This is a genomic window from Streptomyces canus, from assembly GCF_001514145.1.
GTDB lineage: Bacteria > Actinomycetota > Actinomycetes > Streptomycetales > Streptomycetaceae > Streptomyces > Streptomyces canus.
Genome location: NZ_KQ948657.1, coordinates 339,144 through 430,613, shown reverse-complemented (window position 1 = coordinate 430,613; position 91,470 = coordinate 339,144). Strand labels below are relative to the sequence as shown.

81 protein-coding genes and 10 pseudogenes (1 of these 91 cut by a window edge) are annotated in these 91,470 nt (G+C 69.8%); 44 read left to right on the top strand and 47 right to left on the bottom strand.

Going from position 1 to position 91,470, the window contains the following annotated elements; genetic code table 11:
- Window positions 1-320: 320 nt before the first annotated feature.
- Window positions 321-1,469, top strand: a complete 1,149-nt coding sequence (locus AQJ46_RS06805) for a GGDEF domain-containing protein (protein WP_057607675.1) — start codon at window positions 321-323, stop codon at window positions 1,467-1,469.
- 82 nt (window positions 1,470-1,551) lie between these two features.
- Entirely contained in the window at window positions 1,552-3,090 is a 1,539-nt protein-coding gene (hutH, locus tag AQJ46_RS06800) for a histidine ammonia-lyase (protein ID WP_059204724.1), read from the top strand.
- Between the two features lie 43 nt (window positions 3,091-3,133).
- Here the strand turns inward: hutH and AQJ46_RS06795 are convergent, their stop codons facing one another.
- Together AQJ46_RS06795 and AQJ46_RS06790 are read right to left on the bottom strand one after the other, a co-directional pair.
- Entirely contained in the window at window positions 3,134-3,892 is a 759-nt protein-coding gene (locus AQJ46_RS06795) for a hypothetical protein (RefSeq protein WP_059204723.1), read from the bottom strand.
- Window positions 3,893-3,934: 42 nt separating this feature from the next.
- On the bottom strand, window positions 3,935-4,216 hold the full coding sequence (locus AQJ46_RS06790; RefSeq protein ID WP_057607672.1) for an LPXTG cell wall anchor domain-containing protein: 282 nt from the start codon (window positions 4,214-4,216) through the stop codon (window positions 3,935-3,937).
- A gap of 130 nt (window positions 4,217-4,346) precedes the next feature.
- On the opposite strand from AQJ46_RS06790, the gene AQJ46_RS06785 reads away from it, so the two are divergent.
- The 5 genes from AQJ46_RS06785 to AQJ46_RS06765 all read left to right on the top strand — a co-directional run bounded on the left by AQJ46_RS06785 (window position 4,347) and on the right by AQJ46_RS06765 (window position 12,260).
- Entirely contained in the window at window positions 4,347-4,691 is a 345-nt protein-coding gene (locus AQJ46_RS06785) for a hypothetical protein (RefSeq protein WP_059204722.1), read from the top strand.
- Window positions 4,692-4,897: 206 nt separating this feature from the next.
- Window positions 4,898-6,163 carry a L,D-transpeptidase gene (locus AQJ46_RS06780; protein ID WP_059204721.1) on the top strand — a complete coding sequence of 422 codons (1,266 nt, stop codon included), beginning with the start codon at window positions 4,898-4,900 and terminating at the stop codon, window positions 6,161-6,163.
- Window positions 6,164-6,389: 226 nt separating this feature from the next.
- Entirely contained in the window at window positions 6,390-7,841 is a 1,452-nt protein-coding gene (locus AQJ46_RS06775; protein WP_059204720.1) for an ABC transporter permease, read from the top strand.
- Between the two features lie 214 nt (window positions 7,842-8,055).
- A complete protein-coding gene (locus tag AQJ46_RS06770) occupies window positions 8,056-8,739 on the top strand; it encodes an ABC transporter ATP-binding protein (RefSeq protein ID WP_059204719.1) in 684 nt (227 codons plus the stop codon).
- 200 nt (window positions 8,740-8,939) lie between these two features.
- Window positions 8,940-12,260: a S8 family peptidase gene (locus tag AQJ46_RS06765; RefSeq protein ID WP_059204718.1), complete on the top strand. Its 3,321-nt coding sequence runs from the start codon at window positions 8,940-8,942 to the stop codon at window positions 12,258-12,260.
- 65 nt (window positions 12,261-12,325) lie between these two features.
- Here the strand turns inward: AQJ46_RS06765 and sigJ are convergent, their stop codons facing one another.
- Window positions 12,326-13,225, bottom strand: coding sequence for an RNA polymerase sigma factor SigJ (gene sigJ / locus AQJ46_RS06760; protein ID WP_059204717.1), 900 nt, complete (start codon window positions 13,223-13,225; stop codon window positions 12,326-12,328).
- Between the two features lie 120 nt (window positions 13,226-13,345).
- On the opposite strand from sigJ, the gene AQJ46_RS06755 reads away from it, so the two are divergent.
- Window positions 13,346-13,819 carry a nuclear transport factor 2 family protein gene (locus AQJ46_RS06755; protein ID WP_059204716.1) on the top strand — a complete coding sequence of 158 codons (474 nt, stop codon included), beginning with the start codon at window positions 13,346-13,348 and terminating at the stop codon, window positions 13,817-13,819.
- Window positions 13,820-13,883: 64 nt separating this feature from the next.
- Complete coding sequence (locus AQJ46_RS06750; protein WP_059204715.1) at window positions 13,884-14,654, top strand: group II truncated hemoglobin; 771 nt, start codon at window positions 13,884-13,886, stop codon at window positions 14,652-14,654.
- Window positions 14,655-14,661: 7 nt separating this feature from the next.
- On the opposite strand, the gene AQJ46_RS06745 is transcribed toward AQJ46_RS06750, so the two are convergent.
- A complete protein-coding gene (locus AQJ46_RS06745; RefSeq protein WP_059204714.1) occupies window positions 14,662-15,564 on the bottom strand; it encodes a helix-turn-helix transcriptional regulator in 903 nt (300 codons plus the stop codon).
- 183 nt (window positions 15,565-15,747) lie between these two features.
- Between AQJ46_RS06745 and AQJ46_RS06740 the strand changes: the two genes are divergently transcribed.
- A complete protein-coding gene (locus AQJ46_RS06740; protein WP_057607662.1) occupies window positions 15,748-16,788 on the top strand; it encodes an NAD(P)-dependent alcohol dehydrogenase in 1,041 nt (346 codons plus the stop codon).
- A 230-nt stretch (window positions 16,789-17,018) separates the two neighbouring features.
- Here the strand turns inward: AQJ46_RS06740 and AQJ46_RS06735 are convergent.
- Window positions 17,019-17,915: pseudogene (locus tag AQJ46_RS06735) on the bottom strand (FecCD family ABC transporter permease).
- Between the two features lie 116 nt (window positions 17,916-18,031).
- On the opposite strand from AQJ46_RS06735, the pseudogene AQJ46_RS06730 reads away from it, so the two are divergent.
- Window positions 18,032-18,196 (top strand): annotated as a pseudogene (locus tag AQJ46_RS06730) (VOC family protein); the annotation flags it as partial.
- A gap of 175 nt (window positions 18,197-18,371) precedes the next feature.
- On the opposite strand, the gene AQJ46_RS06725 reads toward AQJ46_RS06730, so the two are convergent.
- The 3 genes from AQJ46_RS06725 to AQJ46_RS57085 form a co-directional block, all read right to left on the bottom strand.
- Window positions 18,372-18,824: an SRPBCC family protein gene (locus AQJ46_RS06725; RefSeq protein ID WP_059204713.1), complete on the bottom strand. Its 453-nt coding sequence runs from the start codon at window positions 18,822-18,824 to the stop codon at window positions 18,372-18,374.
- Between the two features lie 133 nt (window positions 18,825-18,957).
- Window positions 18,958-19,902 carry a DUF5829 family protein gene (locus AQJ46_RS06720; protein ID WP_059204712.1) on the bottom strand — a complete coding sequence of 315 codons (945 nt, stop codon included), beginning with the start codon at window positions 19,900-19,902 and terminating at the stop codon, window positions 18,958-18,960.
- A gap of 117 nt (window positions 19,903-20,019) precedes the next feature.
- Entirely contained in the window at window positions 20,020-20,406 is a 387-nt protein-coding gene (locus AQJ46_RS57085; RefSeq protein ID WP_059204711.1) for a hypothetical protein, read from the bottom strand.
- 195 nt (window positions 20,407-20,601) lie between these two features.
- Between AQJ46_RS57085 and msrA (AQJ46_RS06710) the strand changes: the two genes are divergently transcribed.
- Window positions 20,602-21,114 (top strand): peptide-methionine (S)-S-oxide reductase MsrA, encoded by a 513-nt coding sequence (msrA, locus tag AQJ46_RS06710; protein WP_059204710.1) that lies wholly within the window; start codon window positions 20,602-20,604, stop codon window positions 21,112-21,114.
- A gap of 43 nt (window positions 21,115-21,157) precedes the next feature.
- On the opposite strand, the gene AQJ46_RS06705 is transcribed toward msrA (AQJ46_RS06710), so the two are convergent.
- From AQJ46_RS06705 to AQJ46_RS06690, 4 genes are all read right to left on the bottom strand, one after another.
- Window positions 21,158-22,162, bottom strand: a complete 1,005-nt coding sequence (locus AQJ46_RS06705; RefSeq protein ID WP_059204709.1) for a MerR family transcriptional regulator — start codon at window positions 22,160-22,162, stop codon at window positions 21,158-21,160.
- Window positions 22,163-22,165: 3 nt separating this feature from the next.
- Window positions 22,166-22,861, bottom strand: coding sequence for a HEAT repeat domain-containing protein (locus AQJ46_RS06700; protein ID WP_059205128.1), 696 nt, complete (start codon window positions 22,859-22,861; stop codon window positions 22,166-22,168).
- A gap of 75 nt (window positions 22,862-22,936) precedes the next feature.
- Window positions 22,937-23,530, bottom strand: coding sequence for a hypothetical protein (locus AQJ46_RS06695; protein ID WP_059204708.1), 594 nt, complete (start codon window positions 23,528-23,530; stop codon window positions 22,937-22,939).
- Window positions 23,531-23,560: 30 nt separating this feature from the next.
- Complete coding sequence (locus tag AQJ46_RS06690; RefSeq protein WP_059204707.1) at window positions 23,561-24,307, bottom strand: SDR family oxidoreductase; 747 nt, start codon at window positions 24,305-24,307, stop codon at window positions 23,561-23,563.
- 108 nt (window positions 24,308-24,415) lie between these two features.
- On the opposite strand from AQJ46_RS06690, the gene AQJ46_RS06685 reads away from it, so the two are divergent.
- Window positions 24,416-25,237 carry a helix-turn-helix transcriptional regulator gene (locus AQJ46_RS06685; protein ID WP_059204706.1) on the top strand — a complete coding sequence of 274 codons (822 nt, stop codon included), beginning with the start codon at window positions 24,416-24,418 and terminating at the stop codon, window positions 25,235-25,237.
- Window positions 25,238-25,451: 214 nt separating this feature from the next.
- Here the strand turns inward: AQJ46_RS06685 and AQJ46_RS06680 are convergent.
- A pseudogene (locus tag AQJ46_RS06680) lies at window positions 25,452-25,908 on the bottom strand (DUF4291 domain-containing protein); the annotation flags it as partial.
- A 291-nt stretch (window positions 25,909-26,199) separates the two neighbouring features.
- Here AQJ46_RS06680 and AQJ46_RS06675 point away from each other — a divergent pair.
- From AQJ46_RS06675 to AQJ46_RS06670, 4 genes and pseudogenes are all read left to right on the top strand, one after another.
- On the top strand, window positions 26,200-26,790 hold the full coding sequence (locus AQJ46_RS06675; protein ID WP_059204705.1) for a hypothetical protein: 591 nt from the start codon (window positions 26,200-26,202) through the stop codon (window positions 26,788-26,790).
- A 197-nt stretch (window positions 26,791-26,987) separates the two neighbouring features.
- Window positions 26,988-27,125, top strand: a pseudogene (locus tag AQJ46_RS59445) (DUF3885 domain-containing protein); the annotation flags it as partial.
- Between the two features lie 125 nt (window positions 27,126-27,250).
- Window positions 27,251-27,613 carry a DUF3885 domain-containing protein gene (locus AQJ46_RS59440; protein WP_455770088.1) on the top strand — a complete coding sequence of 121 codons (363 nt, stop codon included), beginning with the start codon at window positions 27,251-27,253 and terminating at the stop codon, window positions 27,611-27,613.
- 40 nt (window positions 27,614-27,653) lie between these two features.
- The gene (locus AQJ46_RS06670) at window positions 27,654-28,277 is read left to right on the top strand and encodes a hypothetical protein (protein ID WP_059204704.1); all 624 of its coding nucleotides are present in this window, start codon (window positions 27,654-27,656) and stop codon (window positions 28,275-28,277) included.
- Window positions 28,278-28,399: 122 nt separating this feature from the next.
- On the opposite strand, the pseudogene AQJ46_RS51835 reads toward AQJ46_RS06670, so the two are convergent.
- A pseudogene (locus tag AQJ46_RS51835) lies at window positions 28,400-28,612 on the bottom strand (DUF4291 family protein); the annotation flags it as partial.
- A gap of 269 nt (window positions 28,613-28,881) precedes the next feature.
- A complete protein-coding gene (locus AQJ46_RS06665) occupies window positions 28,882-29,475 on the bottom strand; it encodes a DUF4291 domain-containing protein (protein ID WP_059204703.1) in 594 nt (197 codons plus the stop codon).
- 340 nt (window positions 29,476-29,815) lie between these two features.
- Here AQJ46_RS06665 and AQJ46_RS06660 point away from each other — a divergent pair, with 340 nt between their 5' ends.
- Window positions 29,816-30,355 (top strand): hypothetical protein, encoded by a 540-nt coding sequence (locus tag AQJ46_RS06660; RefSeq protein WP_225887260.1) that lies wholly within the window; start codon window positions 29,816-29,818, stop codon window positions 30,353-30,355.
- A 311-nt stretch (window positions 30,356-30,666) separates the two neighbouring features.
- Here the strand turns inward: AQJ46_RS06660 and AQJ46_RS57080 are convergent.
- From AQJ46_RS57080 to AQJ46_RS58980, 3 genes and pseudogenes are all read right to left on the bottom strand, one after another.
- Window positions 30,667-30,807 (bottom strand): annotated as a pseudogene (locus AQJ46_RS57080) (peptide-methionine (S)-S-oxide reductase MsrA); the annotation flags it as partial.
- Between the two features lie 27 nt (window positions 30,808-30,834).
- Window positions 30,835-32,046 (bottom strand): Shedu anti-phage system protein SduA domain-containing protein, encoded by a 1,212-nt coding sequence (locus AQJ46_RS06655; RefSeq protein ID WP_225887259.1) that lies wholly within the window; start codon window positions 32,044-32,046, stop codon window positions 30,835-30,837.
- A 125-nt stretch (window positions 32,047-32,171) separates the two neighbouring features.
- Window positions 32,172-32,699: a DDE transposase family protein gene (locus AQJ46_RS58980; protein ID WP_063803772.1), complete on the bottom strand. Its 528-nt coding sequence runs from the start codon at window positions 32,697-32,699 to the stop codon at window positions 32,172-32,174.
- On the opposite strand from AQJ46_RS58980, the pseudogene AQJ46_RS57070 reads away from it, so the two are divergent.
- Window positions 32,686-32,835, top strand: a pseudogene (locus tag AQJ46_RS57070) (carbohydrate ABC transporter permease); the annotation flags it as partial. The gene AQJ46_RS58980 and the pseudogene AQJ46_RS57070 sit on opposite strands and share 14 nt — an antisense overlap.
- A 34-nt stretch (window positions 32,836-32,869) precedes the next feature.
- Entirely contained in the window at window positions 32,870-33,163 is a 294-nt protein-coding gene (locus AQJ46_RS06645) for a hypothetical protein (protein WP_037690571.1), read from the top strand.
- A gap of 285 nt (window positions 33,164-33,448) precedes the next feature.
- Here AQJ46_RS06645 and AQJ46_RS06640 read toward each other — a convergent pair whose 3' ends face one another.
- From AQJ46_RS06640 to AQJ46_RS06630, 3 genes are all read right to left on the bottom strand, one after another.
- On the bottom strand, window positions 33,449-33,964 hold the full coding sequence (locus AQJ46_RS06640; RefSeq protein WP_059204702.1) for a DUF302 domain-containing protein: 516 nt from the start codon (window positions 33,962-33,964) through the stop codon (window positions 33,449-33,451).
- A 50-nt stretch (window positions 33,965-34,014) separates the two neighbouring features.
- Window positions 34,015-34,893: an alpha/beta fold hydrolase gene (locus AQJ46_RS06635; protein ID WP_037690567.1), complete on the bottom strand. Its 879-nt coding sequence runs from the start codon at window positions 34,891-34,893 to the stop codon at window positions 34,015-34,017.
- Between the two features lie 169 nt (window positions 34,894-35,062).
- A complete protein-coding gene (locus tag AQJ46_RS06630; RefSeq protein WP_059204701.1) occupies window positions 35,063-35,638 on the bottom strand; it encodes a TetR/AcrR family transcriptional regulator in 576 nt (191 codons plus the stop codon).
- Window positions 35,639-36,511: 873 nt separating this feature from the next.
- Between AQJ46_RS06630 and AQJ46_RS06625 the strand changes: the two genes are divergently transcribed.
- Window positions 36,512-37,834, top strand: a complete 1,323-nt coding sequence (locus tag AQJ46_RS06625; RefSeq protein ID WP_318656712.1) for an ISAs1 family transposase — start codon at window positions 36,512-36,514, stop codon at window positions 37,832-37,834.
- 24 nt (window positions 37,835-37,858) lie between these two features.
- Here the strand turns inward: AQJ46_RS06625 and AQJ46_RS58775 are convergent, their stop codons facing one another.
- The 3 genes from AQJ46_RS58775 to AQJ46_RS06610 form a co-directional block, all read right to left on the bottom strand.
- Window positions 37,859-38,629, bottom strand: a complete 771-nt coding sequence (locus AQJ46_RS58775; RefSeq protein ID WP_059204700.1) for a hypothetical protein — start codon at window positions 38,627-38,629, stop codon at window positions 37,859-37,861.
- Between the two features lie 6 nt (window positions 38,630-38,635).
- Window positions 38,636-39,307: a peptide-methionine (S)-S-oxide reductase MsrA gene (msrA, locus tag AQJ46_RS06615; protein ID WP_059204699.1), complete on the bottom strand. Its 672-nt coding sequence runs from the start codon at window positions 39,305-39,307 to the stop codon at window positions 38,636-38,638.
- Window positions 39,308-39,452: 145 nt separating this feature from the next.
- Window positions 39,453-40,571 (bottom strand): hypothetical protein, encoded by a 1,119-nt coding sequence (locus AQJ46_RS06610; protein WP_059204698.1) that lies wholly within the window; start codon window positions 40,569-40,571, stop codon window positions 39,453-39,455.
- Between the two features lie 195 nt (window positions 40,572-40,766).
- On the opposite strand from AQJ46_RS06610, the gene AQJ46_RS06605 reads away from it, so the two are divergent.
- Window positions 40,767-41,924, top strand: coding sequence for a cystathionine gamma-synthase (locus tag AQJ46_RS06605; protein WP_059204697.1), 1,158 nt, complete (start codon window positions 40,767-40,769; stop codon window positions 41,922-41,924).
- Between the two features lie 12 nt (window positions 41,925-41,936).
- Here AQJ46_RS06605 and AQJ46_RS06600 read toward each other — a convergent pair whose 3' ends face one another.
- The 3 genes from AQJ46_RS06600 to AQJ46_RS06590 form a co-directional block, all read right to left on the bottom strand.
- A complete protein-coding gene (locus AQJ46_RS06600; RefSeq protein WP_059204696.1) occupies window positions 41,937-42,185 on the bottom strand; it encodes a hypothetical protein in 249 nt (82 codons plus the stop codon).
- 61 nt (window positions 42,186-42,246) lie between these two features.
- Window positions 42,247-42,750 (bottom strand): sigma factor-like helix-turn-helix DNA-binding protein, encoded by a 504-nt coding sequence (locus AQJ46_RS06595; protein WP_059204695.1) that lies wholly within the window; start codon window positions 42,748-42,750, stop codon window positions 42,247-42,249.
- Window positions 42,751-42,888: 138 nt separating this feature from the next.
- Window positions 42,889-43,392 (bottom strand): MarR family winged helix-turn-helix transcriptional regulator, encoded by a 504-nt coding sequence (locus AQJ46_RS06590; RefSeq protein WP_020118471.1) that lies wholly within the window; start codon window positions 43,390-43,392, stop codon window positions 42,889-42,891.
- Between the two features lie 162 nt (window positions 43,393-43,554).
- Here AQJ46_RS06590 and ilvA point away from each other — a divergent pair, with 162 nt between their 5' ends.
- The 3 genes from ilvA (at window position 43,555) to AQJ46_RS06575 (ending at window position 46,793) form a co-directional block, all read left to right on the top strand.
- Window positions 43,555-44,784 (top strand): threonine ammonia-lyase, encoded by a 1,230-nt coding sequence (gene ilvA / locus AQJ46_RS06585; protein WP_059204694.1) that lies wholly within the window; start codon window positions 43,555-43,557, stop codon window positions 44,782-44,784.
- Window positions 44,785-44,970: 186 nt separating this feature from the next.
- Window positions 44,971-45,951, top strand: a complete 981-nt coding sequence (locus AQJ46_RS06580) for an ATP-binding cassette domain-containing protein (protein ID WP_057607643.1) — start codon at window positions 44,971-44,973, stop codon at window positions 45,949-45,951.
- The gene (locus tag AQJ46_RS06575) at window positions 45,948-46,793 is read left to right on the top strand and encodes an ABC transporter permease (RefSeq protein WP_059204693.1); all 846 of its coding nucleotides are present in this window, start codon (window positions 45,948-45,950) and stop codon (window positions 46,791-46,793) included. Before AQJ46_RS06580 ends, AQJ46_RS06575 begins: the two co-directional genes overlap by 4 nt.
- A 61-nt stretch (window positions 46,794-46,854) precedes the next feature.
- Here the strand turns inward: AQJ46_RS06575 and greA are convergent, their stop codons facing one another.
- Window positions 46,855-47,355 carry a transcription elongation factor GreA gene (greA, locus tag AQJ46_RS06570; RefSeq protein ID WP_057607641.1) on the bottom strand — a complete coding sequence of 167 codons (501 nt, stop codon included), beginning with the start codon at window positions 47,353-47,355 and terminating at the stop codon, window positions 46,855-46,857.
- Window positions 47,356-47,523: 168 nt separating this feature from the next.
- Window positions 47,524-47,922 (bottom strand): DUF4307 domain-containing protein, encoded by a 399-nt coding sequence (locus AQJ46_RS06565; RefSeq protein ID WP_059204692.1) that lies wholly within the window; start codon window positions 47,920-47,922, stop codon window positions 47,524-47,526.
- 136 nt (window positions 47,923-48,058) lie between these two features.
- Here AQJ46_RS06565 and mca point away from each other — a divergent pair, with 136 nt between their 5' ends.
- Window positions 48,059-48,919 (top strand): mycothiol conjugate amidase Mca, encoded by an 861-nt coding sequence (gene mca, locus AQJ46_RS06560; RefSeq protein ID WP_057607639.1) that lies wholly within the window; start codon window positions 48,059-48,061, stop codon window positions 48,917-48,919.
- A complete protein-coding gene (locus AQJ46_RS06555) occupies window positions 48,912-49,172 on the top strand; it encodes a hypothetical protein (RefSeq protein WP_079072154.1) in 261 nt (86 codons plus the stop codon). The genes mca and AQJ46_RS06555 overlap by 8 nt, the downstream gene beginning before the upstream one ends.
- A 154-nt stretch (window positions 49,173-49,326) precedes the next feature.
- Here AQJ46_RS06555 and AQJ46_RS06550 read toward each other — a convergent pair whose 3' ends face one another.
- Entirely contained in the window at window positions 49,327-52,530 is a 3,204-nt protein-coding gene (locus AQJ46_RS06550; RefSeq protein ID WP_059204690.1) for a tetratricopeptide repeat protein, read from the bottom strand.
- Window positions 52,531-52,680: 150 nt separating this feature from the next.
- Between AQJ46_RS06550 and AQJ46_RS06545 the strand changes: the two genes are divergently transcribed.
- The gene (locus AQJ46_RS06545; RefSeq protein WP_059204689.1) at window positions 52,681-54,711 is read left to right on the top strand and encodes a thioredoxin domain-containing protein; all 2,031 of its coding nucleotides are present in this window, start codon (window positions 52,681-52,683) and stop codon (window positions 54,709-54,711) included.
- On the opposite strand, the gene AQJ46_RS06540 is transcribed toward AQJ46_RS06545, so the two are convergent.
- The 4 genes from AQJ46_RS06540 to trhA form a co-directional block, all read right to left on the bottom strand.
- A complete protein-coding gene (locus tag AQJ46_RS06540; protein ID WP_059204688.1) occupies window positions 54,668-55,426 on the bottom strand; it encodes a Mut7-C RNAse domain-containing protein in 759 nt (252 codons plus the stop codon). The two genes, AQJ46_RS06545 and AQJ46_RS06540, sit on opposite strands and share 44 nt — an antisense overlap.
- A gap of 33 nt (window positions 55,427-55,459) precedes the next feature.
- Window positions 55,460-56,092 carry a TetR/AcrR family transcriptional regulator gene (locus tag AQJ46_RS06535; protein ID WP_059204687.1) on the bottom strand — a complete coding sequence of 211 codons (633 nt, stop codon included), beginning with the start codon at window positions 56,090-56,092 and terminating at the stop codon, window positions 55,460-55,462.
- A gap of 5 nt (window positions 56,093-56,097) precedes the next feature.
- Entirely contained in the window at window positions 56,098-57,642 is a 1,545-nt protein-coding gene (locus AQJ46_RS06530) for an MFS transporter (protein WP_059204686.1), read from the bottom strand.
- A 101-nt stretch (window positions 57,643-57,743) separates the two neighbouring features.
- Complete coding sequence (trhA, locus tag AQJ46_RS06525; protein WP_059204685.1) at window positions 57,744-58,457, bottom strand: PAQR family membrane homeostasis protein TrhA; 714 nt, start codon at window positions 58,455-58,457, stop codon at window positions 57,744-57,746.
- 338 nt (window positions 58,458-58,795) lie between these two features.
- On the opposite strand from trhA, the gene AQJ46_RS06520 reads away from it, so the two are divergent.
- Complete coding sequence (locus AQJ46_RS06520; protein WP_057609925.1) at window positions 58,796-60,619, top strand: phosphoenolpyruvate carboxykinase (GTP); 1,824 nt, start codon at window positions 58,796-58,798, stop codon at window positions 60,617-60,619.
- A gap of 172 nt (window positions 60,620-60,791) precedes the next feature.
- Here the strand turns inward: AQJ46_RS06520 and AQJ46_RS06515 are convergent, their stop codons facing one another.
- The 6 genes from AQJ46_RS06515 to AQJ46_RS06490 all read right to left on the bottom strand — a co-directional run bounded on the left by AQJ46_RS06515 (window position 60,792) and on the right by AQJ46_RS06490 (window position 67,212).
- Window positions 60,792-61,403, bottom strand: a complete 612-nt coding sequence (locus tag AQJ46_RS06515) for a hypothetical protein (RefSeq protein WP_059204684.1) — start codon at window positions 61,401-61,403, stop codon at window positions 60,792-60,794.
- On the bottom strand, window positions 61,390-62,949 hold the full coding sequence (locus AQJ46_RS06510) for a substrate-binding and vWA domain-containing protein (protein ID WP_059204683.1): 1,560 nt from the start codon (window positions 62,947-62,949) through the stop codon (window positions 61,390-61,392). Before AQJ46_RS06510 ends, AQJ46_RS06515 begins: the two co-directional genes overlap by 14 nt.
- Entirely contained in the window at window positions 62,946-64,118 is a 1,173-nt protein-coding gene (locus tag AQJ46_RS06505; protein ID WP_059204682.1) for a toxic anion resistance protein, read from the bottom strand. Before AQJ46_RS06505 ends, AQJ46_RS06510 begins: the two co-directional genes overlap by 4 nt.
- A gap of 15 nt (window positions 64,119-64,133) precedes the next feature.
- Window positions 64,134-65,198 (bottom strand): substrate-binding domain-containing protein, encoded by a 1,065-nt coding sequence (locus tag AQJ46_RS06500; protein ID WP_059204681.1) that lies wholly within the window; start codon window positions 65,196-65,198, stop codon window positions 64,134-64,136.
- A gap of 336 nt (window positions 65,199-65,534) precedes the next feature.
- Window positions 65,535-65,951, bottom strand: coding sequence for an SCO4983 family protein (locus AQJ46_RS06495; RefSeq protein ID WP_059204680.1), 417 nt, complete (start codon window positions 65,949-65,951; stop codon window positions 65,535-65,537).
- Between the two features lie 49 nt (window positions 65,952-66,000).
- The gene (locus tag AQJ46_RS06490) at window positions 66,001-67,212 is read right to left on the bottom strand and encodes a pyridoxal phosphate-dependent aminotransferase (RefSeq protein WP_059204679.1); all 1,212 of its coding nucleotides are present in this window, start codon (window positions 67,210-67,212) and stop codon (window positions 66,001-66,003) included.
- A 126-nt stretch (window positions 67,213-67,338) separates the two neighbouring features.
- Between AQJ46_RS06490 and AQJ46_RS06485 the strand changes: the two genes are divergently transcribed.
- Together AQJ46_RS06485 and AQJ46_RS06480 are read left to right on the top strand one after the other, a co-directional pair.
- A complete protein-coding gene (locus AQJ46_RS06485) occupies window positions 67,339-67,995 on the top strand; it encodes a hypothetical protein (RefSeq protein WP_059204678.1) in 657 nt (218 codons plus the stop codon).
- A gap of 135 nt (window positions 67,996-68,130) precedes the next feature.
- Window positions 68,131-69,063 carry a S1 family peptidase gene (locus AQJ46_RS06480; RefSeq protein WP_059204677.1) on the top strand — a complete coding sequence of 311 codons (933 nt, stop codon included), beginning with the start codon at window positions 68,131-68,133 and terminating at the stop codon, window positions 69,061-69,063.
- Here the strand turns inward: AQJ46_RS06480 and AQJ46_RS06475 are convergent.
- Together AQJ46_RS06475 and AQJ46_RS06470 are read right to left on the bottom strand one after the other, a co-directional pair.
- Entirely contained in the window at window positions 69,053-70,693 is a 1,641-nt protein-coding gene (locus AQJ46_RS06475) for an N-acyl-D-amino-acid deacylase family protein (protein WP_059204676.1), read from the bottom strand. The two genes, AQJ46_RS06480 and AQJ46_RS06475, sit on opposite strands and share 11 nt — an antisense overlap.
- Window positions 70,694-70,728: 35 nt before the next feature.
- On the bottom strand, window positions 70,729-71,991 hold the full coding sequence (locus AQJ46_RS06470) for an amino acid deaminase (protein ID WP_059204675.1): 1,263 nt from the start codon (window positions 71,989-71,991) through the stop codon (window positions 70,729-70,731).
- 184 nt (window positions 71,992-72,175) lie between these two features.
- Between AQJ46_RS06470 and AQJ46_RS06465 the strand changes: the two are divergent.
- The 5 genes and pseudogenes from AQJ46_RS06465 to AQJ46_RS06445 all read left to right on the top strand — a co-directional run.
- Window positions 72,176-72,848: pseudogene (locus tag AQJ46_RS06465) on the top strand (sugar kinase); the annotation flags it as partial.
- Between the two features lie 665 nt (window positions 72,849-73,513).
- Window positions 73,514-73,807, top strand: a pseudogene (locus AQJ46_RS54070) (PfkB family carbohydrate kinase); the annotation flags it as partial.
- Window positions 73,804-74,574: an IclR family transcriptional regulator gene (locus AQJ46_RS06455; RefSeq protein WP_059204674.1), complete on the top strand. Its 771-nt coding sequence runs from the start codon at window positions 73,804-73,806 to the stop codon at window positions 74,572-74,574. The pseudogene AQJ46_RS54070 and the gene AQJ46_RS06455, both read left to right, overlap by 4 nt.
- A complete protein-coding gene (locus tag AQJ46_RS06450) occupies window positions 74,571-74,981 on the top strand; it encodes a RidA family protein (RefSeq protein ID WP_059204673.1) in 411 nt (136 codons plus the stop codon). Before AQJ46_RS06455 ends, AQJ46_RS06450 begins: the two co-directional genes overlap by 4 nt.
- 112 nt (window positions 74,982-75,093) lie before the next feature.
- Entirely contained in the window at window positions 75,094-76,566 is a 1,473-nt protein-coding gene (locus AQJ46_RS06445) for a GntP family permease (RefSeq protein ID WP_057609939.1), read from the top strand.
- A 57-nt stretch (window positions 76,567-76,623) separates the two neighbouring features.
- On the opposite strand, the pseudogene AQJ46_RS51815 reads toward AQJ46_RS06445, so the two are convergent.
- A pseudogene (locus AQJ46_RS51815) lies at window positions 76,624-77,799 on the bottom strand (RNA-guided endonuclease InsQ/TnpB family protein).
- 243 nt (window positions 77,800-78,042) lie between these two features.
- Here AQJ46_RS51815 and AQJ46_RS06435 point away from each other — a divergent pair.
- Window positions 78,043-78,576 (top strand): hypothetical protein, encoded by a 534-nt coding sequence (locus AQJ46_RS06435; RefSeq protein WP_059204671.1) that lies wholly within the window; start codon window positions 78,043-78,045, stop codon window positions 78,574-78,576.
- Window positions 78,577-78,582: 6 nt separating this feature from the next.
- Here AQJ46_RS06435 and AQJ46_RS06430 read toward each other — a convergent pair whose 3' ends face one another.
- Window positions 78,583-79,917: a M14 family metallopeptidase gene (locus AQJ46_RS06430; RefSeq protein WP_059204670.1), complete on the bottom strand. Its 1,335-nt coding sequence runs from the start codon at window positions 79,915-79,917 to the stop codon at window positions 78,583-78,585.
- Window positions 79,918-80,250: 333 nt separating this feature from the next.
- Here AQJ46_RS06430 and AQJ46_RS06425 point away from each other — a divergent pair, with 333 nt between their 5' ends.
- From AQJ46_RS06425 to AQJ46_RS06410, 4 genes are all read left to right on the top strand, one after another.
- Window positions 80,251-82,677, top strand: a complete 2,427-nt coding sequence (locus tag AQJ46_RS06425) for an ATP-binding protein (protein ID WP_059204669.1) — start codon at window positions 80,251-80,253, stop codon at window positions 82,675-82,677.
- Between the two features lie 32 nt (window positions 82,678-82,709).
- Window positions 82,710-83,600, top strand: coding sequence for an MEDS domain-containing protein (locus tag AQJ46_RS06420; protein WP_059204668.1), 891 nt, complete (start codon window positions 82,710-82,712; stop codon window positions 83,598-83,600).
- A 162-nt stretch (window positions 83,601-83,762) separates the two neighbouring features.
- A complete protein-coding gene (locus AQJ46_RS06415; protein WP_059204667.1) occupies window positions 83,763-84,170 on the top strand; it encodes an ATP-binding protein in 408 nt (135 codons plus the stop codon).
- A gap of 57 nt (window positions 84,171-84,227) precedes the next feature.
- Complete coding sequence (locus tag AQJ46_RS06410) at window positions 84,228-85,544, top strand: Nramp family divalent metal transporter (RefSeq protein WP_059204666.1); 1,317 nt, start codon at window positions 84,228-84,230, stop codon at window positions 85,542-85,544.
- On the opposite strand, the gene AQJ46_RS06405 is transcribed toward AQJ46_RS06410, so the two are convergent.
- Window positions 85,541-86,785 carry a hypothetical protein gene (locus AQJ46_RS06405; RefSeq protein ID WP_059204665.1) on the bottom strand — a complete coding sequence of 415 codons (1,245 nt, stop codon included), beginning with the start codon at window positions 86,783-86,785 and terminating at the stop codon, window positions 85,541-85,543. The two genes, AQJ46_RS06410 and AQJ46_RS06405, sit on opposite strands and share 4 nt — an antisense overlap.
- A 52-nt stretch (window positions 86,786-86,837) precedes the next feature.
- A complete protein-coding gene (locus AQJ46_RS06400; RefSeq protein WP_057609946.1) occupies window positions 86,838-87,344 on the bottom strand; it encodes a SigE family RNA polymerase sigma factor in 507 nt (168 codons plus the stop codon).
- Between the two features lie 121 nt (window positions 87,345-87,465).
- Here AQJ46_RS06400 and AQJ46_RS06395 point away from each other — a divergent pair, with 121 nt between their 5' ends.
- A complete protein-coding gene (locus tag AQJ46_RS06395) occupies window positions 87,466-87,864 on the top strand; it encodes a hypothetical protein (RefSeq protein WP_059205125.1) in 399 nt (132 codons plus the stop codon).
- A gap of 180 nt (window positions 87,865-88,044) precedes the next feature.
- Here AQJ46_RS06395 and AQJ46_RS06390 read toward each other — a convergent pair whose 3' ends face one another.
- Window positions 88,045-89,727 carry a chitinase gene (locus AQJ46_RS06390; RefSeq protein ID WP_059204664.1) on the bottom strand — a complete coding sequence of 561 codons (1,683 nt, stop codon included), beginning with the start codon at window positions 89,725-89,727 and terminating at the stop codon, window positions 88,045-88,047.
- Between the two features lie 255 nt (window positions 89,728-89,982).
- Between AQJ46_RS06390 and AQJ46_RS06385 the strand changes: the two genes are divergently transcribed.
- Both AQJ46_RS06385 and cpaB read left to right on the top strand, forming a co-directional pair.
- Window positions 89,983-90,873: a hypothetical protein gene (locus AQJ46_RS06385; RefSeq protein WP_059204663.1), complete on the top strand. Its 891-nt coding sequence runs from the start codon at window positions 89,983-89,985 to the stop codon at window positions 90,871-90,873.
- A gap of 66 nt (window positions 90,874-90,939) precedes the next feature.
- Window positions 90,940-91,470, top strand: partial view of a Flp pilus assembly protein CpaB gene (gene cpaB, locus AQJ46_RS06380; RefSeq protein WP_059204662.1) — the 5' portion only. It continues 177 nt past the right edge of the window; 531 of the gene's 708 nt are visible here — the first part of the coding sequence; its start codon is at window positions 90,940-90,942; its stop codon lies beyond the right edge, outside the window.

The following is a 91,470-nucleotide window of genomic DNA, read 5'->3' as shown; positions in this document are numbered from 1 at the left end:
CTGGCCTGTACACGCGCAAGGACCCGGTGTGGCACCCCTGTAGGCGCCCTGCTCAGGCCCAGCGCAGCTGCCCGCGGGGAACTGCGCCCAGCCCCCACTGGCCTGTACACGCGCAAGGGCCCGGTGTGGGACCCCCGTAGGCGCCCGGCTCAGGCCCAGCGCAGCTGCCCGCGCGACCAGCCACAACGGACCCGCACCCGCCCGACAACCGACCCTGGCACTCCCGTAGGCGCCCGGCTCAGGCCCAGCGCAGCTGACCGTGTTCTCGAACGGCCCAACCACAACCGAGCCCCCACCCGAATCCTCCCTAGCCTGGAGTGATGGGTGAGGACATCCGGCTGGCCGCCGTCGTGGCGTTGGCTCAGGGCATGGCCGCGGCCCACGGCTCGCGGGAGGCGTGGCGGGCCGCCGCCGCTGGGGCGTGCCGTGCGCTCGGGGGGAGTTTTGCCGCGTTGTCCGTGTGGGAGCGGGAGCTCGGGCGGCTCAGGGTGCTGGTGAACGTGGGGGAGCTGGCCGCCGGTGAGGAGGAGTTTCCCGACGGTGAGGCCTACCCCGTGCACCAGTTTCCGGAGATCACCGAGTTTCTGCACGAGCGGTGGGCCGGGGGCGGTGAGCCCAACGCGTGGGTCGAGACGGCGGAGGGGCCTGCGGCCGGGGGGCGGCCCGGGTATGTGCATCAGCGTGTCGCCGCGCTGCGCAGGAGGGGCCGTGGGAGCTGTGTCGTCGCTCCGATCGTGCTGAACGGGCGGGCATGGGGGGAGCTGTATGTCGCCCGGCCCGCCGGTGCCCCCGTCTTCGGGCGGGAGGACGCCGACTTCGCCACCGTTCTGGCCTCCGTGGTCGCCGCCGGAATCGCCCAGGCGGAGCGGCTGGAGGAGGCGAGACGGCTGGCGTTCACGGACGCGCTGACCGGGCTCGCCAATCGCCGTGCCGTTGACGTGCGGCTCGACGAGGCCGTCGACCGGCACAAGAGGGACGGTGTCGTCGTCAGCCTCGTCGTCTGTGATCTGAACGGGCTCAAGCGGGTCAACGACACCCGTGGGCACGCCGTGGGCGACCGGTTGCTGGAACGATTCGGCTCGGTGCTCTCGCTGTGCGGGGCCATGCTGCCGGGCGCCCTCGCCGCGCGGCTCGGCGGGGACGAGTTCTGTCTGCTCGCCGTCGGCCCGTCCGCCGACGACGTGGTCAAGGCGGCCGATGAACTCTGCCGGCGGGCCGGGGAGTTGGAACTGGGCGAGGGGGTGGCCTGTGGTGTCGCCTCCACCGCGGATCCGATCGGGCCCGTTCAGTCCGCCCGGCGGCTGTTCCGGCTCGCCGACGCCGCGCAGTACCGGGCCAAGGCCGAACGCGCCGTCAAGCCCGTCGTCGCGGGTCGCGCGGGGCCCGACGATCCCGTCGTACGGCTGGCCGATGCCGCTCCCTCCGGGGAGACGGCCGAGCGGCGGCAGTTCCGTGGGCGACTGCCCTGAGCGGGTGCGTACGTGTAAGGGGCGTAACCCCGACCCAGTAGTGACATCCTGGAATTCAATGCGTACGCTCCTGAATATGGATATGCACACTGTGGTGGTGGGGACGTCCGGGGTCACCGCGTCCGACGTCCTTGCCGTGGCACGAGGCGGTGCCCGCATCGAGCTCTCCGAGGAGGCGGTCGCCGCTCTGACCGCGGCCCGCGGGATCGTGGAGGCCCTCGCGGCCAAGCCCGAGCCCGTCTACGGCGTCAGCACCGGCTTCGGTGCCCTCGCGACCCGGCACATCAGCCAGGAGCTCCGCGCCCAACTGCAGCGCAACATCGTCCGTTCGCACGCCGCGGGGATGGGGCCGCGGGTGGAGCGGGAGGTCGTAAGGGCGCTGATGTTCCTGCGGCTCAAGACCGTCTGCTCGGGACACACGGGGGTGCGGCCCGAGGTCGCGCAGACCATGGCCGACGTGCTCAACGCCGGGATCACACCGGTGGTCCACGAATACGGTTCGCTCGGCTGCTCCGGTGATCTCGCCCCGCTGTCCCACTGTGCCCTCACGCTGATGGGGGAGGGCGACGCCGAGGGGCCGGACGGTGTGGTGCGGCCTGCCGGTGAGCTGCTCGCCGAGCACGGGATCGAGCCGGTCGAGCTGCGGGAGAAGGAGGGACTCGCCCTTCTCAACGGCACCGACGGCATGCTCGGGATGCTGGTCATGGCGCTCGCCGATCTGGACATGCTCTACAAGTCCGCCGACATCACCGCCGCCCTGTCGTTGGAGGCCCTGCTCGGTACCGACAAGGTGCTCGCACCCGAGCTGCACGCCATCCGGCCGCATCCGGGCCAGGGGGCCTCCGCCGCCAACATGCTGGCCGTGCTGCAGGGTTCGGAGCTCACCGGGCATCACCAGGACGACGCGCCCCGGGTCCAGGACGCCTACTCCGTGCGCTGCGCGCCGCAGGTCGCCGGGGCCGGGCGGGACACGATGGCGCATGCGCGGCTGGTGGCGGAGAGGGAGTTGGCGTCCGCGGTGGACAACCCCGTCGTCCTGCCGGACGGTCGCGTCGAGTCCAACGGCAACTTCCATGGTGCGCCCGTCGCTTACGTCCTCGACTTCCTCGCCATCGCCGTCGCCGATCTCGCGTCGATCGCCGAGCGGCGCACCGACCGGCTGCTCGACAAGAACCGGTCCCACGGGCTGCCGCCGTTCCTCGCGGACGACGCCGGTGTCGACTCCGGGCTGATGATCGCCCAGTACACGCAGGCCGCGCTGGTCAGCGAGTTGAAGCGGCTGGCCGTACCGGCGTCCGCGGACTCGATCCCGTCGTCCGCCATGCAGGAGGACCACGTCTCGATGGGGTGGTCGGCCGCGCGCAAGCTGCGCACCGCCGTCGGCAACCTCACCCGGGTTCTCGCCGTCGAGCTCTACGCCGCCTCGCGCGCCGTCGAGTTGCGCCAGGGTCTGAGCCCGGCGCCGGCGACGCAGGCCGTCATCAGCGCCGTACGCAAGGCGGGTGTCGAGGGTCCCGGTCCCGACCGGTTCCTGGCGCCGGACCTCGCCGCGGCGGACGCGTTCGTGCGCGAGGGGCGGCTGGTCGAGGCGGTGGAGACGGTCACCGGGCCGTTGCGGTAAGGGGGACGGGCCCCGCCGTACGACGACGGCGGGGCACGGAGCGCTATTTGAGCTTGCCCACCTGGGCGTCGATCACAGCGAGCGGGACGGCTGACGTCTTGCCGCTCTCCATCGAGGCGAAGTCGACCGAGTAGTACGTGGAGACGACGGTACCGACGCGCACCGCCTCCACGGTGAAGGTTCCCGTGCCCTCGCCGTCCATGTCGGCGTCCAGGACGAAGGCCACCGAGTCGTCACCCTTGCCGGAAGCCTTGCCGGTGGCGATCTTGGTGATCTTCATCTCCTCGCCCTGGGCCGTGATGCCGAACCCGCCGGAGCAGGGGGCGATCCCGTCGGAGACGGCCTTGAGGGCCTTCGCGGCGCCGTCGCCCTCGTACGAGGACAGGCCCACGCTGGTCATGCTGACGTTGAAGGAGTTCCCGACGCGCTCCTCCGACGTGACGGTGTTGCTCGCGCCCGTGTCGGTGTCGCCTGGGGGCAGGCCGGTCAGGGCGTAGGCGAGCGGGGCGCACGCGGCCTTGTCCGTCTTCAGCTCGCTCCGGGACTTCGGCAGGGTGTCGTCGCCGTCGGCGATCTTGTCCCTGGGCAGGTCGCTCTGGACGAGCAGCAGCTTCTCCAGGTCGGCCGCGCCGAGCGCCTTCGCGGCGGCCGTGGCCGGCGAGGCGGACGCCTCCGACGGCCGGGGGCTCTCGGATGCCTTCGAGTCGTCGTCCGAGCCGCCGCCGCACCCGGTGATGAGCGCGAGCGACAGCACACCCATGGCCGCCGTGACACCTGTGCGCACCGTCGATGATCTCTTCATGCGCGGACTATGAAGGCCGGGTCAAGAGCACGTCAAGCCCGTTTAAAACCCCAGTCGTTCGCGACGTACCGAATAGACGACGAAGCCCGCACCCAGAGTGAGGAACAGGGTGCCGCCGACGACGTACGGCGTGGTGTCGAAGCTGCCGGTGTCGGCGAGCCGCGTGTCGTCCACGGACGTCTCCGCGCTCGTGGTCGTGACCCGCGCCTGCGCTGTGACCTGCGGGGACGGCTCTGTTCTCGCCGGGCTGTCCTGGGATGCGTTGGCGGACGGGACGAACCACAGGGCGCCCAGAAGGGTCCCCGCGGCGGTGGCGGTCAGCAACGGACGGCGAACGGATGACACGGAATATCGATCCCCTTGTGGTGCTGGCGAATTGGCCGTGTGGGGCGATGTTAGTGAAAGGCGCGGGTCACGGGAAAGTCACGGGAGGGATGGGCTTTACGCTCCGGGCATGAGCACTGAAGAGACATCACGTTTTGTACGGCTTCGGGTGGAACTCGTCGTCGAGGTCGACGACCAGGACGCCGTGACCCGGGCCGCGCTGGCGCGGATCGCGGAGGATCCGGACATGCCGGACGACGAGCGGGCGCACGCCGAGGGTGCTGTGACGGAAGACACTGCGGAGGCGCTCGCCTACCTCGTGGACCCGTTCGACCTGGTCGGGGACCTGGCGGGCGTCGAACTGGCCCAGGCCTCCTGGAGCAGCGAGCAGATCGACTACGACCCGGATTCGCCGGACTGGGACCTCGACGAGGATGATGTCCAGGAGGACGAGGAAGAAGAGGCCGTCGGCTGAGCGCGCTTGGGGAAAACGTGACCCCGGGCGGCAACCGCCGTCCGGGGTTTCGTCGTCTCATGGGTCGCACGCACCGACAGCCACACCCTCCGCCACGGCGGACGTGGTGTGCCCCACACCTTCTCAAAAGGTGGAACGGGACGAACCGGTCGTAGCGTTTAGGTTTTATTGACGGGGACTCTCGGGGTTTCTGGGATTCGGCGACGATGGAGAAGCGTGTGATGACGGTCAGTAAGCGGCGCAGGGGCCTGACGGTCGCGTCCGCACTGCTCGGCGGGGTGCTGGTGCTCTCGGCCTGTTCCGGTGGCGACGACTCCTCGTCGAGCGGCGGCGGCGGCGACACCTCACAGGCCAAGGCCGACGAGGCGGCGGCCAAGAAGAGCTCCCAGGCCGAAATCAAGATCACGCCCAAGGACGGCACGGACAACGCCTCCATCAACAACTCCGCCGCCGTCACCGTGAGCAAGGGCACGCTCACCGACGTGACGATGACGACGACCGACGGCACGAAGGTCGCCGGCGAGCTGTCCGCCGACAAGACCAGCTGGAAGCCCGACACCCAGCTGGAGCGCTCGACGACCTACAAGGTCGCCGCGGAGGCCAAGGACACCGACGGTCTCGTGGCCCACGAGAACGCCTCGTTCACGACGGTCTCCCCGGCCAACAGCTTCATAGGCAACTTCACGCCGGAGGACGGCTCGACGGTCGGCGTGGGCATGCCGGTGTCGATCAACTTCGACAAGGCGATCAGCAACAAGGCGGCCGTCCAGAAGGGCATCACCGTCTCCTCCAGCAGCGGTCAGGAGGTCGTCGGTCACTGGTTCAACGCCAACCGCATCGACTTCCGCCCCGAGGACTACTGGAAGGAGAACTCCACCGTCACGCTGAAGCTCGCGCTCGACGGTGTCGAGGGCGCCTCCGGTGTCTATGGCGTCCAGCAGAAGACGGTCACGTTCAAGATCGGTCGCAACCAGGTCTCGTATGTCGACGCCAAGACCAAGCAGATGAAGATCACGCACAACGGCACGACGATCAAGACCATCCCGATCTCGGCCGGTTCGCCGGAGAACAAGACGTACGAAGGCGTCATGGTGATGTCCGAGAAGTTCAAGGAGACGCGCATGAACGGCGCGACCGTGGGCTTCACCGACGACGACGGCAAGGGCGAGTACGACATCAAGGACGTGCCGCACGCCATCCGGCTCACCAACTCCGGCACCTTCGTGCACGGCAACTACTGGGGCGCCAAGTCCGTCTTCGGCAACGTGAACACCAGCCACGGCTGCGTGGGCCTGTCCGACACCAAGGGCGCCAACGACACCGGCACGGCGGGCTACTGGTTCTACACCAACTCGATCGTCGGCGACGTGGTGGTCGTCTCCAACACCGGCGACAAGACGGTGGCCCCGGACAACGGCCTCAACGGCTGGAACCTGAACTGGGCGGACTGGAAGGCGGGGTCGGCGGTCTGACGGACGCCGGCCGACTGACGCGGGAAGGCGGTCACCCCTTGGGGGGTGGCCGCCTTCCCGCGTTTCCTCCCGTGGTCGCGCTACGCGTCCGGGCCGAGTGAGGCGAGGCCGTAGGAGTATCTCTGACAGGCTCGTCCGGGGTGGTTGCCGGCTCACAGACAGCCTTCTCATGCAGCTCTTATTCGTGGCTTATGGAGTCATCACGCGCCGTACCTAGCTTGCGGCCATGTTCTTCACCTACCTGAGGCGCGAACTGCGCCGCCGCAGAAAGGCGGCCCTCGTCGTCGCCTCCGGGCTCGCGCTCGGGATCGCGCTGGTCATCGTGGTCAGCTCCGTGTCGTCCGGCATGGGGAAGGCCCAGGACAAGGTCCTGCAGTCGCTGTACGGGCTGGGCACCGACATGACGGTCACCAAGGCCGCCCAGCCGCAGGCCAGTTCGTCGGAGCGGCCGCGTTTCCAGTTCGACGCGCAGGACAATGGCTCCGACTCGGAGCAGAGCAGCGACCGGGTGCTGGTGCAGGGGTTCCAGACCCTGTCCACCTCCACGGTCTCCAAGGTCGACCAGCAGACCGGGGTCTCGGACGCGGTCGGCGGGCTGAGCCTGCAAGTCATCAAGATCAACGGCCAGTTCACGCGCGGCGAGTTCCAGCGGAACGGCAACGGGGGCGGTGAAGGCGGCGGCCGGAACGGCGGCGGCACCGGTCAGCCGCAGGGTGAAGTGCGGGGCGGCGGCGCGAACTTCGACGTCAACAACTACTCCGTCTACGGCACCGACGTCACCAAGGCGGCCCTCGGCCCGCTGACCTCCTCCAAGATCACCAGCGGCCGTACGTTCACGTCGACCGAGAGCGCGGCGAAGGTCGCCGTCGTCGACTCCGCGTACGCCAAGGAGAAGAAGCTCAAGGTCGGTTCCACCGTCACCATCAAGAGCGTCAAGTTCAAGGTGATCGGTATCGCCACCGCGGACAGCGGGGACGCGGCCGCCAACGTCTACATCCCGCTCACCCAGGCGCAGACCCTCAGCGACTCGAAGAACAAGGTCACCACGATCTACGTCAAGGCGACCGACTCGCAGAAGATCGACTCCGTCAAGTCGACGATCCAGAAGAACATCTCGGGTACGACGGTGACGACCTCGGCGGACCTCGCGGACACGGTGTCGGGGTCGCTGTCGACGGCCTCCTCGCTCGCCACGAACGTCGGCAAGTGGCTGTCGATCGCCGTGCTGGTCGCCGCGTTCCTCGTCGCCGGTCTGCTGACCTCGTCCGCGGTGTCCCGTCGGGTGCGGGAGTTCGGCACGCTCAAGGCGCTGGGATGGAAGTCGGGGCGGGTGACCCGGCAGGTCGTCGGCGAGGCGATGGTGAACGGGCTGCTGGGCGGGGCGCTGGGCATCGCGCTGGGCCTGGCGGGCGCGTACGTCGTGACGGCCATCAGTCCCACGCTGCAGGCCCAGTTGGGCGGTGGTGGTGGCACGGGTGGCGGCGGAGGCTTCGGCGGTGGGTTCGGCCGTCGGGCGGCCGCCAAGACGCTGGACGTCTCCCTGACCGCTCCGGTCAGCCTTACGACGGTGTCGATCGCGGTCGGGCTGGCGGTGGCCGGCGGTCTCATCGCCGGGGCGTTCGGCGGCTGGCGCGCGTCGCGGCTGCGGCCGGCGGACGCGTTGCGCCGCGTCGAGTAGTGGCCGTCGGCGGTGGCCGGCCGTCGCTCACCCGCGCTGGTGCGCCTACGGACGTGCCTCGCCATGCCGTCTCGCGGCTGCGGGTGCGTCGTGGCCGGTCGCGCCCACGCGGCGGAGCCGCTGATCGATACGGCCCCGCGCCCCTTCGGGGCACGGCCGGCCCGCCGCCGACAACGACTCGCCCACCTCCAACCCCACCCACCCAGGAGTCACCATGTACGAACTCAGAAGCGTCACCAAGCGCTACTCCCGAGGCAAGGACACCGTCGACGCGCTCGCCGGTGTCGACCTCACCATCGCCGACGGGGACCGTCTCGTCATCCAGGGCCCCACGGGCGGCGGCAAGTCCACCCTGCTCCAGATGCTCGGCGGACTGGACAAGCCCACGGAGGGCGAAGTCGTGCTCGACGGCACCGACTTGGCCAAGCTGTCGGAGGCCAAGCTCACCAAGGTCCGCAGCGAGAACATCGGCTTCGTCTTCCAGTCCTTCAACCTCATCCCCACCCTCACCGCCCAGGAGAACGTCGAGACCGCCCTCGTACCCCTCGGCGTGAAGGTGAAGGAGCGACGGGAGCGGGCGGCCGAGGCCCTCACCTCCGTCGGGCTCGGGGAGCGACTGAGGCATCTGCCCTCCGAGTTGTCCGGTGGACAGCAGCAGCGCGTCGCCATCGCCCGCGCCCTCGTCAAGCAGCCGAAGGTACTCCTCGCCGACGAACCCACCGGCAACCTCGACGAGTCGATGCGCGACGAGATCATGGACGTACTCGAACGCATGTGGAAGGAGCTGGGGCTGACCTTCATCATGGTCACCCACGACTCCGCCATCGCGAAGAAGGCCCCCCGCCTCGCCACCATCCGCAAGGGCAGGATCACGGTGAAGGAGAACGCCGTCTCCTGAGCCGGGAACCCCAACTCCCTCTGAACCCGGCAGTCTTGTAACAGACTTTGCTGTCGGGCAGTTGTCTATTGAGGTCGTGATCACCCCTCGGCATACTTCGAGCACCGGGGGGTGCACGTATATGCGTGCGAGTCTGCCCCCGCCCGGGTGAACGGGGAATTCACCCGGTCCTTCTGCAAGGGGGAAACTTGCGCAGACAAGTGAAAAAGGCATGCGCGGCGACGATCGCCACAGCGGCCGCGGTAGCGCTCGCGGCGGGCATGACCAGCCCGGCGTCGGCGGATGCGAAGACTTCGAGCGTCTCGCAGTCGAACAAGGCGCAGCTCACGCCCAAGCACCGCATCACCCTGATCACCGGTGACCGCGTCGTCGTGGACGCCAAGGGCCGCGTCGTGGGCCTGGAGCCCGCGAAGGGCCGCGAACACATACCGGTGCAGCTCCGCAAGGCCGACGGCCACACCTATGTGCTGCCGTCCGACGTCGTCCGCCTGGTGTCCAGCGGCAAGCTCGACCAGCGGCTGTTCGACGTCACCGAGCTCAACAAGGCCGCCACCCGCAAGTCCCAGAGCAAGGGACTGAAGGTGATCGTCGGCTACAAGGGCGCGGCGAGCACGGCCAAGGGCGACGTCCGGGACGCGGGCACGCTCCGCCACTCCCTGGCCTCCCTGAACGCCGACGCGGTACAGACGCCGAAGGAGGACGCGCCCGAGCTGTGGGACGCGGTCACCAACGGCGACAAGACCGCCTCCGGCATCGCGCACGTCTGGCTCGACGGCGTCCGCAAGGCCAGCCTCGACAAGTCCGTGCCGCAGATCGGCGCCCCGACCGCCTGGGCCAAGGGCTACGACGGCAAGGGCGTCAAGATCGCCGTCCTGGACACCGGCATCGACGCGACCCACCCGGACCTCAAGGACCAGGTGATCGCGGCCAAGAACTTCTCCACCTCCGCCGACGCGACCGACAAGTTCGGCCACGGCACCCACGTCGCCTCCATCGCGGCCGGTACCGGCGCGAAGTCGGGCGGCAAGTACAAGGGTGTGGCGCCGGGCGCCAAGCTGCTCAACGGCAAGGTGCTCAGCGACGACGGCTACGGCGAGGACTCTGAGATCCTCGCCGGCATGGAGTGGGCGGCCGAGCAGGGCGCCGACGTCGTCAACCTCAGCCTGGGCGGCGGCGACACCCCGGAGATCGACCCGCTGGAAGCCGAGGTCAACAAGCTCTCGGAGACCAAGGGCATCCTGTTCGCCATCGCCGCCGGCAACGAGGGCGACTTCGGCGACCAGACCATCGGCTCCCCGGGCAGCGCCGCCTCGGCCCTGACCGTCGGCGCGGTCGACGACAAGGACAAGCTGGCGTCCTTCTCCAGCACCGGCCCCGGCCTCGACGGGCAGATCAAGCCCGACGTGACCGCGCCCGGCGTGGACATCACCGCGGCCGCCGCTCCCGGCAGCCTCATCGCCAAGGAGGTCGGCGAGAAGCCGGCCGGCTACCTCACCATCTCCGGTACGTCGATGGCGACCCCGCATGTCGCGGGCGCGGCGGCGATCCTCAAGCAGGAGCACCCGGACTGGGGCTACGCCGAACTGAAGGGCGCCCTGACGGGCTCCACGAAGGGCGGCAAGTACACCCCGTTCCAGCAGGGTTCGGGCCGTATCCAGGTCGACCAGGCCATCAAGCAGACCGTCATCGCCGACCCGGTGTCGGTGAGCTTCGGCACGCAGTCGTGGCCGCACACCGACGACAAGCCGGACACCAAGAAGGTGACGTACCGCAACCTCGGTACGAAGGACGTCACGCTGAAGCTGTCGTCGACGGCCACCAACCCGAAGGGCCAGGCCGCTCCGGCCGGCTTCTTCAAGCTGGGCGCCACCACGGTGACGGTCCCGGCGAACGGCGGCACGGCATCCGTCGACCTCACCGTCAACACCAAGCTGGGCGGCACGCTCGACGGTGCCTACTCGGCGTACGTGACCGCGACGGGCGGCGGCCAGACCGTCCGCACGGCGGCCGCGGTGCAGCGCGAGGTCGAGTCGTACGACGTCACGCTGAAGGTCCTCGGCCGTGACGGTCAGCCGACCAAGAACTACTCGAGCGACCTGAGCGGTATCTCCGGCCTCGGCAACGGCAAGTGGTACACGCCGTACGACGAGGACGGCACCGTCACCGTGCGCGTGCCCAAGGGCGGTTACGTCCTCAGCACCACGACCTTCGTGGACCCGAAGGACGTCACCAAGGGCACCGACTGGCTGGTCCAGCCGAAGCTGAACGTCACCAAGAGCACGACGGTCACGCTGGACGCGCGCAAGGCCAAGCCGGTCGACATCACCGTGCCGGACGCGGCCGCCAAGTCGGAGTTCGTCTCGCCCGGCTTCCAGATCGAGACGCCCGACGGCGGCTACGGCTTCGGCTGGTTCCTGGACTCGTACGCGGGCTTCAACACCGCGCACGTCGGTCCGCAGGTGACCGACGGCTCGCTCACCGAGCAGTTCGACGGCCACTGGAGCAAGGGCGCCACCGAGCAGTACGACACCGTCGCCGGCGGCAAGGTCAAGCAGTTCGCCACCGGTTACACCAAGCACTACAAGGCGAGCGAGCTGGCCAAGGTGAAGGTCGGCATGGGCGCCGCCGCCAGCGGCAAGAAGGGCTCGATCAACGCCGTGGGCTGGCTGCCCGGCTCCTTCTCCGCCTCCTCGATCGCCATCCAGCAGACCCTGCCCAGCACCCGCACCCTGCACCTGTCCACCCTCAGCGGCGTCAAGTGGGGGATGGACTTCGAGCAGGACAGCGGTGTCGACCCGGACGGCTTCCCGATCGCCGACGCGTACTACACGCTCGGCGCCGCGCAGTCCTTCAAGGGCGGCAAGTCCTACGGGAAGACCTTCAACACCGCGGTCTTCGGCCCGCATCTCAACGCCGACTTCGGTCTGTACCGCAGCGGCAACGAGATCTTCGGCTCCCTCCCGCTGTTCGCGGACGCCAACGCTCACGCGGGTTCCTCGGCGTTCACCTCGGTCAACACCACGCTGTACAAGAACGGCGTCAAGGTCGGCTCCAACGACGACCCGCTGTTCGGCGAGAAGACCTTCAAGGTCCCGGCCGGCCAGGCCTCGTACAAGCTGACGACCTCGGTCAAGCGCACCGTCAAGGTCGCGGCGGCCTCCACCCGGATCGACGCCAGCTGGACGTTCTCGTCCAAGAAGACGGCCGACCTCACCAAGCTGCCCGCCTCCACGGTCCGCTTCAACGCGGCCACGGGTCTGGACAGCCGCGTCGAGGCCGGCAAGACGGTCAAGATCCCGCTGACCGTCGAGGGCTCCGCCAAGGGCTCCAACCTGAAGTCCCTCGCGGTGTACGTGTCGTACGACTACGGCCAGACCTGGAAGAAGGTCACGGTCTCGGGCGGCAAGATCACCGTGAAGAACCCGGCGAAGGGGAAGGCCATCTCCTTCCACGCCAAGATCGCCGACAAGAAGGGCAACAAGTCGACGATCTCGATCTACAACGCGTACTACGGAAAGTGATCTGTAGGACGCAGTAAGGGAAAGGCCCGCCGGAAGCACTGCTTCCGGCGGGCCTTCTCCGTGCCTCAGCCCGCCGTCCAGGGCCGCAGCTTCTCCGGGTTCCGTACCGCCCAGATACGGGTGACCCGGTCGTCCTCGACATCGAGGGCGAGGACCGCCTGAACGGTGTCGTCCACCTCGACCACCAGGCCCGGCCGGCCGTTCACCGTGCGTTCCACAAGGGCCAGTCCGGGGGCCCCGGTGACGAGGCCGGCCAGGAAGCGGGCGATCGGCTCACCGCCGTGGAGCGGGACGGGCAATGCGGTGACGAGGCCGCCGCCGTCGCTGGTCGCCACGGCGTTCGGGTCGAGGAGCTGGACGAGAGCGCCGATGTCCTTCGCCTGCCAGGCCTCCTTGAAATCCCGCACCACACCCGCTTGCCCGGCCGTCGACGTCGTGGTGGGCCGGGCCTCGCGCACGCGCCGGCGGGCCGACACGGCCAGCTGACGGCAGGCCGCCGGGGTACGGCCGACGATCTCGGCCACGTCGGCGAACGGGTAGCGGAAGACGTCGTGCAGGACGAACGCCACCCGCTCGGCCGGGGTCATCGACTCCAGCAGCACGAGGAAGGCCATCCCGACCGACTCGTCGAGGGTGACCCGGTCGGCTGGATCCGCCGGCGTGCCGGTCCACTCCGCGCTGTCCGGCACAGGCTCCGGTAGCCACTCACCGACGTACCTCTCCCGCCGGGCCCGCGCCGAACCGAGCACGTCCAGGCAGATCCGCCCGGCGACCGTGGTCAGCCAGCCGCCCGGCGACCTGATCGCCGCCTGCTGCTCGGGCGGCATGGCATACCAGCGGGCGTACGTCTCCTGCACGACGTCCTCGGCGTCCGCGAGGGACCCGAGGAGCCGGTACGCGAGGTTGATCAGCCGGCGCCGCTCACCCATGATCGCGCTCAGGGCCGGCTCGGACGGTGTGCTCATGACGGTCGTCTCCTTTGCCGGTACGACTTTGCCGGTACGACGAGACAGCACCCCGAAAAGTGAGGTCCTCACATTCTCGGGGGCCGTGTCGTCGTAGCGGTGACACCGAGGAGGAGACCCATGACCGATCTGCGGGCCATCACCGACCGCATCGAGATCCAGGCACTGCCGGGCGAGTTCACCGACGCGGGGATGCTGCGGGACTACGAGCGCCTCGCCGCGCTGTTCGCCGAGGACGGCGTCCTGCGGATACCCGCCGCCGGCGTCGAGTTCACCGGCCCCGAGGAGATCCGCGAGGGGATCGCACGGCTGCGGGGCGTATGGGAGTACTTCGTGCAGACCGTGCACCCGGGAGTGATCAGGATCGACGGCGACAGCGCGTACGGGCGGGCGTACATCGCGGAGTTCGGGCGGATGCGCGACGGCAGCTCGCACGCCAACCACGCCCTGTACCACGACCGCTACCAGCGCACCCCGGACGGCTGGAGGTTCACCGAGCGCTCCTACGAGATCCGCTACCTCGACACCACCGCGCTGACGGGCGCTCCGCTCGAGCCCGGACTGACCGTGCCCCTTCCCGCCGGCCCGGGGTGAGCCCAGAGCGAACTCCGGGTCGGAAGGGGAGCCTCCGGCGGGGTGTCCGTGTTTGTGTGAGGCCATGACCACAGAGACCGTCGAGTACATCCGCTACCGCATCCCGGAAGACCGCTCGGCGGAGTTCCTGTCCGCCTACACACACGCCGCGACCCAGCTGGCGGCGGCCCCGCAGTGCGTCGACTACGAACTGGCGCGCTGCGAGGAGGACTTCGAGCACTTCGTCCTGCGCATCACCTGGACCTCCACCGAGGACCACCTGGAGGGCTTCCGCAAGTCGGAGCTGTTCCCGGACTTCCTCGCCGAGATCCGGCCGTACATCGAGAACATCGAGGAGATGCGCCACTACAAACCGACGACGGTCCGCGGCCGGGGCGCCGCCGTCCCCACCCTGTTCGCGTGGGCGGGCGGCGCGGAGGCCTTCGGCCGGCTCACCACGGTGTTCTACGAGAAGGTCCTGGCCGACGATCTACTGGCCCCGGTGTTCGCGGGGCTGGCCCCCGAGCACGCCGAGCACGTCGCCCTCTGGCTCGCGGAGGTCTTCGGCGGCCCGGCCGCCTACTCCGAGACCCAGGGCGGCCACGGCCACATGGTCGCCAAGCACCTGGGCCGTGGCATCACCGAGCCGCAGCGCCGCCGCTGGGTGAACCTCATCCAGGACGCGGCCGACGAGGCCGGCCTGCCCACCGACGCGGAGTTCCGCTCGGCGTTCCTCGCCTACGTGGAGTGGGGCACCCGGCTCGCGGTCCACTTCTCAGGACCGGACGCCAAGCCGCCGGCGGAGCAGCCGGTGCCGAAGTGGAACTGGGGAGCCGCGCCGCCGTACCAGGGCTGAGACCGGCTCAGGAGTGCGCGGACTCGCCCGCCCGGGTCGCGTCCGCGCCCCAGCTCGCCAGCAGCCTCAGCGCCTCCGCCGACGGGGAGCCCGGTTCCGCGTGGTAGGTGATCAGGGCCTGCTCGGTGCCGTCGGACAGGGGGAACGACTCGAAGTTCAGGGTCAGCTCGCCGACCAGCGGGTGGCGGAGCTGCTTGACGCCGAAGTTCTTCTCCTTGACGTCGTGCGTGGCCCACAGACGCCTGAACTCCTCGCTCTTCACGGAGAGCTCGCCGACCAGGGCGGACAGCCGCGGGTCGTCGGGATGGCAGCCGGCGTCCATGCGCAGGTAGCTGACCACGTCGCTGGCCTTCTGCTCCCACGGCACGAACAGATCCTGGTACTCCGGCCGCAGGAAGATCATCCGGGCCCAGTTCCGCTCCTGCGCCGGGAGCTCCGACCAGTCCCCGAAGACCGCCGCCGCCATCCGGTTCCAGGCGACGATGTCCGACCGCCGCCCCGAGACGTACGCCGGAACGTCGATCGAGTCCAGCAGCTGCCGGATCGACCCGCGCACCTGCTCGGTGCGCGCGGTCGTCTTCTTCTTGTGCTGCTTGGGCTTCGCCAGATGCGTGAGGTGCGCGCGCTCGGCGTCGGTCAGCCGCAGCGCGCGGGCGATGGCGTCCAGGACCTCAGCCGAGACGTTGCGCCCGTTGCCCTGCTCCAGGCGCGTGTAGTACGCCACCGAGACGCCCGCAAGCTGCGACAGCTCCTCGCGGCGCAGCCCCGGTACCCTGCGGTGCCGCCCGAAGTCCGGCAGTCCCACGTCCTCCGGCTTCAGCCGGGCCCGCCGGGTGCGCAGAAACTCGCTGAGCTCGGCGCGCCGGTCCAGCGAGCGGCCTCCGGGCAGTTCCTCGGCCATGTCGTCCATACGTCAAGTATTCACGGTCGTACGCCCACCATCCTGTCCCCGCCAGTAGTAGGACCGGCGGACGTACGCAAAGCGGTGGCCTGGGTGGGCGTCGATTCGTGGGGCAGGCTGTGGAGCGTGCCCGGACGGATGGACAAGACAGAAGGCAGCCGGGCACGCACCCTCCCGAGGAGAACCACCCTCATGACCACTGTTGCCGCATACGCCGCCCCCGCCTCGAAGGCTCCCCTGGAGCGCACGACCATCGAGCGCCGGGCGGTCCGCGAGCACGACGTCCTGATCGACATCAAGTTCGCCGGTATCTGCCACTCGGACATCCACCAGGCCCGCGAGGGCTGGGGCGAGGCCATCTTCCCGATGGTCCCGGGCCACGAGATCGCCGGCGTCGTCTCCGAGGTCGGCCCCGGTGTCACCAAGTACCAGGTCGGCGACCGGGTCGGCGTCGGCTGCCTGGTCGACTCCTGCCGTGAGTGCGACAACTGCAAGGCGGGCCTCGAGCAGCACTGCACCGGGGGCTCGGTCGGCACGTACAACGCCATCGGCAAGGACGGCGAACCCACCTACGGCGGCTACTCCGAGAAGGTCGTCGTCGACGAGAACTTCGTCGTCCGTATCCCCGAGGGCCTGGCCCTCGACGAGGCCGCCCCGCTGCTGTGCGCCGGCATCACCACGTACTCGCCGCTCAAGCAGTGGGGCGCCGCCCCCGGCAAGAAGGTCGCCGTGATCGGCCTGGGCGGTCTCGGCCACATGGGCGTCAAGATCGCGCACGCGCTCGGCGCCGAGGTCACCGTCCTGTCGCAGTCCCTGCGCAAGAAGGACGACGGCCTGAAGCTGGGCGCGGACCACTACTACGCGACCAGCGACGAGAACACCTTCAAGGAGCTGGCCGGCACCTTCGACCTCATCCTCTCCACGGTCTCGGCCCCGCTGGACTTCGGCGCCTACCTGAGCCTGCTCAAGACGGGCGGCGCGCTGGTCAACGTGGGCGCCCCCGAGGAGCCCATCGCGCTGAACCTGTTCTCCCTCATCGGCGGCAACAAGACCCTCGCCGGTTCGATGATCGGCGGCATCGCCGAGACCCAGGAGATGCTGGACTTCTGCGCCGAGCACGGCATCGGCTCCGAGATCGAGCTGATCGCCGCGTCGGAGATCAACGAGGCGTACGAGCGGGTCGTCAACAGCGACGTGCGCTACCGGTTCGTGATCGACACGGCGACGATCTGACCCGCATGGAGTGAACGAAGGGCCCCGGTGTGATGCCGGGGCCCTTTGGCGTACGGCTTGCTGCTGCGGGGGCTTTGGGTGTGCGGCTCGGTCCTGTGGGAGGTCCTTGCGTGTCCGGATCGGTCCCGGGGGGCCTTGGGTGTGCGGCTTGCTCCTGCCGGAGGCCCTTCAGCGCACGGCTCGCTCCGCGGAGGCGCCTCGGTGTGCGGCTCGGTCCCGCCGGAGCCCCTTCAGCGTACGGCCGTTCGCCGGCCCAGCAGCCACAGCAGATACGGTCCGCCGACCAGCAAGGTCAGCGCTCCGACCGGGATCTCCAGCGGGGGCAGCAGTGTCCTCGCGGTGAGATCGGCGGCCACCAGAACGATGGCACCCGTCAGCGCCGAGCACAGCAGTGGCAGCTGGAGCGTCCGGGTCAGCCGCCGGGCCAGCGCGACGAACCCGATCGGCCCCGCGGCACCGGTCGCGGTGGCGGCGGGCACCCCCCGAGCACGGTCAGCCCGAGCCGCACCCGGTCCACCCGCACGCCCAGCGCGGCGGCGGTGTCCGCGTCGAGCCCGAGCGGCCGCGCGGCCCTGCTCGCCCATGCCAGCGCGGGCAGACACACCAGGAGTACGACGCCCAGGGGCCCCGCCTGCTGCCAGCCCCGCCCGTTGAGGCTCCCCGTCAGCCACAGCTTGACCTGCTCGGCGGCCTCGAGTGCGGAGTCGGTGAGATACAGCTGCACGACGGCGGACAGGGCGACCCCGATCCCCACACCGACGAGCACGAACCGACCTGTCTGCATCCCGCGCCGCCAGGCGAGCACGTAAACGAGGGCGGCGGCCGCAAGTCCGCCCCCTACGGAGGCGAGGGGCACGGCCCCGGGTGAGGAGGAGAAGGCACCGGTGGCAAGGGCGAGCACGGTCGCCGCGGCCGCCCCGACGAGAGCGCCGAGCACGATCCGGGGACGCGGAGTTCGTTGACGACCAGGTCGTAGGGGCCGGATCCGGTGCGGAGGGTGCGCCAGACCTCGGTGGGGGAGAGGTACGTGGCCGAGCGAGGCGGAGAAGGGCGAGCAGGATCAGGGTGACGAGAACGGACCGACGGTGGATGAGGAGCGACACCCGGGGGCGGGGGCGCAGAACGATGGTTCGGCAAGGGGCCGGTGTGGGCTGGTCGTCCCCCGCGGCGCAGCCGCCACCTGATACAACCCCGCGCCCCTGAGCGGGGCCGGTCCCGTGGGGGCGCGGGGAACTGCGCGAACGGCCCCTTCGTCCCGGTCGAGATCCCCAACGGCGTGACCCTCGACTACACGGACACGAGCGACGGGATCACGCCCCAGCACTACGCGTTCCTCGTCACCGAGGACGACTTCGACACGATCTTCGCCCGGATCCGGGAGGCGGGGCTGACCTACTGGGCACCTCCCGCAGCCCGCCCACTCCCCGAAAGCGCAGGCAGCACACCCCCGTCAGCAGAGCCTCTTGGCGTGCAGATGAACCACCGCATCCAGTACAGGCGCTCACCCGCGATCACCAGAAGTCACTTCTGCCAAGTGCAGCGGCAGCAGGCCGAGGGGCACGGGCGGGTCGGCGGGCCGTGATTCAGCCCTTCGCCCCACCGGTCAGGAAGGCGCTCAGGCTGTCGAGGAGCATGGTGCTGCCCTGCTCGGCCATGTCGCGTTCCTCCGCGGTGTCACAGGTCTGGCGGAGCGCGATCCGCGTACGGCGGTCGTCCTGCTCCTCGAGTTCCATGGTCATGACCGCGGGCGCGGGCTTGCCGGGGACATCCATGCCGACCACCAGTACGCGGTTCTCGTCGACGTCGAGATAGGAGCCGGTCAGCGGGAACTGTCCGCCGTCGGGCGTGACCACCGTGGCCTTCCACGCGCCGCCCGGTCGTACGTCCATCTCGACGGAGCCGGGAGCGGCGTAGGCCCACTGTGCGTACTGGTCGGCGGTGGTCCACGCCCGCCACACGCGCGCCGCCGGAGCGTCCAGCGTTCGGGTCAGCTCGTAGGAGAAACCGTTGGCCGGGGTCGTCTGCTCGGTGCTCATGATGCGTCGCCTCGTTTCGTGCCTCGCGGAACTGTCGTGCCTGTAGACGTCCGCGGGTACGAGGACTCATCGGTGTGCCGGGCTTCTTTGTCCGGTGTCGGGGTGCGCCCCGGGTCGGGGGCGCACCCGCTGTCTACCGAGAGCCGTTGCCGTCGAACGTCCACACGGCACGGCTGCCGGGGCCGACGGTGAGGGTCGAGTGGCCGATCTGCTCCACGTGCCGGTCCTTCTCGGGCCGGTTGAGGGACATCTCGACCCGCTGCAACCCAGCCTGCTCGCGCGGGACGGCGTCGAACCGGATCGTGGTGCCGCCCCCCGTCGCGACGACGCCACCGCCCGGCACGTTCTTGACGGCGAACCCGCCGGCCCGCAACAGCGGCACGTTGTCGGCGAGGTCGCCCTCGGTGACCGCGAAGTGGACGTAGGTCACGTCACGCATCAGGTGCGTGCGGTAGTCGTCGGACAGGTAGCGCTCCCGGCCGACGTCACCGGGGAAGCTCGCGGGCTCGGTATTGCCGCGAGGGTCGGCGAAGTACTCCGGCCGGTACTCCATCGCCCAGGCCTGGAAGGCGTCGTACTCGGTGGTGGGGAGGATGGCGTCGAACCACGGCACGGGCACACCGTCACCGAAGTCCCGGGTCTGGAGGAACTCGACGGGGTCGGCGCCCGCCTCGCTCTTCAGCCGCTCGGTGACCGTCGCCAGGTCTCCGTCCCGTTCGGTCGACAGGCCCAGCCCGCCGGAGCCGAGGGTGCCGTCCGGGCCGGCGAGGTCACCGACTCCGAACAGTTCCAGGTAGGTCTCCCGGCCCATCAGGTAGCGGCCGGTCCAGGTCTGTCCGCCGCTGCCGGTCGTGGTGCGGACCTGGAAGTTGGCGAAGTCCCTCAGGTAGTCGGAGTGTTCGATGGCGTCGGCGGTCTCCCGGTCGAGCACCCCGTAGGAGTGGTTGTAGAACAACAACTGCCGGTCGGACGAGGACCGGCTCCCCTCGGCCTGTGCCGTCCCCACGGCACCCCCGACCGCTCCGGCGAGGGCCACAGCGAGCACGACGATCGTCCGTAATATCCGCTGAATCAGCATGCGGGCGATCGTAGGGCGGGACGGCCGCGGCTGCGGTTCTTTTTCAACGAGGTCGAAATGCTTGACACATGGCGTTCGACGGGGGTCGTATGGCGCCGCCCGACGGCCGCGCCGCCGTCAGGCCGGGAGGTAACTCGGCCACCAGGGTGGGACGTTGCCCGGGCACAACGGGCTCGTGTACGAGTCCGGCATGCCGAGCCACGTCACGAGGAACCAGGCGAACCACAGGGTGGAGACCAGCCCTGTGACCAGAGCGGTGTGGGGGTAACGCCTTCCGAGGGTGCTGTGCAGGATCACCCACGGAACCGACGTGGCGATCCATAGGAGAGGCACGAGGAACAGCAAGGTCATGCTGTTGGCTGCCGCATTGACGCCGACCTCACAGGCATCCCATGCCCTGCCGATCGCGGCGACGCACACCACCGCGGTGAGCCCGCCGAGGAGCACACCCGAACCGACTCCTCGGACGAGACGGCTCGCAGGACGCGACGGACCGGCTCCCATGATCGACTCCCCCTCCGGCAGTGGTCACGAAGGCTACCAACGCCCTGCCGAAGCACTCCGGGACCACGTCGAGGTCGATCGGGTGGCCCGGAATCGTCCGGAACCCTCGTGCGTTGAGGAGGGTGGGCACAGAATGCCGGTGACGTGCGAGCAGAGTCGCCCGACTGACCGAGCCGACAGAATGGGAGGGCCGCAATGGCCACGCAGACACAGAGGGCCGTGTTGGCGGGCGGATGCTTCTGGGGCATGGAGGAACTGATCCGCCGGCTCCCGGGCGTCACGGCGACCAGGGTGGGATACACCGGCGGTGACGTGCCGAACGCGACGTACCGTAACCACGGCACGCACGCCGAGGCCATCGAGATCCTCTTCGACTCCGAGAAGACCGACTTCCGCACGCTCCTGGAGTTCTTCTTCCAGATCCACGACCCGAGCACCAAGAACCGCCAGGGAAACGACATCGGCCTCAGCTACCGCTCGGCGATCTACTACGTGGACGACGAGCAGAAGCGGATCGCCGAGGACACCATCGCGGACGTCGACGCCTCCGGTCTGTGGCCGGGCAAGGTCGTCACCGAGGTGGAGCCGGTGGGCCCCTTCTGGGAGGCCGAGCCGGAGCACCAGGACTACCTCCAGCGGTACCCGGACGGTTACACCTGCCACTTCCCGCGGCCGGGATGGCGGCTGCCCGCCCGCGCGGAGGGCTGACCGCGAGGCGCACCGCAGGCCTGCTCCGCTGCCGCGAGATCCGTCACCGTGCCTCGCGGAGCCGAAGCAGATACGTCGCGGTCAGCGCGACGGCACGGTCCCCGTCGTACGACAGCTCCACGAGGGCGCGTGCGGCCGTGGCTCCGGGGATGTCCGCCAGCGCCTGGGTCAGCCGGGCGCGGGCGGGCGCCCCGGCGGCGTCGTGGGTGAGGCGGTCGACGAGCCCGGTGGCGATCCGATCCGCGGTCTCGGTGTCGCTTGCCAGCATGCTCAGCGCGTCGGCCGCGTCGGTGTCGTTCGGGCCCGCCACGATCATGTCGATGAGCGCTGGGACGGCATCGGCCACGCCCCGCGTACCGAGCGCCAGGGCCGCCTGGCCGCGGACCACGGCATCGGGGTCCGCGAGAGCGGCCCGCAGCCCGGCGGTGGACTGCTCACCCGGCATCTCGGCGAGGGACCGGACGGCCCGTTCCCGTACCGCGGCCGACGGTGAGCCCAGACCCTCCGCCAGCAGTGCCGCGCTGCCGTCGCCCGATCGTGCCAGCGCCCACCGAAGGGCTCCGGCGACGTTCGGATCCGTCTCCCTGAGGGCCGCGTCGACCAGGGCCTCCACCGGCACGCGGATCTCGTCGATCGAGGACAGCGCGGCGCGCTGGCGGGCGGCGGCGCTCTTCGACCCCAGCGCCCGGAGCATCACGACGACCTGGAGTACGTCCGCCCAGTCGGCGGGTGCCGCGGCATCGATCCGGCGGAGCCGCGTGAGCAGCTCGGTCTCGGCCGCGATGCGTTCGCGCGTCTGACGGATGAGGTCGTCGACGAGCGCCGAGGGGGTGAAGCCGGGATCGTCGAGCGCGCGCCCGATCTCACGCAGCGACAGTCCCAGTGACCTCAGGCTCTCGATGTGGAAGATCCGCCGGATGTCGTCGCCGGAGTACTCCCGGTAGCCGGAACCCGTACGACCCGAAGGGCGCAGCAGGCCGAGCGACTCGTAGTGCCTGAGCATGCGGGCACTGACCCCGGACCGTCGCGCCACCTCACCGATCAACACGCCCTATCGTCCCTCCTGGACGTCCCCGCCGAGGGCCACTGCACGCTTCGCCTCCTCGATCGCGAACTCGAATCCGGCATCAGGGTCGCGCAGCAGCCGTTCCGTGGCGAGCGCGTGCGTGCGCACCTGCCGGTCAGCGGCCGTCGTCGCGTCCCGCAGAACCGGCAGTACGACCTCACCCAGCGCGACCAGCGCCCTGCTGAGACTCAGCTGCGTCTCCCGCTCACCACGGCCGAGCTGCGTCGCCAGCGCCGTCGCCAACCCGGACTCCTCGCCCTCCGGCACCAGCACGACCGCGGTCCGCCAGGCACTGCGCGCCACCTCGTCGTCGCCGTCGGACAGGAGCGCCCTGGTGATCGCCGGCCACGCCCGCCGGTCCCTGATCTTGGACAGCGTGTGCAACGCCTGGCTCCGCGCCTGTGCACGCTCCGAGCCGACTTCGCGGAGCAGCGCGGGGAGCGTCACGGACACCGGGTGGCGGGTGAGGGCCCAGGTGAGCATGTCCCGGACGAAGAACTCGGGCTCGACCGCGCACCGCTCGACGAGCTTGTCGACGAACCGCGGGTCCGGCGCCGTACCGACCGCGAGGGCCGCCCGCAGCCGCACGGACGAACGACCGTCCTCCAGCCCCCGGAGCGCCGGCATCGCCCCCGCGTCCTGCTCCTGCTCCTGTTCCGGTCCCTGGTCCTGTTCCGTCATGGTCACCGAGACCACCTCCTGAGCAGGCAGTGAAGGGCTTGCCACGGTGTCAAGGTCAAGGGCACCGAATGCGAATCACGGGCGCGGCGGGCGCCTCCACAGGGTCACGTCGCTGCTCGTCGCCACGGCGAGGGTACGGCCGGAGGGGGAGAAGCCCACGGCCCGGAGTTCGGAGTAGTGGGAGTGGAAGACGTGCCACCACCGCTCGCCGTGCGGACCACGGTGGGGCATGCCGCTGCCGCGGGAGAGCAGGACACGGTCGTTGGGCCAGACCGGCGAGACGACCTCCACGTGCCAGCCGTCGGCGGTGGTGGAGTGGAGTCCACCGCCGTACAGCCCGGCGATGTGCACCCTGCTGCCGGCGACCGGTCCGAGGCCCGGGCAGGTCAGATCCACTGCCGCATCCGGCGTGCCGGTCTCGGGATCGGGGTCCCGGTCGCGGGCGATCCTCTCGCCGGTGACGGCGTCGAAGAGACCGTGACCGGCGGTCGAGACGACCATCAGCAGGTCGTTGCCGCTGTCGGGGTGCGTGGCGAACCCGATACCGAGCAGCCCTCCTACGGCCGCGCACGGCTCGAACACCGGCTGCCAGGGAGCAGGCGCGGGAAGCACGGGGACCGACGACAGCCGGTCCCGCAAGTCCCGCTGATAAGGGGAGAGTTCCGTCATCCCGCCATGATCCCCTCCGGCGGGTCGCGATCAGGCCTGCGCGGTGGGCCGTACGACGATCTCGCTCACGTCGACCGTCGCGGGCTGCTCGACCGCGAACGCGATGGCCCGGGCGATCGCGTCGGGAGGGATCGCGATCTCGTCCCGCATCCTCGTGATCTCCGCCCTGACCCGGCTGTTGGAGGACGCTTCGGCGAACTCGGTCGCGACGGGACCGGGCGAGACCGTGGTCACCCGCACAGACTCGCCGGCCTCCTGGCGCAGCCCCTCGCAGATGGCCCGGACCGCGAACTTCGTACCGGCGTAGACCGCCATGGTCGGGACGATCCGGAACGCGGCCGTGGACGCGACGGTGATGAAGTGACCGCTGCCCTGCGCCCGGAAGACGGGCAGCGCGGCACCGATCCCGTGCAGCACACCCTTCACGTTGACGTCGACCATGTGGTCCCACTCCTCGACGCGCAGATCGTCGAGGGGCGAGATGGTGCCGACCCCGGCGTTGCCGACGAGGACGTCGAGCCGGCCGAAGGACTCACGGGCCAGCGCGACCAGGGCGTGCAGGTCGTCCCGCCGGGTCACGTCGGTGCGGATCTGTACGGCCGTACCGCCCGCCTTCTCGATCCGGGCCACCAGGTCCGTCAGCCGCTCGGTCCGACGGGCGCCGAGCACGAGCCGCGCCCCCCGTTCGGCGAGCAGGAGGGCGGTCGCCCGGCCGATGCCGCCGCTCGCTCCGGTGACGGCCACGACTTTGCCGTGGATTCCTTCGGTCTCGGCCATGGTGCGGTCCTCTCGCGGTGTGCGGTCTGAGCTCTCCCTCTCAGTCTTGACCGGCATTAACCTGGTATCCAGAGCGTGTTTATCCTGGAATCAGAGGTGCTACGCGTCATGTCCGAGCAGCAGCCCGACCGCCGCCGCCAACTGGGCAGCTTCCTGCGCAGCCGCAGGGAACGCCTCACGCCCGACGAGGTCGGCCTGCCCCGCACCGGCCGCCGTCGGACGCCGGGCCTGCGCCGGGAGGAACTGGCCCTGCTGGCCGGAATGAGTGCCACTTGGTACACGTATCTGGAGCAGGGGCGGGACGTCCGCCCCTCCGAACAGGTGCTGGACGCCCTCGCGGCGGCCCTGCGGCTCGACGCGCACGAGCGTGACCACCTGTTCCGCCTCGCCGGGCACGGCCCGTCGACACCCGGGCCCGAGGAGCCCGAGGCGCTCACCAGGGAAGCGGCCGCGGTCCCGCACCTCCTCCAGCCGAACCCGGCGTACGTCATCGCCGGCAACTACGACGTCCTGAGCCACAACCAGGCGGCCGAAGCGCTCTTCCCGGGCCTCGTCGATGAGACCGGCCGCCCGCCCAACTTCGTTCGCTGGGTCTTCCTGGAGCCGGTCGCCCGGTCCGTCGTCATCGACTGGAAACCCGAGGCCCGCGGCCTCCTCGCCCGCCTCCGCACCCTGTCCACCCGCCACCCCGACGACCCCCGCTACACCCGCCTGGTCCGGGAACTGCACGAAGGCAGCCCCGAAGTACGGGCCTGGTGGCCCCGATACGACGTCCAACCTCGCCACAGCGGCCGCAAACGCCTGCACCACCCCCTGCACGGCCCGACCGAGTACGCGTACACCGCGTTCCACCTGGCCGAAGCGCCGGAACAGACACTCGTGGTCTATGCCGACAGCACCGCCGCCGAGAGCCTCGAACAGCCGCGATGACCACCGGGAGGCACACCGACCGGACTGCGGCGGGGCGGGACTCGGGGTCGCGCGTCAGGACGAGGACTGGCGGACACTGCGCGCCGCATGGGTCCGGCGTCAGCGCGCTCGGCTGCCGCGGCCATGCCGGACCGACCTGGCAATGGCCTGATGGCTGCGTAAGTAGGCACGTTCCTGTACGAGTCAGCTGACGGCTGCCGAGTGGAGCGGCCCGTCATCCGCCTAGCCGGGCAAGTAGCTCATCCCCCATGGGATAGGGGTGTTCCTGGGGCAGCAGTCGGGCGGCGGAGTCCTGGTCCCCGCCGCTGACAAGGGCGTGGATCTCGTGGGCGAGTGGGGTCACGTCGCGGATGGCGACCGTCCACTCGTCGGCGTAGCGTCGTGTGGCCTCAGCGGAGAGGCCGAGTTGCAGGGACCCGTATGGCATCGGTCGCAGGTGCAGGTCCCGCTCCGGGTCCCACTGCACGCGGGTGGGCGCGCGTTTCAGCTGCCGTTGCCAGGTGGCGCGGTCCGGGTGGACGCCGCGGGTGTAGCTCGACAGACAGGCGTGGCCAGCGCCCACTCGAAGCCATCTCGGGTGATCTCGACAGCGAGAACAGTCTCCTGCCCTTCTTGGCGCCCCAGCCGCAGCGGTACATCATCCACAGGAACGACGATTTGATCCACGTCAAGCCGCGCTCACAGCCCTTTCGTTCGACGGCCCGGAGCCGCCCTGAGCTTCAATAACCCATCTCCCTCCCCGTGGGCGAACTACTGTGCTACTCAATGCGTTGAGCCGGGGCAGAGGGCTCGCGTTCCAGAATCAAACGGGTGGAGAAACAGTGGTTCGCCAATCAGGTGTCGGCATCATGGTTGCCATGCTCATGACCTCGTTGGCGCTCGCCGGATGCGGAACCGGGCAGGGCTCCCGGACAGATGCAGCATCAGAGCCGACAGGGACGTCCGGTGTACAGGACAAGCCGTTGAGCAACACGGACCTGGAGCGGGCGACGATCACAGGCGCAGATCTCGGCGGCTACGAAGTGGAGCGGGCCCTCGCTGCCACCTTTGCGTCCCGCAAGACGGCGGACCCTGCCGAATGCGCGCCTGTCATGCACGCGGTGGGCGGCAGCAGTGGCTTCGCGGCCACCGCGCGCATCGCCCGGAGCATTTTTCCGAAGGACCACGGACCCGGTGCGCACATGACCCTTTCGTCGCACAGTCCACGAGATGCCGAGCAAGTGATCGACGCGTTGCGGACGGCCGCCGAGCGGTGCAAGACCTTCAAGGACATCCTGGTGGACTTCGACTACGACGCGGTCCAACTCCGACCCGATCCTGGCTACGGCGATGAATCCGTGTCTCTCCGGCTCACACAGCTGGCGTCGTTCGAGGGCGAGGAGCCGGTCCGGGTGCCCTATGCGGTGGTGGCTGTTCGACAAGGGGCCACGGTCGCCATGTTCACCAACTTCCACCGTCCCGACGGGCCGAAGGACAAGGAGCCGGCTGACGTACCGAACGCGATCATCAAGGCACAGCTGAACAAGCTCAGCAAGCTGGCGGTTGCCAAGTGACCAGGATGGTTTTTCCGCTGAGGAGCGGAGCCTGCGTATGGGCTCCTTGATGTCTGCCCATTCCAACGGGCACACGGCGTCGGGGCGGGTGAGGACGGCGTACGCCTCGTTGGGGCGTTCGACTGACCGCACAGAGCCTGCCGTCCGGTCGGTGTGGCTCCGGCCAAGGGAGGAGTCCCGCCATCGACCCTGATCTCTTGGCGGCGTTGTGGAGGGAACACCATCCGTCGGGCCCTCCCGTCGCTCACACGTTTCGCTTCCACAGCCTTCCCGACTCGAAGCGCTACCCGGAGTCCGAGGAGGAGTACGCGATCGTGCTGGACCGGTACAACACGATCCTCGACGACCCGACGACCCGACGACCCGACGACCCGACGACCCGACGACCCGACGACCCGACGACCCGACGCCACGACGCCACGACGCCACGACGCCACGACAGACACGGCATCCCGACGGCATCGGCTGGTGGACAGTCCACACCCACACACGTCTGTACGCCGACCGCCGCCGGTGGAACCGCGGCTGCCTCGACGAGCTACTCCGAGCCGTCGCAGGCGAGGCGCTCGTCGAAGTCCTGGTTGTGGACACGGAACTGCGACGCATCCACCATCCCTGCGACGCCGGCGCAGACGTCATCCTTGCCACGCCTGGGGAGCGTGACTGTCTGAGTGACCAACACCAAGATTGGCTTTTCCAGCCATCCAGTCGGCCTCTGAGGGCCGGAGCGGCTCCCCTTTCCCGGCCGACTCGCCGTGGGCTGTCGACGCTGTCTGACAACTCACGTCGGCCACGGGCTGTCTCCGCTGCAGGCCGCCGATAATCACTGTGGCACTCGGGCCAGGCCGTTAGGGTGCGCCACCATGGGCACGGACATCCACGGCGGAATCGAGTTCCGTCATCCCCACGTCGGTACCGACTACTACGACGGCGAAGCATGGGTGACCGCCATGGATCTGTGGCCGCTGTACGACGAGAGGGACTATGCGGCCTTCGGCCTGCTCTTCGGTGTCCGTAACTACGCGGGCTTCCGGCCGCTTGCAGCCGGTCGTGGCCTTCCCGCTGACCTGTCGAGCGGCATGCGTTCAGCGCTCGGATCATGGGTTGGGCAGGGCGAGATGGACGGCGCGAGCTGGATCAGCTGGGCCGAACTCGCCTCCATCGATCCCGCGACCAGGCCGGCGGACTTCGTCGGCCGAGTGACCTGGCACAAGAAGTCGCAGCCGGCGATACAACGGCACCAACTCGTATCTCGGCCCTGGCCTGCGGAAGTCCTGTCCACGGTGGGCGTACCGCCTGCCGACTCGGACAGCGCTTCGGAACGCGTCGAGTGGACCACCGGCACCTTGGTCTGCGCCTACAAACCACTGACCGTCGGTGATGTCCTGGGACCGACGACACACTGGCCACACGTCTTCGCTGTGATGAAGGCCCTGGCCGACCGCTTCGACGACGACGGCGTCCGCCTGGTCGTAGCGTTCGACTGAGGGCGCGCTGCCCACACCCGTGCTCACCGCGGGCCGTTCAGTGCTCAGAGTTGCGAGGCCCTGAACGGTGGTGCGCCATACCGAGACGCACCGCCGGTTGAGGTCTGTGAACGCTGCTTGATGACCCAATTCATCCTGTCCCGCTTCCACGCGGCGGGGAAACCGCCGTCGCGGGCGGATGGGAGGCCGATTTCCGGGGAGTACGCCTGGTAGACGGTGATCGTGGATTCCGAGTGGGCCGCACGGATCCTGCGTTGCGGTTCTTCCATGGCGTACAGAGTGGAGTCGGCCGGTTCAGGCGGCCACCGATTTTCTCGGGAGCAGGAAGCCCCCAGTGCTGGCAAGCTTGCCCCCGTTCCGGCGATCCCTCAGTCACCTGCCGGGGTTCTTGCCGAAGTACCGCTGATGCGTGCGCTGACCTGTGCCAGCAGCGCGCCGCTTACCGGATCCCGGCCGGCCAGCAGCGCCCGCAGGGTCGCCATGACCTCCGGCGGCAGTGGCTCAGCCATCAGCCTTGGCCACGCCGACCGGGCAAGCAACACCGGTCCCGCCGAGTCTGTGCCGCCAGGTGACCCGTGGGCCTGGCGTCGGCTTGATCAGTCCGTCATCCGTGTAGCAGGGCAAGGACTTCCTCCTCAACGGGGTAGGGGTGCTCCTGGGGCAGCAGCCGGGCGGCGGAGTCCAGGTCGCCGCCGCTGACGAGAGCATGGATCTCGCGGGCGAGCGGGGTCACGTCGCGTATGGAGACGGTCCACTCGTCGGCGTAGCGTCGTGCGGCCTCACCGGAGAGGCCGAGTTGCAGGGACCGGTACCGCATGGGTCGCAGGTGCAGGTCCCGCTCCGGGTCCCACTGCACACGGGTGGGAGCGCGTCTCAGCTGTCGCTGCCAGGTGGCACGGTCGGGGTGGACCCCGCGGGTGTAGCTGGACAGACAGGCGTGGCGCAGCGCCCATTCGAAGCCGTCCCGGCTGATCTCGACAGCGAGAACGGTCTCCTGTCCTTCCTTGGAGCCCCAGCCGCAGCGGTACATCATCCACAGGAACGACGGCTTGATCCATGTCATCCGGTCCCGCTTCCAGGCGGCGGGGAAACGGCCGTCGCGGACGGCCGGCAGGCCGATTTCCGGGGAGTACGCCTGGTACACGGTGATCGTGGATTCCGAGTGGGCCGCGCGGATCCTGTGTTGCGGTTCTTCCATGGCGTACAGCGTGAGGTCGGGCGGTTGAGGCGGCCACTGATTTTCGGCGGCCGTTCACTGCGACGAGAGCAGCTGCCGAAGCACCGTGCTGGTTGCCAGTGCCACAGCCGTTGTGGCTCGCGAGCCACCGACGCGGTGGCCCTGCGGCTTGAAAAGTCTGTGGAGGAGCCACTTCGATAGCGCTGTGAACAAGGTGGCGATGGACGGTAACAGGAATGTCGCTGGGCGCGTCTCACTCGGCGACGTCATTGCGCAACTGGGCAGGCACAGGCCGGTCTTCCACTCCGAAGCAGATCTTCAGCACAGCTTCGCGCGGGCTCTGTGGGAATTGTCGCCGGATGTGCACTCCAGGCTTGAGGTGCCGCAGCGGGCGGAGGGCAAGGCCGAGTACCTGGACCTCCTGTGCATCGGCCCCTCGACCCGCACCGCGATCGAGTTCAAGTACTTCACCCGGAGATGGACGGGCACGGTCGGTACTCCTGCCGAGGACTACGCCTTGAAAGGGCACGCCGCCGCGGACCTCGCTCGTCTGCACTTCGTGCGGGACATAGCCAGGCTGGAGCGCTTCTGCCGCCGGTCCGACCAGAACGGTCTTGCCGTCATGCTGACCAACGACGCCTCCCTGTGGACTCCGCCCGGCGCCGGCCGCGGGCGGACTCGGGATCAGGAGTTCAGGATCCATCAGGGGCGGGAGCTCACCGGCACGCTGCTGTGGGCCGAGGGCGCCTACACGGCCAACACGTGCACGTTGAGGGGTGCATACCCCCTCGATTGGGTGCCGTACTCCGAACTGGACGGACCGGGAGGAGAGTTCCGGTATCTCGCCGTGTCCGTCAGCCCGCTGTCGGACGTGGCTGACGACAGTCCCTCGCATGCATAGCGGGGACGACCCGAACCGCTGCGCAGGGCGCCGACACTCACTAACGTCGTGGCATGACGTCGGTCGACGAGTGGCCAGATTTTCCCGAAGGGCTCGACCCCGAAAGCGTGTCGTTTCGGGAAGCCCGGTGCACGTGGCACGGCAGGACGTGTGCGGAGCCACCCGTCAAGGTCGTGCGCACCCGGGATGGAGCGCGATGGGCGGCATGCGCCCGCGCTGTGCGCACCATCGCTGCCGAACGTGGTGCACAGCCAGTTCGCCCATGCCTGCCCCCCAACAGCCCTAACCAGAAGATCTGTTGAGTCTCGCGCCTACTCCCCAGCAGGAGCAATGCCCGTCGGGCAAGCCGCACCCCAGTTCATCCCGGACGGGTCACTTAGCTTGACCCCCGTCCCGCCGATCCCGCAGTAGCCCGCCGGGTTCTTGTCGAGGTACTGCTGGTGCTTCAGTTCTAGTGAGCATTACAAGGTCGGCGCTTGCTATCGCCAGCCGCTCAGTGCACGCTCTGCGTTATCTACCAATTCCTTGTAGGTGACGGCCTCTACCCGGCTCATGTGCGTGTTGAGCATGCGCAAGGCTTCATTGATGTCTTCCTCGGCCACATCCGGTTGCACCGATGGGTGTCCGATCAGAACTAGAGCGCTTGCTCGGCGAGTCTCGATACCGAGTTCGTCTCGAATCCGGATTCGATGTTCGTCCAAGCCGACCAAGTAGTTCACCGCTTGGCTCATAGCGTCGTGCACCTCCGCCGTCGGCACCCAACACCCTCTGTGTCTCTTGACCAGCGAGCCGTGGAGGCTCATAGAGCGCTTCAACTCAACGATGTGTAGTGCGCCGTCCCCACGTATCAGCGGGATGTCGATTTCGTCTCCGGGGACCAATCTACGCCTGATTGCCTGGCTTGCGAATTGTCCGCCGAAGATCCAGTACTGACCGTCCAGCGCACGCTGTAGATCTCTCTCGTTCGCTTCGGGGTCTTCTACTGCCATACGCAGTACTTCGAGGCCCCGCCGACGGCGCTGAACCTCGGCGGCTCTCAGAAGCAGTTGTCCCTCTCTGTCCGCTGCCAAGACTGCGAGAGAGTCGGGGGACATCACGATGCGGCGGGCAGTGTCTTCCGGATCTTCCACGTCCACCCGCTCATGGAAGACCTGCTCAAGCCACGCGGCCACCTCGGCGCTGCCGCGAAGGATCCGATAGCGGCCAGGCCGCTCCTGCGACTGCTGCATGTAACGTGCGTCCCGGGCAATGGCTTCCACATGGGTGAGCAGCTCGCTCGGGCTTGCGCCAGGATGTTGCTGGAGGTACTGGTCGCCGAGTTGCATGAAGTAGGCCAGACTCGCAGAGAGCGTTCGTGCCAGATAGTCCTGATGCGAGCTCAGCGGTTCTGTCGACCGTTGAAAGAGCCGGTATCGCTCTTCGAAGTCTGGCCGGAGGATTCGTCCTTCCGCGTAGTCCAAGGAGTCTTCTATCAGTCGCACGACTTGCCATTCGTCTACCGCTGCTGCGGTTGAGCGCACGTCCTTCAGCAAGGTGATGAGCGCGCGGCCTCCCCTGTAGGAGCTTCTGCCGCTGGTCATGTGTTTGACGACCGCTGCAAGTGCGTCCTTGACCCTGGAATCGACGGCATGCCCGGCGACATGCTTCAGTTGCAGTTTCAGCGCAAAGTCAGATCTCACATCCACAGACACGATTCTGGCGCCTGGCACTGACAACTGCCGTACGGTTTCGAACCGCCAGGTCGACGATCACGCGGCCGCAGTTGCACCGGCCCGGTACCCAGGGTCATTGAGAAGTGATCTTGTGTCCGGGTTCGTCAGGTGAGTCCGAGGGCGGTCAGGGGTCGTTGGCAGTCGCGGGCGGTGCGGCGTAGGGCGGCGGCGATGTTGGTGCGGCCGTCCTGGCGGTGGACGCTGATGGCGAGGTTGCGCGGGCTGGCCATGGTGCGGGGCAGATGCCCGGTGCGGATCTTGGAGTCGTCCTCGCGGAAGGTCCGGTCCGGGACGGGGTGCAGGAGGTTCTCGATGCCCCAGTGCCCGTGGATCCAGGCGGCGAGTTGGGCGCCAGTGGCCTCGCCGGGATGCAGGCTGGTGATCAGGTAGACGCGCTCGATGGTCAGCTTGCCTTTCGTCTTCTCCTGTCTCCAGCGCACGACTTGGAGGGCCTGGCGGGCTCCGAGGTAGTCGATGTGGTCGAAGATGGCGGCCTTGAGGCGGCGGATCTCGTTGCGGTGGTGGACGCGGGGGCGGTCGTAGTGGTCGAGCGTGATGTCGCGCCAGGGCAGCCGGCTTATCCGGTCGTGGAGGCCGGGGTGGTGCTTCCCTGGGCAGCCGTCCCTGGTCAACCCCTTCGGCCTCTACCTGATCCGCGTCTACGCGGCCGACGCCGTCCCCGACAGCCTCCTGGAGGCCGACCGCATCGACAGCGCGGAAGAGGCCCGGTTCCGACGACGGGCTTCTGGATCGGGTCTGTTACCCGTAGCGCCGATGATCATCAGGAGAATAAGCTAGCCGCGTGACCGACGAGACGCTGTTCACCGATGTGTGCCAAACACTGGCGCGTGCCGGCTTCGACGTCACCTCGGCCCAGTCAGGAGAGGGGACGGGGCTGCGAGTCCGCCAGGAGGGGGACTTCGTGGTGGTGAGCTGGGTGCCCTCTAGTGAACTAGATCCTGCCAACCGTCAGGATGCGGAATATGACGGCATCCGTGCTGCCCTGAGGCAGGCTCTGACGGAGATCCTCACGCAGGCCGGGTATGTGGCACAGCCGAACGAGGACAGCAGCGAAGGATGGGTGAGCCGGGCTTGATCCGCCGGTGAGGCGGAACCAGGGTGGCGATGGTCAAGTCGACCGTCGTGCCTGACTTCGATCCTCGGGCCGAGTTCGACCCCGCGCCGCGTACTGGTGAACGCGGTTATGCGAACGGTGGAATGATCGATGTTCTCTGTGAGAGCCTGCGCTGAGCGGGACGCGAACTGCTAGCGAAACGCAGGCCAGACAGCCCCGATTCGGCCCTGCTCGCCCGAAGCAAAGGCGAACTGACAAACATGTGGGCCCGTCAGCAAGATGACAGGCCCACATGCACGATCGAGGTCAGGCCGTGGTCAGCTCCGGTGGTACCGGTAGCGACATGAGGCGGAGGAGTTCGGCGACTTTGGTGTCGAGGTGTGCTCCGACCTCGGCGATGCGGGGATCGCCGAAGCTGGCGAATTTGGTCGACGGCTGGTCGATGCTGAGCTGTACGTGGCCGGGGGCGGTCTCGTAGATCGCGGTGCGCAGCGGGGCGTACAGGATGATGCCGGGGTCGTGCCGGAACATGGTTTCCGCGATGACATTGTTTCCCATCATGTAGGTGACGGCGCGGTGTTGATGTCCCGACAGCTGCATCACCGGGGTGGGGTCCAGGGTCCAGTAGACGGCGAACGAATGGGGTGTGTGCTCGGCGGTGTACGCCTGCATGCGTGCGGGGTCACCTGTTGCGATCGCTTCGACGAGTCCGGCGAAGTCGATGGCGGGTACCAGCGATTCGTAGCGCCGGCGGACGTCGTCGAAGGTGTCCTCGGTGTCGATGACAAGGCGGTTGACGAGGTGGGGGACGGCCTGAGTCATGGCTTCCTCATGCATTGAGAGGGTGGGCGGGGGTGTCGGTCGCTGCCGGGTCAGGCGGCGTCGAGGAGGATGCGTGCCATCTCGTCGGGGCGCTCCAGGGCGGAGAAGTGGCCGGTACGGGGCACGGTGATGCGCTGGACGTCCGTCAGCGCGTTGGCTACGCGGTCCCGCTCGGCGGGCTTGGACCAGTCGTTTTCGCTGTAGACGAGGGTGACGGGTGCCGACACGCGCGGGTAGCGTTCGCGGGCCTGGTCGAATCCCTTGAGGCTGCGGAAGATTCCTCGGGACACCTTGTCGTAGCCCGTGCGGCGGCCGCTTCTGGAAAGGTCGGCGAGGAAGTCCTCGGGCAGCCTGCTCTTGTCGACGTAGCCGCCCTGCAGGATGGTCCGCAGGATGGGCAGCGGCTCGATGGGGGCGAAGATGGGGCCCAGTACGGGCATCCGCACGGCGGTCATGATGACGCGGGCGATCCAGTTCCCCCGCTCCCCGCCCTGGGGGTAGTCGTAGCTGTTGAACGCCACGACCCGGCTGACCCGGTCCTTCAGGTCGATCGATGCCTGCAGGGACAGGGCGCCCCCGAGTGATTCGCCCGACAGGGTGACGTCGTGCAGGTCCAGTCCGCGGACGAATTCGACGACCGCGGCCCGCAGTTGCGGCTCCTCGTACTGCGCGCCGGGGACGATGTCGGACCATCCCATCCCGGGCAGATCCAGCGCGTAGACCGTGTAGTGGTCCCACACCTGCGGGATCACCCGCTGGAAGTAGTCGAGCTGGCCGCGCACGGTGTGCATCAGCACGAGGGCGGGGCCGGTGCCCACTGTGTAGTAGCGCAGCCGCGAGCCGTCGGCCCGGGTGAAGAACCGCACCTCGCCGCGGCCGTTGCTCCAGGTCTTCGTGTACGTCGCGTCGGGAGTCACGTTGCGTTCCATGGGTTTGTCCTTTCAGGTGATGAGCAAGCCGCAATACGGGCATTACTCCTGATTTCGTCGATCTGTGGAGTTGATTAAGGTTCGAGTGCGCGACAGGAAGAACCACACGTTCTTGAACTAGGGGTCAAGAATCAGGGCGCGAAAAGGCTGTCGCCCGGAGTGTCGTGTCTCAGAGGCCAGCTACGGCCGTGTCGGCGATCCGGTGGAGCGTGGGCCGGTCGAACGTCTTGGCCATGACCCGCAGCCCGGCGAGGGTGCTCTGCAGGAGCAGTGCCTGCGCCTGGGCGTCGACGTCCTGACCGACGTCACCGTCGCGCTGGCCCTGCCGGATGCGGGCGGCGAAGAACTCGATCATGCCCTCCTCCAGGCGGTGCGCCGCACGGGTGGCCTCCGCGTCACGTCCGCCGAGTTCCCCGAGCGTGTTCTGGGCCAGACACCCGCGCCGCACCGGCCCGTCCAGGTCCGCGTCCACGAGCAGCATGAAGTAGGCGCGGATGCGCTCCTTGGCCGTGCCCGGCCGCGCCAGGAACTCCTCGGCCCGCTCGGCCTGCATCCGGCTGTAGAGGTCCAGCGTCTTGCCGAACAACTGACGCTTGGAACCGAACGAGTGGTACAGGCTGCCCTTGGCCACGCCGGTCGCCTCCGCCAGGTCGGCAGGTGAGGTGTCGGTGTAGCCCTTGGTCCAGAACGCCTCCATCGCCTGCGCGATGACCACGTCCGGTTCGAAGCTCTTCGGTCTTCCCATGCCCCTACCGTAGCAAGTATTTGACCCCGAGGTCAAATACTCAGGACCAGGGGCGACGTCGAAGATCGGCGAGGCCCTGCCCCCGGATGGGAGACGACGGGGTCGGAAACAGGCAGTCAGCAGTCAGTCGCAGACGACGTACACGGAGATCGGGGTGCTGGGGTCAGGGCCCTCAGCAGCCCCCACCCAGCCGTTTCCGGTCATGAGGGGGCGCTGACCACCTGGGCACTGCGGCCAGGCTGCACGCTCCGCCCACAGCCTGCATTCCGGCGGGACAGCAGGCCACGGCCTGCTCGCCGTTGGCCGTGCCGTGCGCCACCTCCGCGCCCGGCCCCGGGGAACCTGCTTGCGCGTACCCACCTACTCCGGATGCCAGTACGAGCGCCAGCACACCTGCACCGAGGACTCACCTGCATCGCATCGGAGGATCCCTCTCGCCGAAAGGACCCCGTCGGACCGGAGCCATCGAGAGCATTGAACGGGGTCGCGGCCTGCACAAGCGCTCGCGACCTTCCATGATCCTCCGCATGGGGGGAACGGGCTCCCGCTCGGTACACGCGCCCCGTCGATGCGGGACGAGATAACGATGTCACAGGAGGCCGCCCCCCAGGGCCCTTGAGAGCCTTGAGGTGGGTGGTTCGCCTGCTGAGCACCGGATGTGAGGTCTTGTCAGCTGATGTCGGCAGCGACCCTGGATGCAGAACAGGCATGGATGCTGGTGATCATGTGGGTGTCGAGTCCGTATGACCACCGAGCGAGTCCATGCCTGCGCACCCATCTTCCCGCATGCCGTCATGTCTCCAGCAACTGGAGGACGCCTCCGGTCCTGCCCCGCAGAAAACGGTCGCTGACCTGCGGAATTATCTAGCCACGGTGCCTGACCCGCGAGCCCGTCGAGGTATCCGTCACCCATGGACGGCCCATCTCACCGCTGCGGCCGCCGCCGTTCTGGCCGGCGCTGCCTCGATCACAGCGATCGGCGAGTGGGTCGCCGACGCCCCGCAGCGCGTCCTGGCCCTGCTCGGCTTCCGGCCCGATCCGCTGACCGGCCTGATCCGCCCACCCCATGCCACGACCATCCGCCTCGTCCTCGCCGCCGCGGACGGTGACGCACTGGACCGCGCCATCGGACACTTCCTCCAGGAACGCAAAGCCCCAGCCTCGGGACGGAAGATCATCGCCGTCGACGGCAAGACTCTCCGCGGTTCCCGCACCGCGAAACAGCCGGCCGTCGCCCTGATCGCAGCGATGACGCACAGCGGCCAGGTCCTCGCCCAACGACAGATCGACGGGAAGAGCAACGAGATCCCGGCCTTCGCTCCACTCCTGGACAGCATCGATCTGACCAGCGCCGTCATCACCGCCGACGCCCTGCACACCCAGCACTACCACGCCATCTACCTGCACAAACGCGGAGCCCACTACCTCGCCGTGGTGAAAAGGAACCACCCCGCTCTCCACGAGAGCGTCCAGCGCCTGCCCTGGCGCGACATCCGCCTGGACCACTACGAACGCGGACAGGCCCACCACCGCGACGAGATCCGCCGTCTGAAGACCGCCACGTTCGCCCACCTCGACTACCCCCACGCCCGCCAGGCACTCCAAGTCGTGCGCTGGAGACGCGATCTGGGCACGGGCAAGCTGACGATCGAGCGGATCTACCTGGTCACGAGCCTGCCACCCGGCGCGGCCACGGGCAGCGAACTCGCCACCTGGATCCGTGGCCACTGGCGCATCGAGAACCAGCTGCACCACGTCCGCGACCGCACCTTCCACGAGGACGCCTCCAAGACCCGCACCCGCCGCCTGCCCCGCGTCATGGCCGGCCTGCGCAACCTCGCCATCGGAATCCACCGCCGGACGGCCACACCAACATCGCAGCCGCCCTCCGCCGCACCGCTCGTGACCACCTACGGCCTCTCGCCGCCCTCGGGCTGGCATGACGAACCCGGACACAAAATCACTTCTCAAAGACCCTGGCCCGGTACCTGTGACTGCCCTCTGGGACGCGCAAGGCATCTGAGCGATGTCGACATATTGGGCGGCAGGGCCTCAGCGATCCGCCTTGGCCACGCCGATCGGGTACGACACCGCGGTGCCGCCCAAGCCGCGGTATCCATCAGGGTTATTGCTGCCCGAAAGGTACCGCTGCGGCGAAAGGTGCCTGCTCAAGTACCCGTAACCAGAGCTGCGTAGTGAGCTGCCCTGTCCTGCTGGAGGTCAGTCAGGTGCGACCGCATAGCGCGCCATGACGTCGAGGAGCAGTTCGACGCGGATTCGGGTGCGGCCGTCCACCGTTCCCTGGACGCTCACCGACACCTCGCTGCCGCCCACGGAGCGAGCGACATGGAGTTCCAGGCGGGTGCGTCCGACAAGGGGGTAGGTGTACCAGGCCGAGCGTGGTTGCTCGTCGTCGGTGCCGGGGAGTGCCGTGTCGATGGCCAGCCAATCGCTGTCGTCGAAGTCGTATGCCACTTCTGCCGCGAGCGACTCGCAGAAGGCACGGAGGTTGGTCTCCCGGATCCAGCCCTCCGCGACGGTCCTACTGCGAGGCGCTTCGGCCGGGGAGTCCAAGGTGTCGAGGTCCTCGTGCAAGGCATCGAGCACCCGATGCGTCAGCTCGCCGGCGGGCGTTGTCTCCATGAGGACCCAGCCGGGCATCTGCTGCCGAAGGGCGGTGGGCAGGGCATCACTGTCCGGGTCCGCCAGCCGGTAGAGGACGCCGAAGACGGTTTCCCGGGCGACAGCGCGGGCGATCCACGCCGCCTCCGCCACGGGATCGGTGGCGCGGGCTCCCCCCGCCATGCTTTGGTCGCGAAGAGAGGCGACCGAAGCGGTGTCCCAGGCCTCGATGTCCTCGGACAGTGCCCGCAGGAGCCGGTACCGAGCCAGCTGAGGAAGGTTCTCCTCGACCTCCGACTCAGCCCAGCCCTGCGGATCCTCGGCGCCGAGAGCGGCGAGTAGACGTCCAATCGTCTCGGCGTCGGTCACCTGAGATCAGCCATCCGCCTTGGCCACGCCGATCGGACAGGACACGCCGGTCCCGCCCAACCCGCAGTACCCGTCCGGGTTTTTACTGCCTGAAAGGTACTGCTGGTGGTACCCCTCCGCCGGATAGAAGGTCCTGCCCTTCGCGGGGAGGATCTCCGTGGAGATCGTGCCGTGGCCCGTGGACGTGAGGGCCTGCTGGTAGGCGGCTCGGGAAGCCTCGGCCACGGCGGCCTGCTCGGGAGTGTGGGTGTAGATCGCCGAGCGGTACTGGGTGCCGACATCGTTGCCCTGACGGAAGCCCTGCGTCGGGTCGTGGGCCTCCCAGAAGGTCTTCAGGAGGCGCTCGTACGAGAGGAGGGCGGGGTCGAAGACCACGCGGACCGCCTCCGTGTGGCCGGTGAGACCCGAGCAGACCTCCTCGTACGCGGGGTTCTCGGTGTGGCCGCCCTGGTAGCCGACCAGCGTCGTCCACACTCCCACCGGGAGCCGCCAGAACGTGCGCTCGGCGCCCCAGAAGCAGCCCAGGCCGAAGTCGGCGATCTGATAGCCCTCGGGGTAGGGGCCGAGCAGCGGGGTGCCGAGGACGGTGTGGCGGTCGGGGACCGGGAACATCGGCTCGGGGCGGCCCGTCAGCGCCTGCTCGGGGGTGGGCAGGGCGGGCGTACGGCCGAACAGCATGACGTGGGCTCCTTCGTTCGTCCGCGTCGCACAAGGATGTGCGTCGGCACCGAGAACGTTTCCGTGCGGGGCCGCATTCCGACCGGCCCGGCGCCGGCCCGAGCCCGCCGTCAGTGTCGTCGGTCAGAGGGCCACGGCGACGCGGTCACTGCGCCAGCGTCGCCGGACTCCCGCCGTTCGCCTCGTACCCGGCCACCGCCAGTGCCCGGTATATCGCGAACTCCGCGGCCGGATCGGCGGACAGCGTCCAGGGCAGGGCGCCGACGTGGCCGTCGATGTGTATGAGCTGGCTCATTGCCTCCGCCCAGCGCTCGCCGCGCACGAGGAAGAAGACCAGCAGATGGCGGACGTGGGCCAGCATCGGATCGTCGGCACGGGCCGAGTGGACCGCGTGCAGCGCGCCGTGGATCGCCTTGGTCACGACCTCGCTCCGGTAGAAGCCGCTGACCAGGTTCACCTCGGGCAGGTGCTCGAAGACCGCGAACAGTGGCATCGCGGCGAGGAGGGAGCCGTGCGGGGCCCGGGCGGCGGCCGCCTCCGCGAAGCCGTACGCCAGCTCCCGCGAGCCGTGCCACTTCTCGCACCAGTAGTGCAGCGCGGCCAGGTGCGCCCCCATGTGGGCCGGGGCACGGTCCAGGATCTTCAGCCACAGCTGCTCGAACTCCGCCTGCGAATAGGCCAGTCCGCGCGCCACGGACAGCTCGACGATGTACGGGACCGGATCGCCCGGAGCCAGCAGCGCCGCCTCGCCGCAGGCCACCTTCGCCTCCTCCATGATGATCCGGAACTCGTCCGTGCCCGGCGTCGAGGTGCGCCACGCCTGGTGGACCAGGAACTCCGCGTGCACGGCCGCGCCACCCGCGTCCTTGGGCTGCTCGGCCCGCCACACCCGCAGCCACTGCCCGCCCGGTGCCTCGCTGACTCCGCCCGGACGCTGCTGCAGTTCCAGCGAGGCGGCTCCGGCGAAGGCCTGCACGCGCTGCCAGCGCAGCTCGCCCTCCCGCTCGGTACCGGCGAGGAGTTGGGAGGCCGCCTTGTAGTCCTGTGTGCGCTGCACCAGGTCCAGGACGTCCAGCAGGTCCTGGTCGGGGCCGGGCATGCGGATGTCCAGCTCCTCCTGCCGTGCGAAGCCGTAGTCCTCCGGGTCCGCGGCGTCCGGGTGGCCCGCCGGGACCTGTTCGATCCCGCCTCGCCTGCGCCGAAGGAACGGAATCAGCACGAAGCCCAGCATGACCGCCGCCATCAGGACCCAGAGAATCTCCATGCCTCAAGAGTTCCAGACGCCGCCGACAATTGCCCAACCCGGTCGGCACCCTGTGGAAAACTCCCGGACCGGCCCGAATGTCCTGGGGAAAACTCCCCGCGGCCGGCCCGAACGCCTGGGGAAAACCCTGCCGTACGGCCCGTGCGGAGCCCGTCGTCCGTCATCGGTCCCCCGGGCGGACTACCCTCGGAGCCCATGAGCGACAGGCACATCAGTCAGCACTTCGAGACCCTCGCGATCCACGCGGGCAACACCGCGGACCCCGTCACCGGAGCGGTGGTCCCGCCGATCTACCAGGTCTCGACCTACAAGCAGGACGGCGTGGGCGGTCTGCGCGGCGGTTACGAGTACAGCCGCAGCGCCAACCCGACCCGCACCGCCCTGGAGGAGAACCTCGCCGCCCTCGAAGGCGGCCGCCGGGGCCTCGCGTTCGCGTCCGGACTGGCGGCCGAGGACTGCCTGCTGCGTACGCTGCTCAGCCCCGGCGACCACGTGGTCATCCCCAACGACGCGTACGGCGGCACGTTCCGCCTCTTCGCGAAGGTCGTCGCCCGATGGGGCGTCGAGTGGTCGGTCGCCGACACCAGCGACCCGGCCGCCGTACGGGCCGCGATCACCCCGAAGACGAAGGTCGTGTGGGTGGAGACCCCCTCCAACCCGCTGCTCGGCATCACCGACATCGCCGCCGTCGCCCAGGTCTCCCGGGACGCGGGCGCCAAGCTCGTCGTCGACAACACCTTCGCGACGCCCTACCTCCAGCAGCCGCTGGCGCTCGGCGCCGATGTCGTCGTGCACTCCCTGACCAAGTACATGGGCGGCCACTCCGACGTCGTGGGCGGCGCCCTGGTCACCGCCGACGAGGCACTCGGCGAGGAACTGGCGTACCACCAGAACGCGATGGGTGCGGTCGCCGGGCCCTTCGACTCATGGCTGGTGCTGCGCGGTGCCAAGACGCTGTCGGTGCGCATGGACCGGCACAGCGAGAACGCCACGAAGGTCGCCGACATGCTGACCCGGCACGCGCGTGTGACGCAGGTGCTCTACCCGGGCCTGGAGGAGCACCCCGGGCACGAGATCGCGGCCAAGCAGATGCGGTCCTTCGGCGGCATGGTCTCCTTCCGGGTGGAGGGCGGCGAGGAGGCGGCCGTCGAGGTCTGCAACCGCGCCAGGATCTTCACGCTGGGGGAGTCCCTGGGAGGCGTCGAGTCGCTGATCGAGCACCCCGGCCGCATGACGCACGCGTCCGTGGCGGGCTCGGCGCTCGAGGTCCCCGCCGACCTCGTGCGCCTGTCCGTGGGCATCGAGAACGTCGACGACCTGCTGGAGGACCTCCAGCAGGCGCTCGCCAAGTAGGCGGGGCCGGGCTCACCAGCCCCTCATCGGTGGAGTCGTCGTGGACGGCGGCTCCACCCATGGGCGCGCGGTCAGCGCCCACACCACGAACGCCACACTCGCGGCGAACAACAGCAGCCACATGATCCGGCGCGCCGCGGTCCTGCGCCGGAGCATGCGCGATCCACGCCGTACGACGTCCCCGTACAGATCCGCGGGCACCTGCGGCGTTCCCCGTTCCATGATCTGCCGCACGGCGGCCTCACGCTGGGTCCGGTTCACGCGTACCTCCCGGGACGACGCGGGTGTCTCAGGACACGGCCGCCACTCCAGTCCCGCCGCCTCATGACGGTGCCACCTTCGCCGTCACCACCGCCGGTGCGGGCCCGCGCGGTGGGTGCAGCAGGGTGGCCGTCGCCCGGTCGCAGATCGTGCGGACGCGTTCCGCCGGCAGCCCGAGCAGGGCCGCCGCCTGTTCCTCGGCCACGCCCTCGTAGAGGCGCAGTACCAGGATCAGCCGTTCCTGTGGGGCGAGCCGGGACAGCGGGCTGTCGGGGTGCGTGCGGCCGCGGAGCAGGACGCCGTGGCGGCGCCATGCTCCGTGTGCGAAGCGCAGGGCGAGGTGCTGGCGGGCGCGGTCGTAGGGGTCCTCACCGCGCAGCCGGTCCCAGCACGCGTACGTGTGCGCGAGCGCCAGCGTCAGCAGGCGTCGCGCGCGCGGGTTGTCGTCCGGTGCCTCCGCCGTCAGGAGCGTGGCGGTATGCAGCAGCCGCCCGGCCGCGCCCGCGACGAACGCCTCGAACTCCCGGGCCCGACGCGTGCCCTGGACCACCTGCCGTTGCCGCACCGCACCTCCCCGCCTGCGGATGGTCGTACGACGGCTTCGTACGACCACGAGGACCCGGTCTCAGAGGACCCGGTCTCATATGAGGCCCGGCACGGCCGTCCGGTCAAGAGGCGCGGCGGTACACGCGTGTGCCCCTGCCTAAGAGGACTGCGCCTCCGGTCCCGGGACCCCCTGGACCGCCATCCTGGAGGAGAGGGCGGTGTTGAAGCGCGTGAGGAGCGTGCAGAACGCCTCGCGCTCCTCCGGTGCCCAGTCGTGTGTCAGCTCTGCCATCAACTGACGCCGTGAGGAGCGCACTTCCTCCAGCCGGGACTGTCCGCGCGGGGACAGCTGGAGCACCACCGCGCGTCCGTCCTCGGGGTGCGAGGTGCGCTTGACCAGCCCGGTGTCGACGAGCGGCGCCACCTGGCGGGTGACCGTGGACGAGTCGATCCCCATGCTCGCCGCGAGCGCCTTGACGCCCATCGGGCCTTCCTTGTCGAGCCGGTTGAGCAGCAGGTACGCGGCGCGGTCCATGGAGTTGCGCACCTGCCCCACCCCGCCGAGCCGGGTCTGTTCGGCACGACGGGCGAAGACCGCCACCTCGTGCTGCAGGGTGTCGAGGAGACCGGTGTCACCGACGGTCGTCATGTCCATCGACATTTCAGGTGTTGTGGGCATGGCCGGGGGCTCACTTCATGAAGGGCTGCTGGGTTGGGGGACAGGGTACGCGGCCCGGAGGCAGGCCGTACCAGCGCTGAGCAAACCCGTCTCGGACGTTGGTCACAGCGCGAGCACGCACGTGTGAACTGCGAGACTTGAGTCATGAACTACCGCAAGGCCCACCCCGTGCCGCCGGTGACGCTGGACGACGTGCGCGGCGCGCAGAAGATGCTGTCGGGCGTGGCGCGGACCACCGCGATGGAGGGCAGCCGCCACCTGACCCAGCTGGTGGGCGCGCCGGTGCACTTCAAGTGCGAGAACCTGCAGCGGACGGGGTCGTTCAAACTCCGCGGCGCCTACGTCCGGATCGCCGGACTGCTGCCCGAGGAGCGGGCCGCGGGTGTCGTGGCCGCGAGCGCCGGAAACCACGCGCAGGGCGTCGCGCTGGCGTCCACGCTGCTCGGCGTGCGCTCCACCGTGTTCATGCCGAAGGGCGCCCCGCTGCCGAAGATCAGCGCCACCAGGCACTACGGCGCCGAGGTGCGCCTGCACGGCCAGGTGGTCGACGAGACGCTGGCCGCCGCACAGGAGTACGCGGCGGAGACGGGCGCGGTGTTCATCCATCCCTTCGACCACCCCGACGTCATCGCGGGCCAGGGCACGGTCGGCCTCGAGATCCTGGAGCAGTGCCCCGAGGTGCGCACGGTCGTCCTCGGGATCGGCGGCGGCGGACTCGCGGCCGGTGTCGCGATCGCCGTGAAGGCCCTGCGGCCGGACGTGCGGATCGTGGGTGTGCAGGCGGCGGGCGCGGCCGCGTATCCGCCCTCGCTGGCCGCGGGGCGTCCGGTGTCGATCGAGAACCCGGCGACGATGGCCGACGGCATGAAGGTCGGGCGGCCGGGGGACGTGCCGTTCGGGATCGTGGACGAACTCGTCGACGAGGTCCGCACGGTGACGGAGGACGAGCTGTCCGCCGCGCTGCTGCTGTGCCTGGAGCGGGCCAAGCTGGTCGTCGAGCCGGCCGGGGCGAGCCCGGTCGCGGCGCTGCTGAGCGACCCGGGCGCCTTCGCGGGGCCGGTCGTCGCCGTGCTGTCCGGCGGCAACGTCGACCCGGTGCTGCTGCAGCGGGTACTGCGGCACGGCATGGCCGCGCAGGGCCGCTACCTGGCCGTTCGGCTCCGGCTCACGGACCGGCCCGGTGCCCTCGCGACGCTTCTCGGGGTGTTGTCAGTGGTCGACGCTAATGTCCTGGACGTGAGTCACGTCCGGACCGATCCACGGCTCGGGCTCGCGGAGGCGGAGGTCGAGCTGCACCTGGAGACGAAGGGGCCGGAGCACTGCGCCGAGGTCGGCCGAGCCCTCCGCGAGGCGGGCTACACCGTCATCGACTGAGGTCAGGGCCCCCTTCAGGACGCAGAAGTCACTCTTTCGAGTAAGTCCATTGAGGGACGCGATACATCGCGTTATGGTGTGTCTCGTGACGCCGCTCACGCCCGCCCGCAGAAGAAAAAACAACGGGCGAAGGAAAACGCACAAACCTAGGCTTTCCCAAGAATCCCCGACGACGTGGAGACACATATGCCAGGCGCCATCTATGCCGAAGGCCTGGTCAAGACCTTCGGCGACGTAAGGGCTCTGGACGGCGTCGACCTCGATGTCCCGGAGGGCACCGTCCTGGGCCTCCTCGGACCGAACGGCGCGGGCAAGACGACAGCCGTCCGCTGCCTGACGACCCTCCTGAAGCCGGACAGCGGCTCGGCGGTCGTCGCGGGCGTCGACGTCCTCAAGCACCCCGACGCCGTGCGCCGCTCCATCGGCCTCTCCGGCCAGTTCGCGGCTGTCGACGAATACCTCACCGGCCGCGAGAACCTGCAGATGGTCGGCCAGCTCTACCAGATGAAGGCGAAGCAGGCGAAGGTCCGCGCGACCGAGCTGCTGGAGCAGTTCGACCTCGCCGACGCGGCCGACCGCCCCACCAAGACCTACTCCGGCGGCATGCGCCGCCGCCTCGACCTCGCGGCCGCCCTGGTGGTCTCACCGCCCGTGATGTTCATGGACGAACCGACGACCGGCCTCGACCCACGCAACCGCCAACTGCTGTGGGAGGTCATCAAACAGCTGGTCTCCGCGGGCACCACGCTGCTGCTGACCACCCAGTACCTCGAGGAGGCCGACCACCTCGCCCACGACATCGCCGTCGTCGACCACGGCCACGTCATCGCCACCGGCACCTCCGACCAGCTCAAGGCCCGCACCGGCGGCGAGCGCGTCGAGGTCGTCGTGCACGAACGCGAGCACATCCAGGCCGCCTCGGAGGTCCTGCGCGGCTTCGGCAAGGGCGACACCACGGTCGAGGACCACATGCGCAAGCTCACCGTGCCCGTCACCGGCGGCGCCAAGCTGCTCGCCGAGGTCATCCGCGAACTCGACACCCGCGGCATCGAGATAGACGACATCGGCCTGCGCCGCCCCACCCTCGACGACGTCTTCCTGTCACTGACGGGACACGCGGCCGAGGCGAAGGACGAGGGCAACGACAAGAAGGAGGACGCCAAGTGAGCGCCGTCACCGACACCGCCCGGCTCGCGGATCGCGGCAATCCCCTCAGCCAGTCCGTCCGCGACTCGCTGGTCATCGCCAAGCGCAACCTGATCCGGATGTCCAGGATCCCCGAGATGGTCATCTTCGGCCTCATCCAGCCGATCATGTTCGTGGTGCTGTTCAGCTACGTCTTCGGCGGCTCCATGAACATCGGCGGCACCACGGACTCCTTGGTCTACCGCGAGTTCCTGATGGCCGGCATCTTCGCGCAGACCGTCACCTTCGCCACCGCGGGCGCCGGCGCCGGGATCGCCGACGACATGCACAAGGGGCTCATCGACCGCTTCCGCTCACTGCCCATGGCCCGCGGCGCCGTGCTCACCGGACGGACGCTCGCCGACCTGGTGCAGACGGCGCTGACCCTGTTCGTGCTGGCCATGGTCGCCCTGCTGGTCGGCTGGCGCACCCACACCAGCATCGGCGAGGTACTCGGCGCCTTCGGTCTGCTGCTCCTGCTCGGGTACGCGTTCACCTGGGTCGGCGCCCTGATCGGCCTGTCCGTGCGCACGCCTGAGGCGGCCACCTCGGGTGGGCTGATCTGGCTCTTCCCGGTGACGTTCATCTCGAACGCGTTCGTGGACTCCAGCCGCATGACCCCGTGGCTGCAGCACGTCGCCGACTGGAACCCGTTCAGTGCCACGGTCCAGGCCTGCCGCAAGCTGTTCGGCAACCCTGGTGTGTCCCCCTCCGAGGCCTGGCCCATGCAGCACCCGGTCTGGGCCTCGCTGATCTACTCGGTCCTGATCATCGTCATATTCAGGACCCTGGCGGTCCGCAAGTACCGCTCGGCCACCGCATGACAGAGCCCCCGGCGCCGCGAGGGCGCCGGGGGCCCGTCACAAGGACAGACGGCCGGCCGGATCAGCCGTTGTAGGGCTCGGCCTTGAGGATGGTCACGGAGGCCTTCTTGCCGTTCGGCAGTTCGTACTCCGCGTCCTCACCGACCTTGTGGCCGATCACGCCGGAACCCAGCGGGGACTGCGGCGAGTACGTCTCGACGTCCGCGCTCGCGTACTCGCGCGAGGCGAGCAGGAAGGTCATGGTGTCGTCCTCGTCACCGTCGAAGGCGATCGTCACGACCATGCCGGGCGCCACCGTACCGTCCGCGGACGCCGGAGCCTCACCGACCTTGGCCTTCTCCAGGAGCTGGGTCAGCTGGCGGATGCGGAGCTCCTGCTTGCCCTGCTCTTCCTTGGCCGCGTGGTACCCGCCGTTCTCGCGCAGGTCCCCCTCCTCGCGCGCGGCCGCGATCTTCGCGGTGACTTCCTCGCGCGCGGGACCAGACAGGTACGCCAGCTCTTCCTTGAGCTTGGTGTACGCCTCCTGGGTCAGCCAGGTGACGTCTTCGCTGGTCTGGGTCACAGGTGCTCCTCGTAGGTACTGGGAATACAAAGCATCGCCCTACCCAGAAGAATGTGCCTTCACGGATGGGCGAAACCACGAGCCTAACAATTCAGTGGCCGAAGGGGGAGGACATAAGCCATCAGAAATACGTCAGCGCAGGTCAGTGGTGATGCATCGGGGGTGACGTCAGTCGGCGTGACAGCCCAGCAGCTCGGCCGTGGTGCCCGGGGCCGTCGTACGGAGCGTGACGACCTTGTCGATGCGGGTGGCGTCACCGCCGAAGCGGAAGTCGGCCCGGCCCACCTCGGAGCCGTCCGCCGCCTGGGAGCGGATCGTGCAGTAGCCCGAGGCGCCGGAGTCCTTGCGGACCTCCAGATGCACCTGCACCGCGGACTTCTCCGAGTCGAACGTGATCACCTCTGCGCTGATCTTGTTCTGCACGACGTAGTGGTAGGCGAAGTAGCCGATCAGCGCGAGCAGGAGGGCGCCGAGGACGGCACCGGCGATGCGGAGCTTGTGGTCGGCACGCTCGTCCGAGGAGCGGCCGTAGCGTCCCTCGGGCAGCTGAGTGCTCGCCGTGCTCATGATCGTCTCCCGGTAAACCAAGGCCGTGGAATTAATCGCCCCCCGATTCGGTCACTATAGAAGCCGCCGTTCGCACCCGAAGACACCGGGGCGCCGACTTACTGAGGATTGAGTCTTGACTGACCAGCTGCGACTGATGGCCGTGCACGCCCACCCCGACGACGAGTCGAGCAAGGGCGCGGCCACCATGGCGAAGTACGTGTCCGAGGGGGTGGACGTGCTGGTCGTGACCTGCACGGGCGGGGAGCGCGGCTCCATCCTCAACCCGAAGCTTCAGGGCGACAAGTACATCGAGGAGCACATCCACGAGGTACGCAAGAAGGAGATGGACGAGGCCCGCGAGATCCTCGGCGTGGGACAGGAATGGCTCGGCTTCGTCGACTCCGGCCTGCCCGAGGGCGACCCGCTGCCGCCGCTGCCCGACGGCTGCTTCGCCCTGGAGGACGTCGACAAGGCGGCCGGCGAGCTGGTGAAGCAGATCCGCACCTTCCGTCCCCAGGTGATCACCACCTACGACGAGAACGGCGGCTACCCGCACCCCGACCACATCATGACCCACAAGATCTCGATGGTGGCGTTCGAGGGCGCGGCGGACACCGAGAAGTTCCCCGAGTCCGAGTTCGGCCCGGCCTACCAGCCGCTCAAGCTCTACTACAACCAGGGCTTCAACCGCCCCCGCACCGAGGCGCTGCACCACGCGCTCATCGAGCGCGGCATGGAGTCGCCGTACGGGGACTGGCTCAAGCGCTGGGACGAGTCGCCGATGCGCGACCGCACCCTGACCACGCACATTCCGTGCGCGGAGTTCTACGAGATCCGCGACAAGGCCCTGATCGCGCACGCCACGCAGATCGACCCCGACGGCGGCTGGTTCAAGGTCCCGCTCGATCTCCAGAAGGAGGTCTGGCCGACGGAGGAGTACGAGCTCGCGAAGTCCCTCGTCGATACCTCCCTCCCCGAGGACGACCTCTTTGCGGGCATCCGCGACAATGCCTGACATGAGCGCAAGCGCAAGCCTGGCAATGACGCACCTCGCGACCCTCGCCAAGGAGGTCGACGAGGACAAGGTCACCCCCGGAGTCCTCGGCTTCATCGTCTTCGCGGCGATGGCCCTGGCGGTGTGGGCCCTGATGAAGTCCATGAGCAAGCACATGAACAAGGTCGACTTCAAGGAGTCCCCGGATGGGGAGGCCTCCGGCGAGGAGACCGCGGACAGTCCCTCCGGCAAGACCTCGCCGGCCAAGGGCTGAGCCACGCGGCGGCGACGGGAGCGGGCACCCGAGGCCCCTCCCGTCAACGGCCGTGCTCGGCCGGCGACAGCAGCCGAGGGCCCCGTCCACGCCGAGGGGCGTACACGCCTCGCACAGGCACAGGCACAGGCCCGCCGGGCGGACACCGCGCGCCTCAGCCCCGCGCCGGAGCCACCGACACGCCCATGACCTCCCGCGCGTGCCGGTTCGGCACCATCCCCAGTCGCCATGCCTGCCACCCGGTGTCCAGGTTCACGCCCCGCTCCAGCAGCAGTCCGTACGCCCCCACGTAATCGTCCAGCTTCTGGTCCCGTGCCCCGTGCTCCCGGCGGCCCAGTTCCGCCAGTTCCTCCTGGGCGACCGCCGCGCCGATCTCCACGCCGCCCGGTGCCGCGTACGGCAGCAGGGTGCAGCGCAGGAAGCGGGCCCAGTCCTCGCCCCGCTGATCGCCGTAGGAGGCGAACAGCGCCACCGCCTCGTCGCACAGCGCGAGGGCCTGGGGGGTACGGCCGTTGCCCGCGTCCACCACCGCCAGTTCGAGGCAGGTCCACGCCTCGCCGTGCGCGACGCCGATGCGCTGGAAGTCGGCGCGCGCGTCGACCAGGAGCTGGCGGGCGAAACCCGAGTTGCGCAGCGAACCCGTCTGCGCGGCGCGCTGGTCGCGGGTGACACGGGCCGAGTGGTGGCGGGCACAGGCCAGGCCGTAGACGTCCCGCATACGGGAGAACATCGTCCGCGAGCGTTCCAGCTCACGGACCGCGAGATCCAGGTTGCCCGTCTCCTCCAACGCCTGACCCAGGTAGTACACCGTCCACGCCTCGCCGCGCGCGTCCTCGTTGTCGCGGTGGCGGGACGCCGCCTGGCGCAGGCCGTCCACCGCCGCCGACGGGTCCCCGGCCACCAGGCGGGCACGCGCCAGCTGGGTCAGCGCCCACGCCGCGCCCCGGGCGTCGCGGGTGCGGCCGTACAGGTCGAGGGCTGTTCTCAGCTCCGTCTCCGCACGCGGTACGTCGCCCATGCGCAGGGCCAGCTGGCCGAGCTGGAAGTGGGCCCAGGCCTCACCGTGGACGGACTCGCCCGCGCGGTGCAGGACCAGCGAACGGGTCAGCAGGTCCTGTGCCTGCGCGACCCGGCCGCGGTCGCGTTCGACCGCCGCCAGGGCGTGCATCGTCCAGGCGCGGTCCGTGGCCAGTTCGGAAGTTGACTGGAGGGCCAGCGCCTCCTCGAGCTTCGCCGCTGCCTCGGTCAGATGGCCCTGGTGGTGAAGGGTGATGCCCAGGGAACACAGGGCGCGCGCGGCCCCCGCGTCGTGGTGGGCCTCCATGTAGAGGTCGACCACCGAGGTCAGTGTCGTACGCGCCTTGTCCAGCTCGCCCAGCTGGCGGGCGGCGATACCGGTGCGCCACTGCACCGAGCGAACCAGCAGCCCCTGGTCCACCGCCTGTGCCAACTCGCTGATCTCACCCAGGCGGTAGAGGTCACCGCGCAGCAGGCAGTAGTCGCACAACGCGCCCAGGAGGTTGAGAACCGCTCCCTGGTTGACGCCCTCCGCGTGCCTGAGCGCCGCCGTGATGAAACTCGACTCGTCGTCCAGCCAGCGCAGCGCCTCGTCGAGGGAGGTGAAGCCGTGCGGGCTGAAGCGGTCCGAGCGGGTCGACATGTTGCCGTCGACCAGGCGCAGCACGGAGTCGGCGAGGTCGGCGTAGTTGACGATGAGGCGTTCCTGCGCGGCCGTGCGCTCGGCCGGCTCCTCCTCGTCCAGCAGTCTGGCCTGGGCGAAGGCGCGGACCACGTCGTGGACGCGGTAACGGCTGCCGCGGACGTGGTCGATCAGGCCCGCGCGGGCCAGCGCCACCAGGTGCCGGGTCGCCTCCGTCTCGTCGGTGGCCAGCAGCGCGGCGGCCGCGGCGGCGCCGAGCGAGGACCGGCCGGCCAGTGCGAGACGGCGCAGCAGCCGACGGGCCTGCTCCGACTGGTCGGTGTAACGGAGCCACAGGACGCGTTCGACGGGCTCGACCGGGCCGTACGCGCCGAGATCGGTGGCCAGTTGGCGCGGGGAGCGGGGACCGAGGGACGAGCCCGCTATGCGCAGGGCCAGGGGCAGACCGCCGCACAACTCCCTGATCCGGTCGGCTGACTGCGCGTCATAGGGACCGGTGGCGGACTGCGCGGCCGCGTCCAGAAGCTCCTCGGCGCCCGCCGCGTCCAGGGAGTGGACCGGGAGTTCGTGCACCTGGGCGGCTAGGTCCGACGGCAGGTGGAGCGGCTCACGCGCGGTGACCAGGACCAGGCTGTCGGAACGCTCGGGGACGAGGGTGCGGACCTGCTCGGGGTCCGAGGCGTCGTCCAGCACGATCGTCACCGGCAGGCCGGTCAGATGCTGGTGGTAGAGCTCGCTCAGCCGCTTGACCTGCTGGTCGGGCGAGGAACGCTCACGGAACAGCAGCTGCTCGCGCGGGGCGCCGAGCCGGTTGAGCAGATGCAGCAGAGCGTCCCGGGTGGAGAGCGGGGACTCCTCCGGGTTGTCGCCGCGCAGGTCCACTACGCAGGCACCGCGGAAGTAGTCCTTGAGGTCGTGCGCCGCCCGCACGGCGAGTGCCGTACGGCCGCTTCCGGGCGGGCCGTGCAGCACGACCACCGTGGGCCGGGTCTCGGTGGTCGCGCGCGAGGCCTGTACCCACTGCCGGATGCGGCCCATCTCCGTCCGGCGGTCCGCGAACTCGCTGATGGGTTCCGGCAGTTGCCCGAACGACTGCTCCAGCACGCTCCTGCCGCGGGCCGCCGCGCTCTTGTCCGTGCCGCGCAGTCGCGGGCCCGCCTTCTTCGGGCCGGTCGACGCGCTCAGCACCCGCTGCTGGTCGAGGAACGGCCGGATGCCCCGTACCTCCAGGGCCGTCAGCCACTGGAGCCGGAGCTGCTCCGGGCCGCCGGGCTGGCCGATCGCGCCCGCCCGGTGGTGCGCGGCCGGCAGATGCGAGCCGGCCACCTTCACCACCGTCGCCGCCGCGGCCACGACGCCCACGGTCACGCCCGCGCCCAGCGCGGTGCCCGTGTCGGTGCCGAGCGCCAGGTCGGCCACGGCAGCAGCCAGGGCGGCGACCACCGCCACCAGCAGAGGAGTACCGGCCCCCTCCTTGGAGTACCGCTGCCGGAAGGTGAGTTGACCGGCCTGCGCCTCGTCCAGCGCGCGCGTGTACGCCTCGTACTCCTCGGCGGCCGTCTGCGCCATCGCGTCCAGCGAACCTCGGGCCCGCGCGAGCAGTACGGCCCCGTCGACCCGCCCGCCCGAACGCCGCACCTCCTCCTCCACGGCCCGCCCCAACAGCCGTTCGGCTTCCGCCCGATGACTGTCCCGCATGTCACTTCCCCCTCCGGTGGCAACGGGTTTCTTGGTCAAGTGTGCTGCGGCCGGGGCAATGGGGCGAGAGGGCCGCACCGGGAAGCTCGACGTCGCCGTCGGGACACGCCTGACGCCTGACCCGCGGGGTACTGCGGCAGGATGGACCCCATGCCGAACCGACTGGCCCACGAGACGTCCCCCTACCTCCTTCAGCACGCGGACAACCCGGTCGACTGGTGGCCCTGGTCGGCCGAGGCCTTCGAGGAGGCGCGAAAGACGAACAAGCCCGTTCTGCTGAGTGTCGGATATTCGAGTTGTCACTGGTGTCATGTGATGGCCCACGAATCGTTCGAGGACCGGGCCACCGCCGAATTCCTCAACGAGCACTTCGTCAACATCAAAGTCGACCGCGAGGAACGCCCCGACGTGGACGCCGTCTACATGGAGGCCGTGCAGGCCGCCACCGGGCAGGGCGGCTGGCCCATGACCGTGTTTCTCACTCCGGACGCCGAGCCCTTCTACTTCGGTACCTACTTCCCGCCCTCCCCCCGCCAGGGCATGCCCTCCTTCCAGCAGGTCCTGGAGGGTGTCCGGCACGCCTGGACCGACCGGCGGGACGAGGTCGCCGAGGTCGCCGGGAAGATCGTGCGGGATCTCGCCGGGCGGGAGATGTCCTACGGCGACGCGCAGGCACCCGGCGAGGAGCAGCTCGCCGCGGCTCTGCTCGGGCTGACGAGGGAGTACGACGCGCAGCGCGGCGGGTTCGGCGGGGCGCCGAAGTTCCCGCCGTCGATGGTCTTGGAGTTCCTGCTGCGGCACCACGCCCGCACCGGCGCCGAGGGCGCCCTCCAGATGGCCCGGGACACCTGCGAGCGCATGGCCCGCGGCGGGATCCACGACCAGCTCGGCGGCGGCTTCGCCCGCTACTCCGTCGACCGCGACTGGATCGTGCCGCACTTCGAGAAGATGCTGTACGACAACGCCCTGCTGTGCCGCGTCTACGCCCACCTGTGGCGGTCCACCGGCTCCGACCTCGCCCGCCGGGTCGCCCTGGACACCGCCGACTTCATGGTGCGTGAACTGCGCACGAACGAGGGCGGGTTCGCCTCCGCGCTGGACGCCGACAGTGACGACGGGACGGGCAGGCACGTCGAGGGCGCGTACTACGTGTGGACGCCGGAGCAGTTGCGTGAGGTGCTCGGCGAGCAGGACGCCGACCTCGCCGCACAGTACTTCGGTGTCACCGAGGAGGGCACGTTCGAGCACGGGCAGTCCGTGCTGCAACTTCCGCAGCAGGACACCGTTTTCGAAGCCGAGAGGATCGAGTCGATCAGGCAGCGGCTCCTCGACGCACGGGCTCGGCGCCCCGCGCCGGGCCGGGACGACAAGGTCGTCGCTGCGTGGAACGGGCTCGCGATCGCCGCGCTCGCCGAGACCGGTGCCTACTTCGACCGTCCTGACCTGGTCGAGGCCGCTCTGGGGGCCGCCGATCTTCTCGTACGGCTGCATCTGGACGAGCAGGCCCGGCTGTCCCGTACCAGCAAGGACGGTCAGGTCGGGGCCAATGCCGGTGTGCTGGAGGACTACGCCGATGTCGCCGAGGGTTTCCTCGCGCTGGCGTCGGTGACCGGGGAGGGGGTCTGGCTCGACTTCGCCGGGTTCCTGCTCGACCATGTGCTGACGCGGTTCACCGGGTCCGAGGGCGGGCTGTTCGACACGGCCGCCGATGCCGAGCGGCTGATTCGGCGGCCGCAGGATCCGACCGACAACGCGGTGCCCTCCGGGTGGACGGCCGCGGCGGGGGCGCTGTTGTCCTACGCCGCGCAGACCGGGGCCGAGCCCCATCGCGAGGCCGCGGAGAAGGCACTCGGGGTGGTGAAGGCGCTCGGGCCCCGGGTGCCGCGGTTCGTCGGTTGGGGGCTCGCGGTGGCGGAGGCATACCTCGACGGGCCGAAGGAGGTCGCGATCGTGGGGCCCGCGCTGACCGACGAAGCCACAAGGGCCCTGCACCGTACGGCACTTCTGGGGACCGCCCCCGGTGCCGTGGTCGCGGTGGGGACTCCGGACAGCGACGAACTCCCGCTGCTCGCCGACCGGATCCTCGTCGACGGCGAGCCCACCGCTTACGTCTGCCGGCACTTCACCTGTGAGGCGCCTACGACCGACGCGGAGGCGTTGCGGGTGGCGTTGGGAGGTTGACCTCCGCCAGGGCGTTCGCCACGATCGCCTCCAGCTGTTCGTGGTGTGCGCCCTTCCAGTAGGCGCGGCCGCACTCCTGGCACTGGGCGAAGACGTCGTACGACCGTTCCGTCCCGCCCTCCAGCCGGTCCGCCACCTGCTCCTTGGTGGCCGCTCGCAGCAGGCCGTTGCAGGCTGTGCAGCGGGTCCAGGGGCGTAGTTCGGGGCGGAAGCGGTCCAGGATGTCACGGAGTTGGTCTTCGGGGCGGGTGCTGTAGACGAAGGCGCCCGCCCAGAGTTCCCTGCGGTGCAGCAGGCCCCGGTCGCGGCTGAGCATGACGCGTTTCTCGGTCGCGGAGCGGGTGGCGAGGGCCGGGTCGCCGATGTCCGTGGACTCGTACGCCGTGTCCACGCCGAGCAGGCGCAGGCGGCGGGCGAGGGTGCCGAGGTGGACGTCGAGGAGGAAGCGCAGGGGGGCGCCGGGGATCTGCTGGGGGCGGGCGACGGCCCTGATCTCGACGGAGTCGCCCGCGGCGGGGACGTAGGACCTCGGGACCTCGCGGCCGTTCACCCGCAGGGCCCCGACCTCGGTGAGCGGGACGCCGGCCGACTCGACGACGTGGCCGAGGGAGGAGACGCCGTCGGTGGTGAGGGCGGTGGGCCCCCGGCGGCGGCCGCTCGCGACGAACACGGCCAGGCCGGGGGCGAACTCGACGTGGATCTCGGGACCGTTCACCCGGTCAGGATGCCACGGGAGGGGAGAGCGGATTCAGGGCTTCTTCGTCGGCAGGCCCTGGTCCAGGACGTCCAGGGCCTGGTCCACGAGGTCGCGCAGGTCGCCCTCGAAGCCGTTCTCCGCCCAGTACATGGAGACCTCCATGAGGCCGCCGATGAGGGACATCGCGTAGACGCGGACCTGGAGGCTGTCCGCGGCCAGGCCGGAGCGTTCTGCGATGGCCTCGCGGAGCATGCGCCCGGTCTCGGACATGCTCTCGAGCATCCGGGCGCGGACGGCGGGGACCTGGACCCCGAGGTGGGCCCGGACGCGGATCGCCTCGGGGTCCTCCGCCATGGTGCCGTCGAGGGCCAGGCGCATCACGTGCCGCAGCGAGTCGATCCACGGCTCGCCGGCGGGCCGGGCGCGCAGTTCCTCGACCATCAGCGGGTCGTACTCGTCCGTGAGGACGATGTCCTCCTTGGTCGGGAAGTAGCGGAAGACGGTCGACGGTGACACCTCGGCCCGCTCGGCGATCTGCTCGACGGTCGTGGCGTCGTAGCCCTGTTCCTTGATCAGCGCGTAGGTCGCGGTGCGGATCGCCTCGCGGGTCTTGATCTTCTTGCGCTCACGAAGACCCAGTTGGGGGCGGTCGGCGGGGGAGAGGGGGGAGCGTGCGGCCGTCATGGGGTTCATTGTCGGGCATCCGCCTCCTCGGCAGCCAAGTCCGGGGCTGTGGAGGTCTCGGCGGGACGGAGTGTGCCCGGCAGGAAGGCCGCGGCGAGCAGCGCGGCGACGAGGGCCGCGATCCCGCAGACCAGCAGGACGACGCCCATGCCGTGGACGTACGCGCTGTTCGCGGAGGCCAGCAGATCGGTGGAGCCGGTGCGCTGGGCGACCATGTGCGCGGCGACCACGGACTCGCCGGCGGTGTCGGCGGCCGGGGCGGGCAGCCCGGTGACGTCGAGGCGGTCCCGGAAGGTGCCGGCGAGCAGGCTGCCGAGCAGGGCGATGCCGATCGCGCCGCCGACCTGGCGCATGGTCATCAGGAGTCCGGAGCCGCTGCCGGCGCGGTCGCGGGGCAGGGCGCTGAGGCCGCCGTTCATGGCGGGGATGAGGGAGAGGCCGAAGCCGAAGCCGGTGAGGGAGAGCCACAGCGCGACGAATCCGTAGCCGGAGTCCACTGTCGTACGGCTGCCCAGGAGCCCGGCGAAGGCCAGCACCACCAGTCCGGCGCTCACCGAGGCGCGTGCGCCGAAGCGGGCGACGACCTTGGGGGCGAGGCGGGAGGCGACCAGCAGTCCGCCCATCATCGGCAGCAGCCGGACGCCGGTGCCCAGGGCGTCGTGGCCGAGGACGGCCTGGAGGAAGGGCGGCAGCACGAACAGCAGGCCGGAGAGGATGAAGTTGACCAGGGTCGCGGCGACGGTGTTGAAGAGGAAGCCGCGGTGGGTGAGCAGGGTCATGTCGAGCATGGGGCGCGGGACCCGGCGTTCGCGCAGCACCAGCGCGGCGATCAGCAGGACGGACGCCGTGAGCATGCCCAGGACCAGCGGGTCGCCCCAGCCGCGGGTGGGTGCCTCGATGATCGCGTAGACCAGGGCGCCGAGGCCGCTGACGGTGAGGGCGGCGGAGGGGGCGTCGACCCGGGGGGAGGAGGGGTCGCGGGTCTCGGGGAGCAGGAAGACGCAGGCGGCGATGCCGATCGCGGCCATCGGGACGTTGACCAGGAAGACCGAGCCCCACCAGAAGTGGTTCAGCAGCCAGCCGCCGATGATCGGGCCGAGCGGCAGGCCGAGCGCGGAGGTGGCGGAGACGATGCCGACGGCCTTGGTGCGCTCGTCGGGGGCGAAGAGCGTGGGCAGCACCGAGAGCGCGAGCGGGGTGACCAGGGCGCCGCCGACGCCCATCACCGCGCGGGCGGCGATCACCGCGTTGACGTCGCCCGCCAGCGCGCCGACCAGTGATCCGGCGAGGAAGATCGCGAGTCCGGTGATCAGCATCCGGCGCCTTCCGAACCGGTCGCCGAGCAGGCCGGCGGGGAGCATCAGGGCCGCGAAGACGACGACGTACGCGTCCGCCATCCACTGCTGCGCGCCGGTGCCGGCGTCGAGATCGGCGGCCATCGTCGGCAGCGCCACATTGAGGATCGTCAGGTCGAAGCCGAGCGTCAGCATGCTCGCGACGAGGGCGGCCAGGGCCCACCAGCGACGGGGGTCCGGAGTGATAGTTTCCATGAAATGAGAGTAGCTCTCAAAAGCTAGAAACTGTCAATCGATTTCGACATGCAAAAAGGGCCGCGGCTCGGAAGCCGCGGCCCTTGAAGGCGTGGAACGGTCTACGTGTGCTGGTAGGCCACCAGTGAGATGCCGACGTAGTGGACGGCGAAGGCGGCCACGGTGAGGGAGTGGAACACCTCGTGGAAGCCGAACCAGCGCGGTGAGGGGTTCGGCTTCTTGAGGCCGTAGATCACCCCGCCCGCGCTGTAGAGCAGGCCGCCGATGACGACCAGGACCAGGACCGCGACACCGCCGGCGCGCATGAAGTCGGGCAGGAAGAAGACGGCGGCCCAGCCCATCGCGATGTAGCAGGGGGTGTAGAGCCAGCGCGGGGCGCCGACCCAGAAGACCCGGAAGAGGATGCCGGCCACCGCGGCTCCCCAGATGCCCCACAGCAGCCACTGCCCCTTGCTGCCCGGCAGGAGCAGCATGGTCAGCGGGGTGTAGGTGCCCGCGATGATCAGGAAGATGTTGGCGTGATCCAGCCGTCGCAGCACGCCGTCCATGCGGGGGGTCCAGGTGCCCCGGTGGTACAGCGCGCTGACGCCGAACAGCAGGCAGGCGGTCAGGGCGAAGATCCCGCAGGCGATCCGGCCTCTCGTCGAGTCCGCGAGGGCGGTCAGTACCAGCCCCGCGACCAGTGCGGCCGGGAACATGCCGAGGTGCAGCCAGCCGCGCAGCTTCGGCTTGATGGGCTCGGCCAGATGCTGGGCGTGCTGCCTGATCTGGTGCGGCAGGGAGGGGGCGTCGGCGTCGTGGGCGGGCGGCGTCATGACCCGCATCGTACCTACGGGACCGTAAGTTACGCATGGGTAGAGCGTGAGGAACAGTCAAGAGTGGCCATCGTCTCACGGGAGTTGACCAGTAAAGAGACGGTTGGCTAAACGCTAAGTGCACGCAAATAAACGCGCTGTGTGCAATGGAAGCGTGGCGATCCTCACTCCGCTCACCTGTGATGCCCTCTGGACAGATGGGCGCATCGGTCGGATGATCAAATGAGTGCGGTCGACACCGGATGAGCGCCAAGGTCACCACCAAATGGCGCGAAAAGCATCCGGGTCGCAGCCCCCACGGGGCCTCCAAACAAAAAATCCCTCATCTAGGAGCAATCGTGGCGCGCGACATCGCGGCTCCCCCCGTCATCCCCACCCAGCACAAGGAACTGATCTCGTGGGTGAACGAGATCGCCGAACTGACCCAGCCGGACAGCGTGGTCTGGTGTGACGGATCCGAAGCGGAGTACGAGCGCCTGTGCGAGGAGCTCGTGGCGAAGGGCACCTTCAAGAAGCTCGACCCGATCAAGCGCCCCAACTCCTACTACGCGGCCTCCGACCCGACCGACGTCGCGCGTGTCGAGGACCGCACCTTCATCTGCTCGGAGAAAGAGGAGGACGCGGGGCCGACGAACCACTGGAAGGCACCGGGGGAGATGCGGGACATCTTCGCCGGGGAGAAGGGCGTCTTCCGCGGCTCGATGAAGGGCCGGACGATGTACGTCGTCCCCTTCTGCATGGGCCCCCTCGGCTCGGACCTCTCCGCGATCGGCGTCGAGATCACCGACTCCGCCTATGTCGCGGTCTCCATGCGCACGATGACCCGCATGGGACAGCCGGTCCTCGACGAACTCGGCTCCGACGGCTTCTTCGTGAAGGCCGTGCACACCCTCGGCGCCCCCCTCGCGGAGGGCGAGGCGGACGTCCCGTGGCCGTGCAACTCCACCAAGTACATCTCGCACTTCCCGGAGTCCCGCGAGATCTGGTCCTACGGCTCGGGCTACGGCGGCAACGCGCTGCTCGGCAAGAAGTGCTACGCCCTGCGCATCGCCTCGGTGATGGCCCGCGACGAGGGCTGGCTCGCCGAGCACATGCTCATCCTCAAACTCACCCCGCCGCAGGGCGAGTCCAAGTACGTCGCCGCCGCCTTCCCGAGCGCCTGCGGCAAGACCAACCTCGCCATGCTGGAGCCGACGATCTCCGGCTGGACCGTCGAGACGATCGGCGACGACATCGCGTGGATGCGCTTCGGTGAGGACGGCCGCCTCTACGCGATCAACCCCGAGGCCGGCTTCTTCGGCGTCGCGCCCGGCACCGGTGAGCACACCAACGCCAACGCGATGAAGACGCTGTGGGGCAACTCCGTCTTCACCAACGTCGCCCTCACCGACGACAACGACATCTGGTGGGAGGGCATGACGGAGGAGACCCCGGCGCACCTCACGGACTGGAAGGGCAACGACTGGACGCCCTCCTCGGAGACCCCGGCGGCCCACCCCAACGCCCGCTTCACCACCCCCGCCGCCCAGTGCCCGATCATCGCGCCCGAGTGGGAGGACCCCAAGGGCGTACCGATCTCGGCGATCCTCTTCGGCGGGCGGCGCGCGAGCGCGGTCCCGCTGGTGACGGAGTCCTTCGACTGGAACCACGGCGTCTTCCTCGGCGCCAACGTGGCCTCCGAGAAGACCGCCGCCGCCGAGGGCAAGGTCGGCGAGCTGCGCCGTGATCCCTTCGCCATGCTGCCGTTCTGCGGCTACAACATGGGCGACTACATGGGGCACTGGGTCGACGTGGCCAAGGACAAGGACCAGTCGAAGCTGCCGAAGATCTACTACGTCAACTGGTTCCGCAAGAACGACGAGGGCACGTTCGTCTGGCCCGGCTTCGGCGAGAACAGCCGCGTTCTGAAGTGGATCGTGGAGCGGCTGGAGGGCAAGGCCGAGGGCGTCGAGACCCCGATCGGCATCCTGCCGACCAGGGACGCGCTCGACACCAAGGGCCTCGACCTGGCCGAGTCCGACCTGGAGTTCCTGCTCACGGTCGACAAGGAGGTGTGGCGGGACGAGGCATCCCTGATCCCCGAGCACCTCAACACCTTCGGTGACCACACGCCGAAGGAACTGTGGGACGAGTACCACGCGCTGGTGCAGCGCCTGGGCTGAGTCCCCCGAGAACCCCCGCGGCCGGCCCCCGATGGGAGCCCTGACCCGTGATCGTCACGGGCCGGCCGCGGGTGGGCGGCACGGGGGCAGGTCCGCAGGACAGGCCCTGAGTCACGAACCGGCCCCGCACAACGGCGTGCGGGGCGTGCTGCCCACAGGGCGAGACCGCCGGTCACGCACTGACCCCGTTGTGCCCGCCCCGGTCCTCCAGATACCGGGTGTGGGTCTCCTGGCGGCGTGCCTCCATGTCCCGGAGGGCCGCCGCCAGCTGCTGTGCGTCCTGCTTCATGAGGCCCAGCTGCTGTTCCAGGTGGAGTTCGGGGGACTCCGTGCCCGGTGTCATCCGCGTCCACCACCGGGTGCGCACGAAGCTGTCGACGGCCTCGGGCAGGTCGCGCCGGACGATCCGGGACAGCGCGTGCACACCCTCCGGGTCATGGGCCAGCAGTTCCTTGCTCCAGCCCTGGTCGAGCAACGCGGTCAGCAGCTCGGTGAGTTCACGGAGCCGGGCCGCCGCCGTGACCGACAGGTCGATGTCCGTCAGATAGGCGCGGACCTTCTCGAAGTCGCCCCGCACCTCGTCCAGTTGGGCCGAGGGGTCCGGGAGGTCGGGCAGCGCGGGGCGTTCCGGCGGGGCGATCAGCGCGCCCGCGCCGTAGAGACCGGCCACGGCGACGGGCCAGTACGGGCCGGCCACCCCCGCGAAGGTCAGCACCAGACCGACCAGGCCGCACGCGCTTCCCGCGAGGTTCTTGCGGGACTCCAGATATCTACTGATAGCCACGGATCTCCTCGAAGGCGCCGTCCAGCGAGCCCTGCCGGGCGTCGAAGAGGCGGCCGCCGGTCAGGTCGGCGATGTGGGCCAGTTCGGAGCGGTCGGAGTCGCCGAAGAGGATGGGGAAGACCGGGATCCGCCGCCCGGCGGGGGTCAGACCGTCCCGGTAGAAGTCGTCGAAGTCCCCGGCGTCGACGCCCGCCGTGTTCTCTCCGTCCGTCATCAGCACGATCGACGTGAACGTGTCGCGGTCGGCGCCGAGATGGTCGTACGCCTTCTCCAGCGAGGTGTAGATCGCGGTGTCGCCGTCGGCGGAGAGCGCCGAGGTGTCCTCACGGATCGCGTCCAGGCCGGTCTGCGGGTCCGCCGGCTCGACCACATGGGTCCGTACGCTCTTCACCTGCGAGCCGAACGGCATCAGCGTGACCTCCTCGCGTTCCCGGAAGTCGCCGGTGAGGTCGGTGAGGGCCGTCTTGAGGCGGTCCAGTCGGTCGCCCTCCATCGAGCCCGAGGTGTCCAGGACGTACACGGTCCTCGACGGGCGGCGCAGCTCGTTCTCGTAGGAGTCGAGCAGGCCGTCGGCGACGGAACGGGTGCCCGGGAAGGGCAGTTCACGGCGGCGGGTGGTGTCCAGACCGCTTCCCGGAGGGACCGAGGCGACGACCGGGCGGCGGTGGGTGCGCGCGGTGATCTCCCGCTGGATCTTCTCGGTGCGCAGGTCCTCCGTCAGCCGGCGGACGTCCTCGCGGGTCCGTGTGCTCGTGGACTTGAGCGTGGTGAGCGGATAGTCGGCGGTGATCACGCCGTCGCGGGGGCGGATGACGGTCAGGCCGGGGATGCCCTTGAGGACGGACTCGTAGTTGAGCAGGGCGTCGACGTCGCCGCGCCGGTCGTACGCCGCGGCCAGCCAGCCCGAGGAACCCGAGGTCAGCTTCTGGCCCTTGAAGAACTCCTTCAGCCGGGGCGTGGCCTTGCCGACGTCCGCGTCGGTGAGCGCCGACTGGGCGCCGGAGAGGGCGGAGGCCACCGAAACCAGTGTGGAGAAGCCGGAGTTGGAGCGGGCCGGATCGGTCATGCCGTACGTCAGCTTTCCGTCCTGGACGGCCTGCTCGACCTGGGACCAGGTGACGTCGTCCGGCTTCCAGCCGAGCGCCTTCGCCGTCGCCTGCTTCACCCCGATCGCGACCCCGCTCGACATGACGGGCGTCTCGGAGACCACCTTCGCGGCCGCCTCGGGGCGCAGCCGGAGGTAGTCGTTCGACGACAGCCACAGGGCGTCGTACTTTCCGTCGGTCGTGCCCTTGGCCAGCATGTCCACGGCGTCCAGGGTGCCGATGTACGTCGGCCGGACCTTGATGCCGGTGTCCTTCTCGACCCGGGCGAGCACCGGGGCCATGTCGCTCAGCTCGCTGGAGGCGAGGACACGCAGGGTGCCCGGCTCGGCGGGCCCGGGGACGCCGGGCGTCGAGAGGCCGCTGATCCCGTCCTCCTCAGCCGTACAGGCGGTGAGCAGGCCGAGCGCCGCGAGGCAGGCGGCCAGTGCGTGCCGTCTCATCCGAGGCCCCCCTCCAGCGCGCCCTGCGACCGGCTGCGCTCCAGGTACCCGCTGGCGTGCTGGAGTTCGGAGGTCAGTGACTCCACCGTCGCCGCCATCACCTCGGTCGCCTGGACCTTGTACGTGTCGATCGCGTCGAGGGTCCGGTAGATCTGCTGGAAGGCGGAGCGCAGGGTCTCGGCGCCGACCGCCGGGTCGGCGGCGATGCGCTGGATCTCCCCGCTCTGGGTCGCGAGCATCTCGGCGTTGCCCCGGATCAGGTCCTCGGTGGTCCCGCGCAGCGCGTTGACCTGCTCGACGACCTTCTTCTGGTTCTCGAGCGCGGAGGCCAGCATCACGGAGATGCGCAGCGCCGACACGGTGGTCGTGGCCGCCCGGTCGACGCCCTTGATCAGCTCCTCGTTGTTGCGGCGTACGACGTCCATGGCGAGGTAGCCCTGCGCGCAGACGGCGAGCTGGGTGAGCAGGTCCTGGTGCTTCTGCCGGACGGGGAAGAGGACGTCGGCGCGGAGCGAGTCGGCCGCCTCCGGATCTCCTACGGCGGTGATGTGCCGCTCGACGGCCGTGTCCAGGGCCTCGGTCAGCAAGACGTACTCCTGGAGCTTGCCCATGGTCTCCCACAGGCGGACCCGCTCGGTCTGCAACGCGGCGTTGTCACGGCGCAGTTCGTCCTGGCCGCCGCGCAGCGAGCCCACGATCCTGTTCAACGTGCCTTGTGCGGAGGCGTACTTGGCCACGTGATCGCGCAGCCTGTTGCCGCCGGGGAGCCGGGACAGGAACTTGCGGCCCTTGGCGGCGGGCAGATCCCGGGGATCCAGGTCCTCGACCACGCGCCGCAGTTCGACGAGCGAGCCCGCCACCAGGGACTGCGCGTCCCCGCCCTTGTCCGGCAGGCTGCGCACGGTCCGCTCCAGCATCCGGTTGGACTGCGCGGCGGCGCTGCGCATCTCGCCGGCACCGAGCGCGGTGATCTCACCGACCTTGCCGGCGAACTCGGGCGAGCGGGCGTCGAGCGTCGCGAGCCCCTCGACGTACGCGGAGGCCTTCTTGGCCATGTCCGTGCGGACGGAGTCGTCGACGGGGACGAGTCCGCCGGCCTTCTCCCGGGGCACGGGTGCGACGGCCTCGGGAGGCGTCAGGACGAAAGTGTCGCCGTTCATGGATGTCATGTCTGGTGTCCCCCGTTATCCGCGCGCCCGTCGCGCCAGTTCGTGCAGCACCGCGGAGGTGGGCACGGGCGCCTGGCGGACGCCGGTCAGTTCCTGCTTGAGATAGGTGGCGGCCGCGGCGAACTCGGTGGCCTCGCCCTGCGGCCGGAACCCGTGCCGGACCTCCAGCTCGCGCAACCGCCGGTCGGTGGAGAGGAGTCCGGCGAGAGCCTGGCCGTTCTCGGTCAGCGGTACGACCGTGTGGTCGCTGTTGACCGTGGTGTCCGGGTAGAGGACGACCAGGTCGTCGGGGTGCTGCCCGTCCGCGAGGAGGGAGGCGACCTGGGACTCGTAGACCAGGACGAGCGGGTTGCCGGCGCCGCTGACGAAGTCCCGGAACGCCGCGTCCGTGCTGGACTGCTGGGCGCCCTGCACACTGACGAGCTTGTGCAGCAGGGGAGTTGTCCTCTTGACCTCCGCGTCGCTCGCGACGACCTTGCCGCCGTTCGCCACACAGGAGGCGGCGGCGAGGTAGAGGGCGCCGGAGTTGGAGGTCTCCGGGTCGGTGCTGGAGAGGTAGAGGGTGCCGGTGAGCTCCCCGTACTTGTCCGCCCCCTTGAGCTGCTGCCAGGTGCGGTCCTTGCGGGCCGCGTCGAGGTAGGCGGCCATCTTGAGGGTGCCGCGGTGCTCCGCGTCCAGCGTGGCCAGGCCGTTGCCCGCGAGGACCTCGGTGGCGCTCTTGTGCGCCACGACGACGAGGGGCGAGTAGAAGGGGCGGGGGAGGGTCCCCCGTACCTTGTGCTTCGCGGCGAGCTCGGTGGCCGGGGCCTGGCTGGACGGGAAGGCGAAGTCGTACCCGTCGAGGTCGAGGCCCTCCATGGCCCAGGACCCGGAGGTCTCGGCCTTCACGGTGTAGCCCTTGGCGGCGAGGGCCTTCACCACGTCGGGATCGGCGAAGAACTCGGCCTTCTCCGATCCGATCACTCCCTGCACGGTCTTCGTTGCCGTGCCCTTGTCGTCCGCTTCCCGGCCTGCCACGACGGCTGCCACCACGCCGCCGATCAGCAGGACCGCGAGGACGATCCCTGCGATTCGTCTCACACGGGGAGCGTGCTCGCGGAACCCAACATTCCCCGCCGAACAGGATGAACGGAAGGTGTAGCACCGGTCCCGACTCGACACGGGAGCTCATTTCGGGGGCGCGGGCAACGGCGCGACAAGCCGGTAGCACCGGCCCCCAATCGACGCGGCCCAGCGAATGCGCCCCTCAGGGGCGCGGGGAACGGCGCGACCAGCCACAACGAAACCCGCACCCGCAAGCCGACAGCAACCCCTACGGCGAGGCGCCCCCGCTCAGGCGAACGCAGTGCGTGGCACCCGGTCCGCACGTCGCTGCGGGAGCGCGCGGACCGGGGCCGATTCGGGGAGCCGTACGGCTCAGTGGGTGGCGAGGGCGCGGGGCTCCAGTGCCGCCGCGTGGGCATCCATCCGCTCCGCCGCGAGGATCGCCGCCGCCGTGTCCGCCCGGGACGCCGCCACGAGCAGGGCGCGCCCCGCCACGGCGTGGGCGCGGCGGTGGAGGGCATCCCGGTTCGAGGTGGCCGCGGTCAGCGGGACGCGGGCCGGTGCCCCTCCGCCCCGCAGCCGGGCCACCTGCTCGGCGAGCCGCTCGGCCGCGGTGTCCAGGTCGGCGGACGGCGCCACCGCCCGCAGCTCGTCCGTGACGGCGAGCAGCGCCGCGAGATGTCCCGCGAGCTGGATGTCCAGCTCTTCCTCGCGTGAGCGGTGGGGGAAGTCGGAAGGGGCGTCGGCCATCGTGCTGTGGACCGACTTGGTGCGGATCGGTTCGTACATGGGATGGCCTCCTGATGCTGTCAGGAAACCATCCTAGCTTAGATTCTGTCTAAAGTTGGCCGTACCCGTCCAGGAAGTTCGAGATCCGTCCCACCGCGTCCCGCAGGTCCCCGACCGTCGGCAGGGTGACCACCCGGAAGTGGTCGGGCTCGGGCCAGTTGAAACCGGAGCCCTGGACGACCATGATCTTCTCCTGGCGCAGCAGGTCCAGGACCATCCGCCGGTCGTCCTTGATCTTGAAGACCTTGGGGTCGAGCCGCGGGAAGAGATACAGCGCCCCCTTCGGCTTCACACAGCTCACGCCGGGGATCTGGGTCAGCAGCTCGTACGCCACGTCCCGCTGCTCGACGAGCCTCCCGCCCGGCAGCACCAGGTCCTGGATCGACTGCCGCCCGCTGAGCGCGGCGACCACCCCGTGCTGCCCCGGCATGTTGGCGCACAGCCGCATGTTGGCCAGGATGGTCAGGCCCTCGATGTAGGAGTCGGCGTGCGCGCGGGGGCCGGAGATCGACATCCAGCCCACCCGGTAGCCCGCCACCCGGTACGCCTTGGACATGCCGTTGAAGGTGAGGGTCAGCAGGTCGGGGGCGATCGCGGCGGTCGGGGTGTGCGTGGCACCGTCGTAGAGGATCTTGTCGTAGATCTCGTCCGAGCAGACCAGCAGGTTGTGCCGGCGGGCGATGTCGGTCAGGCCCTTGATCATCGCATCCTCGTACACCGCCCCCGTCGGGTTGTTGGGGTTGATGATGACGAGCGCCTTGGTGCGGTCGGTGACCTTCCGCTCCACGTCCGCGAGGTCGGGCATCCAGTCCGCCTGCTCGTCGCAGCGGTAGTGGACGGCCGTACCGCCGGACAGCGACACGGCGGCCGTCCACAGCGGGTAGTCGGGCGCCGGTACGAGGACCTCGTCGCCGTCGTCGAGCAGGCCCTGCATCGCCATCACGATCAGCTCGGAGACGCCGTTGCCGATGAAGACGTGCTCGACGTCGGTCTCGATGCCGATCGTCTGGTTGTGCATGACGACGGCCCGGCGCGCGGCCAGCAGCCCCTTCGCGTCGCCGTATCCATGGGCCGTCGACACGTTCCGGAGGACGTCCTCCAGGATCTCGGGCGGCGCCTCGAAACCGAAGGCGGCGGGGTTGCCCGTGTTCAGCTTGAGGATGCGGTGCCCGGCCGCTTCCAGGCGCATCGCCTCCTCGAGAACCGGGCCCCGGATCTCGTAACAGACGTTGGCGAGCTTGGTCGACTGGATCACCTGCATGTCTGGGAGCTTACGGCCCGGTAACGCTTCGTGGGTCGTGCTTTCCGCCACGTGAGACGCGTCCGTTTGGGCTGTTATCGCCGGTAGCTGTCCCACCTGCCACATAGGTCTCTACAATCCGTCGCCATGTCGAGGCCAGTCGAGTACGAGTCCGGGGCGCCGCACGTGTACCAGCCGCAGCCCGCACCGGCTCCGGCGTACGAGGAGTACACGGATCCGGCGGCGGCGCACGGCTGGCAGAACGTGTACGACGCGACGGCCGAGCTTCCCCGGATCGAGCCCGTGGCCCCGGTGCCCGCAGGCGTGGAGCCGCCCGGCCCTCAGCCCGTCGGCCGGGCCGCCCGGCGGCGCGCCGCGCACAGTACGGGCGCCCGGCGCTCGCGGCGGGTGGTCGTGGCCGTCGGAGCCGTCGGGGTGGTGTCGGTGGCGGCCCTGATCGCGGGGCTGTCCTCCTCGGGCTCCTCCTCGGGACCCGCACAGGACGGCACCCCGTCGGCCTCCGCCGGGACGAGCGACGCCACCGACCCGGCGTCCTCCGCCCGCCCGGCGGTCCCGGGGGCGACGGCCTCCGATGCCGCCGCGTCCGGCGCGGCCGCCTCCGCAGATACGTCCGCGGGCCCGGAGGCGGGCGGGAGTCCGTCGGCGGGCGCCTCCTCCGGCACCCGGCCCACCGCTTCAGGTTCGCCGTCACCGTCGCCCTCGTCGAGCTCCGCCTCCGCCGACGGCCCGGGCAACTCCAACGGCAAAGGACGCGGACAGGGCAGTACCAAAGGCCCCAAGTAACCGTCCAACTGGGTAAGTTGCCCATGCCGACACAGCTTCTTGCCCAATAACCCACCTCTCTTCACAATGTGCATGACAAAATCGCGGGCGGCCGGAAGATTTCCGGCCGCCCAAGTCGCAAGAGGGGACCCCCACATGAGAAAGCCTCTCGTCGCCGCACTCAGCATCCTGGCCTTCGCCGGGATGAGTACGGCACCCGCGGTCGCGGCCGAACCCGCGGCCACGAGCGTGGGCAAGGGCGCCGACACGGACACGGTCACCTCCGTGGTCCACGACGTGGTCACGTCCACCACGGCGAGTCTGTCGCAGCTCACGTCACCGTCGCCCCAGCTGAAGGCCGTGACCCTCGCCGGGACCGTATCGCTCAGCAACTGCTCGGGCTCGGTCATCCGGTTCCCGAACTCCCTGGACACCGACCCGGCGCTGGTCCTCAGCAACGGGCACTGCCTCACCACCGGCTTCCCGGAGCCGGGCGAGGTGCTCACCAACCAGTCCTCCAGCCGGACCTTCGGACTGCTGAACTCCTCCGGCACCCGGGTCGCCACCCTGCGCGCCAGCAAGCTCGCCTACGGCACGATGACCGACACGGACGTGTCGATCTACCAGCTCACCAGCACGTACGCGTCGATCAAGAGCTCGTACGGCATCTCCGCGCTCACCGTGCAGGACACGCACCCGACCGCCGGTACCGCCATCACCGTGGCCTCCGGCTACTGGAAGACGCTCTACAGCTGCAACATCGACGGGTTCGCGTACCGCCTGAAGGAGGGTGACTGGACCTGGAAGGACTCGGTCCGTTACACCTCCGCCTGCCAGACCATCGGCGGCACCTCGGGCTCGCCCGTCATCGACCAGGCCACCGGCAAGGTCGTCGCCGTCAACAACACCGGCAACGAGGACGGCGAGCGCTGCACGGAGAACAACCCGTGCGAGGTCGACGCGAACGGCAACGTCACCGTCCGCGAGGGCATCAACTACGCCCAGGAGATCTACAACATCCCGGCCTGCTTCACGACGGGTAACCAGCTCAACCTGAACGCGAGCGCGTGCACCCTGCCTAAGCCGTAGCGCTGTGCGGGGCGTTCCGTCGCACGGGACTGTGACGGACCGCCCGGCCTGCCAGGACGTCCGTGCGCCGGCCGTCCTCGATCACGAACCGTCCGTCGACCAGGACGTGCGGAATACCGGTCGGCAACCGGCGCGGGTCCTCGAACGTCGACCCCGGCGCCACCGTCTCCGGATCGAACAGGACCAGGTCGGCCCGGTACCCCTCCCTGACGAGGCCGCGGTCCGGCAGGCGCAGCCGGGACGCCGGGCGCGAGGTGAGGTGCGCGACGCACTCCTCCAGGGAGAGGACGCCCAACTCCCTCACGTACGTGCCCAGATACCGCGGGAACGTGCCGTACGCCCGCGGATGCGGCTTGGCGCCCTGCAGGATGCCGTCGGAGCCGCCGGTGTGCACCGGGTGCCGCATGATCGTCCGGACGTTCTCCTCGTGGCCGACGTGCTGGAGGATCGACGGGGCCAGCCGGTCGGCGAGCAGGAGCCGCCGCGCGGTCGTCCACGGGCTCTCGCCCCGTGAGCGGGCCGACTCCGCGACCGTACGGCCGACGAAGTCCGCGAAGTCCGCGCCGCCGACACCCGAGATCTCGACGGTGTCCCACTCGACGGGCACACCGTGGCACCCGTCGGCGCCGATCTCCTCCAGGTGATGCCGGATCCGCTCGGCCGTGTCGTCGTCCGCCAGCCGCTTCAGGACGGCCTCGGGGCCGCCCTCGCTCGCCCAGCTCGGCAGCAGGGCCGCGAGGGTCGTGGAGCCGGGAGTGTAGGGATACGTGTCCAGGCTGATGTCCGCACCCGATGCCAGCGCCTCGTCCAGGAGGGCGAGCAGCTCCGGCGCCCGGCCCTTGTTCACGCCGAAGTTCATGGTGGCGTGGGCGAGATGGAGGGAACAGCCGGCCTCCCGGGTCAGGGCGACCATCTCCTCGTACGCCTCCAGCGCGCCCGCCCCGTACGAGCGGTGGTGCGGGCAGTAGTAGCCGCCGTACTCGGCCACCACCCGGCACAGCTCGGTCAGTTCGGCGTCCTTGGCGTACATACCCGGGGTGTAGGTCAGGCCCGACGACATGCCGACCGCGCCCTGTTCCATGCCTTCCGCGACCAGCCGGCGCATACGGTCCAGCTCCCGCGGAGTCGCCTCGCGGTCCTCCCAGCCGACGACGAGCGCGCGGAGCGTGCCCTGGGGGATCAGATAGGCCGCGTTGACGGCGATCCCGCGGTCGAGGCGGTCCAGGTACTCGCCCACCGACCGCCAGTCGACGTCGATGTCGTCGCCGTAGCCGTTCCACCCGGTGATGGCGCGACGGACGTCCTCCAGGGTGCGGTCGTCGACCGGCGCGTACGACAGCCCGTCCTGGCCCAGCACCTCGAGCGTGACCCCCTGCGCGGCCTTGGCGCTGTGGTCGGGGTCGCGCAACAGGGCCAGGTCGCTGTGGGCGTGCATGTCGATGAAGCCGGGGGACAGGACGAGGCCTTCGGCGTCCAGCTCCCTTCTCGCCGTCGGGCGTTGACAGCCCGCGTCGGCCGCCTCCTTGACGATCGAGACGATCCGGCCGCCGTCGACCACGACGTCGGCGCGGTACGAGGGGGCGCCGCTGCCGTCGACGACGTCGGCGTCCCGGATGACGAGCTCTTCCATCGCCGGACTCTTTTCGTGTCTCAGAAGAACGTGTCTCAGAAGAACGTGCGGATGTATTCCACAACGGTGCCGTCGGCCTGTGCCACGGGGATGAGTTGCCACTTGTCGAAGGACGTGCACGGGTGGGAGAGGCCGAGGCCCAGCCAGTCACCGACCTCCAGGTCGACCCCGGGAGCCGTGCGCAGCCAGGCGTGCTGGTCGGAGAGGCCGGTCACCTCGATGCCGGTGGCCGGGCGCTCGGTGTCACCCCGGCGGACGACCTGGGGGAAGGGCAGGTCGAGGTCGTAGGCCGCGTCGCGCTTGCCCGCGTTGGTGAAGGCCTGCTCGGGGGAGGGGCGGGAGACGACCTGCGTCCACAGGCGGAACGCCGGCTCCAGGGCGCCCTCCTCGGGGATCCGGTTGAAGGGGGTCACCTTGCGGTAATGGCCGTCGTCGTGCGAGACGTAGGCGCCGGAGCGGAGCAACTTCAGGACGGGTCGGGAGAGTTCGGGGATCTCGGCGAAGACGTCGGCGACCGCGTCGAACCAGGCGCTGCCGCCGGCGCTGATCACGATCTCGTCCGGCGCCGCCGCGGTGAACCGTCCCGCCTTGTCGAAGTCGGCGGCCAGGGCGACGAGCCGGCGCAGCCAGGTGTGGACGCGCTCCGGGTCGGCGTCGGGGACCTCGCCCTCGTATCCGGCGACGCCGACGAGCCGTAGCGTCCCGGTGGCCGCGACCGCGTCGGCGACCGCCGCGCACTCCGCCTCCGTACGGACACCGGTGCGGGCCCCCTCACCGGCGGCGAGTTCGACGACGACGTCCAGGGGGCGGGCGGCGCCTTGGAGGGCCGCGTCCATCAGCTTCACTCCGCGCACCGAGTCGACGTAGCAGATGAAGCGGAAGTCCTCGTCGCCCGCGAGTTCCCCGGCGATCCACTTCAGCGCCGCCGGGTCCACGAGTTCGTTGGCGAGGAAGATCCGCTCGATGCCGAATTCGCGGGCGACGCGTACCTGATGGGGGACGGCGAGGGTGATGCCCCAGGCGCCGTGCTCGATCTGGCGGCGGAAGAGCTGGGGGGCCATGGTCGTCTTGCCGTGCGGGGCGAAGGCGAGGCCGTGGCGGGCGGCGTACGTCTCCATGAGCGCGAGGTTGTGCTCCAGGCGCTCGGCGGAGAGGGCCAGCACGGGGGTCGTGAAGCCGTCGGTGAAGAGGTTGCGGCGCTGGGCGGTCAACTCGGCGACGGACAGGCCGTCCGCGTCAGGCGGGAGGCCCTTGAAACGGTGGTCGACGCGGTCCTCTGCGAGGCGGGCGAGGGACACGGGGCCTCCCTGATCAGGTGAGTTGCAATGCCTGCAACGACCATTGCGTATATCGCTTACTGCTGTCTAACATCCAGGCCAACACGGGGTCAATGGAGCCGCCGTGACCCTCCGCCATCGACGAGGAGCTACGACCATCGTGAATGCCCCCGACGTCGTGGACGTCGTCGCGCTCGGCGAGTCCATGGTCACGTTCCTGCCCACGCGGGCGGGCCGGCTCGCCGACGTGCCGTCCTTCGACCGGGCGATCGGTGGGGCGGAGTCGAACGTGGCGTGCGGGTTGGCTGCCGCCGGTCACGCCGTTCGGTGGGTCAGCCGGGTCGGGTCGGACGGGTTCGGGGATCACCTGGTCGAGACGGTCGGGGGATACGGGGTCGACGTCTCCGCCGTGGGGCGGGACTCCTCGCGTCCGACGGGGGTGTACTTCCGTACGGCGGGGGACCGGGCGACGGACGCGCACGAGGTCGCGTACTACCGGGCGGGGTCGGCCGCGTCGGCGATGTCGGTGGAGAACGTGGACCTGGCGTCGGTGCGGGCGGCTCGGGTGCTGCATCTGTCGGGGATCACGGCGGCGCTGTCGGAGGGGTGTCTGGCGCTGCTGCGCGCGCTGATGGCGCCGGGTGAGGACCGGCCGCTGGTGTCCTTCGACGTCAACCACCGGGCCGGCCTGTGGCGTGACGCCGAAGGCCCGCGGGTGCTGCTGGAGTTGGCCCGGGGGGCCGACATCGTGTTCGTGGGGGAGGACGAGGCGGAGGAGGCGTGGGGGATCTCGGGCGGCCCGTCGGCGATCCGGACCGCGCTGCCCGAGCCGAGGGTGTTGGTGGTCAAGCAGGGGGGAGTGGGGGCCACGGCATTCGTGTCGGGTGCGGGCCGGTGGGGGCTGGTCGCGCCCCGCGGCGGAGCCGCACATCGACACAGCCCCGCGCCCCTCAAGTCGGACACCGGCCCGCAGATACAAGCCGCTGCCCCCTCTCCCGCCCCAAAGACAGGCGGCACTCCGCAGGCGGGGGTGAGCGATACCGGCCCTCGGCTGCAGGGTGTCGGCCCTTCGCCCCGTCCCACGCCGCCTGAGGCGGGTTGTGCCGCTCGGGGCGGCTCCGGCTCTGCGGAGGACGGCTCTTCGCAGGCGAGGACGAGCGACCCCGACCCGCGGCGGCAAGGTGTCGGCCCCGCACCGCGTCCCACGCCGCCTGAGGCGGGTTGTGCCGCTCGGGGCGGCTCCGGCTCTGCGGAGGACGGCTCTTCGCAGGCGAGGACGAGCGACCCCGACCCGCGGCGGCAAGGTGTCGGCCCCGCACCGCGTCCCACGCAGCCTGCGGGCGGTCGTGCCGCGCAGGGGGCCTCCGCGTCTGTGGAGGACGGCACTTCGCGGGCGGGGGCGGGAGATACCGACCCACGGCCGCAGGGTGTCGGCCCCGCGCCCCGTCCCACGCCGCCTGGTGGCGGCTCCGGCTCCGCCGAGAACGGCACCCCTTCGGCGTGGCCGGGCGGCACCCACACCCGGTCGGTCCCGGAGCCGGGGACCTTCGTCCCTGCCCTGCGCGTGGACGTCGTGGCGACCACGGGTGCCGGTGATGCCTTCGCTGCCGGGTTTCTCTCCGCCACTCTCCGCGGCCTTCCTCTGAAGACCCGCCTGCGGCACGGCCACCTCTACGCCGCCGCCGCCCTCACCACCCCCGGCGACCTCGCGACACCCCCCACCCGTGACACCACCGACCGTCTGGCCGCCGTCGCGGACGACGCGTGGGGGACACTTCGACTCGGCCCCGGCTGGACGCAAGCCGGTACGGCCCCGGAGGAGGTACGCACCCCATGAGTCAGACCGTCGACCGAGCACTCAGCATCCTGCCGCTGCTCGCCGAGGGCCCCGCCGACCTCGGTCAGGTCGCCGACCGCCTCGGCGTCCACAAGTCCACCGCGCTGCGACTCCTGCGCACCCTCCACGAACACGGCATGGTCTACCGCCAGTCCGACCAGCGCTACCGCCTCGGCGCCCGCCTCATCGCCCTCGCCCAGGAGGCCATGGAGAACCTCGACATCCGCGAGATCGCCCACCCCCACCTCGTACGGCTGAACGAGCTGTGCGGGCACACCGTCCACCTCGCCGTGTACGAGGAGGCCGAGGTGCTGTACATCGACAAGGTCGAGAGCCGCTACCCCGTGCGGATGTACTCGCGGATCGGCAAGCCCGTCGCCATCACCGTCGCGGCCGTGGCGAAACTGCTGCTCGCCGATCTCCCCGAAGCCGAGCTCCGCGCCCTCGCGGACAAGCTCGACTACCCCCTGTACACGGCCCGTTCGACACCCAACGCCCCCGCTTTCCTCAAGGAGCTGGAGCGCGTGCGCGAACAGGGCTGGGCCACCGACCTCGGTGGCCACGAGGAGTCCATCAACTGCGTCGCCGCCCCCATTCGCGGCGCTGACGGCAAGGTCGTCGCCGCGATGTCGGTCTCCGCGCCGAACGTCGTCGTCACCGCCGAGGAACTCCTCAACCTGCTCCCGCAGGTCCGCCGTACGGCCGACGCCATCAGCGGCGAGTACTCCGGCAGAACACCACCAAAGGACCCCAAGGACACCGTATGACGGACAAGATCGCGCTCACCCCCAGGACCCACACCACCCCGCCCGCGAAGTTCTCCCACGGGGTGAAGAAGGGCAACATCCTCCAGGTCGCCGGACAGGTCGGCTTCCTCCCGGCCGAGGAGGGCAAACCGCCCACGCCCGCCGGGCCCACGCTGCGCGAGCAGACCCTCCAGACCCTCGCCAACGTCAAGGCGATCCTGGAGGAGGGCGGCGCCTCCTGGGACGACGCGATGATGATCCGCGTCTATCTGACGAACGTGGACCATTTCGCCGAGATGAACTCGATCTACAACACCTATTTCGAGGAGCAGGGCCTCACCGCCCCGCCCGCTGCGCGGACCACCGTCTACGTCGGCCTCCCCGCCGGGCTCCTCATCGAGATCGACGCGCTCGCCGTCCTCGGCTGAGACGCAGCCGACTCCCCCCACTCCCGCACGCCGTGACCGGTGCGGCCCGTGACCGGGCCGTACCGCGATGCCCCCTGCCCGAAAGCTCCATGCACTTACGCAGAGGACCCCCATGTCCCAACCGCTCGCCGCGACCACCGAGACACCCCCGCACACCGGTGGTCTGCTCCTCCTCATCGACGGCACGGCCGGTCTCCTCACGGTCGCCGCCATCGGTATCGCCCTGCTCCTCTTCCTGATCATCAAGGCGAGACTCCAGCCCTTCGTCGCCCTGCTCGCCGTCTCCATAGCCGTCGGCCTGCTCGCGGGTCTCTCGGTCACCGAACTCTTCGGCACGGTCCAGCGGTCGGACGCCGTGTCCACCATCGAGTCCGGGATGGGCGGCATCCTCGGCCATGTCGCGATCATCATCGGCCTGGGCACGATGCTCGGGGCCATTCTCGAAGTCAGCGGCGGCGCGGAGGTGTTGGCGTCCCGGCTGCTGAACCTCTTCGGCGAGAAGCGCGCCCCGCTCGCCATGGGCCTCACCGGTCTGATCTTCGGCATCCCGGTCTTCTTCGACGTCGGCATCTTCGTGCTCGCGCCGATCGTGTACGCGGCGGCGAAGCGCAGCGGCAAGTCGATCCTGCTCTACTGTCTGCCGCTGCTGGCCGGCCTCTCGATGACCCACGCGTTCCTGCCCCCGCACCCGGGCCCGGTCGCGGCCGCCGGTCTGCTCAACGTGGAGCTCGGCTGGGTGATCCTCATGGGCATCGTCTGCGGTATCCCCGCGGTGCTCGCCGCGTGGGCCTACTCGGCGTGGGTCGGCCGCCGCATCTTCGTCGCCGTACCGCAGGACATGGTGGAGGCGGCCGCGGAGGCGAAGCAGGCGGTGATCGAGGAGCAGCGGTCGCAGGGTGTCGTGCCGCGCGAGGACCCCGTACCGCTCGGCACGGTCCTCGGCATCATCGGTACGCCCCTGATCCTGATCCTCGCCGCCACCTTCTCCTCGATCGCGCTCGACCCGTCCACCGGCCGTTCGGTGATCGAGTTCTTCGGCAGCCCCTTCGTGGCGCTGACGATCGCCCTGGTCCTCGCGTACTACCTGCTCGGCATCCGCCGCGGCTGGTCCCGCAAGTCCCTGGAGACGGTGTCGACGGCGTCCCTCAAGCCGGTCGGCAACATCCTGCTCGTCGTCGGCGCGGGCGGTGTCTTCGGCGCGGTCCTCAAGGCCAGCGGGGTCGCCCAGGCGCTCTCCGACACCTTCAACGACGTCGGTCTGCCCGTGCTCGTGCTCTCCTACCTGATCTCGGTGGTCCTGCGCGTCGCCCAGGGCTCGGCGACGGTCGCCATCGTCACCACGGCCGGCATCGTCGCGCCGCTGCTGTCGGAGGGCGACCACTCCCAGGCCTTCGTCGCGCTCGTCATCATGGCCATCTCGGCCGGCTCCATCTTCGCCTCGCACGTAAACGACGGTGGCTTCTGGATGGTCGCCAAGTACTTCGGCATCAGCGAGCGGGACACGCTCAGGACGTGGACCGTGCTGGAGACGGTGCTGTCGGTGGCGGGATTTGTGGTGGCGGCGGTCCTGAGTGTGTTCGTTTGACTTGCTCCTCGGGCTGAAGCCCGGGGAGTCTGGTCGTCCTCAAGCGGACCTGTTCCGCTACGCGGCACAGGTCCGCTTGAGGGTTCCGTGGCTTCCTGTTTCTTCGCGCTGTGCCAGAACGGGTTCTGGTCTTACCGGCGCTCCGCAGGCTGATGCCGCCAGTCCGGCGGCCTGTCTCACGTTGATCGCGGCGTTGTGGTCGCGGTCGTGGAGGGTGTTGCAGGCGGGGCAGGTCCATTCCCGTACGTGCAGGGGTTCGGGCCCGTCGCGGTGGCCGCAGGTGGAGCACGTCTGACTGGTGGGCTCGAACCGGCCGATCTTGACGAAGGTCCGCCCGTACCGCTGCGCCTTGTATTCGAGGTGGTCACGAACTGTGCCCAGCCCGCGTCGTGCACGCTCTTGGCCAGCCGGGTGCGTGCAAGTCCGGATACCGCCAGGTCCTCCACCGCGACCGCTTGGTTGTCGCGGATCAGCTGGGTGGAGAGCTGGTGGTGGAACTCCTTGCGCGCGTCCGCCACGCCCGCGTGGGCGCGGGCGGCCTTCAGCCGTGCTTTGGCCCGGTTCTTCGATCCCTTCTGTTTGCGGGACAGTTCCCGCTGGGCTTTCTTCAGCTTCTTCTCCGCGCGGCGCAGAAACCGCGGGCTGTCGATCTTCGGGCCGTCGGAGAGAACCGCGATGGGGGTACCCCCTCTGGGGGAGGGTGAGCCCCAGGTCGATGCCGACCCCACTGCCCGGCTCCGGCGCATCCCAGCGCGCCCGGTCCGTGGCGGAGTCGGTGTCGATGACGAACGAGGCGAAGTACCTGCCCGCCGCATCCAGGATCACCGTCACACTGGAGGGCACGGCGGGCAGGACCCGAGACCACTTCACCCTCACGGCACCGATCCTCGGCAGTGACAGCCGCCCACCGCTGGCACCCATCCGCTTCCCCTTGCGCTCCCCTTTGAGGGAGGCGAAGAAGTTCTTGTACGCGGCCTCCACATCCCGCAAAGACTGCTGCAGCACCACCGAGGAGACCTCGCCCAGCCAGCAGCGCTCGACCGTGTGCCGAGCCTGGGTGATCAGCCGTTTCGACAGCTCGGCCGCGTTCGGGAACGGCAGGCCCGCGGTGCGGGCGTCCTCCCGGGCCCGTACCGCATCGTTGAACACCACCCGCGCACACCCGAACGCCCTGGCCAACGCGGTGCGTTGACCGGGCTCCGGGTACAGACGGAAGGCGTACCGAAGCTGCATTCGGTGATCGTGCGAACGCACACCATTCGATGTCGCCGGGAACATTCGTTCCCCGCATCACCCTTATGTCCACAGTGTCCGGCTCCGCCGGAACGACTCCGCGACGCGGTCACGAGATTCGCTTTACCGCCGGGCTGAAGCCCGATGCATGGGGAATGAGACTCGGTAGCCCCATGTAGGCGTCCGGTAACGATGTAGGGGCCGGCTGTGTCGGGCACAGGATCGTCGACCATACTGCCCGCTGTGGAGCAGCGCATAGGTTCGAGCAGCCAGCCCCTGGAAGGCGCCGGATTCGACCCGGCTTTCATCCCCGGGCTCACCTCACCCGTGTCCGGCGAGGCGGAGGACGCAGGGCCCGGGGACGCCAAGCCCGAGGAGGCGGTCGAGGAGGCCGGCGCCGACGAGCCCACGCCCACGGCGGAGGAGCCCGACGACGCCGGCGAGGAGGAGGCCCCCGACGGCCCCGTCTTCGAGGCCTCCGACCGGCGTGCGAAGTTCATCGCCGACCACCAGGGCATACGGCTCTCCCTCGACGACCAGGCCTGCGAGTTCCGCTGGGACGAGATCGGCGCGATCGAGACGGAGACGCCACGGTTCGGGAAGCGGTTCACCATCACGGTGCACACCCCCGACCGACGCTGGTACCCGATCGAGATCGAGGCCGAGTCGAGGGCGCGGTTCGCCGAGTGGGACGAGCGGCTGGACGCGGTCATGGACAAGTACTTCGAGGACGAAACCCCGGAGACGAAGGAAGAGGAGCCCGAGGAGTCCGATTAGGGGCTCCTAGCAGTACTGCGCCTGCTTCCCGATCGACCGGTACATGCAGTCCGAGTTCTCCAGGAGCTGCAGCACCGCGTCCCGGTTCCGCGAGGTCTCCCGCTCGATCACCTCGTCGGGGGGATAGAACCCCCCACCGGAACTCGACGACGGATACATCTCGAAGGTGTACGAGAAGATCTTGTGCGTGCCCCAGAGGTAGTCGTCGATCGACCCGTCGGTGATGTACAGGTCGCTCGCCTGCTCCGCCGTGTACCCGTTGCTCGCGGCCATCTTCTGCCCGACCGTCTTGAACACGGCGTTGTCGTCCGCCGTCATCCCGGTCGCCGTGTCGGAGTACGTGTACCCGTAGGGCCACAGCACCAGTTCGCTGTACGTGTGGAAGTCGATGTTCGACTTGATCTGCTGGACCCCGCCGACCACCCGGCTGCGCACGAAGTCGGCCACGACCTTGACCTCCGGCGCCGACTCGGCGGCCGTACCCCGGTAGGTCTCGGAGGACGTCGATCCGGACGAACCGCCGCAGCAGCCCCAGCGGTAGGCCCAGTTGCGGTTGAGGTCGGTGCCGACGGCCGAGGAACCGGAGTTGGGCTGCCGGTTCTTGCGCCACGAGCGGTAGGAGCCGGTGGCGATGTCGTACTCGCCGCCGTCCGGGTTGAGGTCGGGGACGATCCAGATCTCACGGTTGTTCACCATGTTTGTCACCCGTGAGTCGCTCCCGTAGCCCGCGCCGAGTTCGCGCAGCAGATACAGGGCCATCTCCACCGTGAGGTGCTCGCGGGCGTGCTGGTGGTGGGTGAACAGCACCTCGGGCTCGGCCTCGTCGGTCGCCACGTTGTCGCTGATCTTGATGGCGACGATGTCCCGGCCCTGGTACGACCTGCCGATGACCCGCTTGCTCATGATGTTCGGGTAGGCGGCGAGGCGCTGGTCGATCTCGGCGTTCGTCTCGGCGTAGTTGTGGTAGCGCGAGTCGGCCGACGGGAAGTCGTACAGCCGGACCTCGTCCTCGGCGATCCGGTCCGGAACCGCGCCCAACGCGGAGACCTGATAGCCGAGTTGGCGCAGTCTCTTGATCTGGTCCGCGCGCCCGGAGATCACGACGGTCTCCTCGTCGGCCTCGTCGACGGTCACCCCGGTCTGCTGGATCGCCGTACGGGTCAGGGGCGTTGTGTGCTGGTGGATCTCGTACTGCCGGACGTCCTCGGCGCTCGCCGCCGCCTTCGGGGCGCTGTCGGCGTTCGCGGAGAGCGGGGCCGCGAGGGCGAGGGCCAGAACGGCGGCGAGGGCGGCGTAGCGGGTGCCGCCGCGGGCGCCGGAACCGCGTATGCGAAGTCGCATGAAGTCTCCTTGGTTCTCCGGGGTTTCCGGGATCTCCGGAAGTGGGGGAGTGGAGCGGGGGGTGGTTCAGCGACGTGCTGCCGGTGCGGGTGTGCCGCTCATCGTCTGCTTGTGACATGGTCAGGTCAAGAGCGAATAAAGACGCGATGGCGTGAACTGTGCGTCGGCTGTGGGTTCTTGGCGTTCCGCGAAGGCCGCGCAGTGTACGCGGACCGGTGCGCCACGGCGTGATCCCCGGGGAAGTGCACCCGCGGGTGTGAGCCGCGGATGCATATATGTGAGGGCCGGGAGCACAGTGGGATCTCCGACCACACTTCGGAGGGCTGGCTGATCATGGGCGGATCAGCGCCTCGGCGGGCCGGACACCTGCCGGTCGAGACGACCAGTTTCGTCGACCGGCGCGGTGAACAGGCCGCGGGCCGCGAACTGCTCAGCCGCGCCCGCCTGGTCACGCTGACCGGCCCCGGCGGCGTCGGCAAGACCCGCCTCGCCGCACGCATCGCGGCCCGCGCGGAGCGCACGTTCCCCGACGGCGTCCGCTTCGTCCACCTGGCAGGCCTGCGCGATCCCGAGCTGGTCCCGCTCGCCGTCGCCGACGCGCTCGGCCTCCACGACCACTCCGCCGGGCCGCCGGCGGACGCCCTCGTCGCCCATGTACGGGACCGCAAGGTGCTGTTGGTCCTCGACAACTGCGAACACCTGCTGCGCGCCTGCGCCCGGCTCGCGGCGGCGCTGCTGAGCGGCACCACGGGAGTGCGCATCCTCGCGACCAGCCGGCACCGGCTCGGTCTCACCGAGGAGAACCTCCTCGACGTACGACCGCTGCCGGTGCCCGATCCGGACGGCGACCTGTCCGCGGCCGACGGATATCCGGCGCTGGCCCTCTTCGCCGACCGCGCGGCCGCGGTCGTCCCCGGCTTCGTGCTGACCGCCGGCAACCGGGCCGCCGTCACCCGCCTCTGCCGACGCCTCGACGGACTTCCCCTCGCCATCGAGCTCGCCGCGGTGCGCATGCGCGTGCTCGGGGTGGAACAGCTCCTGGAACGCCTCGACGACCGCTACCGCCTCCTCACCTCCGGCAGCCCGGCGGCCCTCCCACGCCACCGGACCCTGCGGGCCGCGGTCGACTGGAGTCACGAACTGTGCACCGCACGGGAACAGCTGGTCTGGGCCCGCCTCGCGGTCCCGGCCGGCGGCTTCGACCTCGAGACGGCGGAGGCGGTCTGCGCGGACGGCGACCTCGTCCACGGCCCCGACGTACTCGACGCGATCGCCGGCCTCGTCGACAAGTCCGTGCTGTCCCGGGAGCCGGGGCCGGACGGGGTGCGGTACCGGCTCCTGGACACGTTGCGGCACTACGGCATGGAGAGGCTGCGCGGGACGGCGGGCGAGGAACTCGCCACCCGGCGCCGGCACCGGGACTGGATGCTGCGGCGGGCCACCGCCTGCGAACAGGCCTGGTTCGGTCCCGGCCAGCGGGAGATCGTCGCCCGGCTCCGCGCGGACCAGGACAACCTGCGGGCCGCACTGGACTTCAGCCTGCGGGGTGCGGGCGGGGCGACCCTCGCGCCGGGCCCCGGAGAGGCCTTTGGCGCGGGTGCCCCGGGCACAGCGTCCGTCATGGCCGCGGGCCGCGAGGGTGTCCCGCCGACCCCCGCCGACGCCCTCGCCGGGCTGCGGCTCGCCGGGACCCTCTGGTTCTACTGGCATGCCTGCGGGGCTCCCCGCGAGGGCCGTTACTGGGCCGAGCGGGCCCTGGAGGCGAATCCGGAGCCGACGTCCGAGCGGGCCCGCGGGCTGTGGGTGGCCGGGCTGCTGGCCGGGTGTCCTGAGGACCTGACCAGGGGACTGCGCCGCGCCGAGGAAGCCCGGGAACTGGCCCGCGGTCTCGGGGACGCCGCCGAAGCCGCCCACGCCGAGTACGTCATCGGTGTCATCCGGCTTTTCGCCGACGACCTCCCCGGCGCGCTGGCCCACTTCGAGGCCGGTGTCGCCCGCGGACCCGTCCCCGGCCAGCACCTCAGCCTCGTCGGCCTCGACCAGGTCGAACTCGCCTGCGCCCTCGGCTTCCTGGGCCACGCCGACCGGGCCGTCGAGGTCTGCGAGAAGACCCTGCGGCTCTGCGACGAGCACGGTGAGGAATGGGTCCGCTCCTACGCCCTGCGCATGCTCGCCCTCGCCCACACCGTGAAACAGGACTGGCCCCGCGCCGAGCAGTACGCCCGCGAGGCACTCCGGCTCAAACTCGCCGTCAACGACCTCATCGGCCTCGCCCTCACGCTGGACCTCACGGCGCGGATCGCGACGGAGCGCTCCGCGCACGAGCGGGCGGCCGTTCTCCTCGGCGGGGCCGACCGGGCCTGGGCCGCCGTCGACCAGGGGCGGTGGGGTTGCGAGGCACTCAACTCCTTGCGGCGGGAGACGGAGAGCCGGGCGGGGCGTGCCCTGGGCGCGGGTGCGTTCACCGCCGCGTACGACCGGGGCGCGTCCCTCACCCTCGCCGAACTCGTCGGGCACGCCCTCCAGGAGCCGGGCCTTCCCGACGTCACGCCCCCCGCACCGGACAGGCCCCAGGTCCGCCTCACCCCCCGGGAGGCCCAGGTCGCCGAACTCGTCGCCGAAGGCCTCGCCAACCAGCAGATCGCCGACCGCCTGGTCATCGCCCGCCGCACCGCCGAGGGCCACGTCGAAAGGATCCTCAACAAGCTCGGCTTCCACACGAGAACGCAGATCGCGACCTGGGTCACGGCCCAGCGGTGACCGAACACCCCTCCCACCCGAAGGATCCCCCCATGAGCACCCCCTTCGACCACCGCATGTCCGTCCACTCCACCGACGACGAATTCCTCGCCAACGCCCTCCCGTTCCTCGCGGAGGCGTTCGACACCCCCGGAGAACCCGCACCCGCGGCCATCGCCGCCCCCCACCACCTCGCCCTCCTCCGGGACAGCCTCGGCACGGACGCCCGGCACGTCACCCTCATCGACCACACCGACTGGTACACCGGCTCCGCCGCGAACGCGGTCGCGCAGGGCGCCGGGTACCTCGCGGCGCATGCCGGGGCCGGCGGCCGTATCCACCTGCTCATGGAACCCGTCTGGAACGGCAGGGCCGGCCGTTCGCCCCGCGAGACCACGGAGTGGATCCGCTACGAGGCCCTCGCCAACCTCCTCTTCGCGCCGCTCGCCACCACCGCGCTGTGCGCCTACGACGTCCGCACCGCGGGCCCCGCGATCATCGACGCGGCCCGGCGGGCGCACCCCGACACGGGCGTGTACGAGGAGCCCGTACGCCTGGTCGCCGAGCTGAACGCCGTACCCCTGGCGCCGCCCCCGCCGGACGCGGAGCTCCTCACCGACCTGGCCGCCGACGCCGTACGGCTCGGGGTACAGGCGCGTGGTCTCGCGCCCGCCGACGCGGAACTGTTCGCGATGGCCGTCACCGAGGCGGCGCAGGCCGTGGGGCAGCGGGCCGGTACCGCGCTGCTGTGGGGGCAGGACACGCACTGTGTCTGCGAACTCCGCTCGGAGCACCGCGTGGACGACCCCCTCGCCGGATTCGTCCCGCCGGACACCACCGACCTGGAATCCGGCCAGGGGCTCTGGTACGCGCGCCAGGTGTGTGCGTACGTCGACGTACGCGACGACCGGGACGGGTCGACCGTACGACTGCAGTACGCGTAGTCGTACAGATGTGGTGCAGGTATGGAATCAGGTAGTACTCCCCGTGTGCCCCGCCCCCGCAGGGGCCACCCTGTGAACATGCTGCGACTCTCCGGGGGACGCCTGCCGGATCCCGACCCTCGTTACGCCGCCTACCCCCAACCTCCCCTGGGAGCAGGTCACTTGAGTGTCGAGTACGACCCCCGCCCGTCCGCTGTACGCGAGGCCCGGGCCGAGGTCCGAAGACAGCTGGAGGGGTGGGGGCTCGCGGAGCGGGACGACCTGGCGGACACCGCCGAACTCCTCGTGAGCGAACTGGCCACCAACGCCCTGCTGCACTCGGCCGGCCGCTTCACCCTCACCCTGTCCGCCGCGCACGGACTGCTGCGCTGCGAGGTCGCCGACTCCGGCCGGCGCGTCCCGCAGGTACTCGACGCCGGGGTCTCGGAGAGCGGCCGCGGGATGTTCCTGGTGGAGGCGCTCGCGCGGCGCTGGGGGTGGCACGAGCACGGGCCGGGCAAGACGGTCTGGTTCGAACTGGGTACCTGCGGGGGCGCCGGATGTGGCGGACGCCCCCCGGGCGACCTCTGACTTCCTTCACCGCACGCCCTCTTGCCGCGTCGAGATCTTTAGGGTTTCTTGACCTTCATGGCGGACACCACGGACAACACAGTGACCGGTGAGGCGAACTCCGTACCGCGCAAGTCCAGTTGGCGGTACATCGGCCCGGGTATCGTCGTCGCCGCGACCGGCGTCGGCGCCGGAGACCTCGTCGCCACACTCATCGCGGGCAGCAACTTCGGCTACACCCTGCTGTGGGCCGCGGTCATCGGCTGTCTGGTCAAGATCTCCCTCGCGGAGGCGGCGGGCCGCTGGCATCTGTCCACCGGCAGCACCCTGTTCGACGGCTGGGCGAGCCTGGGCCGCTGGACCACCTGGTTCTTCGCCGTGTACGTGGTGATCTGGGGCTTCGTGTACGGGGCGGCGGCGATGTCGTCGAGTGCGCTGCCGCTCCAGGCCCTGTTCCCCGACGTGATGGACCTCGAATGGTGGGCCATCGCCTGCGGTCTGGTCGGCCTGGTCTTCGTCTGGTTCAACAAGTACGCGGTGTTCGAGAAGGTCATGACGATCCTGGTGGGCGTCATGTTCGTGGTCACGGTGTACCTGGCGATCAGGGTCACCCCGAACCTGCCGGACGCCTTCGCGGGCCTGCTCCCCGTCCTGCCCGACGAGAAGGACTCGATCCTCAACACCCTCGGTCTGATCGGCGGCGTCGGCGGCACGATCACACTCGCGGCGTACGGCTACTGGGTCAACGCCAAGGGGTGGACCAACACCGGCTGGATGAAGGTGATGCGCCTCGACAACCGGGTCGCCTACATCACCACCGGCATCTTCGTCGTCGCCATGCTCTTCGTCGGCGCGGAACTGCTGCACAGCGCCAGTGTGGCGATCGCGAGCGGCGACAAGGGGCTCGTCCAGCTGAGCGACATCCTGGAGGACGAGTACGGGTCGGCGACCGCCAAGTTCTTCCTGATCGGCTTCTTCGCCACGTCCTTCACCTCGCTGATCGGCGTCTGGCACGGGGTGAGTCTGATGTTCGCGGACTTCGTGGCCCGCTACCGCGGCCGCGAGACCGCGCAGGCCTCAGGCCAGGAGGTCGCGTCCGGCTCGCGCGAGCGCTCCTGGCCCTTCCGGGCGTATCTGCTCTGGCTGACGTTCCCGCCGATGGTCCTGCTCTTCCAGGGCCAGCCCTTCCGCCTGGTCATCATCTACGGCGTACTCGGCGCGGCCTTCCTCCCCTTCCTGGCCGGCACGCTGATGTGGCTGCTGAACACCTCCCGCACGCCCAGGGAGTGGCGCAACGGGCCCCTGAGCAACGCGATGCTGGCGATCGCCGGACTGCTGTTCCTGGTCCTGTGCGTGAAGCAGATCTGGGACCAGCCGTGGTCGGAGTTCTTCTAACTGCCGCTCCACCACCGGGCGTCGAGCGCCATCTTCCGCATCTGGGCGATGGTCAGCGCGGGGGTCTCACGGGTGGCGGGCTCGTTCTGGGTGCCGGCGTTGAAAGCGCTGATCACCACGCGCCTGCCGTCGGCGCGCATGGTGTCCACGGTCCACATGACCTGGTCGCCCCTGTCCCCGGGGCCCTGGCTGACGGCGACCCGGGTGCCGTCGGGCAGTGTCTCGGAGCTCGAGCCGAAGAGGTCATCGGCCGCGTCCAGCATGTCGGGCTGCACATTGACCTGGACCATGCTCCTGCCCTTGCCGTCGTCGACCACGGCGTAGGCGTAGTCGCCCTCGTCGCTGCTCTTGTCGGTCACCTTCAGGCCCTTCGGCAGCAGGGCCAGCAGGTCGGTGCGGGCGTGCAGGTCGGAGCCGGGGAGCTCCGGCTCGGGGAGGGGCGCGGGGAGAGCGTTCGCGACCGCGCGCCACTCCTTCGCCGCCGCCAGCCGCGTCAACTGAGCCGGGTCCAGCGGGGGATCGGTCCGGGTGACGGGCTTGTCCTTCTCGGCGGCCGCGTTCCACTCGCTCACGGTGATGTGCTGCCCGGTCGGGGTGACCAGCTCGGCGGACCAGAGCTTGGTGTCCACCCGGCGGTCGGGATACTCGTACCCCTGGAGCACGGTGACCACGGAGCCGTCGGCGAGCCGACTCGTCTTGCAGGCGTCGTACGGGACGAACACCCGGTCGGGGCACTGGGCCGCCTGCCGGGCCTCCGTACCGCCGGGCTGCACCCGGCCCACGGCGACCCCGATGGCCGCGGCGCCGTCGCCGTCGTCGAAGACGAGCCCGGCGGACGGCGCGGGCACCTTCCGGTCGTCGGCCGACTCGGTGCCCTGCCCGCGCTCCTCGCTGAAGTCGCCCTTGGGCAACAGGTGCTTGAGGGTCTCGATCATCTGCTCGTCGGTCGCGTGCGTGGCCGTGACGCTCGGCTTCGGCTTGGCGGAGGCCGTCGCGGACGACGGCACCGCCTCGGTCGCCGTACCGCCCGGACGCAGGACCAGCACCCCGCCCACGCAGGCGAGCACGACGCCCGCGGTGCCCCCGGCGACAGCGGCCCGCCGCACGAACCGCGTGCGTCGGCCCCGCGCCTCGCCGCGTGCGGCGAGGGCCGTGCGGTCGGTGTCGAACCCGCCGCCGGTCTCGTGCAGGGCCGCGGCGAGCCGCTCCTCGAAGGGGTCCTCGTGCTGGTCTGCGAACATGGGGAAGCCACCGTTCCGGATCGGTCGGACGAAAGGGAAGTCAGGGGGCCGGTCAGGGCCGGGCGTAGGCGCCGATGTCCTCGCCGAGGAGCCCGCGCAGCTGCTTGAGGGCTCGGGTGCAGCGCGTGCGGACGGCCGCCGCGCTGGCGTTGAGGACACCGGCGGTCTCCTCGATGGAGCGGTCCTCCCAGTAGCGCAGGACGACCACGGCCCGATCCTTGGCGGGCAGCCGGGCGAGGGCGTCGAGCAGCGTCAGCCGCAGGGGCGTGTCGACACCGGCGGCGGCCACCTCCGGCAGGACGTCGGTCGCGCGCTCTCTGCTGCTGCGGCGGCGCTGATGGGTCAGGAACACCCGGACCAGGACGGTCTGCGCGTACGCCGCGGGGTTGCCGACGAGGGAGATCCGGCTCCAGCGGACGTAGATCCGCCCGAGCGCCTCCTGCACCAGGTCCTCCGCGAGATGCGTGTCACCCGCGGTCAGCAGACACGCCGAGCGGTACAGGTGTCCGGCCCGGGCAGCGGCGAACTCCGCGTACTCGTCCGCGCGGGCCTTTCTCATGTGTTCCCTCCTGGTGCTGCGCCCGGCTGTGTGAGAGGTCCTCACTTCACTGACGCTGTGGGGTGGGGAGAATGTTTCACATGAACCGGAAGCAGTCCGCGACGCCAGGGGACGGATGCCGATGACCACCCCGCCACCGCCCCACGGCAACCCGCCCCAGCCGTACGGCGCCCCGCCGGGCTTCGGCCCGCCACCGCCCCCGTCGGCGTTCGCCCCTCAGCCGCCTCAAGAGGCGCCCGAGGGGCCGGAGTTCATGGCCGTCGACCGGCACAACTCCGTCGTCGTCGACTCCGCGGGCGTCGCCTTCGAGGACCACGGGCACTCCGCCGAGTTCCCCTGGCACGAGATCCGCAGCGTCCACTACAAGGCCGGACCGGGCGGCAAGACCCTGATGATGGCCGTCATCCACCTCGACGGCCGCTTCTACGAGTGCGTCGTCGACGCGAAGAGCCGGGACACCCTGGGCCAGTGGTTCGCCCAGCTGGCACCGGTCCTCGGGTACTACCGGCCATTGGCGTGACGGCTGCCTCCGCGGTCCCGTCCGCCTCGGCGCCCGCTTCTCGCTGGTTCGCGACACACGGGCGCCGATCGATCCGACGGTGACGAGCAACGCGGTCGACCCGTGCACTCCGCCCTGGTCACGCTCCGCGGCACGGGTGCGCAGGAGCTGCGACTGACGATCAGGGAGACGGGCCAACGGCTACGGCAACCCGTGCACGTGCGGTCCCACGGTGTTGGACCACGCGTTGCCCGCCGCCGCGTCCCAGTTGGTCGACCAGGTCATGGCGCCGCGCAGGTCCGGGTAGGTCCTCGACGGCTTGAAGGAGCCGCACCCCGTGCCCTTCGTCAGGCAGTCCAGGGCGTTGTTCACCACGGAGGGCGAGACATAGCCGCTGCCCGCCCCGCTCGTGGACGCCGGCAGGCCCAGCCCCACCTGGGACGGGGACAGTCCGCCCTCCAGCTGGATGCACGCCAGGGCGGTCAGGAAGTCCACCGAGCCCTGGGAGTAGACCTTGCCGTCGCAGCCCAGCATCGAACCGCTGTTGTAGTACTGCATGTTGACGACCGTGAGGATGTCCTTCACGTTCAGCGCGGTCTGGAAGTACGCGTTGGACGTCGACTGCATGTCGATGGTCTGGGGTGCCATCGTGAGGATCAGCCCCGGCCCCGCCTTTGCCGACAGCGATCGCAACGCCTGTGACATATAGGTCGCGTTGAGACCGTTCTCCAGATCGATGTCGACCCCGTCGAAGCCATACGTCTGCATCAGCGCGTACACCGAGTTCGCGAAGTTCGCCGCCGACGTCGGGTCGCTCACCGAGACCGTGCCGTTCTGGCCGCCCACGGAGATGACGACCTTCTTCCCGGCCGCCTGCTTCGCCTTGATGTCCGCCTTGAACTGGTCGACCGTGTACCCGCCGAGCCCGGCCGAGTCCAGGGTGAAGGTCACGGCGCCCGGAGTCGTCGTGGCGTCCGCAAACGCGACCGCGATGATGTCGTACTGCGACTGCACCGCCGACAGCTTCTGGACCGTCGCCCCGTTGTTGAAGTTCTGCCAGTACCCGGTGACCGCGTGCTTCGGCAGCGCGCTGCCCCCGTCGCCCGGGGAAGCGGTCGTCGTCCCCGTCACCGCGCCCGACTTCACGGACTCACCCGCCGAGTTCACCGCCGTGACCTGGAAGCTGTACGACGTCGACGCGGCCAGTCCGGTCACGGTCGCCGACGTCCCGGTCACCGCCGTGATCTTCGTACCGTTCCGGTAGACGTGGTAGCCCGTCGCGCCCGACACCGCGTTCCAGGACAGGGAGACGGACGACGAGGACGTGCCGGAGACCGCCAGGCCGGCCGGTGCCGCCGGGACCGTAGGGTCGGGATCGCCCCCGCCGCCCCCGTCCGGGCCGTACACCGACACGTCGTCCGCGAGATACGCGGCCTGTCCGTACCAGCCGTGCGTGTACACCGTCACCGAGGTCGTCGAGGCGCCCGTCGTGAAGGTGGTCGTCAGCTGCTTCCAGGACGCGGTGTCAGGGGTCCAGGTCGACACGTCCGTCGTGCCGGTGCCGGTCGCGCCCAGGTAGGCGTAGCCGCCCTGCACCCAGGCGCTCAGCGTGTACGTCGCGTTCGGCTTCACGGCCACCGTCTGGACGCACTTGGCGTTGTCCTGCCCGGCCGGCGTCGCCTTCAGCGCGGCCGAGCCCCCGTGCACGGGGGAGGAGACGGTCGTACCGCTGCTCGCCGAACAGGTCCAGTTGGTCAGGCCGGACTCGAAGCCGGCGTTCTTGGCGTTGTTGACGTCCGCGGCGGACGCGGGGCCCGCGACTCCGAGGGCGAGGGCCAGAGTGACGGTTGTTGTCCAGAGCCGTTTTCTGCTGAGTATGGGCATGACAAGAGAGTTGGTCCAGACCAATCGCACTGTCAAGGATGTCGTCAGGATGAGTACGCAACCGGCCTTTCTCCGGCCCGCGCACGTGGCAAGTGCGCCCCATCTGGGCAGTAATCGCCCGCTTTTGATCCCTCGCGCGGGCCAGGAAGTCACAGAATCGCTGTTCTCCGGCCATAGAGCCGTGGTTACAGTGCTCAGGTAGTCACGCAGTGAAGTCGACCGGGTGCGCCGGAGTGATCCGTCGGACCCACGGGCATGGGATACGGGGAGCTGCGCGTGCCAACTGCCATCGCCGTGACCGGTGCCGACATGGCGCTGCCGGCGCAGGACGAGCGGACTCTGCCCGCCGTCGTGCTCGACGGCCTCGGCCGGCAGCCGCTCGACCACTCGCTCGCCGCCCTCCAGACGCTGATCGACCAGCACGGCCATGTGATCGTCGTGTACTCCCAGGCCGTGCCCCCGGCGGTGGACCAGCGGCTGCGCACCGTGCGGTCCCTCCTGGAGAGCGACCGGATCGCCCTGTTCCGGCCCGATCTGCCACCCCTCGGGATCGCCGTCCTCGCCCGCCAGTTGAGACAGCTCGCCTCCTGCGACCTCAGCCCGGGCGTCCTCGCCTCGGCCGGCCGGCTGCTCACCCACTACCTCCACGCGGGCGCCCTCCTCGGCTCGGTGGCCAAGCTCGACCGGGTCCCCGTCGGCCTGAAGTCGCACGCCAAGTCCTGGGTGCCGGGCAGCCAGTTCGCCGTGCTCGCCCACCCCCAGCCACAGCTCGTCAAAATCACCCCGGACGCCACGCTCGCCGGTCCGGAGTTCGCCACCTCGATGCTGGTCGCCCGCGGTCAGCTCCAGTCCGACTGGGTCTCCGGGGCGCTGGCCAAGTCCTGGCGGATCCAGGGGCTGCGCGAGAGCCCGCTGCCCGCCGAGTCCGCCGAGTGGTGGGGCACCGGCAAGCTGATCGAGTTCTGCAGCTTCCTGCCCGACCTGTCCGTCCTTTACCAACTGGTCACCTCGGTACGGCAGAACATCTGTCACTGGTGCGGTATCGACGTCATCGGTGACCGCTGCGTGTTCTGTTCGGCCACCGCACCCGTGACACCCGTTCCCCAGCAGCAACAGCAGCGACAGCACCAACTGCCCGCCGGGTGAGCCGTACCGGATCGCCCCCGTCCCCGATTCCGCTCGACCGAGCCCCCCAACGAGGTTGTACGGTTCATGAACTCCCGTCAGCGCCGCGGCGTGATACTCCTGCTCCTGTCGGTCCTGGGCGCCCTCGCGGCCTTCGCCGGCGTGCTCTCCGTCATCGACGACGTGAAGTCCAAGGTCGGCCCCGAGGTCACGGCGTACGAGGTCAAAAAGGACATCGAGCCCTACACCCGGCTCAGCGCGGCGCAGTTCGAGAAGACCGAGATGCCCGAGCGCTGGCTGTCGGCCAACGCGATCACCGACCTCGCCGCCGTCCGGGGCAAGATCGCCGTGACGACCCTGAAGAAGGGCTCGCTGCTGCAGAGCGACATGATCGTCGACCAGCCCGCTCTGCAGCCCGGACAGCAGGAGATCGCCATCATGATCGACGCGGCGACCGGCGTCGCCGGAAAGATCACGGCAGGCTCCGCGGTCAACGTGTACGCCACCTTCGAGGGGCAGAAGGAGGGCGATCCCGACCTGTCCAAGATCATCGTGACGAACGCCCGGGTCCTCGATGTCGGGCAGCTCAAGGCTCTCGAACCCGACGCCGACGACCGC

What these genes read in the sequence shown, in the direction of transcription:
- AQJ46_RS06805 (WP_057607675.1), top strand. Translation starts at nt 321, where the DNA reads ATGGGTGAGGACATCCGGCTGGCCGCCGTCGTGGCGTTGGCTCAGGGC.
- hutH (WP_059204724.1), top strand. Translation starts at nt 1,552, where the DNA reads ATGCACACTGTGGTGGTGGGGACGTCCGGGGTCACCGCGTCCGACGTC.
- AQJ46_RS06795 (WP_059204723.1), bottom strand. Translation starts at nt 3,892, where the DNA reads ATGAAGAGATCATCGACGGTGCGCACAGGTGTCACGGCGGCCATGGGT.
- AQJ46_RS06785 (WP_059204722.1), top strand. Translation starts at nt 4,347, where the DNA reads ATGAGCACTGAAGAGACATCACGTTTTGTACGGCTTCGGGTGGAACTC.
- AQJ46_RS06780 (WP_059204721.1), top strand. Translation starts at nt 4,898, where the DNA reads ATGGAGAAGCGTGTGATGACGGTCAGTAAGCGGCGCAGGGGCCTGACG.
- AQJ46_RS06775 (WP_059204720.1), top strand. Translation starts at nt 6,390, where the DNA reads ATGTTCTTCACCTACCTGAGGCGCGAACTGCGCCGCCGCAGAAAGGCG.
- AQJ46_RS06770 (WP_059204719.1), top strand. Translation starts at nt 8,056, where the DNA reads ATGTACGAACTCAGAAGCGTCACCAAGCGCTACTCCCGAGGCAAGGAC.
- sigJ (WP_059204717.1), bottom strand. Translation starts at nt 13,225, where the DNA reads ATGAGCACACCGTCCGAGCCGGCCCTGAGCGCGATCATGGGTGAGCGG.
- AQJ46_RS06755 (WP_059204716.1), top strand. Translation starts at nt 13,346, where the DNA reads ATGACCGATCTGCGGGCCATCACCGACCGCATCGAGATCCAGGCACTG.
- AQJ46_RS06750 (WP_059204715.1), top strand. Translation starts at nt 13,884, where the DNA reads ATGACCACAGAGACCGTCGAGTACATCCGCTACCGCATCCCGGAAGAC.
- AQJ46_RS06745 (WP_059204714.1), bottom strand. Translation starts at nt 15,564, where the DNA reads ATGGACGACATGGCCGAGGAACTGCCCGGAGGCCGCTCGCTGGACCGG.
- AQJ46_RS06740 (WP_057607662.1), top strand. Translation starts at nt 15,748, where the DNA reads ATGACCACTGTTGCCGCATACGCCGCCCCCGCCTCGAAGGCTCCCCTG.
- AQJ46_RS06725 (WP_059204713.1), bottom strand. Translation starts at nt 18,824, where the DNA reads ATGAGCACCGAGCAGACGACCCCGGCCAACGGTTTCTCCTACGAGCTG.
- AQJ46_RS06720 (WP_059204712.1), bottom strand. Translation starts at nt 19,902, where the DNA reads ATGCTGATTCAGCGGATATTACGGACGATCGTCGTGCTCGCTGTGGCC.
- AQJ46_RS57085 (WP_059204711.1), bottom strand. Translation starts at nt 20,406, where the DNA reads ATGGGAGCCGGTCCGTCGCGTCCTGCGAGCCGTCTCGTCCGAGGAGTC.
- msrA (WP_059204710.1), top strand. Translation starts at nt 20,602, where the DNA reads ATGGCCACGCAGACACAGAGGGCCGTGTTGGCGGGCGGATGCTTCTGG.
- AQJ46_RS06700 (WP_059205128.1), bottom strand. Translation starts at nt 22,861, where the DNA reads ATGACGGAACAGGACCAGGGACCGGAACAGGAGCAGGAGCAGGACGCG.
- AQJ46_RS06695 (WP_059204708.1), bottom strand. Translation starts at nt 23,530, where the DNA reads ATGACGGAACTCTCCCCTTATCAGCGGGACTTGCGGGACCGGCTGTCG.
- AQJ46_RS06690 (WP_059204707.1), bottom strand. Translation starts at nt 24,307, where the DNA reads ATGGCCGAGACCGAAGGAATCCACGGCAAAGTCGTGGCCGTCACCGGA.
- AQJ46_RS06685 (WP_059204706.1), top strand. Translation starts at nt 24,416, where the DNA reads ATGTCCGAGCAGCAGCCCGACCGCCGCCGCCAACTGGGCAGCTTCCTG.
- AQJ46_RS06670 (WP_059204704.1), top strand. Translation starts at nt 27,654, where the DNA reads ATGGGCACGGACATCCACGGCGGAATCGAGTTCCGTCATCCCCACGTC.
- AQJ46_RS06665 (WP_059204703.1), bottom strand. Translation starts at nt 29,475, where the DNA reads ATGGAAGAACCGCAACACAGGATCCGCGCGGCCCACTCGGAATCCACG.
- AQJ46_RS06640 (WP_059204702.1), bottom strand. Translation starts at nt 33,964, where the DNA reads ATGACTCAGGCCGTCCCCCACCTCGTCAACCGCCTTGTCATCGACACC.
- AQJ46_RS06635 (WP_037690567.1), bottom strand. Translation starts at nt 34,893, where the DNA reads ATGGAACGCAACGTGACTCCCGACGCGACGTACACGAAGACCTGGAGC.
- AQJ46_RS06630 (WP_059204701.1), bottom strand. Translation starts at nt 35,638, where the DNA reads ATGGGAAGACCGAAGAGCTTCGAACCGGACGTGGTCATCGCGCAGGCG.
- msrA (WP_059204699.1), bottom strand. Translation starts at nt 39,307, where the DNA reads ATGCTGTTCGGCCGTACGCCCGCCCTGCCCACCCCCGAGCAGGCGCTG.
- AQJ46_RS06610 (WP_059204698.1), bottom strand. Translation starts at nt 40,571, where the DNA reads ATGGAGATTCTCTGGGTCCTGATGGCGGCGGTCATGCTGGGCTTCGTG.
- AQJ46_RS06605 (WP_059204697.1), top strand. Translation starts at nt 40,767, where the DNA reads ATGAGCGACAGGCACATCAGTCAGCACTTCGAGACCCTCGCGATCCAC.
- AQJ46_RS06590 (WP_020118471.1), bottom strand. Translation starts at nt 43,392, where the DNA reads ATGTCGATGGACATGACGACCGTCGGTGACACCGGTCTCCTCGACACC.
- ilvA (WP_059204694.1), top strand. Translation starts at nt 43,555, where the DNA reads ATGAACTACCGCAAGGCCCACCCCGTGCCGCCGGTGACGCTGGACGAC.
- AQJ46_RS06580 (WP_057607643.1), top strand. Translation starts at nt 44,971, where the DNA reads ATGCCAGGCGCCATCTATGCCGAAGGCCTGGTCAAGACCTTCGGCGAC.
- AQJ46_RS06565 (WP_059204692.1), bottom strand. Translation starts at nt 47,922, where the DNA reads ATGAGCACGGCGAGCACTCAGCTGCCCGAGGGACGCTACGGCCGCTCC.
- mca (WP_057607639.1), top strand. Translation starts at nt 48,059, where the DNA reads ATGGCCGTGCACGCCCACCCCGACGACGAGTCGAGCAAGGGCGCGGCC.
- AQJ46_RS06555 (WP_079072154.1), top strand. Translation starts at nt 48,912, where the DNA reads ATGCCTGACATGAGCGCAAGCGCAAGCCTGGCAATGACGCACCTCGCG.
- AQJ46_RS06550 (WP_059204690.1), bottom strand. Translation starts at nt 52,530, where the DNA reads ATGCGGGACAGTCATCGGGCGGAAGCCGAACGGCTGTTGGGGCGGGCC.
- AQJ46_RS06545 (WP_059204689.1), top strand. Translation starts at nt 52,681, where the DNA reads ATGCCGAACCGACTGGCCCACGAGACGTCCCCCTACCTCCTTCAGCAC.
- AQJ46_RS06535 (WP_059204687.1), bottom strand. Translation starts at nt 56,092, where the DNA reads ATGACGGCCGCACGCTCCCCCCTCTCCCCCGCCGACCGCCCCCAACTG.
- AQJ46_RS06530 (WP_059204686.1), bottom strand. Translation starts at nt 57,642, where the DNA reads ATGGAAACTATCACTCCGGACCCCCGTCGCTGGTGGGCCCTGGCCGCC.
- trhA (WP_059204685.1), bottom strand. Translation starts at nt 58,457, where the DNA reads ATGACGCCGCCCGCCCACGACGCCGACGCCCCCTCCCTGCCGCACCAG.
- AQJ46_RS06510 (WP_059204683.1), bottom strand. Translation starts at nt 62,949, where the DNA reads ATGAGACGGCACGCACTGGCCGCCTGCCTCGCGGCGCTCGGCCTGCTC.
- AQJ46_RS06505 (WP_059204682.1), bottom strand. Translation starts at nt 64,118, where the DNA reads ATGACATCCATGAACGGCGACACTTTCGTCCTGACGCCTCCCGAGGCC.
- AQJ46_RS06495 (WP_059204680.1), bottom strand. Translation starts at nt 65,951, where the DNA reads ATGTACGAACCGATCCGCACCAAGTCGGTCCACAGCACGATGGCCGAC.
- AQJ46_RS06490 (WP_059204679.1), bottom strand. Translation starts at nt 67,212, where the DNA reads ATGCAGGTGATCCAGTCGACCAAGCTCGCCAACGTCTGTTACGAGATC.
- AQJ46_RS06485 (WP_059204678.1), top strand. Translation starts at nt 67,339, where the DNA reads ATGTCGAGGCCAGTCGAGTACGAGTCCGGGGCGCCGCACGTGTACCAG.
- AQJ46_RS06480 (WP_059204677.1), top strand. Translation starts at nt 68,131, where the DNA reads ATGAGAAAGCCTCTCGTCGCCGCACTCAGCATCCTGGCCTTCGCCGGG.
- AQJ46_RS06475 (WP_059204676.1), bottom strand. Translation starts at nt 70,693, where the DNA reads ATGGAAGAGCTCGTCATCCGGGACGCCGACGTCGTCGACGGCAGCGGC.
- AQJ46_RS06455 (WP_059204674.1), top strand. Translation starts at nt 73,804, where the DNA reads ATGAGTCAGACCGTCGACCGAGCACTCAGCATCCTGCCGCTGCTCGCC.
- AQJ46_RS06450 (WP_059204673.1), top strand. Translation starts at nt 74,571, where the DNA reads ATGACGGACAAGATCGCGCTCACCCCCAGGACCCACACCACCCCGCCC.
- AQJ46_RS06445 (WP_057609939.1), top strand. Translation starts at nt 75,094, where the DNA reads ATGTCCCAACCGCTCGCCGCGACCACCGAGACACCCCCGCACACCGGT.
- AQJ46_RS06430 (WP_059204670.1), bottom strand. Translation starts at nt 79,917, where the DNA reads ATGCGACTTCGCATACGCGGTTCCGGCGCCCGCGGCGGCACCCGCTAC.
- AQJ46_RS06425 (WP_059204669.1), top strand. Translation starts at nt 80,251, where the DNA reads ATGGGCGGATCAGCGCCTCGGCGGGCCGGACACCTGCCGGTCGAGACG.
- AQJ46_RS06420 (WP_059204668.1), top strand. Translation starts at nt 82,710, where the DNA reads ATGAGCACCCCCTTCGACCACCGCATGTCCGTCCACTCCACCGACGAC.
- AQJ46_RS06410 (WP_059204666.1), top strand. Translation starts at nt 84,228, where the DNA reads ATGGCGGACACCACGGACAACACAGTGACCGGTGAGGCGAACTCCGTA.
- AQJ46_RS06405 (WP_059204665.1), bottom strand. Translation starts at nt 86,785, where the DNA reads ATGTTCGCAGACCAGCACGAGGACCCCTTCGAGGAGCGGCTCGCCGCG.
- AQJ46_RS06400 (WP_057609946.1), bottom strand. Translation starts at nt 87,344, where the DNA reads ATGAGAAAGGCCCGCGCGGACGAGTACGCGGAGTTCGCCGCTGCCCGG.
- AQJ46_RS06395 (WP_059205125.1), top strand. Translation starts at nt 87,466, where the DNA reads ATGACCACCCCGCCACCGCCCCACGGCAACCCGCCCCAGCCGTACGGC.
- AQJ46_RS06390 (WP_059204664.1), bottom strand. Translation starts at nt 89,727, where the DNA reads ATGCCCATACTCAGCAGAAAACGGCTCTGGACAACAACCGTCACTCTG.
- AQJ46_RS06385 (WP_059204663.1), top strand. Translation starts at nt 89,983, where the DNA reads ATGGGATACGGGGAGCTGCGCGTGCCAACTGCCATCGCCGTGACCGGT.